We start from the raw sequence: 110,697 nt of genomic DNA, 5'->3' as shown, positions 1-110,697 counted from the left end.
TGATGGGCAACGAGCTGTCCGGCGTTCACGAAAGCTTCGAGGGCGGGCTGCTGGAGCATCCGCACTATACCCGGCCGCAGGTTTTCGAGGGCCGGGAGATCCCGCCGGTTCTGACCTCCGGCAACCACGGCGCCATCGCCAACTGGCGCGAGATTGAGGCGCGCCGGCTGACCGAAGAGCGTCGGCCTGATCTCCTTGTTCAACCCGTGAAGAAATAGTAGGCGGCGAGCAGCAACCCGATCGCCACGACCAGGGCACGGATTACCGCCTGCGGCACGCGCCGTGCCGCCCAGACGCCGATGTAACCGCCCAGGGCCGCCCCAGGAACCATGACCGCTGCGTGCAGCCACGACACGACGCCGCCGGCAGCGAAGACGACGATAGCGATGGTGGCAATGACGATCGAGATGAAGTTCTTGAGGGCGTTCAGGCGGTGATAGCCGCCGCCGGTGGCAAGTCCGAGCACCGCCAGCATCATGATGCCCATGCCGGCGCCGAAGAAGCCGCCATAGATCGAGGTTACGAACTGGCTGACGATGCCGGCCGGACTGATCGCATGCTCGTCTATGCGCGCCTTGGGCTTCAGGAGTGGTCCGGCGGCGAAGATCGCCGTTGCGGCGATCAGCAGCCACGGGACGAGCGCGCGAAACGAGGCGTTCGACAAGGAGATCAGCAGCACGGCGCCGGCGAGCCCACCGACCGCCGAGATGATGCCGAGCTGGATCGCCTGGCGGCGATCGGCGCGGATCTCCTTGGCATAGGCAAGCGCCGAGGTGATGTAGCCGGGAAGCTGGATGATCGACGAGGTCGCATTGGCGACAATCGGCGGCAAGCCGCCAAGGGTCATGGCGCCGAAGGTAAGGAAGGTGCCGCCGCCGGCAATCGCATTGACCATGCCCGACAGGAAACCGGCGACGAAAAGCAGAAGTATTTCGAAGAACTGCATGGTCTCCCCCCATTACCCAGCCCGGCATAGCCCGCAGGCTTTGCGGCCGCAAGCCCGCGTTCGCCTGCGTTTCCATGCGCGTTCTTTCGAAATCTCTGATAGAATTCGCGCCGAACGCCTCCATGGCCCGGAAAATATGGCTTTCGGGGATGACAAGCGGAGTTTCTTCGTGTAAGTGCCGCCCCGGTTCGGGTTTTTGCCCGTCGACCACCAACAAAGAATGGTGAATTCGCTCCTGCCGGGTCCGGCAACATCTGAAGGCATGTCCGACAGGTCGATCGAGAGCGCTCTGGCTGTTTCAGAAGAACTTGAAAGGTTAACCCGATGAACATCATCCAGCAGCTGGAAGCCGAACAGGCCGCCAAGATTGCCGCCAAGCGCACGCTCCCCGATTTCTCCGCAGGCGACACGCTGCGCGTCAACGTCCGCGTTGTCGAAGGCTCGCGTACCCGCGTTCAGGCTTATGAAGGCGTTTGCATCGCTCGTTCGGGCGGCGGCATCAACGAAAGCTTCACCGTTCGCAAGATCTCCTACGGCGAAGGCGTCGAGCGCGTATTCCCGGTTTACTCGCCGCTCGTCGAGAGCGTTGAAGTGGTTCGCCGCGGTAAGGTCCGTCGCGCCAAGCTTTACTACCTGCGCGATCGTCGCGGCAAGTCGGCTCGTATCGTTGAAAACACCGGTACGCGCGCTCGCAAGCTGAACGACGCCGAGCGCCAGGCCGTTGCCGAGGAAAAGGCACGTATCGAAGCTGAAAAGATCGCAGCAGCTCAGGCTCTGGCCGCCGAAAAGGCAGCAGCCGAAGCCGCAGAAGCCAAGGCAGCAGCAGAAGCCGCCAAGGCAGCAGAAGCTGCAGCGGAATAAGATTTCAATCCTTTCGGATTGTTGGAAAGGCGGCCTTGGGCCGCCTTTCTTTTTTGGTACTATGCGCTTGTCTTTTCTCCACAATCCGTGACATTTTTCGCTGCCACACTTTTCGGGAGTTCTTCCAATGACAATCCGTCGCCATGTGCTTGCGGGCATCGCAGCCGCACTTGCCGTTCCATTTGCTTTTTCTGCGTCGGCTTTCGCCAGCGACCTGCCGGATCTCGGCGGCAAGACGGTTGTCGTCGTCACGGAAAACGCCTATCCGCCGCTGCAGTTCGTCGATCCGAAGACCGGCGAGGCGATCGGCTGGGAATATGACGCGATGAACGAGATCGCCAAGCGTCTCAATTTCAAGGTCGAATATCAGAACACCAGCTGGGATGCGATGATCCAGGCGGTTCATGACGGCCAGTACCAGATCGGCATGACCGGCATCACCATCAAGGACGACCGCAAGGAGAAGGTCGACTTCTCCGACCCCTATATGCGCTCGCAGCAGTTCATGCTGGTACGCGGCGACGAGGCCCGCTTTAACGACGGCAAGAGCTTCGGCGCCTTTGCCGACGGCCTGGTTGGTGCGCAGCCGGGCACCTCGCCGTTCTACACCGCCGTCTACGAAATGCTCGATGGCAACGAGCAGAACCCGCGCGTCAAGCTGTTCGAAACCTTCGGTGCGACCGTGCAGGCATTGAAGGCCGGGGACGTCGACGTCGTTCTCACCGACAGCGTTGCCGCCAAGGGCTATGTCGATTCGTCCGAAGGCAAGCTGAAGGTCGTCGGCGGCCCGCTCGGCACTGAGGATTTCGGCTTCATCTACCCGAAGGGTTCCGATCTGGTCGCTCCGATCAACGCCGCGATCAAGGCGCTGAAGGCGGACGGAACCTTCGACGCCTTGGACAAGAAGTGGTTCCTCGACTACAAGATGGGCGGCTGATCGCAGGCAATGGCCTCCCCAAATTCTTCTGACATGTCCGCAAAGGGCGACTATCCCTGGTGGCTGGTCGCCCTTCTGGTGATTGCCGTGGCGCTCGCCGCCGTTATCGTCACCAATGATATCTATACCGAGGTCTTCAATGTCGTCCTCAAGGGCATCGGCGTCACCGTTTTCGTGACCCTGATGGGCTTCGTGCTGGCGACGACGCTCGGCCTCGGCATCGCACTGATGGCGCTGTCGGAGCATGCGGCCCTTCGCCAGATCGCACGCTTCTACACCGAAGTCATTCGCGGCGTGCCGATCCTTGTCCTCCTGTTCTACATCGCCTTCGTCGGCGCGCCGGCGCTCGTCGTGGTCGCGAATTTCATCACCGCGCCGCTGATTTCGGCCGGCTGGATGGAGCCGGTGGTGGTGCGCGACATTTCGCTGATGTGGCGGGCGATCATGGCGCTGATGATCGGCTATTCCGCCTTCATCGCGGAAGTGTTTCGGGCTGGCATCCTCTCCGTCGACAAGGGACAGGTCGAGGCGGCCAAGGCGTTGGGCCTGACTCGCTACCAGCGGTTTCGCCTGGTGATCTTTCCGCAGGCAATCCGCGTGATCCTGCCGCCGCTCGGCAACGATTTCGTCGCCATGGTCAAGGACTCATCGCTGGTCTCGGTGCTCGGCGTTGCCGACATCACCCAGATGGGCAAGGTCTACGCTTCCGGTTCCTTCCGCTTCTTCGAGACCTATTCGATCGTTGCCTATGTCTACCTGGTCCTCACCATCGGCCTGTCGTTGGGCCTGAGGGGGGTCGAGCGGCGTTTGCGACGCGCCGAGCAGCGTTGAGGCCGCTTCCACCGATTGCCGAAGTGTCAAAAAATTGATATGTACGGCCTCATGGAATCCAAGTTCGGATGTCGAGAGCAGAAAATCGTCGTGCTGCAGGACCACAAGCGTCTGCCGGCACGCTTTTTCGCGCGCGTATCCGGGGCGCTGACAAGCCTCCTATCCTGATCCCTTGATCAGCGTTTCCGGCCGCCCTGCTGCCGGCCTTTCCCTTCTTTACGAAAATTCGATGGATATATCGCCATGAGCGCACCGCGTACTCTCTATGACAAGATCTGGGACGACCATCTGGTCAACAGCCAGGACGATGGAACCTGTCTTCTCTACATCGATCGTCATCTCGTTCACGAGGTGACGAGCCCGCAGGCTTTCGAAGGTCTGCGCATGGCCGGCCGCAAGGTCCGTGCTCCGGAAAAGACGCTTGCCGTCGTCGACCACAACGTGCCGACTTCGCCGGACCGCCACCTCGGCATCAAGAATGAGGAAAGCCGCATTCAGGTCGAGGCGCTCGCCACCAATGCGGCCGAGTTCGGGGTTGAATACTACTCCGAAAACGACAAGCGTCAGGGCATCGTGCATATCGTCGGCCCCGAGCAGGGCTTTACGCTGCCCGGCATGACCATCGTCTGCGGCGATAGCCACACCTCGACGCACGGCGCCTTCGGTGCGCTGGCGCACGGTATCGGCACGTCCGAAGTCGAGCACGTGCTTGCGACCCAGACGCTGATCCAGCAGAAGGCCAAGAACATGCTGGTGCGCGTCGACGGCCAGCTGCCGCCGGGCGTTACCGCCAAGGACATCATCCTTGCCATCATCGGCGAGATCGGCACTGCCGGCGGCACCGGCCACGTCATCGAGTTTGCCGGCGAAGCCATCCGCGCGCTGTCGATGGAAGGTCGCATGACCATCTGCAACATGACGATCGAAGGCGGCGCCCGCGCCGGCCTGATCGCGCCTGATGAGACGACCTTCGAATACATCAAGGACAAGCCGCGCGCGCCGAAGGGCAAGGCGCTGGAGATGGCGATCGACTATTGGAAGACGCTGCACACGGACGAGGGCGCACACTTCGATCGCGTCGTCGTGCTCGACGCGGCCAATCTGCCGCCGATCGTCTCTTGGGGTTCGTCGCCCGAGGACGTCATTTCGGTTCAGGGCATCGTTCCGAACCCGGATGAAATCCCGGAAGAAAACAAGCGCACCTCCAAGTGGCGCGCGCTCGACTACATGGGCCTGAAGCCCGGCACCAAGGTCACCGACATAGCGATCGACCGCGTCTTCATCGGCTCGTGCACCAATGGCCGCATCGAGGACCTGCGCGCCGTTGCCGCCGTCGTCGAGGGCCGCAAGGTCGCGTCGACGGTTTCGGCGATGATCGTTCCGGGCTCCGGCCTCGTCAAGGAGCAGGCAGAAGCCGAAGGCCTCGACAAGATCTTCCGCCAAGCCGGCTTCGACTGGCGCGAGCCGGGCTGCTCCATGTGCCTGGCGATGAACGACGACCGGCTGAAGCCGGGCGAGCGTTGCGCCTCGACCTCCAACCGCAACTTCGAAGGACGTCAGGGCTTCAAGGGACGCACGCACCTGGTGTCGCCGGCAATGGCGGCAGCCGCTGCGGTCGCCGGACATTTCGTCGACATTCGCGAGTGGAAATGATCAGGCGCGCGCGGAAATAATCCCGCGCGCGTGGACATAAGCCAGTTTTTGAGCTTTTCCGGCGTTGATGGCCGCCCTTCGGGGCGGCCTTTTTTATGGTCCACTCTTGCCGGGACAAAATGGCGGTGCGATGCCAGAATAACCCGATACCTGTCAGTGAGGATCGCACGTCGTTGCGAGGGAGGACGTAATGGCCAGGGATCACAGGACGCAGACATACCGCCTGATGCTGTTGCGCCATGCCAAGTCCGCCTGGCCCGAAGATGTGCCGGACCACGATCGACCGCTTGGCGAGCGCGGCCGCAAGGCGGCGCCATTGGTCGGCGCCTATATGGAGCGAAAAGGGTTGATCCCCGGGCTGGCGATCGTTTCCACGGCGCGGCGGGCTCGGGAAACCTGGGCGCTGGTCAAGGGTATCCTGCCGCCGCCAATCCCTGCCCGTGAGACACGCGACATCTACGAAGTTGCAGCACCGGCCATTCTGGCCACCATTCGTGCGGTCGACCCGGCCATCCGCAACCTGCTTGTCGTCGGGCATAATCCGGGCATGGAGGATCTCGCCCTTCAGCTTGCCGGTTCGGGTAGGCAAGAAGCGCTTGCGCGCATGCAGCAGAAATTTCCGACGGCGGCGCTTGCCGTGTTCGAGTTCGACGGCTCCAGCTGGGAGGACCTGGCTGCAGGCGGGTGTCGTCTCGTCGATTTTGTCACGCCGCGTCAGCTGGACTGAGAAGACTGCCCGGCTCGGATCTTTCGCATCACAAGCTTTTGCACCAGAGCGGCCGGCAGGCGCTTTGCCAAGGCCTTGGCCATCGGTTGCAGTCGCGCCAGGACGAGCGCGCGCAGCAACCGGCCGCGCCAGGAATATGCGAAGGCATAGTCCCTGATGGCCACAAGCCCGTCGGCATGCTGCATCTTGTAGCAGTCCGCCGGCGCCAGCAGATCAAAGATCGTGTTGCCACGGTGGGCGGCCGCCGCGAATGTTCGATGGATGAGCAACCGTCCGAGGCCCTCGCGCTCGTAGCCAGGGTCGGTTGCCAGCACGTGGCCGAAGGTGTGGCCCTTGCAGTCGAAGGACAGGTCGACGCCGATCGCTCTCCCGTCGCGGGTGATTGCCGAGACGTGCAGGCCCGTCGCGAGATCGCCGGCAAGATCTTCGAAGAACGCCTGGAAGCGGGTGTCCATGACGGTCGGCGACAGGATCGCGTTTTCGAGCAGCCAGTTTTTCTTGATGGCGATTGCGGACGCGACCGCCGCCTCGGCTGCCTGGCCCGAACCGGGCTCGGAGAAGCCGATGTCGCCGCGTTCGCGGAGCCTTCGCAATCGGCGCCGGTAGTTCGATCGCTCGCGCGCGGAATAGGCGATGCCCGGACCATCGGCCGTCACCCGACGCGACAGGCATGCGAACGGCGCCTGCACGTCGCCCGGCAGGCACGCGCCGACCGCGATGGCTGATCCGCAGAGGGCGGCGTCTGACCGCACCCGGCGGGCCCAGAACATGTCGGCACCGAGCGCTTCCACGGCATTCCAGCCGACTTCGAGCAAGGCGTGTGCGGTATCACCGGCTTCGACGAGCACGTCGCCGAACTGCGCCACCGGCGCGCCCATGAAGCCGAGCGTGTCGATGCCGAGCTCGCGACGACGCACCAGCGGCCAGACGGTGACAAGGCGTCCGTCGATACGGCCGGTGAGAATAGAGAGCTGCGTCTTTGCGTCGAGATAGTGCCGTGTCCAGTAGCGCAGGAAGATATGGCGCTGGAAGACCTGCTGAGGTGCTGCCGCTCGCTCGAACAGATCGTCCCAGTCCCCCTGCAAGGCCATGAAGCCTTCGAGGCTTGTGACGACACTGATTTCAAGGTCGTCTCCCAAACGGCCGAGGATCGGACTCCGTTCGATTGTCTCGGCGATCGGCGACGTCGCTCGGCCGGGCATGGCTCAGCGGCTTCGGAAGTGATTGACGAGCCGCCGCGTTCCCTTGATCGGGAAACGGGCGAGATAGGCAACCATGAGAGCGGGATGGAGCGCGGCAAACGGGGCGTCGTTTTCGACCAGATGCCGGATCGCCAGAACCGGCATCGGCGAGCGCAGCGGCCGGAAGTCCGGATTCCACAGGCCGCGATCCTCGGAACCTGCATGCATCATGCCGATCATCCGGGCGCGCGCTAGCGAGTAGAACCGGTGCCGTCGCTGGATCCGCTTCAACATCGCGATCCCGTCCTGATCGGCGCAATCCGGAAAGCCGACGATGACGGTGCGGAAATGCTTCATCGCGGGCTTGCAGGGGATGGCTTCAAGCGCGCCGAACGCACCACGGATAAGGGCGAAAGCGTCGTCTTCGTCACCGGGGCGCGCGCGGGAAATCGCGAGGCGAACCGTATCGATCTTGGCGGCCTGGCGGGTAAAGGGGCAGACGGCGCCGGCTCGTCCGAGATCGGGATGACTGTTCATCAGATAGGATTCGACCCAGTCGAGCAGCCGCGCAATATCGGACCCTTGCAAGGGGCCGTCCGCGAGATCGCGAACCTCACCTATCCTGAAGAAGCGTCCATCGGTCACCGGTATCGCTTTGGCCATCGTCGTCAGCATCGGCTGCACTCGCCCTGCAAATCTTGCTTGTGGCTACATAGATGTCAGAGCTTGCGGAAGTGTTTATGGTTGTGCACGACGAGATTTCTCGTTCGGGTTATGCTTTCCGAATTCTCATGTCGAGCGCTGATATGGGGGCATATTGGCGCAGATGCGGAAGGGTTACAGAACCTTGACGATGGTGCCGCGACGCAGGTGCGGGATCAACCGGCGCATGGAAGCCAGGCTTATGGCGACACAGCCCTGGGTCGGCTCGTAGCCGGGACGGATGAGGTGAAAGAAGATCGCCGACCCGGCATGACGGCGGCGGCTGGTCAGGTTCCAGTCCATCACCAGGCAGACGTCATAGAGCCCGTCGTCACGCATCATCTCTTCGTGGCTCGGCGCGAACGGCGCCTTGGCCGGGCGATTGTAGCGGGCATGATCGGGCGCATCGCACCAGAGCATTCCCTTGCGGGTTGCCATTGTCGGTAGGGACGTCGGCGGCAGCACGATCCTGTCGCGCCTGACATAGCCGCCGACGAGCTTCATCGCTGCGCGGGGCGTCGCGCCGTCACCCTCGCGCTTGCGGCTGGTGATGCCGCTGCGACCGATGGCGGCTTGCTCCGTGCGGCCATCGAAGCTAACCAGTGCACGCCTGCGATCAAGCGGGGAAGGCCGGACGGTGATGACGGATTTGACTGGCCTTCTTCCCGACGTTTTCTTGCGCATCTCTCTCACAGATTTTTGAATTGTCCGTGATTTGGCGGGCACCATAAGCACGGTTGCATATATAACGCGGTTCCAAAACCGGTTCGCTTGCCAACACGGGCATTTGAGCTAGTTTGAAACCGGAAGCAAACAGGAATTGTCCCATGGCGACCCGTACCATTCTTCTTGTCGATGACGACAATGACCTGCGCGAAACGTTGGTCGAGCAGCTTTCGCTCTACGAGGAGTTCGATCTTCTCCAGGAAGCCTCTGCCGGCAAGGGTATACAGGCGGCGCGCGCCCAGCAGGTCGACCTGTTGATCATGGATGTCGGGCTGCCCGACATGGATGGGCGTGAGGCGGTCAAACTCCTGCGCAAGGGTGGCTTCAAGGCGCCGATCATCATGCTTACCGGCCACGATACCGATTCCGATACGATCCTGGGTCTCGAAGCCGGTGCCAACGATTATGTCACCAAGCCATTCCGCTTTGCCGTGCTGCTCGCGCGCATCCGCGCGCAGCTACGCCAGCACGAGCAGAGCGAAGATGCGACGTTCAGCGTCGGTCCCTATACGTTCAAGCCCAGCCAGAAGCTGCTGACGCTCGAAAACGGCCAGAAGATCCGCCTGACCGAAAAGGAAGCGGCGATCATCCGCTACCTCTATCGTGCCGACCAGAAGGTGGTGACGCGCGACGTGCTGCTCGAGGAAGTCTGGGGCTACAATTCCGGCGTGACGACGCACACGCTCGAAACGCATGTCTACCGGCTTCGCCAGAAAATCGAGCGCGACCCTTCCAATGCCGAGATTTTGGTGACAGAGAACGGCGGCTACAAGATCGTTCCGTGAGGCGGCGACGTCGGATGATTTTCCGTATGTCAGTCGCTCCAGACTATTTGCATCGATTGCGATGCTCTTGGGTACCGAGCCCGAAAGCGTCGTAATTTAGGGAGGTTAGCCGCTTGGCGCTCAACGACGACATCGTTCTTCTGTCCAACGTGCCGCTTTTTGCCGATATCAGCGAGGACAAGCTGAGGCTGATCGCCTTTGGTGCGGAGCGTCGCCGGGTGTTCAAGGGGCAGGAGCTGTTTCGCGAAGGTGCGCCGGCCGATTGCGCGTTTGCCATTGCCAGCGGCAGTCTCTCGCTTTCGAAGGCCAATGCCGATGGCGCGATGGAAGAGATCACCACCGTCGGTCGCGGCGCGCTTCTGTCCGAGCTGGCGCTGATCTCGATGGTGGAGCGCAAGTTCACCGCGACCGCCGACGAAGACAGCGAAGTAATCCGCATCAATCGCCCGCTCTTCCGGCGCATGCTGGAAGAGTATCCGGAAGTTGCCGCCCTCGTCGAGTCGCGCATCCGTGAGAACTTGCAGGCGATGATCAGGCGCGCTGGGGCGCTCGCCGGCCGCTTCGCCTGACGGTCATCCAGTCAACGGTCTGACGCCAGGCGCTTTTGCCCGCCACCGTATTTGCGCGCATGCGGGCGCTGCGCCCGGCCGGCGACCCGACAGCCGTCGGCGATCCGGAGGCTAGATATCGAAATGCGCGATCACCGGCACATGGTCCGACGGCCGCTCCCAGCCGCGTGCCTCACGCAGGATGTCCACCTGTGTGAGCGTCGGTGCGAGGTCGGCCGACGACCAGATATGGTCGAGGCGCCGGCCGCGGTCGGCCGCCTCCCAATCCTTCGCGCGGTAGCTCCACCAGGTATAGAGCTTGGTCGGTGATGGTGCATGCTGGCGCATCAGATCGACCCAGGCGCCGCCGGTCATCACCGAGGTCAGGCCTTCGGTTTCGATCGGCGTGTGGCTGACGATCTTCAGGAGTTGCTTGTGCGACCAGACGTCGTCTTCAAGCGGAGCGATGTTGAGATCGCCGACGAGGATCGACGAGATGCCGGCCTCGGCTTCGGCGTGCAGCAGCTTCATTTCATCGACGAAATCGAGCTTGTGGCCGAACTTCGGATTGATCGAGCGGTCCGGTTCGTCGCCGCCGGCCGGAACGTAGAAATTGTGCAGACGGATCTTCTTGCCGCCCGCTTCAAATACCACCGAGAGGTGGCGCGCATCGCCGACGCCACAATAGTCGCGGCGATCGCTGAGTTCGTGCAGCGGCAGCCGCGAGATCGTCGCGACGCCGTGATAACCCTTCTGGCCGTGCATTTCGATATGGTTGTATCCAAGCGCCTTCAGCGGCTTCGACGGAAACTGGTCGTTGGGGCACTTGGTTTCCTGCAGGCAGAGAATATCGGGCTGCCAGGTCTTCAGGAGGTGTTCGACCAGCGGCATGCGCAGGCGAACGGAGTTGATGTTCCACGTGGCGACGGAAAGGGCCATTGCGCATTCCCCATGATCGGGTGGGTCCGGGCGTTCGACCAATGGGAAGCCGGCTCAGGACGGGTGTATTCTCGATGTCCGAGCGGTTTAAGCAGGTCCGGCGGCCGGCGACAAGGAAGGCATGAAAAAGGCCGCCAGAAGGCGGCCGATGTCCACAAGCACGGCTACGGAAAAGGCCGTCAGCGGCCCTTGTTGCGCACTTCGTCGTAGGGGATCTTGAATACCTTGTCGTCCAGCGCCATGCCCGTCTGGACGTTGAAGATCATCACCGAGGTGTCCTTTTTCTGCGCGTCGGTGATCGTCCACTGGCGCAGGTCGTAGGTCTTCGGGTCGAACATCATGGTGATGGTCGAATCGCCGAAAATCGAGCGATCGCCGAGCACGATGGTGATGAGGTCGGATTCTTCCTTGACGCCGCGCACCATCTTGCCGGTCAGGTCGATCCGTTCGCTGAGCAACAGGTTCAGCGGCGTCTTCGACAGCGGGTAGATGTCCCAGGTCTTCAGCTTCATGTTGCCGATGACCACCGACTTGCCGTCGGCGATCACGCGCATGGGCGAAGGCGCCTCGTAGTTGAAGCGGATGCGGCCAGGGCGGCGGATGTAGAACTTGCCACCGGTCTGCTCGCCGCGCGGACCGAATTGCACAAATTCCCCGGCCATGGTTTTGACGGACGAGAAATGGTCGGCGATCTTCTGGGCGGAGCCCGTGGCCTGCGCAAAGGCCTTCGTGATGTCGAGACCGGCACCACCCATGCCCGCAAGCGCCGCAAGGCCACCAACGAATACACGGCGCGACATCGCCGGATTGTTGCCTTGGGTGGTTTTCGTCTCTGTCATCGCAGTCTCCTTCATTTCCTTGATCATCTGGAGCGCAAGTGCGGCACCTTCAAGGCGTTTTTCATGGCCTTCGGCGGGCCGCGCTCTCACATGACCGTTACCGGGCTTTGAACACCGCCCGTGACAGGAGCCGGGTTTACCGGCCGGTGATATCCGCTTCCGTGGGCACGAGGATTTCTCGTTTGCCGGCGTGGTTCGCCGGGCCGATGATGCCTTCCTGCTCCATGCGCTCGATCAGCGACGCGGCCCTATTATAGCCGATCCCGAGGCGACGTTGCACGTAGGATGTGGAGGCCTTGCCGTCACGCAGGACGATCGCCACGGCCTGGTCATAAGGGTCGTCGGAATCGGCAAGATTGGACGTGCCGGCCGGGCCGCCGCCATCACTGTCCTCGTCGTCATCTTCGGTGATCGCGTCGAGATACTGCGGCGTGCCCTGGGTCTTGAGATAGGCGACGACTTCCTCGACTTCGGTGTCGGACACGAACGGCCCGTGCACGCGCTGGATACGCCCGCCGCCGGCCATATAGAGCATGTCGCCCATGCCGAGCAGCTGCTCGGCGCCCTGTTCGCCAAGAATGGTGCGGCTGTCGATCTTCGAGGTCACCTGGAAGGAGATGCGGGTCGGGAAGTTGGCCTTGATCGTGCCGGTGATGACGTCGACCGAGGGGCGCTGCGTTGCCATGATCACATGGATGCCGGCGGCGCGCGCCATCTGCGCCAGCCGCTGCACAGCACCTTCGATGTCCTTGCCGGCGACCATCATCAGGTCGGCCATTTCGTCGATGATGACGACGATATAGGGCATCGGCGACAGATCGAATTCTTCGGTCTCGTAGATCGCTTCGCCGGTCTGGCGGTCGAAGCCGGTCTGCACCGTGCGGGTGATCGCGTCACCCTTGGCCAGCGCCTGCTCGACGCGGGTGTTGAAGCCGTCGATGTTGCGCACGCCTATCTTCGACATCTTCTTGTAGCGCTCTTCCATCTCGCGCACCGTCCACTTGAGCGCGACGACCGCCTTTTTCGGGTCGGTCACGACAGGCGAAAGCAGGTGCGGAATGCCGTCATAGACGGAGAGTTCGAGCATCTTCGGGTCGATCATGATCAGGCGGCACTGGTCGGGACGCAGGCGGTAGAGCAGCGACAGGATCATGGTGTTGATCGCCACCGACTTGCCCGAGCCGGTGGTGCCGGCAACCAGCAGATGCGGCATCTTGGCGAGGTCGGCGACCACGGGTTCGCCACCGATGGTCTTGCCGAGCGCCATGGCCAGGCGCGCCTTCGAGGTCTCGAAGTCACGCGAGCCGATCAGCTCGCGAAGGTAGACGGTTTCGCGGCGCTGATTCGGCAGTTCGATGCCGATGGCGTTGCGGCCGGGAACGACGGCGACGCGGGCAGCGATCGCGCTCATCGAGCGGGCGATGTCGTCGGCAAGGCCGATGACGCGGGAGGACTTGATGCCCGGCGCCGGTTCCAGTTCGTAGAGGGTGACGACCGGACCGGGGCGGACGTGGATGATCTCACCCTTGACGCCGAAGTCCTCCAGCACGCCTTCCAGCATGCGGGCGTTCTGCTCCAGCGCATCGGCGGAGAGCGAGGCGTCGCGGGTGACGTTCTTCGGCTCGGCGAGAAAATGCATCGGCGGCAGCGCGAAATCGCCGTCGTCGTCCTCGACGAAAGAGCGCTGCGCTTCGCGTTCGAGCCGCTGGCTGGTCTTCGGGCGAGGCGGTGGCGTGGCAACACGCGAACCGGCCTTCGCCAGGCCCTGCTTCGGCGGTGCGGCTTTTGGTGCCCAATCGGATGCGACGTCGTCATCCTCGTCATCGGGCAGAATGCCGGCAGGGCGACGCTCATCCATGAAGGGCATATCGTCATCATCGTCGGCCATGATCGGTGGCGGTGTGACGATGCGGCGTTCGGAGCGGTCGAGCGACGGTTCGATGCGGTCGCCGGCAGCCATCGGCTTCGGCCGGGCCGGCTCGTTCAGCGTGCCGAATTCGTCATTGTTGAAATCGTAGGGTTCGTCGTACTGGCGCTTGGTCGGGGTGCGGGTGCCGCTCATGCCGAAGATACGGCGAACGCGCGCCTGCACGGTGTAGCGCATATGCGCGAACGAGCCCATCAGCAGCGTGAAGGGACCTTCGCTGTCGTCCTCGTCCAGTTCGTCGCGCACGGTGCGCGCCTTGCTCGGCGTCGGTTCCTCGATCTCGTCTTCGTCCTCTTCCTCGCCGAGACCGATCAGGCCGGCACTGTAGATCAGGCACCAGGCGGCAGGGGCGGCAAAGATGCAAGCAAGGACGGTGGCAAAGGTGCCGGTCGGGAAGGAGCCGATGAAAAGCGCGGGAAAACGCAGGATCATGTCGCCGAAGACGCCGCCGAGGCCATTGGGCAGCGGCCAGGTGATCGGCGCCGGAACACAGCTCAAAGCAGCGCCGGCAAGCACCGATCCGACGAACCAGAGGGCGAGGCGCTTGACGATCTTGTCGAAGCGCTTGCCACCGATCAGCACCAGTGCCCAGGCAACGGCCGGGAGCAGGGCGACGACGCTGGCAAGCCCGAAGAACTGCATGAAGATATCGGCGAACGCTGCGCCTGCATAACCAAGCACGTTGGTCGGCTCGTCCGAGGTGGCGTAGGAGAAGCTCGGATCGGCAACGTTCCATGTCGACAGCGCAGCGATGGCCAGCGCCAGCGCGCCAAACAGCGCGAAGCCCGCCAGCGACGCGATCTGTCGCCAAACGAATGTTGTTAGCACGAACCGGTTGGAACGGCTGTCAAGCGCTGCCGGATTGCTTCTGCTCATGTTGCCTGCTGCCCGTCTCGATCTTCTAGGCACATTGCGCGCCATGGAATCAACCTAAGCGAAGCACGGTTAATGCGACATTAACCATGCGCGTGTGCCGCTAAAATACCGGTGGGCGGCGGCCCGCAAGCGCTGAAATTCAGCAAAAAAAGCCCGGATCTCTCGATCCGGGCCAAAGGCGATCCGCATCAGACGGACCGCGACGGGACGGTGAGCGGCGCCTGTCGATGGCGCCGCGATTGGCTTAGCTGTGGTAGGCGGCTTCGCCGTGGGACGAGAGGTCGAGACCTTCGCGTTCGGCTTCGACCGAAACCCTAAGGCCGACGATCGCATCGACCACCTTGTAAAGGATGGCCGAGACGACGCCGCACCAGACGATGGTGATGGCAACGGCGGTGAGCTGGGTCATGAACTGGCCGCCCATGGAGACGCCGTCGGCATAACCGATGCCGCCGAGCGACGACGAGGCGAAAATGCCGGTTGCCAGCGCACCGAAGAAGCCGCCGACGCCGTGAACGCCGAAGACGTCAGCGGTGTCGTCGTAACCGAACTTGTTCTTCACCACCGAGACGAAGAAGTAGCACAGCGGCGAAACGATCAGGCCCATGACGATTGCACCCATCGGGCCGGCAATGCCGGCAGCGGGCGTGATGGCAACAAGGCCGGCGATCATGCCCGAAGCGGCACCCAGCATCGAGGCCTTGCCGCGGGTGAAGGTTTCGACGACCGACCAGGAGAGGATGGCCGCTGCGGTTGCAAGGAAGGTGTTGACGGTTGCGAGCATCGCGCCGCCGGATGCCTCGAGGTTGGAGCCGGCGTTGAAGCCGAACCAACCGAACCACAGCATCGCCGCACCGACGAGCGTCAGCGTCATCGAATGCGGTGCCATCATGTCCTTGCCGAAGCCGGTGCGCTTGCCGACCATGATTGCGCCGATGAGGCCAGCGACGCCGGCATTGATGTGAACGACGGTGCCGCCGGCAAAATCGAGAGCGCCCATGCCGAAGAGCAGGCCGTTGCCGTCCCAGACCATGTGGGCGATCGGGAAGTAGACGAAGGTTGCCCAGAGAACGGAGAAGAGCACGGCTGCCGAGAACTTGATGCGCTCGGCAAAGGCACCGATGATGAGGGCCGGCGTCAGCGCCGCGAACGTCATCTGGAACAGCATGAAGATGTATTCCGGAATGACCACGCCTTCTGAGAAGGTGGCCGACGTGCTGTCAGTCGAGACGCCTGCCAGGAACATCTTGGCAAAGCCGCCGAAGTAGGGGCTGGTCGAGCCGCCGAAGGCGAAGGAATAGCCGTAGACGACCCAGACGATCATCATCGTTGCGCCGATGACCGTGCACTGCATCAGCACCGACAGCATGTTCTTGGCGCGCACGAGGCCGCCATAAAACAGCGCGAGGCCTGGGATCAGCATGAAGAAGACGAGCAGGGTGGAGATGAACATGAAGGCCGTGTCGGCCTTATCGGGAACGGGGGCTGCGGCGGTGGCAGCGGCTGCTGCCGGTGCGGCTTCCTGGGCAAAGGCGACGACCGGCGAAAGAAGGGCGGCAGAGGCTGCGCCGATCCTGACCAGAGAGGTAGAAAGTTTGCTTGACGACATCGAAATAGTGCTCCCTGAACGGCGTGGCTTACAACGCTTCTGAATCGGTTTCGCCGGTGCGGATGCGCACGGCATGGTCAATCGAATAGACAAAGATCTTGCCGTCACCGATCTGGCCGGTCTTGGCGGCGGCGGCGATCGCTTCCACGGCCCTGTCGACGACTTCCGAGGGGACTGCGATCTCGATCTTCAGCTTTGGCAGGAAGCTCACGGCGTATTCGGTGCCGCGATAGATTTCGGTATGTCCCTTCTGGCGGCCGTAGCCTTTGACCTCGGTTACGGTCAGGCCCTGGATGCCAACAGCAGTGAGGGCTTCACGAACCTCATCGAGCTTGAACGGCTTGATAATGGCCATCACAATTTTCATCGGTTTCCCATCCTTGTTCGCCTCCGGCCGGAGGCCATCTCTCCTTGCTGCGAACGCTAAAAGCGCCTTGCAACCGGACAGCTACATTCAAGGGGCGTGCCAGATTCGTTGTGATGAGCTAAGACTATGAAAAGGCATGGAAAAATTATCACGCGCGGCATGTGTGCCGCGACGCGCTAAAAAATCGTCATTTTAGAAGATTAAAAAATAGGCAGAAAAGATTAAGCGCCTTATTTTTGTTCAGGTGCCTTTTTCCGGATCAGGCCTTCCTGCGCCACCGAGGCGATCAGCACGCCGGAACGATCAAAAAGGCTGCCGCGGGTCATGCCGCGGGCACCATGGGCGCTGGGGCTGTCCTGGGTGTAGAGCAGCCAGTCGTCCATCCGGCAGGGGCGATGGAACCACATGGCGTGATCGAGGCTTGCAACCTGCAGGTTGCGATCGAACACCGACGTGCCATGGGCATAGAGCGAGGTGTCGAGCAGCGTCATGTCGGAGAGATAGGCAAGCACGGCTGCCTGCAGGTGACGCTCGTCGGGCACCTGGCCGACGGCCTTGACCCAGACGTCCTGTGTCGGCTTGCCGTCGTTGCGGGCAAAATAGTGGCTGAGCGAGACCGGGCGGATCTCGATCGGTCGCGGCCGCTCCCAATAGCGGCGGATCGCTTCGGGCGCATGCGCCAGGAACTTGTCCTTCAGTTCCTGCTCGCCCGGCAGGGTTTCCGGCATCGCCACGTTGGGGATGTCGATCTGATGTTCGAACCCGTCCTCGTCGTACTGGAAGGATGCCGACATCGAGAAGATCGCCTTGCCGTGCTGGATGGCGACGACACGGCGCGTGGCGAAGCTTGAGCCATCGCGGATGCGGTCGACCTCGTAGATGATCGGCACCGAGGGATCGCCGGGGCGCATGAAATAGGCGTGCAGCGAATGCACGTAGCGACCCTCGTCGACGGTGCGCTGGGCGGCGACCAGCGCCTGGCCGATCACCTGGCCGCCGAAAACGCGCTGCCAGCCGACCTGGGGACTGCGGCCACGAAACAGGTTCTCCTCGAGCTTTTCGAGGTCGAGTGTGGCAAGCAGCGCATCCATGGGCGTTGCGGTCTCAGTGGGGCGCGACATTTCGGCTGTCTCCAACGGTAGGAACGGCGATGGCATTGATCTATATAGGCATGAAACGATGCTCAAGTGCGACGGGAGAAAGCGGATGATCGATGTGTTGATTGCCGGTGGCGGCTATGTCGGCCTTTCGCTCGCGGTATCGCTGAAGAAGGCGGCGCCGCATCTTGCGGTCTCCGTCATCGACGGCGCGCCGGAAGGGGCATGGAAGCGCGACGAGCGTGCCTCGGCCGTCGCTTCCGCCGCCGAACGCATGCTCGACGTTCTCGGCGTCTGGCAGGCGATCGCGCCGGAGGCCGAACCGATCCGGCGCATGGTCATCACCGATTCGAAGACGTCGGATCCGGTGCGCCCTGTCTTCCTGACCTTCGACGGCGAGGGCGAGGAGGGCAGGCCCTTTGCCCATATGGTGCCGAACACCGCCATGGTCGGCGCGCTACGCGCTGCCTGCGAGGAATTTGGCGTGACGGTGCGTCAATCGACGATGGTCGAAACCTTCGAGAGCGGCGATCATTCGGTTGCGGTCACGCTTGCCGGCGGCGAACAGCTGGAAGCCCGGCTGCTGGTTGCCTGCGACGGCGTGCGCTCGAAGCTGCGTGATGCCGCCGGCATCAAGACGGTCGAGTTCGATTACGGCCAGTCCGGCATCGTCACCACCGTCGAGCACGAGCGCCCGCATGAGGGCACCGCCGAGGAGCATTTCCTGCCGGCCGGCCCCTTCGCCACGCTGCCGCTCAAGAACAATCGCTCGTCGCTGGTGTGGACCGAGCGCACCACCGATGCCGAGCGGCTGGTCAAGGGCGACGATTTCCTGTTCGAGGAGGAGCTGGAGCGCCGCTTCGGCCACAGGCTCGGCCATCTCAAGGTCGTCGGCGGCCGGCGCGCGTTTCCGCTCGGCCTGACGCTGGCGCGCGATTTCGTAAAACCGCGGTTTGCGCTTGCGGGCGACGCCGCCCACGGCATCCATCCGATCTCCGGCCAGGGCCTCAATCTCGGCTTCAAGGACGTGGCGGCGCTGGCCGAGACGATCGTCGAGGCCGACCGGCTTGGGCTCGACATCGGTTCGCTGGCCATTCTCGAGCGCTACCAGAGCTGGCGCCGGTTCGACACGTTCCGCATGGGGGTGACGACTGATGTGCTCAACCGGCTGTTTTCGAACGACATCACGCCGGTCCGGATCGCCCGCGATTTCGGCCTTGGGCTCGTCGACCGACTGCCGTCGCTGAAAAGCTTCTTCATCCGCCAGGCAGCCGGCATCGCCGGCGACGCGGACCCGCGGCTGCTTTCCGGCCAGCCGATCTGATCCGCAAAGCGCGGCATTCCTGGGTTTGCCCCCTCACCCTAGCCCTCTCCCCGCAGGCGGGGCGAGGGGATTTGGTTGCGTGCGCGGCGATGGCGCCACATCCAAGAGAAGAGATTTGGCACCGAGCGTGCGGCGGATTTCCTTCTGCCCGCTTGCGGGAAGAAGGTGACCGGCAGGCCGGATGAGGGGAAGTTGGGCGTATTGGGAGCTTGGCCGGCAGCCTAGCGTCAGTCTTCGATCTTGCGCGCCTCGGAGATCAGCATGATCGGCACGCCATCGCGGATGGGGTAAGCGAGCCGCGCCTTTTCCGAAATCAACTCGCCCGCTTCGGCGTGATAGCTGAGCCGGCCCTTGGTCAGCGGGCAGACGAGCAGTTCGAGCAGTTTCGGATCGACCTTGCTGGCGTTGACGTCCACGAGCCCTCGCTTATTGCAGGATATTGTCGACATCGCCGAAATTGCGCGCGAGCACGATCTCGGTAATGGCGATCAGCGTTTCGGCGCGGGTCTTGAGGTCGGGTGCTTCCAGCAGCGCCTGTTTCTCGGCCGGCCCGTAGGGGGACATCATTGCCATCGAGTTGACCAGCGTGCGGTTGCTGGCGCGCTCCACACTCTCCCAGTCGGCCTTCAGCTTGTTGGCCTCCAGATAGGCCCTGAAGGCTGCCAGCAGCGCCGAACGGTCGACCAGGCTCTCATCGTCGCGGTTTTCGAGATCGGCGGTGAACGGGCCGATGCGGAAGCGGCGGTAGCCGCGCGTGCCGGCGACTTCGTTGAACAACCGGTAGCGGCACACGCCCGTCAGCGAGGTGATGTAGCGGCCGTCGCCGGTTTCGGCAAAGGAGGTGATGCGGCCGATACAGCCGACCTGACAGAGTGCTGGAACCGGCCCGACGCCGATATCGTTGCGGCCTTCGCAGAAGGAAGGCTGCACGATCCCGATCAGCCGATTGCCGGAAAGGGCATCGTCGAGCATCGCCAGATAACGCGGCTCGAAGATGTTGAGCGGCAACTGCGCGCCAGGCAAAAGCAGCGCGCCGGTCAGCGGAAACACCGGAATGATCTCCGGCAAGTCCTGCGGACCTAGATAACGTGCATTTCCGACATGCATTCCGATCGACCTTGCAGATGTCCGGTCTCGCCCCCGCCACGCATCGCTGCGTGGCCAACCAGATCAAGAAATGGTGCGCCCTTTGAAAATCTCAAGGGAAAAACGCACCGATCTTGCTGCGTGGTTCAGGAAAACAGGATCGACGAGAGCTTGCGGCGGGCGGCGATCGTCGCCGGGTCTTTCGGACCCCAGACTTCGAAGAAGGAGACGAGCTCACGCCGTGCGCCGTCATCGTCGAAAGCCCGGTCGCGTTTCATGATCGTCAACAGGTGATCCGCCGCGCCATTGCGGTCGCCTTCGACGTTGCGGATCTTGGCCAGCATCAGGCGGGCTTCATGGTCGTCGGGGTTGGCTGCCAGGCGCTGTTCCAGAGCATTGGGATCGCCGAGCTTGCGGGCTTCCTCGATCTGGTCGAGCTTCTTGGCAACCGCGCTGATGCCGGCATCCTTGGCAAGATCTTCCGGCAGGCTCGAAAGCGCTTCGCGCGCTTCGGCGATCTGGCCGAGGGTGATCATGCAATCGACCATGCCGGCAATCGCCACCACATTCTCCGGATCTGCCTGCAGCACCGCGCCGAAGAGGCCGGCGGCGTTTTCGGCATCGCCCGTCTCCAGCAGAGCCTTGGCGTCGGCGAGCACGGCCTCGATCTCGGCCTTGCTGTCGTCGACGGCAGGGCCGGCGACCTTTTCGATGAATTGCTTGATCTGGCTCTCAGGCACCGCCCCCATGAAGCCGTCGACCGGTCGCCCGCCGACGAAGGCGATGACGGCCGGGATCGACTGGATGCCGAGCTGTCCGGCAATCGATGGATGGTCGTCGATGTTCATCTTGACGAGCTTCACGCGGCCGGCAGCTTCCGTCACGACCTTTTCGATCACCGGGGTCAGTTGCTTGCACGGACCGCACCAGGGTGCCCAGAAGTCGACGAGAACAGGCTGCTGGCGCGACGCGTCGAGCACATCCTTGGCGAAGTTGGCGGTCGTCGTTTCCTTGATCAGATCGCCGCTTGGGGGCGCGGCGGCGGCCGGCTGGCCGCCGAAGGAAGCCGAAGCGGTCATCTGGTTGCCGAAGGACCCTGCATAGGGATTGTCGTTGCCCGTCATTCTTCTCTCCTCGCCGGCTCTCGATCCGGCTTCCTGCATTCGCGCCAAAGATCGTATGTCAGGCTGTCACTTTCAAGACAAGCGGTTCATGTCCCGTGGCTTCCATGAAGCGCAACAGGTCCTTCGAGCCGATCGAGGTCGTCGCGTCGTTGGACAGCGGGTGGCAGTTGATCACATCGAATGCCATCAGCTCCTCGTCGATGATCACCTTGACGTTGCCGTCGGTATCGTTGATCGCGCCGAGTGCCGTGACCGCTCCCGGGATGACGCCGAGATACTCCATCAGCTTCTCCGGCTTGCCGAAGGAAACCTTGCTGGCCGCGCCGATGACCTGGTGCACCGTCTTCAGATCGACGGTCGCGTGCTCCTCGACGGTCAAAAGGAAGTAGTTGTCCTTCTTGTCCTTCACGAAGAGGTTCTTGGTGTGGCCGCCGGGAATTTCGTCACGCAGCGCCACCGATTCGGCCACGGTGAACACGGGCTCGTGTTTTTTTGTGCTGTGCTCGATGCCGAGATCGTCGAGAAAGCGGAAAAGGTCGTCCGCGGTCTTCGGTTGCACGTCGTTCATCGGGGTGATTCTCCTGGCGATCGATTTTTTTCCAGTCTGCTTTAGGGGAAAACGGCCGCGGCGTGCAATCTCACAGACGCCGGTGGGGCGCGAAAACGCGGCATTTGCGGGCTTCCTGAGGAGGCTCCCAAAAAATATTCGATTTCTCGACATTTCCCTGTTGCATTCCAAAATCGCTTAGGCCATATAGCGCCCGTCGCCGCAAGTCAGCGGCACCCACGGTCCACCGACTACCCCCCGGACCGAGGTAATGAGCGGGTGTAGCTCAGGGGTAGAGCACAACCTTGCCAAGGTTGGGGTCGGGCGTTCGAATCGCCTCACCCGCTCCAATTTTCCCAACCGATTGTAATATAATTATTCTTCGCCTCGGGCGAAGAGCCTGGATAAGTAGGTCAAGCCGCAGCCGTGATGGCTTACGTTCGCGGCAATGCACGCGTCACCGATGGTCTCGGCAAAAATTCTCAGCTCTTCATAAAGACATAATCCGTTTCCTGGCGACGGGTCTCGCCCGGGCGCAGAACCGCGTTCGGAAAGCCCTCGTGATTGACGGCATCCGGCCACACCTGGGTTTCCAGACAGAAGCCGGCAAAAGCGCCATAGCGACGTCCTTCGAGACCGGGCACCGGCACGTCGAGCTTGAAGCCGGTATAGAGCTGGACGCCGGGCTCGGTCGTCAGCACTTCCATCGTCACGCCGGAATTGAGACTGCGGGCAAGGGCGACCGAGTGTTTCGCCATGCGTTCCCGCGAGAGGCAGAAATTATGGTCGTAGGCGATGCGTTCGCCCTCGGCCTGGCGCCTGAGCGAGGTCATCTCCCTGAGATCGAAGGCGGTGCCTTCGACCGGGCGGATTTCCCCCGTCGGCACCTGGCGCTCGTCGGTCGGCAGATAATGGTCGGCGGCAATCATGATGTCGTGGCCGAGTGCATCCGCGCCGCCATCCAGATTGAAATAGCTGTGCTGACAGACGTTGGCGAGCGTCGGCCTGTCGCTCTTAGTCTCGTAGACGACACTGAGCAGGCCGCCGGGCTTCAGCTGGTAGGTGCAGCGGATCTGGCAGTTGCCCGGATATCCGGCGCGGCCATCCGGATCGGTGATCTCCAGCGTGACGCTGTCGCGCGTCCGCTCGACAATCGTCCAGTTGCGCTTGCCGATGTTGTCGCTGCCGCCATGCAGGTGCGTCACGCCCTTTTCGTTGCATTCGAGCTGGTGGGTCTCGCCATCGAGGGTGAAGCGACCGCCGCCGATGCGGTTGGCACAGCGGCCGGGCGTCGCGCCGAAATAAGGAGAATGGGCGACATAGCTCTCGAGATCGGTAAAGCCGAGCACCAACGGCGGCTCATGGCCATCCAGCCGCAGGTCCTGGATCACGCTTCCCCAGGTAAGAATATGGGCAGTCAGGCCTCCACCGGAAAGCACGACACGATGAACCGGCTCACCCGATGGCAGGTGTCCGAAGATTTGCGTGTCCGCATGCTTGTCCATCGTCTGGTTCTCCCCGTCCTTGCGGCAAGCAACCTGCGTCATTTCCTGGGGATCGGCAACCGGAAATCGAGATTTTCTGCGGTAGATTCAGCGCGATAGTTGTTTCGTCGCGTCCTGCAGTCCGCTGAGCGTCAACGGAAACATGCGGCCCGCGAAGAGGCCTCTGATCATGGCGATCGACTGGGTATGGCCCCAGTGCATTTCGGGGACCGGATTGAGCCAGATGGAACGGGGAAAGTGGGCGGCGATGCGCGACAGCCAGAGCCCGCCGGCCTCGTCGTTCCAATGCTCGACCGAGCCCCCAGGGTGGCTGATCTCATAGGGGCTCATCGATGCGTCGCCGACGAAGATCGCACGGTAGTCGCCGCCATAGGTGCGCAGCAACTCCGTCGTGCGGGTGATGTCGGCCCGTCGGCGGCGATTGTCCTTCCACAGGCCTTCGTAGACGCAGTTGTGGAAGTAGAAGTGCTCCATATGGCGGAATTCGCCGCGTGCGGCGGAAAACAGCTCCTCGACGATGCGGATATGGTCGTCCATCGAGCCGCCGACGTCGAAGAACATCAGGAGCTTGACGGCGTTGCGCCGTTCCGGCCGCGTCACGACATCGAGATAGCCGTGTTCGGCGGTGGCGCGGATGGTGCCGGAAAGGTCGAGTTCGTCGGCCGCCCCCTGGCGCACCCAGCGCCTGAGCCGTTTGAGCGCCACCTTGATGTTGCGCGTGCCGAGCTCGACCGTGTCGTCGTAATCCCTGAACTCGCGCCGGTCCCAGACCTTGACGGCGCGGCGGTGGCGCGAGCCGTCCTGGCCGATCCGGACACCTTCGGGATTGTAGCCGTAGGCGCCGAACGGCGAGGTGCCGGCGGTGCCGATCCATTTGGAGCCGCCCTGGTGGCGCCCTTCCTGTTCGCTGAGCCGCTGGCGCAAGGTCTCCATCAGGGTCTCGAAACCGCCGAGGCTCTCGACCAGGCGCTTCTCTTCTTCCGTCAGATACTTCTCGGCCAGCTTGCGCAGCCAGTCCTCGGGGATGGCCGCCTGTTCGAATTCATCAGGGGGATTGATGGCCTCGAGGCCGGAAAAACAATGCCGAAAGACGCCGTCGAAGCGGTCGATATGGCGCTCGTCCTTCACCAGCGCCGTGCGCGCGAGAAAATAGAACGCCTCGATATCGAAGGTCGCGATGCCGGCCTCCATGCCCTCAATCAGGGACAGGAATTCCCGGAGTGTCACCGGGATCTTCGCAGCCTTCAATTCGAGGAAGAAGGGGATGAACATCGCAGCCTCTGATCCCTAGCTTTCGCCCCGGCCGATCAGGTCCATGTCGTAGGGCGTCGTCTGGTACATCTCGTTGATCCAGTTGCCGAAGAACAGATGCGCGTGGCTGCGCCAGCGGTTCTGCGGCGGCAGGGTCGGATCATTGTGCGGAAAGTAGTCGTGCGGCATCTTGATCGGCACGCCGGCGTCCACGTCCCGGAAATATTCGTCCGACAGCGAGGTGGAATCATACTCCACGTGGTTGAACATGTAGAGGCGCTTGCCCCTCTGCTCGTGCACGAGGCAGACGCCCATCTCCTTCGATTCCATCAGGATCTCAAGGTCGGCCACGCCATTGATGTCGGCGCGGCGCACTTCGGTCCAGCGCGACACCGGCACGGCGAAATCGTCGGAGAAGCCGTTGAGATAGACGGAGGAGGGCTGCAGGTTCTGGTGGCGGTAGACGCCGAAGGCCTTCTCCTTCAGCGGATATTTCGGCACGCCGTGGAAATGGTAGATCGCCGCCATCGCGCCCCAGCAGACATTCAGCGTCGAATGCACGTTGGTCGTCGTCCAGTCGAGGATACGCTTCAGCTCGTCCCAGTAGGTGACGTCCTCATAGTCCAGCGTTTCGACGGGCGCGCCGGTGATGATGAAGCCGTCGAACTTGCGGGCCTTCACCTCTTCCCAGGTCTCGTAGAAGGCGAGCAGGTGTTCTTCCGACGTGTTCTTTGCCCGGTGCGCGCCGATGCGGATCAGCGACAGCTCGACCTGCAGCGGCGAGGCGCCAATGAGGCGCGCCATCTGGATCTCGGTCTTGACCTTGTTGGGCATGAGGTTGAGAAGCCCGATCTGGAGCGGGCGGATATCCTGACGGATCGCCACGGTCTCGGTCATCACCCGCACACCCTCGGTCGCGAGGGTTTCGAAGGCGGGCAGCGTATCGGGTATCTTGATGGGCATGGGGCTTCCACTCGATCAATACAAAAAAACCGGCGGCGATTGATCGCGACCGGTCCTCGGAAAATCCACGTTTCCTCGGCCCTTTAGCGATTTGTTTAACGTGGCTGCAAGCCGGCCGGCCAAATCACCACGGATTATTTGATAGCGCGGCAAGGGCGCGGGGGTCAATGAAAAACGATTCGCGTGGGCCGGCCCCTCATCCCGCTGCCGCGACCTTCTCCCCGCAGGCGGGGAGAAGGACCAATGCCGCAAGCGCACGCCCCCTCGCTAGCCCACAGGAACCCACTGCCCACTGCCAGCCGAAATGCACTGGCGATCAAGTGGTCCGCGTCCCCTCTCCCCGCTTGCGGGGAGAGGGTTAGTCCTCGGGTTAAACCCGAGGAGAGGGGCAATCTCGCAGCAGGCCCAGACTATCCTCCATGCCATAGCCGAGACGGCGCAAGGCCTCGTCGACGCTGAGCCAGAAGAAGCGAAAGCGGATCGGCGGGCCGCCGCCGTCCGGCGTCATTTCGAAGTGCAGCCAGGTTTCCTTTTGTTCGCCGGAAAGCTGCGCATGGAAATAGTGCCGGCGGTGCCAGATCTGGCGGCCATCCTTGGTGAAGCGATAGTCTTGCGTTGCAAGCGGCAGCAGTGATGCCGGCGGCGCCAACCCTGTCTCCTCGACAAACTCTCGGACTGCCGCGACCTCAGGGCTTTCGCCGGGCTCCATCGTGCCGCCCGGGACCTGCAGGTCGATTTCAGGAAAGTCCGGCTCGTCGAAAACCAGCAGCTGCTCCCGCCAGGTGGCGTAGATCAGCACCTTGTGGGCGTCTGGCTTCATTGGTCGCGGCGCGCCATGAAGGCCAGGCGTTCGAAGAGATGGACGTCCTGCTCGTTCTTGAGCAGCGCGCCATGCAGCTTCGGCAGCATGGTTTTCGGATCGGCGCGCAGGTCGGCCGGGTCGATCTCGTCGGCAACGAGCAGGCGGATCCAGTCGAGCGCTTCGGAAGTCGAAGGCTTCTTCTTCAGTCCCGGCACCTGGCGGATGTCGTAGAAGGCGGCAAGGGCTGCCGAAAGCAGGGTTTTGCGAATGCCGGGATAGTGCACCTCGACGATGCGGGCGAGCGTGTCGGCGTCGGGAAAGCGGATATAGTGGAAGAAGCAGCGGCGCAGGAAAGCGTCCGGCAGCTCCTTCTCGTTGTTGGAGGTAATGATGACGATCGGCCGCTGGCGGGCCTGGATCATCTCGTTGGTCTCGTAGACGTGGAACTCCATGCGGTCGAGTTCCTGCAGCAGGTCGTTCGGAAACTCGATGTCGGCCTTGTCGATCTCGTCGATCAAAAGCACGACGCGTTTTCCGGCCTCGAATGCCTGCCAGAGCTTGCCCTTGCGAATGTAGTTCCTGACGTCGTTGACGCGCGCGTCGCCGAGCTGGCTGTCGCGCAGGCGCGAGACGGCGTCATATTCATAGAGCCCCTGCTGCGCCTTGGTCGTCGACTTGACGCTCCACTCGATGAGCTCGAGCTCGAGGGCTGCGGCGATCTGGCGGGCAAGCTCGGTCTTGCCGGTGCCGGGCTCGCCCTTGACGAGCAGCGGCCGTTCCAGCCGGATCGCGGCGTTGACCGCGATCATCAGGTCCTTGTCGGCGATATAGTCGGCGGTGCCTTCGAATTGCATGGGGCTTCTTCCGGTCATGGGGATGCGGGCGACGGCTCTGCGAAGAGCCCGTCGTCCTACCTCTGCAGTAGCGCATAAGCGGGGCGGCTGCCAATGCCGTGCCGGCGGCAGCCCGCCAGAGGTCAACCGCGGAAGGCGGTAACCTCGATCTCGATCAGCATTTCCGGTCGGATGAGATCGCAGACGATCATGGTGGCGGCTGGCCGGATGTCGCCGAACATCTCGCCGAAGATCGGAAACACCCGGTCGGCGAAGCTGGCATCGGTGACGTAGTAGTGGTTGCGCACGACATCTGCGAGCGAGAAGCCCGCTTCCTTCAGCGCGCCCTCGATCGTCTTCAGGCAATTGCGTGCCTGCTCTTCCACCGTTTCCGGCATGGTCATGGTGGCGTAGTCGTAGCCGGTGGTGCCGGAAACAAAGCACCAGTCACCCTTGGCGACGGCACGCGAATAGCCTGCCGTCTTCTCGAAGGGTGAACCGGAGGAGATGAGCTTGCGCGTCATCCCTTCAGCTCACGCCCAGGGGCGCGAGGCGGCAGTCGACTTTTCGAAGGTGTCGATGGCTGTTGCCTTCTCCAGCGTCAGGCCGATGTCGTCGAGGCCGTTCAGCAGGCAGTGGCGCTTGAAGGCATCGATCTCAAACTTGACTGTGCCGCCGTCCGGGCCGGTGATTTCCTGGGATTCCAGGTCGATCGACAGGATGGCGTTGGAGCCGCGCGAGGCGTCGTCCATCAGCTTGTCGAGGTTCTCCTGGCTGACGACGATCGGCAGGATGCCGTTCTTGAAACAGTTGTTGTAGAAGATGTCGGCAAACGAGGTCGAGATCACGCAGCGGATGCCGAAGTCGAGAAGCGCCCACGGCGCATGCTCGCGCGAGGAACCGCAGCCGAAGTTGTCGCCGGCGACCAGGATCTTGGCGTTCTGGTAAGCGGGCTTGTTGAGCACGAAATCCGGGTTGACCGAGCCGTCTTCGTTGTAGCGCGCTTCGGCGAAAAGTCCGGTGCCGAGGCCGGTGCGCTTGATCGTCTTCAGGTAATCCTTCGGAATGATCATATCCGTGTCGACGTTGACGACGGGGAGGGGAGCGGCGACGCCGGTGAGCTTGACGAACTTTTCCATAACTTCAGGCCTTCGATTTCAGCGAAATGTTGCGTAAGCGTTTAGATCAGTTTTGTGCCGAAATGAAGGAAAATCTATCCTGAAGGCAGCTGCCGGGCGGGTGAAATCACCTACCCGGCCGCGGTCATAGCGGTTGTTGTCTGCGTTGGAGCGCCCTGGCCGCTCGGCTTGGCGGACATCGGCCGGATTCTGGTGCCGGTTTCAACCTGCCTGAGCCTAGCCTGCCTTGGCTTAGCCTGCCTTCGTCGGTGCGTTCAGCGCCCAGAGCACGCCGAAGGGGTCGCGCAACTGCCCATAGCGATCGCCCCAGAACATCACCTCGATCGGCATCACCACTTCGGCGCCGGCGGCAACCGCCTTGCTCCACCACGCGTCGATGTCGTCGACCGGCAGCATCAGGCTGAAGGCCTGCGGCTTTTCCAGGGGATGGCCGTATTCCGGATAGGCGTCGCTCAACATCAGGGAACTGCCGTTGATGTGGAGATGGATGTGCATCGTCCGTCCCTGATCGTCGACCGGTTGCCGATAGGCTTCCTTGGCGCCGAAGGCGCGCTTGTAGAATTCCGCAGCCTTGGCGGCGCCTTCGACCTGCAGATAGGGTACCAGCCCGTTCAGGGCCTGCGGCAACTGGTTTGCGTCTGTTTTCTGCGTCGTGCTGTCCATGTCATGCTCCTATTGAGGAATGATAACCTGGCCATGGTCTTTGCTGGCCTGATCCAAGGACGAACGCAGAGGGGACTTGCCGACAGGGGTATCGCAAAAAAAAGTCGCACGGGGGTGAGCTGCCGCGCTGGACAACGCTTCGGCGCGTCGAGCAATCGCGAAGCGATTTTCCGTCAGGAATGTGCAGAAGCAACAAGTTGGAGCGCTTCCGTGCCTCGGCCTGAACCAAGCCGGAAACGCTCTTTGGGGGGCAGCGATTGGGGGACCGCGATCCCTAGAGATCGATGATGGTGCCGCGGCCGTCGTTCCAGATGCGCATTTCGCGCGGGGCGGGGCCGGAGGTCGGGCGTGCCGTTGCACGGGCTGCCTTGAAGTTCAGCCGGGCGGCAATGGCGCTGCCGATCGCGACAACGGCGGCGATGCCGGCGAGCGCGAGCGCAAGCGACGCGGTGAACACGAAGGCTGCCAGCGTGATGGTGATGGCTACAGCCGTAAAGAGAACAGAACGTATGCTTTGCATGATCGTCACCTTTCTGGTCCCGATGTGGGGGTTGCCGTCGCCGCTTGCAAGAGGGGTGCGGCCGTTCGCCTCGCCTTGCGGAAAAAATGAAAGGCGGGCACAACTGCCGCATGACAAAACCGATCGAACATCACCCCGTTCGCCTGCGCCGTTCGGTGCTCTGCGTGCCGGCAGACAATGTCCGCGCACTCGCCAAGGTTTCACAACTGGCCGCCGATGCCGCTATCTTCGACCTTGAAGATGCGGTGGCGCCCGAGCGCAAGGCCGAGGCGCGCGACGGGCTCGTCCGCCATCTCACCGAAAGCCGGCCGGACTGTGAGATCGTCATCCGCATCAATGCGCTGGGATCGGGCTTCGGCCAGCAGGATCTGGCGGCGGCTCTCCAGGCAAAGCCCGATGCGATCCTCTTGCCCAAGGTCGAAAGCCCTGCTGATATCCAGATCGCCGCCGACTGGCTAGCGGACAACGACGCGCCGGAGAGCTTGCGCCTCTGGGCGATGATCGAGACGCCGCGCGGCGTCGTCAATGCACCCGCGATCGCCGAGACCGGCCGCACCTTCGGCGGCAGGCTCGATTGTTTCGTCGTCGGCCTCAACGACCTGCGCAAGGAAACCGGGGTTCCCGATCGTCCCGGTCGGCCGTACCTGATCCCCTGGCTGATGCAGATCCTGCTTGCCGCCCGCGGCAGCGGCCTCGACGTCATCGATGCGGTGTTCAACGATTTCCGTGACACCGACGGTTTCGACGAGGAGTGCCGGCAGGGACGCGACATGGGCTATGACGGCAAGATGCTGATCCATCCGTTGCAGATCGGTCCGGCCAACGAGCGCTTCGGCGTCGAGCAGGCCGCCGTTGATGAGGCGCGTGCCATCATCGCCGTCTTTGCGCTGCCGGAGAACGCCGACAAGGGCGTCATCAGTCTTCATGGCCGGATGATCGAGCGGCTGCATCTCGACCAGGCCCTGAAGCTCGCCGCCAAGGCGGACACGATTGAAAAACGAAAGGCAAGATTTTGAAACTTTATCGCTTCCTCACCGGCCCCGACGATGCGTCCTTCTGCCATAAGGTGACGGCGGCGCTGAACCAGGGCTGGTCCCTGCACGGCTCGCCCACCTATGCTTTCAATGCGGATACGCAGCATATGCAATGCGGACAGGCCGTATTCAAGGAAGTCGAAGGCAAGGATTATAATCCCGACATCAAGTTGTCGGAGCAGTAAAGCGGGCCGTCAGGCACGTTTGGCCCTCACCCTAGCCCTCTCCTCGCCAAGCGGGAGAGGGGACGCGGGCGAAAGCTCCGTCGTCACTTGGTGTCGTCCCTCTGCGGAGAGGATTTCAGAGAAGCGAGCGGGTGCCGCAAGTTTCTTCTCCCCGCTGGCGGGGAGAAGGTGGCCGGCAGGCCGGATGAGGGGCAAGCTTGAAGGAAGGCGAGTTCGTTATCCGCCCACGTGCTCGACGCTCGCCTCGATCCGCTCCATGTCGTCGTCGGAAAGACCAAAATGGTGGCCGATCTCGTGGATCAGCACATGGGTGATGATGTCACCCAGCGTTTCCTCGTTTTCCGCCCAGTAATCGATGATCGGGCGGCGATAAAGGGTGATCCGGTTCGGAAACTCGCCCGTTTCCATGGTGAAACGTTCGGTGATGCCGCGCCCCTCGAACAGGCCGAGCAGGTCGAACGGCGTTTCCAGCGCCATGTCCTCGAAGACGTCGTCGCTGGGGAAATCGGCAACCTCGATGATGAGGTCGGTCGTCAGCTTGCGGAATTCCTGCGGCAGGTGGCCATAGGCTTCCACTGCAAGCTGTTCGAATGTCGTGAGCGTCGGTGCATGGCGTTCCCGCCAATCATCGGTCTGGTCAATGCGGGCCATAGGCACTCCTTGTTGTCCTCCATATAGCGATTTTGCCTTTGTTTTTCGAGTGTTGAATTCCGGATGCAAGGGTCAAGGAATAAATTCTTAAATTTGACTGTTGACTCCTCCTGGCAGCTCTGGAATCTATAAGAACATAACAGGAACATCTTATGTGGGAGTTGACCGTCATGGCCGAGAACGCCGTGCAGCGGGAGACCGTTCTTTCGCTTCGCGAAACCATAGCCCGGATCGAGAACCGCAGGCTTGCGGGGGTCGTGAAGACGGTCAAGGCGGCGGATCCAGCAGGCTTCCGGCGCAGGCAAGAGGGTAGCCAGTCCTCCGGCCGCAAGGTCCTGCCGCTCGGCACTCCCGAACTCGACGCTATCCTCGAGGGCGGGCTGCCGCTCGAAGGCATGACGGAAATCCGCAGCTCCGAGACGCGCGATGCCGGCGCTGCTGCCGGGTTTGCAACCGCGCTTGGTGCTCTCTGTCAGCAGGCGCGCCAGCAAAAGGGCGATGCGGCGGCACCGGTGCTGTGGATCAGCCAGTCGCTGGCCTCCACCGAGGCGGGCCTGCCCTATGGTCTTGGTCTCAAGGCTTATGGGCTCGACATTCGAAGCCTGATCCTCAGCCTGCCGCGCACGGTGAAGGACGCGCTCTGGATTGCCGAGACGGCGCTTTCCGTTTCGGCCTTCTGTGCCGTCATTCTGGAAATTCGCGGCAATCCGGCATCACTCGCCTTGAGTGAAAGCCGGCGCCTGCATGTTCGTGCCCGCGCCGGCCGTATTCCGCTTCTGCTTCTGCGCCAGTCCGGCCACGAGGAGGCGAGCAGCGCCTTCTTCCGGCTTCATATCGAACCGGCGCCCGCCCGCGAGCGCCCCCTCCCTGACGGCTCGATGCTTTGCGGCAGCATCGGCCATCCTGTCTTTCACGTCATTGCCGAAAAAAGCAGGTCTCCTGCTCCCGTCGGCCTCTTCCTGGAGTGGAACCCCCATGACCGCCGCTTTTACCCCGTCGAACCCCTACCAGCCGCTGCTGCGGCAGATCCAGAACCAGCGCATTCTGTCGCTCGACTTTCCGCATCTTCCAGCCGACCGGGTGGCGCGGAGCCGCTGGGGCACCTCCTGGCTTTCCCGCGGGCGTCCTGAGCATCCGCCCATCGTCTTTGCCGATAGGGTCAGGAATGCCATGCGCCTCGTGGCGCTCGATGGCCTTGCCGAAAAATCAGGGTTCCAGCTGGGCCAGGGCGTTGCCGAGGCGCGGGCCATGTGTCCCGAGGTCGATGTGCTGCCGTCCGACCGGGCGGCGGATCGCGCCCTTCTCGAGGGGCTTGCGGACTGGTGCAGCCGCTATACGCCGCTGGTGGCGCTCGACGGCGAAACCGCCCTTTATCTCGACATTACCGGCTGCGCCCATCTTCTCGGCGGAGAGAAATCGCTTCTCGACGATCTTCTGGCCCGGCTCTTTCATCTGGGCATCGAGGCCCGTGCGGCGATCTCGTCTTCAGCCGGGCTCTCCTGGGCCGTGGCGCGCTTCGGCGCGCAAAGCGTGATTGCTCCGGAGGAAGCCGCGCGCGTGCTTTCGCCGCTGCCGATGGCGGCCCTCAGGCTTCCGGCCGACATGATCGAAACGCTCGGACGGGTCGGGCTCAAGCAGGTCGGCGACATCATCGAGGCGCCGCGGGCGCCGCTTGCCCGCCGCTTCGGATCCATGCTGCTCCTGCGCCTCGATCAGGCCATGGGGCTGGAAGACGAGCCGCTTTCGCCGCGGCTTCCCGTTGCCAGCCTCTCGGCCGAGCGCCGGCTTTCGGAGCCGGTCCAGGGCGAGGACGATATTTTTGTTCTCACGCAGGAGCTGGCGGCAAGGCTGAAGCCGGAATTGGAAAAGCGTGGTGAAGGCGGGCGGCTGTTCGAGCTGCTGCTCTTTCGTGTCGACGGCCGGGTCTTTCGCATCGCTGCGGGAACGTCTTCGCCATTGATCGAACCGGGTCGCATCGCCGGCCTTTTCCGCGAGCGGCTGCAGGCGGTCCATGACGATCTCGATGCCGGTTTCGGCTTCGAGATCCTGCGGCTGTCGGTTCCCAGAAGCGAAAAATACGAGGTGATGCAGGAGGATTTTTCCGGCACGCCGGATCGAGAGCGGCCGCTTGCTGCCTTTGCCGACAGGGTCATGGCGCGGCTGGGCGCGGAAAGCCTGTTTCTACCCGTCCTGTCGGAAAGCCACGTGCCGGAGCGTGCCGCCGTCTTTCAGCCGCTTGCGGATGTGGGAATGCTGAAGACGGCAGAGGAAGCCGCCTGCTCTGTTCCTGTCGCGCTTCTGGCGGCCTCCGTTCGGCCGCAGCGGCTGTTTCAAAGTCCGGAACCGGTGGAAGCGGTGGCCGAGGTGCCGGAGGGGCCGCCGAGAAGCTTTCGCTGGCGGCGCAGCCTGCACCGCATCGCGCGCGCCGAAGGCCCGGAACGGATCGCGGCCGAATGGTGGGTCGATGGCGAAAAGGCGGCCGAGCGGGATTATTTCCGGGTGGAGGATGAGAGAGGCCGGCGCTTCTGGCTGTTTCGAGAAGGCCATTATGGCGGGCCGACGCAGCCGCGCTGGTTCATGCATGGGGTCTTCGCATGACGACGCCCTATTTCGAGATCGGCGCCTGGTCGAATTTCTCCTTTCTTGAAGGAGCGTCGCATCCGGGTGAAATGATCGTTGCCGCCAGCCGGCTTGGGATCTCAGGCCTCGGGATCGCCGATCGCAACACGGTGGCGGGCGTAGTGCGCGCCCATGCGCAGGCGAAGGTGGAGGGGTATTCCTTCCAGCCCGGCGCCCGGCTTTCTTTTGCCGAGGATATCCCGGATGTGCTCGCCTATCCGCGCAACCGCCGCGGCTGGGGCAATCTCTGCCGCATGCTGAGTGCCGGAAACCTCCGGTCGACAAAGGGCACCTGCACGCTTCATGAAGCTGATCTCGTCGAATGGGGCGAGGATCTCCTTCTTGCCGTCGTGCCCGATCCGGTGATCGGTGCGCCGGAGGCCAACAAGCTTTCGGCGTTCCTGAAGCGGCTGAAGCCGCAGTTCGCCGATCGGCTCTATCTGGCGCTGGTGCCACGCTATGATGGTTTCGACCAGCTGGTCTTTGCCGGGTTGGCCACCATCGCGCGCAATGCGGGCACGCGGCTGATTGCCACCAACAGCCCGCTGTTCCACGGGCCGGCACGCCGGCCGCTCGCCGATATCGTCACCGCCATTCGCGAGCATGTGACGGTGGCGCAGGCAGGGTTCCGGCTTCAGGCCAATGCCGAACGGCATCTGAAACCGTCGGGGGAAATGGCGCGCATCTTTCGCGACTACCCGGAAGCGATCGCCAATACCGGGCATTTTTTCCGCCGGTTGGATTTCACCTTGGCGCAACTCGAATATCAGTATCCCGACGAGAGCTTTGCCGGCGAAACGACGACTGAGACCCTCAGGCGACTGACGATGGAAGGCGCCCATCGACGCTATCCCCGCGGTATTCCCGAGAAGGTCTCGAACCAGATCGAATACGAGCTCGATCTGATCGCCAGCAAGCGCTACGAGCCCTATTTCCTGACCGTGCGCAACATCATGGAATATGCGCGAAGCGTCGACATTCTCTGCCAGGGGCGCGGGTCGGCGGCGAATTCCACCGTCTGCTATTGCCTTTCCATCACCGAAGTCGATCCGCTGTCGACGACCCTGCTCTTCGACCGCTTCCTGTCGACCGAACGTGACGAGCCGCCGGATATCGACGTCGATTTCGAGCACGAAAAGCGGGAAGAGGTCATCCAGCATATCTATCGGACTTACGGCAAGGAGCATGCGGGGCTGACGGCCGCCGTCATCAGCTACCGGGCGCGCTCAGCCGGGCGCGAAACGGCAAAGGCCTTCGGCTTTTCGGAGGACGTGCAGTCGGCGCTTGCCGGTTCGGTCTGGGGCTGGTCCGCCGCCGACCTGTCGGAGCGGGAGGCCAAGGCCGCCGGCCTCGACGTCAAGGATCCGACGACGGTGCGGGTGCTCGACTATGCCACCGAGCTGATGAGCTTCCCCCGCCATCTCTCCCAGCATGTTGGCGGCTTCGTCATCACCCGCGACCGGCTCGACGAAGTGGTGCCGATCATGAACACGGCGATGCCCGACCGCTACATGATCGAATGGGACAAGGACGATCTCGATACGCTGAAGATCCTGAAGATCGACGTTCTGGCGCTCGGCATGCTCACCTGCATCGCCCGGGCCTTCAAGCTTCTCGACCGGCATTACGGCGTGAAAACGGACCTGCATACGCTCTACAAGGATCATCAGAAGGCCGTCTACGACATGATCTGCCGGGCCGATACGATTGGCGTCTTCCAGATCGAGAGCCGGGCGCAGATGAGCATGCTGCCGCGGCTTCGGCCCCGCATCTTCTATGACCTCGTCATCGAGGTGGCGATCGTGCGGCCGGGACCGATCCAGGGCAACATGGTGCATCCCTATCTGAAGCGTCGGGAGCAGCGTGATCGCAACATCCCGATCGAGTATCCGAGCAAGGAACTGGAAGCGGTTCTGGAGCGGACCCTGGGCGTGCCCCTGTTCCAGGAGCAGGCGATGCAGATCGCCATCACGGCTGCAAAGTTCACGCCTGGACAGGCCGATCAGCTCAGGCGGGCGATGGCGACCTTCAAGCGGACCGGCACCATCCACACCTTCCAGCAAAGGATGGTCGAAGGCATGGTCGACAATGGCTATGACCGGGACTTCGCCGAACGTTGCTTCAAACAGATCGAGGGCTTTGGCGAATATGGCTTCCCGGAAAGCCATGCCGCATCCTTCGCGCTGCTTGTCTATGTCTCTTGCTGGTTGAAGACCTATTATCCCGATGTCTTCTGCGCGGCGCTTTTGAACTCGCAGCCAATGGGCTTTTACGCTCCCGCCCAATTGGTGCGGGACGCGCGCGAACATGGCGTGCGGGTGCTGCCGGTCGACATCAATCATTCGGATTGGGACGCGGACCTTGAGCAGGGCCTTTTCGACCACAAGGCAATCGAGCCGCGGCACCGAGAAATGGCGAATGTGATCCTGACGAAAAAGGCCATCCGCCTCGGGTTCAATCAGGTCAAGGGGCTTCGGGAGAAGGAGATCGTCGACAAGCTCGTCGCCCATCGCGGTGCCGGCTATATCTCGGTTCGCGATCTCTGGCTGCGTTCGGGACTGCCGCGCTCCGTGCTGGAAAAGCTTGCCGATGCGGATGCTTTCCGCTCGATCGGGCTCGACCGCCGCAACGCGCTTTGGGCGGTCAAGGCGCTGGACGAGAAAAGTGCTGCCGAGCGGCTGCCGCTGTTCGAGCAGGCGACACAGGACGAGTTCCAGCTGGAGCCGGCGGTGTCGCTGCCGGTGATGCTGGAGGGCGAGCAGGTCATTAACGACTACCGCTATCTCTCCTTCTCGCTGAAGGCGCATCCCGTTTCCTTCCTGCGGACGGAGCTTGCGGCGCAGGGACTGGTCGAAAGCCGCGCTCTTGCCACGGCACCCGTCGGCCGAAGAGTGACGGTTGCCGGGCTGGTGCTCGTTCGCCAGCGTCCGGGCTCGGCCAAGGGTGTCATCTTCATGACGATCGAGGACGAGACCGGCGTTGCCAACGCCATCGTCTGGCCGAAGGTCTTCGATCAGTATCGGCCGGTGATCATGGGTGCGCGTCTCGTCAAGATCCGTGGCCGGCTTCAGCGCGAAAGCGAGGTCATCCATGTGGTGGCGGAATATATCGAAGACATGACCCCGATGCTCGGACTGTTGCGCAAGGAAGCGCGGCACTTCGGGTCCAACGACCGTGCCGACGAGGTGCTGCGGCCAACGGCCGACGCAAGGGAGAAAAAGGTGCTGAAGGACCTGCGCCTGGCGGCCGCCCGCCGTGCCGCCGGTGCCGATCAGCAGGCCGTTGCGACCGAGGTTGCCGACGTCATGCCGAAGGGGCGTAATTTCCACTGAAACAGGGGCATGGGTTCGGTTCGAGCCATGCTGCTCGCAACCGGCAGCGGCTCTTGCGCGAGACTGCGCGCAGGACAAAGGGAGTGGTAGTCCAGGGTATGACAGCTGTGTTCAAGACGCATTTTCAGCGCTCAACCCAGCTGGCGATCGTCAGGTCGAAAACATCACCTAAAGGCTGCGTGAAAATGTCGCAGCCTCCCGACAGAGTCGCATAGAAATCCACAGCCGGAGGAGTCGATGCGATAGAGCTAATATTCTGAAAATACGATGTTTTTTGTCATGTTTAGATTCGTTCTAATCGGCGTACAACTTCCACTCGCGGAGTTTTTTGTTGACAATAAATATCCTCTTTTGCTTTATGAGCGAATTCAGGACGTTGCGTATCACAGGCAAGACGACATGCTGGTTTGCAGCTGCAATTTCATCACGGAAAAAGACATCGAGGATACGATCGTAGCCCTCCTCGATGAGGACTGTTGGCAGCTGATCGTGCCGGCGAAGGTCTATCACGCGATGGAGAAACGCGGTCGCTGCTGCGGTTGCTTCCCCAACGTCGTCGACATCATCATTCGTACCACCGAGCAATATCACGGCCGTCGCGACTCGACGGATGTCGAGATATTTGATTTCATGGCCCGCCTCAAACAATTCCATGAGGATAACCGGAGGGCGGATCTTGAAAGGCGACAAAAAGGTCATCGAGCAGCTTAACGAAGCGCTCTATCTCGAACTCGGTGCCGTCAACCAGTACTGGCTGCATTTCCGCCTTCTCGAAGATTGGGGCTACACGCTCCTTGCCAAGAAGGAGCGTGCCGAGTCGATCGAAGAAATGCACCACGCCGACAAGCTCGTGGCGCGCATCATCTTCCTCGAAGGCCATCCGAACCTGCAGACGGTCGGTGCGCTGCGCATTGGCCAGAACGTCAAGGAAGTGCTGACGGCGGATCTCGCCGGTGAATACGATGCCCGCAAGGCGTACAAGAAATCCCGCGACATCTGTCACGAGGCCGGAGACTACGTCTCCATGAAGCTGTTCGAAGAGTTGCTGGCGGATGAGGAAGGTCACATCGATTTCCTCGAAACCCAGCTCGAACTGCTCGAGAAGATCGGCGAAGAGAAGTACGGCCAGCTCAATGCCGCACCGGCCAACGAAGCCGAAGTCGACTGAGCACCGCGCACCCTTCAAGCAAAAGGCCGCCGATCACTCCGGCGGCCTTTTCTTTTTAGGCTCAGGCGAGGGAGATCTTTGATGCGCCCGCCGCCGGTGGTGTTCAAGGGATGGATGTGCAGGCTGCTGGTTGCCGCGGAAGTGGCGCATCCCGATAAACCTGATCGGAGCTTGCGAGACCTCTGATCGGGTGTATCCATGGCCCCACCTTCAAATGGTACGGTGGCCCTGCGCACAACCGGTCCGGCTCGAACAACCCCGGCGCCCGTGCCAACCTCTGCGCTGCCAATGACGTCTTGCGCCATCTGCGGCTTTTCTTTCCGGTAACGACAAAGCCGCAACAGGGGGCAAGCGGTTCTGGGGGATTGCAGAGGTCACAAGGTGGCAGGACGTCGTCTCTTCCAGTGGTTCGTCCGCAGGCGACCGGCGGCGGCAATCCTCGGCTGATGGAAAGATATCGCTCCTCGCCGGCAGACGGTCCGACGCAAGAGGTCACCGGCGCAGGTTGGTATCACCTCGCGCCGGTCAGCGCCCGGTCAACAAGGCGGAGTTACGGCGCCAGGTGGGCGAAGGCGGCGACGACCTCCTCGTAGACCTTGCGCTTGAACGCAACGATCATCTCGGGCAGGTCGCGCATCGGCTTCCAGTCCCAGGCGTCGAATTCCGGCTCGTGGCCGCCGGGCGGCGGGTTGATGGCGATCTCATCTTCGTCGCCTTCGAAGCGGAAGGCATACCAGCGCTGCGTCTGGCCACGAAACTTGCCCTTGAGGCCGATACCGATCAGGTGCGAGGGCAGATCATAGTTGATCCAGCCCGGGGCTTCGGCAAGCAGCGAGACCGTGCGCATGCCGGTTTCTTCGTAGAGCTCGCGATAGGCGGCCTTCAGCGGATCCTCGCCCTTGTCGATGCCGCCCTGCGGCATCTGCCATTGTTGCGGCGAGCCGTCATATTCGGAATTGCCGACGGCAATCCGGTGGCCGGCCCACACGAGGCCGGCGCGGTTCAGCACCATGACGCCGACACAGGGGCGATAGGGCAGGTCTTCCGGCCTGAGGGGCTTGTCGTTGTGTTTGCTCATCCGCTGTCCTCTCCTCGCTCAAAGCCAACGCACCGCTTGATCGCAATGGCGCTGTCCTCGAAATGTTCGAACCGTTTCGATGTCTCATCGCACCCCGGTTCCGGGTCTGCAACGGTTTCCTGCTTTTCGCCACTGAAGCCGGCCACGAGACGAGGTGAAGACGCTCTACGGCGCCCGACCGACGTTCTCCTGCGTTGTCCGATCCGGGAAACAGGACATCCATCGCTCGGTTTCATCAGCCGGCATGGTTGCCGCGTGAGCGCGGTGCGTCGCCTATCTCTGCTGCGGATCCTTCACCAACGCCGAGACGCCGACGATTTCGATGCCGCGTCCCTGTGCTTCGCCCGCCCATTGCGCGATCGCAGCGACGCTTTCGTCGAAGGCCGAGGCAACGCCGATAGCCGTGCCATTGCGCCGCGCGATGCGTTCCAGTTCATCAAGCTTCTTCAGGATGGCATTGCGGCTGAGCTCGCTGTCGACTGTGATGTCGGCAAAGCCGTGCGGAACATCGAAGGCGTCGGCGAGCTTGCCGGACAGCGATTGGGCCGATGTCCCGTCGTCGAGGAAAAGCACGCCGCGCTTGCCGAGGTCGCGCATCACCGGCTCCAGCGCATCGGCATCGGAGAGAAAGCGTCCGCCGAGATAGTTCATGATGCCGGTATAGTTGGTGATCTGCGCCATGTTCTTGTGCAAGGCGGCCAGGTTCTTCGGCGCGCTGAGCGAGAGCCGCAGCGCGTTCGGCCCCGGGTCGTTGTCGGGGTAGTCGAACGGCTCCATCGGGATCTGCAGCAGGACCTCGTGACCGCTGCGCCTCGCCTCCTGCATCCAGCGTTGCAGGCTGTTGCCGGCGGCGGCAAAGGCGAGTGTCACGTCCGGTGGCAGGTCGCGGATGGCCTTCTGCGTGCCGGTCTGGCTGAGCCCAAGGCCGCCGACCACAAGGGCGATGCGGGTGCCGCGCGCGCCCGACCAGGGGCGGGCATATTGGTCCATCGGCCGAAGTCCGTCGGCGCCGGTGATCGGCAGGCGGCCCTCGGCACTGTCTTCCAGCAGGTCGTCATTCGGAAGGGCAGCCATGCGCGGGTCCTGGCCGCGGATCGGCCCGACATTGATCAGCGCAGGTCCGCTGCCGTCACGCTGGCGCGGCGTGAACTTGGTGACGGTGGTGCCGTCGTTCGTCAGGGTTTCCTCGACATGGGCGCCGGAAAAGGCGGTGCCCGGCTTTAGCGTGCCACCACTGGTGTTTGATGCTTGCCCGCTTGTTGGATTGGGTGCTTTGCCTGTTGTTTGTGCCGTTTCCGGCGCAGCCTCGCCTTGCGTTGAGGCTTGCCTGCGCAATCCGTCGGGAGAGATGGCGTTCCAGGCGGAAAGGCCGGTTACGCAAACAGCGATGATGCCGACAACGGAATAGCTGAGAAGGCGACGACGGTCGCGTTTTGTCGCGGGCTTTCCCCGGCGGTTCTGGCCAAGGGGGGCATTGAGATCTGTTCCCAAACGGAGCCTCGGTCGACCTGAAGGAGAGTTGCCGGGTGAGGATGCGCCGTCTTTGGAGAATCAGCGGTTTCCGGCAGCACCTGCTGCCCACATAGTATAAAGGCGCCGGGTTGACCAGCCCGGCGCCTTCAATGGCTTACTTCTTGAGTTCTGCCTGCTCAGGGCTTGCGGGGAAGGCCGGATCGGACTTCTTGCCGCGCAACAGGTCAAGCGCGTAGTTGAGCTGCAGGTCGTCCTTGGTCTCCGGCGGCACATAGGCGACAGAGCCGGACCCTTCGTCGGTTTCGCTCTGACCCTGGATATGGCCACGCAGATCGGATTCGCCCTGGGCTTCGACCTTGCCGAGCAGTTCCGGCGGCAGCGGCTGTTCGACCTTGATGTCGGGCGTGATGCCCGTACCCTGGATCGATTTGCCCGACGGCGTGTAGTAGAGCGCCGTCGTCAGGCGCAGAGCGCCTGCTTCACCAAGCGGAATGATCGTCTGTACCGAGCCCTTGCCGAACGAACGCGTGCCGAGAACGGTCGCGCGCTTCAGATCCTGCAAGGCGCCCGCAACGATTTCCGATGCGGAAGCCGAACCGCCGTTGACGAGAACGACCACCGGCTTGCCGTCGGTCAGATCGCCAGGCGTGGCGTTGAAGCGGCGGGTCTCATCCGGATTGCGGCCACGGGTCGAAACGACCTCGCCACGCTCCAGGAAGGCATCCGAAACGTTGATCGCCTGATCGAGCAGGCCGCCCGGGTTGAGGCGCAGGTCGAGGACATAGCCCTTGAGCTTGTCGGCCGGCACTTCGGACTTGATCTTCTCGATGCCCTTCTTCAGGTCGTCGTAGGTCTTCTCGGTGAACGAGATCACGCGGAGATAGCCGACGTCGCCTTCGGTGCGGAACTTGACGGCGCGAACAGCGATCACGTCACGCACGATCGACAGTTCGATCGGCTTGTCGGCGCCCTTGCGCAGGATCGTCAACTTGATCGGGGTGCCGACGGCGCCACGCATCTTTTCGACCGCATCCTCGAGCTTCAGGCCACGAACGTCCTGGCCATCGATCTTGGAAATGAAGTCGCCGGCGAGAACACCGGCGCGGGCGGCCGGCGTGTCGTCGATCGGGCTCGTCACCTTGACGAGGTCGTCTTCCATCGTCACTTCGATGCCGAGACCGCCGAATTCGCCACGGGTCTGGGTGCGCATGTCCTCGGCGTCTGTCGAGTTCATGTAGCTCGAATGCGGATCAAGCGACGAGAGCATGCCGTTGATGGCGTTCTCGATGAGCTTGTCATCCTGCGGAGGGGTGACGTATTGTGCGCGTACGCGCTCGAACACGTCGCCAAAAATCGCCAGCTCGCGATAGGTCGAGGTATTGGCCGCAACGGCTGGAACGACAGCCGAGTAAACGACGCCCATAGCGGTTGCACCCATCAGCGCCCCGACCAGAACAAGTGAAGCCCTACGTATCATTTCGCGCCTTTCCAACCTCAGCTGCGGTCCACCACGGTCGGGAATCAACCGGTTTTCCGTCTTTTCGGAATTCAATGTAAAGCGTCGGCCGGTCCGTTTCCAGCGCCAAGGCCGCAGCACTTGCGACTCTTTTTGCACCCATCGTCGCAAGCGGTTCTCCCGCCACGACAAATTGCCCGGTCTGCACGCTCACTGTCTCCATCCCCGACAGCACCACATGGTAACCGTCGCCCGGATTGAGAATGATCATCTGCCCATAGCTGCGGAAATTGCCTGCATAGACGATCCAGCCATCTGACGGCGCAGTCACCAGCGCGCCGGGGTTGGTTTCCAACATGATCCCTTGCAGGGAGTGCCCTGTACCATCGGCATCACCGAACTTTCGCAAAAGCGATCCCGCGGCCGGATAGGCAAGCTTATTCCTCAGCTCCGAGAAGACGTATGCTGGCGCAATGCGGTTTTTGTCGGGCACGGCGCTTCGCGCCAGCTCGCGCGCCGCTTCGCGCTCGGCCTCGCTCATGCGCAGGCGCTCTTCCTCCTGGGCGCGGGCAGCGGCCGCCGCATCGCGCACCGAGGCGATTTCGTTTTCGAGCGAACCGATGAGCCCTTCAAGATTGGTCGCCTGGGAGGCGAGCTCCTGGGCTTTCCGCTGCTCGGCGGCAAGTTCGGTCGCACTCTTCTGGCGCAGCTTTTCTTTTTCCGTGACGAGCATCGACATGCGACGCTCCTCCTCGACATTGGCCGTCATCGCTGCCGTCAGCTCTTCACGCTGCTTGCCGATGCCGGCGCGGATCTCGGCAAGCGCCTTCAGGTCGGCGACAAGGTTATCCGTTTCCTCGCGAATGCCGGGCACGACGGCGCCGAGCAGAATGGCGCTGCGAACGGAGCCGAGCGCGTCCTCGGGTGTCACCAGGATCGCCGGCGGCGGGTTGCGGCCCATGCGCTGCAGGGCTGCGAGCACTTCAGCCAGAACACCGCGCCGGGCGCGCAACGAGCGACGCACAGTGTCTTCCTTGGTGCGTAGGTCACTCAGCTTCTTTTCGCCGTCGACGATCTGCTGTTCCAGATCCTGCCGTTTCTTGGCGGAATCGACGATGGCGCTGCGCAGCGCCTCATTGCTCTTGTCGATCTCGGCAATGGTTGTCGCCAGCTCGTCGGCACGCTCCTGAGACAGCGTGATCGTTTTCGACAGTGCATCGAGTTCGCTGCGGGTGCTGTCGCGACGAAGAGTGAGGTTTGCTGCCGGATCAGGTGGCCCCTGCTGCTGATCCACGCCAGAGGTGCCAGGCGTCGCCGGGGCATCCTGAGCGAAAGCGGGAAGTGCGACAGCAAGCCCAAGCGCCAGCAGCGCCGCAGCGCGGGCGGGCCGCCGTGCATCGCCACCGATTTTTTCGAAAGCGCTCATCATGCTTCGGCGCGTCATTCGTCCCTAGGCGTCCAGCCGGAAATACCTGCGCACGTATCCGCGAGCCGGAACCTCGTAACGGAGAGCGTCATGCGCAGTTTCAATGCCTCTGAGCGTTTGCCCGGCAGTGTTGCCGGGCGTGAAACGCTCTTGCCAAAAAGCCTAATCTGATTTGCGGGGTGCGACCAACACATATTCTCGTTATCGCGCGCTGCGCGGGCCCATGTCTCAGACACGGTGGTAGGGATGCCCGGAAAGGATGGTCACGGCGCGATAGAGCTGCTCGGCGATCAGAATGCGCACCAGTTGATGCGGCCAGGTCATCTTGCCGAGATTAAGCACGGCGTCGGCGCGCGCATGAAGGCTCGGGTCGAGCCCGTCGGCGCCGCCGATGGCGATCATCAGGTCGCGTTTGCCACTGTCGCGAAAGGTGCCGAGCAGCGATGCGAAGCCTTCGGAATCAAGCGCCTTGCCGCGTTCGTCGAGCAGCACCAAGAGGCTGCCGTCGGTCAACGCTTTTTCCAGCTGCGTGGCTTCGTCGCGCTTGCGCGTGTCGGCGTTGGATGCGCGGCTTTCGTTGACTTCGACCACGCGGGAAAGCTCAAGCCCAATTGCCGGACCGGCCTTGGCGAAACGATCGAGGTAGCGGGCCGCAAGGTCCTTTTCCGGCCCCGCCTTGAGGCGGCCGACTGCGAAAAGTCCGATACGCATGAGCCAATCGTCTCCGTCTGCGCTGGACCGCGCGTTGCACACCTCCTGAAACCGGGATCGATTCAAGGAGAAGATCATGCAGCGCTCTAGAGCCTGACAGCGACCTTCGCGGTGTCATACCGGACGGGCGGCGCTGCAGCTACGATCAGTCGCAACAATCATCTCGGCTGTGATGCGCCGTTTCGGCGATGACAGCCACATTCCCAACATGCATGACCGCAACCCGGCTCGCGCGACGGCTCAGACGTCCGACGAACCCGACGGTCTCAATGCAGCGTGCCGTCCTCGATTTCCGGTGTCGCCCACATCTTCTCGATGTTGTAGAACTCCCGGATTTCCGGCCTGAAGATGTGAATGATCACATCGCCGGTATCGATCAGCACCCAGTCACCTGTTTCCAGACCTTCGACGCGGGCGTTGCCGAAGCCCTCGTCCTTCAGATCCGTGGTCAGGTGGTCGGCAATCGCCGCGACATGCCTGCTCGACCGCCCGGAGACAACGACCATGAAGTCTCCCAGCGCCGACTTGCCGGCAATGTTGATGGTGACGATATCTTCTGCCTTCGAGTCCTCTAGGCTTTCGAGGACCAGGTTAAGCGCACGGACAGCGGCTTCGTCGCTAGATCCCGTGCTGCGTGGGAACGCGGAGGCCGCATATCCCTTGGCGTGTGCTGTTGTCAGGGTCTTTCCTTTCCAAGTGAACAGAACAGGCACTTCCGATTCGACTGTTTCGCTCGAACCGTCAGTAAATGTAGTCATCAAACCAGAACGGTTTCAAGACGCGAGAAATGAATCATTCGATTTCACGCCGTCCTGGCGGACCGAAGGGCCGTCGAACTCATGGAAGAGCGCGGCCCGTGGATGAAGGTCCAGGCGGGTGCCCGGTGAAAAGCAAGGCGCCGAGCGTCGTCCTCGTCAATGCGGGCGTAGTCGAAGGTCTTTGCCATGCGCGAGGACAGATAGGCAAGCGTCGAGCCCGGCCGATCGATGACGGCGATCGGAAACGTGCGGGCGATTTTATGCCAGTTCTGCCAGCGGTGAAAGCTCTTGAGGTTGTCGGCACCCATGATCCAGACGAAGCGAATATCGCTGTTGCGCGCCTGGACCATCGCAAGCGTGCGGGCGGTATAGCTCTGTCCCAGCGCCTTTTCGAAGGCGGTCACCTTGATCCGTGGATCGCGCGCGATCTTTTCGCTGAGTGCGATGCGGTCGGCAAGCGGCGCCAGATTATTGTGGTTCTTCAGCGGGTTTCCTGGCGTGACCATCCACCACAGCTGGTTGAGGCCGAGGCGCTGGATCGCCGTTTCGGCAACCAGCACATGCCCCTCGTGCGGCGGATTGAACGAGCCGCCGAACAGGCCGACCACCATGCCGCTTTCGACATGGGGCATGCGCAGGTAACGGCCGTTCACGTCCGAAGATGTCACGTCAGGGCCTGACCTGACCGGCGCCGCGCACGCGATATTTGAACGACGTCAGTTGCTCGACGCCCACAGGGCCGCGGGCGTGCATCTTGCCGGTGGCAATGCCGATCTCGCCGCCCATGCCGAATTCGCCGCCGTCGGCAAACTGGGTGGAGGCATTGTGCAACAGGATGGCGGAGTCGATCTCGGCAAAGAAACGTTCGACCACGACTGGGTCTTCGGCAATCACTGCCTCGGTGTGTGCCGAGGACCAGGTGTTGATGTGCTCGATCGCGCCGGAGATGCCGTCCACCAGTCGGACGGAGATGATCGCGTCGAGGTACTCCGTCGACCAGTCGGCGTCGGTCGCCGGCTTCAATCCGTCGATGCTGCCAGCCAGTTCCTTCGACACCCGCACTTCGCAGCCGGCCGAAAGCAGCGCCTGAAGCAGCGGCTTTGCCAGTCTGTCCGCAGCATTGCTGTCGATCAGCAGCGTCTCGGCAGCGCCGCAGATGCCGGTGCGGCGCATCTTGGCATTGACGACGATCCTTTCGGCCATGGCGAGATCGGCCGATGCGTCGACATAGATGTGGCAGAGGCCTTCGAGGTGGGCAAACACCGGCACGCGCGCCTCGTTCTGGACCCGGGCGACGAGGCTCTTTCCGCCGCGCGGAACAATGACGTCAATGGTGCCGCTGAGGCCCGAAAGCATGGCGCCGACGGCGGCGCGGTCGGCGACCGGCACCATCTGGATCGCATGTTCCGGCAGGCCGGCAGCCTTCAATCCCTCGACAAGGCAGGCATGGATGGCGCGCGAGGAGTGGAAGCTGTCGGATCCACCGCGTAGGATAACGGCGTTGCCGGCCTTCAGGCAGAGCGCACCGGCGTCTGCCGTCACGTTGGGCCGGCTCTCATAGATCACGCCGATGACGCCGAGCGGCGTGCGAACGCGCTCGATGTGCAGGCCATTGGGGCGGTCCCATTCGGCGATGACGTCGCCGACCGGATCTTTCAGTTCGGCAATCGCGCGAATGCCGTCGGCCATGTCGCGGATGCGGCCCTCCGTCAGCGTCAGGCGGTCGATGAAGGACGCTGCGACGCCGGACTGACGAGCGTTTTCAAGGTCGATGGCGTTGGCGGCGAGAATTTCGTCGCGGCGATTGACGACCGTCTCGGCCATGGCGATCAGCGCCGCATGCTTGCGTTCGGCGGTGGCGACGGCGAGCGGCCGGCTTGCAGCTTTCGCGCGGCGGCCTATCTCCAGCATGACGTTTTCGACGTCATCGGTTTTCCTGACTTCATCAAGCATGGACTTCATCCCTCCGGCCGTCCTTCTCGTCGGCGCGCTTGCCGGTCATCACCAGATCGTCGCGGTGCACCATGGCGGCGCGGCCGGCGTACCCGAGGATCGCGGCGATCTCGGCGGATTTCTTGCCGGCAATCTGGCGGGCCTCGTCGGCATCGTAACCGGCAAGCCCGCGGGCGATCTCGCGCCCTGCGGCGCCGAGAATAGCAATGGTGTCGCCGCGGCTGAACGTACCCTTCACCTCGCGCACGCCGGCGGGTAGCAGGCTCTTGCCGGAGCGCAGGGCGTCTTCAGCGCCGGCGTCGATGGAAAGCGTACCGGCCGGCAGCAACTGCCCGGCGATCCAGGTTTTTCGCGCGGTCACCGGCGAGCCCGACGGGGCGAACCAGGACGAGCGGGCGCCATTCTCGATCGCCGCCAGCGGGTGATCGGGCTTGCCCGAGGCGATGATCATGGCGCAGCCGGCGGTGGTGGCGATCTTGCCGGCATCGATCTTGGTGCGCATGCCGCCACGCGACAGTTCGGACGCCGCACCGCCCGCCATCGCCTCGATCTCGGGCGTGATCTCGGCGATCGTATCGAGGAAGCGGGCGTCGGGGTCGAGATGCGGCGGTGCCGTATAGAGACCGTCGATATCGGACAGCAGCACGAGTAGATCGGCGCCGACCATGGTGGCGACGCGGGCGGCCAGCCGGTCGTTGTCGCCGTAGCGGATCTCGGTGGTGGCGACCGTATCGTTCTCGTTGATGATCGGCACGGCGCCGAGCTTCAGGAGCTGGTTGATCGTGGCGCGGGCGTTGAGATAACGGCGGCGCTCTTCGGTGTCGCCGAGCGTGAGCAGCACCTGGCCGGCAACGATGGCGTCGGTCGAAAGGCTTTCCGACCAGGCGCGGGCAAGCGCGATCTGGCCGACGGCTGCTGCTGCCTGGCTTTCCTCGAGCTTTAATGCGCCGGGGGGAAGTTTCAGCACCGTGCGGCCAAGCGCGATCGCGCCGGAGGAGACGACGAGAACGTCGATACCTTTGGACCTGAGGGCGGCAATATCAGCGCACATGGCGTCGAGCCAGGCCTTTTTCAGCCCGGTCGCGCGATCGACCAACAGCGCCGACCCGATCTTGATGACGACCCGGCGATACTTTTGAAGCGGCTTGCGGGTCTTCGTCATGTCAGGCGCTTTCTTCTCCGGACTTTGCTGCGACAATGATGGTGCGCAGCGCCCGCAGTGCCTCGGTCATGCCCTTGCTGGTGGCGGCCGACAGCAGAAGGGGCTGCTCGCCGCAGGCCTTTGCCAGTGCTTTGGCCTTCACCTTCAACTCGTCTTCGTCGAGCACGTCGATCTGCGACAGGGCGACGATCTCTGGCTTGTCTATGAGCCCGCCGCCATAGGCTTCGAGTTCGTGCTTCACCGTCTTGTAGGCCTTGGCGACGTCTTCTTCCTGGGCGGAAACGAGATGGAGCAGCACGCGGGTGCGCTCGACATGGCCGAGGAAGCGGTCGCCGATCCCCACACCTTCATGCGCACCTTCGATCAGGCCGGGAATGTCGGCGATGATGAACTCATTGCCATCGATGGTGGCGACGCCGAGGTTCGGATGCAGGGTGGTGAAGGGGTAATTTGCGATCTTCGGCCGTGCCCGGGTGCAGGCGGCAAGGAAGGTCGACTTGCCGGCATTGGGCAGGCCGACGAGGCCGGCGTCGGCGATCAGCTTCAGCCTGAGCCAGACGGTCTTTTCTTCGCCTTCGAGACCGGGATTGGCCCAGGTTGGCGCCTGATTGGTGGCCGACTTGAAATGGGCATTGCCGAAGCCGCCGTTGCCCCCGGCGGCGAGCCGGTAGCGCTGGCCTTCGGCGACCATGTCGACGATCAGCGTCTCGCTGTCTTCCTCGAAGATCTGGGTACCGACCGGAACCTTGAGCGTCACGTCGCCGCCACCGGCGCCGGTGCGGTTGCGGCCCATGCCGTGGGTGCCGGTCTTGGCCTTGAAATGCTGCTGGTAACGGAAGTCGATCAGGGTGTTGAGGCCGTTGACGGCCTCCACCCAGACGTCGCCGCCGCGGCCGCCGTCGCCACCGTCAGGTCCGCCGAATTCGATGAATTTTTCGCGACGGAACGACACGGCGCCTGCGCCGCCGTCGCCGGAGCGTATATAGACTTTCGTTTCGTCGAGAAATTTCATGGGTCTGCCATCTGTTTTGTGTATTTGCGCGGTCGTATTTTGCCGCCATCGATATAGGCGGTTCATCAAGAGGTCAAAGAATATCGTGCGTTTTGCCAGCTACAACATCCAATACGGCATCGGTCTCGACGGCCGGTTTGACCCCGAGCGCATCGCTGCGTCGCTCGACGGCGCCGACATCATCGCGCTGCAGGAAGTGACGCGCGGTTTTCACCGCAACGGTCACGTCGATCTGGTTGCCCGTTTCGAAGCGCTCTTCCCCGGTCACTTCGCCACCTTTCATGCCCCATGCGACATCGATATCGGTTCTTCGGTCGAGGACGGGCGCGCCGTCAGCCGACGTTTCCAGTTTGGCAACATGATCCTGTCGCGCTGGCCGATCCTGTCGACCCGGCTGATCTCGCTGCCCCGCACTCGGACCATCAGCCCGATGAACCTGCAGCGTGGCGCCACCGAGGCGCTGATTGCCACGCCGGATGGGCCGCTGCGCGTCTATTCCGTGCATCTCGACCACGTTCTTCCCGCCGAACGCATCGCCCAGATCCGCTTCCTCAAGGAACGGCTGCTCGGCTATCCGCTCGAGGGCGGCGGCATTACCGGAGCTTCCGATTTCGGTTTGGCCGAGCCGCCGCATCCGGAAGATTTCGTCGTCATGGGCGATTTCAACATGCAACCGGAGACACCGGAATACTGTGCGATGGTCGGGTCGCGCGACGCTTATTACGGACGCTCGCTCCGGCTCGAAAATCCGGTCGATACACTCGCCCATCTCGGTCGGCTGACGCCGGAAAGCTATAGCTGGGTTCATCCCGAGGACCCTCAAAAGCGCATGCATCTCGATTATGCCTTCGTCAGCGCGGGCCTGGTGCCGCGGCTGAAGGATGCCTGGACCGGCTATGACGCCAAGGGCTCCGATCATCTGCCGATCGGCTTCGAACTCGAATGAGCAAAGCCCCCCGCCAAGGCATGCCTCGCGGGGGGGGGCATTTCTTTTCAATGTGGACGGCGCAGATCTGCCGCGGTCATCCGCGTTTCGATATGCGCCACCATCGCATTGCGGGCGAGCGCATAGACTTGGGCGCATCCGGTGATCTGGAAGCCGAGCTTCTCCTGGACCTTGAGCGACCCCGGATTGTCGGCGAAGACGCCGGAATGCAGGGTTGTCTCCGGCATGCGCCGGAAGAAGCGCTCGATCGCCGCATAGGCCGCCTCGCTCGCCAGGCCCTTGCCCCAGTAGAACCGGTTCAGCCAGTAGCCGACATGCCACTGGCCGTGCATCAGTTCGATGCCGATGCAGCCGATGTGCACGTCGTCGCCGGTGGTGATCGCCAGTGTCCAGTCGGGGGTGAGCCCGGAGGTCTGGCGTGTCAGCCAATCGAACGCATCCTGCTGATCGTAGGGTGCCGGCACGCGCGCGAGCATGCGCGCTACCTGGAAGTCGGCCAGCGACTGGGCGATCGCCTCGGCATCATCCAGCCGGTGTGGTCTCAGCACCAGGCGCCCGGTCGCGATGACAGGGCACGGGCCGGGACCGGGGCGAACGGCGGTGTGCGACCGATCGGAGGTCAGCGCGTTCATCGCATGCCTCCCCAGCTTCTCAAGGAAACCCAGGTCTTGCGGTCGAGCCGGTACCATTCGACCGAGATCGATCCGCCGAGTGCCAGGCTGCCGACCATGCCGCTGCCCTGGAACTGGAAGCCGCACTTCTGGATGACCCGGCGCGATGCCAGGTTCATGACCCTGCAGCGCGCGTCGATCTGGTCGATGTCGCGGGTGCGGAAGGCCATGTCGGTCAGCGCCTGGGCGGCTTCCGTGGCATAGCCCTGGTTCCAATAGGGCTCGCCCAGCCAGTAACCGAGTTCAGCCGTCTTGCCATCGGGATGCGGCTCGATACCGCAACAACCCAAGAATGCGCCATTGTCCGCTTTGGTAATTGCGTAGACGCACTTGCCAATCGTGCCGGCTTTCGCGCGTCGCACGAAATCGGCGGCGTCGGCCGTCGTATACGGGTGCGGCATGCGCGAGACCATGGTCGCGACATTGGCGTTGTTGGCAAGATGGGCAAGGGCGTCGATATCGTCTTCATGGGGCGCGCGCAGAACGAGCCGGGGTGACAGCAATATCGGGCAATCGGTCCTTGACCTCTGGGGCCTCAGCCTTTGTTCGGGAGACCGTGATTGGTCTTCCCTCAACAGTTCGGTTTGCATGGTTCGTCCTCCAGAACGAGAAAAAGGGGAGTTGGGTATTGCCCCATCTCCCCTTTTCAGGTCTGGCTTGGAACCATCAGGTGCGCCAGCCGGGTCGATGAGACGCCGGCTGTTTTAGAGCGCTACCGGCTTATTCCGCTGCTTCCGCTTTCGGCATTACAGACACGTACACGCGGCCATTGGCCTTCGTACGGAAGTCCACGTTACCCGCCGTAAGCGCAAAAATCGTATGGTCCTTGCCGAGGCCAACATTGGCGCCCGGATGCCACTTGGTGCCGCGCTGACGCAGAATGATGTTGCCGGCGATGACCTTCTCGCCGCCGAACTTCTTCACGCCAAGGCGCTTGGACTCAGAATCGCGACCGTTGCGCGACGAACCGCCAGCTTTTTTGTGTGCCATTGGTGTTCTCCTTTAAACCTTCGATCCCAAAACTCAGTTTGCAGCTTCAGCGGCGGCTTCAGACTTCTTGGAAGCCTTCTTTGCCTTGCCACCGGCAGCAGCGATGTCCAGGATGCGGACGGTCGTCTGGTGCTGGCGGTGACCGCGCGAGCGCTTGGAGTTCTGGCGGCGACGCTTCTTGAAGGCGATGACCTTCTTGGCGCGGCCCTGTTCAACGACTTCGGCGCTGACGACAGCACCTTCGACAAACGGAGCGCCGATGGTTGCATCGGCGCCGACGCCGACCATCAGGATCTCGGTGAATTCAATCTTGTCGCCTGCTACGCCTTCCAGCTTTTCGATGGTTACGACGTCGTTGGCTGCCACGCGGTACTGCTTACCGCCGGTCTTGATGACTGCGAACATTCTTTATCCTTTCATGTTCGGGCCGGCTCTTTACCCCCAGGGGGCAAGGCCGTCTTTTTGTCAGTCGACATTTTGAGCAGGATTTTCGGGATCATTCCCGAGGCCCTGCCGGTGAATGGGCGCAAATCACACCCGCTGCGGTGAGGGCAAGCCACACCACTTCCATTGCGCGAATTAAGGGAAACGCTCCCTTCTGTCAAGAAGAAGCCACGCGCCACATTGGATAATCTTCATCGAGGCCCTTGCCAGCACCCGAATCTGCCGCTATGAACCCGACCGCGCCGAACAAGCGCCGACCGACTATGCGGAGAGGTGGCAGAGTGGTCGAATGCACCGCACTCGAAATGCGGCATACCTGCAAGGGTATCGTGGGTTCAAATCCCACCCTCTCCGCCATCGGGACTTCGATCCTGCCTTAGCCCAAATTTTTTCCGGCTCGCCAGAGCTAACTCAGGCGACGGCTGGCTGTTGGCCGCATTGATGTTCAAGCGCGGTTCCGAACGGAAGCGCGAACGTTCGATTTCCTTGTTTCGGCCTGTGCGGACGGAAACCCGCTTCGCGCTTCCTGAACGGACGTCAGGCGACTTTCAGTGCCGTTGATATTTCCGACAGGGTCGCCTTCTCCGCGTCGCTCACCGCCACGCCGCCGAAGCCGAGGAAACCGCCTTCCTTCGCCGCTTCGGCGACCCGTTGGCTGATCTGGTAGAGCCATGCGGTGAAAGCGGCGGCGTCGCCGGGGGCCTTCGCCTCGACGGTCGTGCGGGCCTGTTGCAGCGTCTCGATGCACCGGGCCTTCATCTCCTCGGGCTTGGCGCCTTTCAGCTTGGCCTGCAGGCCGTCTCGGGCCGTGGTTCGCCCCTGCGACGTCTCGAAATCGGCGACGAGCGCTTTGACGAGCGGATTTGCCGCCGCGTCTGTCTTTGCCTGCAGCAGCGCGCTGCTATTGGCAAGGCCCTCCTTCAGCATGCCCCAGAGCCCGCTTGGCTCGGCCGCGGTCACGGCTATGCCCGCCATCATCACGCTTTCCAGAAGCAGCGTCCATTCGTCCGGGGTGAATGTCGATTTGTCAGCCATGGCTGAGCCTCCATCGTTCGATGTCTTGAGAAGGACAGGGATTGCCGGTGCCCCCGAAACGGGGCGCCGGCTATGGGCGATTGCGTGCAACCATCAGGCCGAAAGGGCCGCGAGCTTCGTCTTCAGCCCGTCGATCGTCGGCTTCAGGATGTCCGAAACGCCGGGAATGGCGAGCACCTTGTCGAACAGACCATTGAGCGTCGACATCATCGGGGTGACGAGGGCGCCAAGCGCCGCCTTCTGCTCGGCAGAGAGCTGCCCGGCCACGCCGGTGACCTTGTCGAGCCCGGTCGAGACGTCCTCGAGCTTCGGGAGGGCGGCGGTCGCGGATGCGGCGTCGGTAACGCCTGCCAGCGTCGTCTGCAGGCTGGCCAAGCCGTCCCGCACCTGCTGGCCGACATCGATGCCGCCCACGGTCAGGTTCGGCTCAGGCGTAGCGGCCTGCGGCGTGACCTGCTCGGGTGCCGCCGCCTGAGGCACGACCTTTTCGCCAGGCCGCCCGAAGAGGTAGAAAAGCAGGCCCGCCAGCACAAGCGCCGCGATCACCCAATAGAGCCAGTTGCGCGACGAGGCCGGAGCCGCGGCCGCTGCCGCGCGTTGGCTGGTGGCGCTTGCCGCGGCGGCCGAGGCGGTGGCGCTGCGGGCAGCCTGGTTGGCCGCTTGGGTGGCGGAGGCGGCAGCGGACTGCGCCGATGCGCCGAGCGAGCCGAGTGAACCGAGTAGGCCCGTGCCTCCAAGCATCTCCCGGACGCCCGCCGGCAACGCGGCGGCGATGTTGTCCTTCTGGCTGGCGAGCAACCCGGCAATGCCGTTGGCGCTCAGGTCGCCGCCGCTTTGCCGGGCGAGACCACCCATGACGAGGGGGGCAAGTGTTGCAAGCAGCGAGCCGCTCGCTCTTTGATCAATGCCGGAAGCGCCGCCGATGGCGTTTGCAAGCGCACTGCCGTCCTTGGCACCAAACAGCGATGAAATGATCTGTGATCCGCTCTGGGCAAGCGATGTCTGGTCGCCGCCTGCAAGCATTCCCATGAGATTGTCGAGCGATCCGCCTTGCTGCTTGGCGGTGTCGGCGATTTTTTGCGCGCCGCCCGGTTGGGAGGCTACGCCGGTCAGTCCGGCGAGCACTGCCGGCACGGCAGCGGCGACAGCGCCCTGCACCTTGCTGCTATCGAGGCCGAGTGCGGCGGCGATGCGTGCGATCATGTCAGGGGTAAGCATCTGCGCGATGTAGGAAACAAGATTGCTGGCCATTGGCTTTTCCTCCACGTTGATGTCGTCGAAAAACGACTCTGCTCGTCGAGCGGGGCTCGACGGCGCGGCAATTGGCTGCAAGCAATTCGCGTTTATGTGATTATCGACTGCGAGATTTGTTTGCCAGGAACCCTAGGCGCCAAAATATTAGCACCTGTGGATGTATTGCGCCAGTTCTTGGCAACCTTTGGAAACAGGGGACCGCCGCCAATGCGAAAGGGCGCCTGCATTGCTTCGCCGCTACTGCCTGTCCGCCTCTTTTCTCAGAGGGCCGCCACAGAACGATGCTCCGGAACATTTGCAACCGGTTTTGGCGGGGCGTCATTTGCTCCCCTCTGCCTATCGACGACATATTTCAACGCACAGACAGCTGCGCCGCGCTCACCCGAGGTTCAACGACCGGTAATAAACGCGTGCCAGATCCCGGCGCCAGGCCTCGATGTCCAGGTCAGTCTTCATGCGTGCGCAGCCATGCCTCCAGTCCGGCAATCACCGCGAGCCTCAGGCTTGCGTTTTTGGCAAGGGCCCGGGCGAGGGATTGCCCGTCGGACAAAAAGCCCATCTCACCCATGACGTCGTCGGGCTTCAGCCGGCGTTTCGCCATGATCGCCTTGATGCGCGTGATCGTGGAAGGAAGCAGATAACGGCCACTGGCGATGGGGGCTCCTGCCGGGAGCGGGGGAAGAGAAGCAGTGTCGGCGACCGGCGATTGAGAGGCCGTGGGCAGCACGCCTGATATCGTCAGCCATGTGAGGAAGCCCTCGCGCTCGCCGGGTGTCGCCTTTGCCCACGAATTCTTCAGTTTCTCCAGGCGGGTGCGCTGCGGCTTCAGGCCGGCAATGACAAGCGCCTTGCGCAAGGAGGAGATCCTGCCCGCCAATACGTCGCCGTAGATGTCGGGAAATTCCGCCTTCAATCGCTGCTCGTAATGGGCGTTATCGCGCTTCGGCTTCTTCGACATTTTCAGTTCCGACGTTCATCTCCCGCGTCCTCTAGCGCGCCGCGGGGGGCAAGGGCGAGCAAAAAAGGCGATACCCCGTGTCGCGTAGGGCAGCTTGCCTGCCCTGAGAGTCTGTGAGTGCCTGAAACAGAGGCGATTGGGCGGAAATGCGCGAAGTCGCCGAGCAGCGCGTGAGGCACCAATTGGTTCGTCCAGCTTTGCACAAGTCGGCCCCCATACCATCGCGCCAAGAGCCGGGATGTGACACGGCGAACAAAGGACAATGATATGTCAAACGATGTCGAGCACTATGCCGATCCGCAGGATGCGGCTGTTGCCCTCTTCCTCACCAACAATGACGGCGAAGAGCTGACCAATGTGCTGGTTGCAGCGCTCGAAGATGCGTTCCGCATCCTTCGCGATGAGGTTTTCGGCGAAACGATGCACTGAGGCGAGGCGAAAACCTTCGCTCGTCACCAAAGCTCCACCGCTGCACTCAGTCGGTGGAGGCTGTCCGCAAACGGTCGCAACCAGAAGAGGTTCGTCGGCTACATGTCAGGCGGATACCGCAAGAGCGGCCTCATGTCGGCCGCCCCAACCGTTGCACTCTTGCCTTGACTCTGGCCGCCTCAGTTGCCCTGCAACAGCGTTTCCACCGAGGCAGCAGTCGCCAGCAGCGTCCTGTCCGTTCCATTCCTGCCCACCAGCATCAGCCCTGCAGGGCGGGTCAGTCCCGGCATCGGTAGCGTTATGGCAGTGAGGTCGAACTGGTTTGCGACCTGGCAGTTGCGCAAGAGCAGGCCTTCGACGCGATCATATTCCGTCTCATTCGTCTCCACCGAGGCGATCGACACTGCGGCGATCGGCGTCGTCGGCAAGACGATTAGGTCGTAGGCTGAAAGCCGTTCGTCCATGGCGCGTGCCAAACCTGCTCTCGTTTCCAGCAGCGCATCGAGTGCGGCCTGCGGTGTCAGCAAACGGCGCCGGAGCGTCGACGAAACCCTGGTATCGACGGGTGCCGCCTCATCCGAGAGCCAGTCGGCATGCACACGGCTTGCCTCGAGGCCAGCGATCGAGCCGATCGCGGTTGCTTGCCGCAAGCGGTCGATCAGATCGTCGATGCTGCATTCGACAAGGTCGGCCCCAGCGGCAACGAGGCGGTCGAGGCTGGCCTCGAAGGCCGCGGCAATCGCGGTGGAGAGGCCGGCCAGAAGCTGGCCGCGCGGCACGCCGATGCGCAGGCCGGCCACCGGTCGGGCTACAAGCGTTGTCGCCGTTTCGCCGGCCATAATGGCATCGGCCGCTGCACAATCGGCAACGCTGTAAGCCAGTGGGCCGATCGAATCGAGGCTGGGGGCAAGCGGGAATGCGCCGTCAAGGGAGACGCGGCTGGCGGTCGGCTTGAAGCCGACAAGCCCGTTCAACGCCGCCGGGATACGCACGGAGCCGCCGGTGTCGGAGCCGATGGCGATGTCGCAGGTGCCTTCGGCGGCTGCAACCGCAGCACCCGAGGACGAGCCGCCGGGGATCAGGCTTTCATCGGTCGCGTTGCCGGGCACCGGATAATGGGGGTTGAGGCCGACCGCGGTGAAGGCGAATTCGGTCATATGGGTCTTGCCGACGATCACGGCGCCGGCGGCACGCAAGCGCTTGACGATAACGGCGTCCTGTTGCGGCACGGCTGCCGTGCGCTTGATGATCGAGCCGGCGAGCGTCGGTTCATCGGCGATGTCGAAGAGATCCTTGATCGAAACGATCCTGCCGTCGAGCGGGCCAAGGGTGGCGCCGATCTGGCGGCGGCGATCGGCGGCATCGGCCTCGGCGCGGGCACTTTCGGCGTAGAGTTTGACATAGGTCTTCTCGTTATCCCGGCGGGCATCGAGCCTCGCCAGGATTTGTTCGAGATGGTCGCGTACGGGAGTTGTCGATTGGGACACGATGAGGAACCTGCCGGTATCTGACGTCGCCGGGCGGCGAATTGATTCTTTTCGTCCGGTCCACGGCGCAAAATTGGCCGTCAGCCAAGACGGCAATCTTCATAGCAGGGCTTTCGGCAAATGCCATGCGGTTGCTGGCGTGCTGCCCGTGCAACCCGGCCATTCAGCCGGGCTTGTGCGCGCAGACAATGAACCGGCGATAGACGAAGGTGCGCAGGCGGTTGCGCAGGTTTGCGGTTTTACGCTGTGCGGCCGCGATCGGCTGATGGGATGCGTGCTCGATGGTCTGGAAGCCGGCCGATTTCATCATCGGCATCAAGGTTTCGACCGTCAGGCCGTCGGCGAAGGGCAGGTTCTGCATGATCGTTGCATGGCGATCGCTGAGCGCACCGTCGTAGTGATTGTCGGGACCGATCACCCGATCGATCTGGCGGATCGCAAAGGTCGCCAAGCGCCCAACTGCGGTCGGCTTCGCCCAGTCGCCGTCAAAAACCAGCAGCTTGCCGCCGGGCTTCAGCAAGCGGAACCATTCGCCAAGCGTCGCCTGCGGCTCGGTCAACGTCCAGACCAGATGGCGGCAGACGATGGCGTCATAGCGCTCGTCCGGCTCCATGGTGTTTTCCGCATCGGCAAGCAGGAAGCGCAGGCGTGGTTTGCCCGCGTGCTTTTTCCGGGCGACGGCAAGCATCGCCTCGGAGAAATCGAGCGCCGTGACGTCGTGGCCGAGGTCGTGGATCAGCCGCGTCACCTCGCCGGTGCCGCAGGCGAGTTCGAGCACGCGCAGCGGCTCATCCCCGAGAAAGGCGCGCACCGGTTGCTGCCAGGCGGCAAATTCCGGACCCGGCGGGATGCGATGGCCGAAGGCGAGGTCGAAGGTTTCGGAACGCTTCGACCAGTAGTCGCGGATCTCATCCTTGAGGTCGAAATTTCTTCGAAGGTCGGGTCCGGTTGCCTCAGCCGCTGGGTTCATTGCGCTGCCTTGGCCTGGTCCATGCGGGCGAAGATCGCGTCGAAACGGCCGCGCGCGCGGCCGGGGACTTCGGCCTTGCGGAAGGCTTCGGTCAGTTCGACCTCGCCGACCTTGATCAGCATCACCATGCCCATGGCGAAATGCGGCGAGCACTTGATGCCGTAGAAGCCCGTCGTGTCGAAGGTGACCTCAATCTCCTCGTTGATCTGGCCCTTGAAGCCGGCGTAGCCGTCAGGGACCATGCCCTCGATCGAGGCGGCGTTGTGGCTCTTATGCCCGACCCGAAACTTGATGCTGTCGCCGGGCTTCAGCTCGACATAGTCGGGCTCGAACACCATAGAGCCGTTTTGGCCGCGATTGAGCATCCTGACCTCGATGGTTTCGGCGAAGGCCGGAGCGGCAGCAAGCCCGAAGGCAATAAGGACGGCGGCGAGTTTAACGCGCATTGTCATGTCTCTTCATCGTGTCGGATATCAAATGCAGTTTTGGTCGCGGGCGCCGGTAGCGCACAAAGCACGAGCCGTCCTCGTCGTGCTCGACCGTCGCGGCGACCCCGAAGACCGTGAAGATGCGGTCTTCCGTCAGGATCTCCGTCGGGGTGCCGAGGGCCACGATGCGGCCGCGATCCATGACGGCGATGCGGTCGCAGAAGACGGCGGCGTGGTTGAGATCGTGCAGGGCGGCCACGACCGTCAGCGGCTGCCCACGCACGAGCTCGAGCAGACCGATCTGGTGGTGAATGTCGAGGTGATTGGTCGGCTCGTCGAGCAGCAGGATCTGTGGCTGTTGCGCGAGAGCCCGGGCGATGTGCAATCGCTGGCGTTCGCCGCCGGAGAGTGTGTGCCACATGCGGCTGGCAAAATCGCTCATGCCCACATGCGCAAGCGCGCGGTCGACGATACCGGTATCGCAGATCGACCAGGGCGAAAGCGCGCCGAGATGCGGGGTGCGGCCAAGCTCGACCGCCTGGCGGGCGGTGATGCGTTCGGTGGTTTCCGCCTGCTGTTCGACCAGCGCGATGCGTTGAGCGATGTCTCGTCGCGTCGTCTTGGCAAACGGCCGCCCTTCGAGGCTGACGCTGCCGGATTTCGGCGGGCGGATGCCGGCGAGCAGCGAGATCAGGCTGGTCTTGCCGGATCCGTTCGGACCGATGATCCCGAGGAATTCTCCGGGCATCACCTCGAGATCGACGGCATCGACGATCACGCGGCCGCCGGCCGACCAGGAGACGGTTTCGGCCTTGAGGCTCATGACGCGGCCCTGCCGCGACTGAGGATCAGCGCGAAGGCCGGCGCGCCGACGAGGGCCGTGATTACGCCGATCGGCAGCACCTGGCCGGGAATGATGACCCTCGACAAGATGTCGGCGGCTATCATGAAGATCGCTCCAGTGAGCGCTGCTGCCGGCAGCAGCAGGCCGTGGCGCACGCCGACCAGGAAGCGTGCGGCATGCGGTATGACGAGGCCGACGAAGCCGATGGAGCCGACGATGCTGACCATGACCGCCGTCATCAGCGCGGTTGCCGAAATCAGGATGATGTAGACCCGCTTGACCGGGATGCCGAGCGAGGCGGCCGATTCGGCGCCGAAGGTGAAGGCGTCGAGCGCGCGGGCATGCCAGAGGCAGACAAGCAGGCCGCCAATCGCCACCGGCAAGGCCAGCGCCACATCAGGCCAGCGCACGCCAGAGAGGTTGCCTAGCAGCCAGAACATGATGCCGCGGGCCTGCTCGGCATTGGCCGATTTGGTGACGATGAAGGAGGTGAGCGCGTTGAAGAGCTGCGAGCCGGCAACGCCGGCCAGAGTGATGGCGCCGGTGCCGCGGCCGGCCCTGAGTGCCAGGAGGGAGACCAGCGCGAAGGCGAAGACCGCGCCGAAGAAGGCGCCGAGCGACAGCGTCAGCATGCCTGCGCCGATGCCGAGAATGGCGACTGCGACGGCACCGGTCGATGCGCCGGCGGAGATGCCGAGGATATAGGGATCGGCCAGGGAATTGCGCAACAGCGCCTGCAGGACGACGCCGCAGAGCGAAAGTGCTGCGCCGCAGCAGGCGGCCACGACAGCGCGGCTGAGGCGATAGTTCCAGACGATGCCCTCGTCGATCGCATCGAGCGGATATCCGGCGCCCCAAAGACGGTTGGCGACGGTTTTTCCCACGACGTCGAGCGGGATCGCGGTCTCGCCGATGGCGGCACCAAGGGCCAGCGCCAGAAAGAGCAGTGCGAGCGCCGTCGAAACGGCGCCCGCGCGGTTGATCGCTGGAGGTGTTGACCTCACTTCGCCAGGCCGGCTTTTTCGACCGCGTCGGCCAGCACCTCGATGCCCTCGATCGTGCGGATCGTCGGGTTCATCGCCTGGGCGTCCATGATGACGATATGGTCGGCCTTGACCGCCGGCATCAGGCTGGTGACCGGGTCGGACTTCAGGAACTTCATCTTCAGCTCCCAGTCGTCGGCGGGGAAGCGGCGGCGATCCATCTTGCCGATGACCACGATCTTCGGGTCGGCCTTGGCGATGGTTTCCCAGCCGATGGTCGGCCATTCCTCTTCGGTGGACACGACATTCTTGATGCCGAGCGCCGACAGGATGTAGCCGGGCGCGCCGTTGGTGCCGGCGACATAGGGATCGATGTCCATTTCGGCGCTGGAGAACCAGAAGACGGCCGACAGCTTGCCGTCGGCATTGGCGATCTTGCTGCGGGCAGCTTCTTCGCGGGCCTTCAGCTTGGCGATCAGGGCCTGCCCACGATCCTGCACGTCGAAGATTTCGGCGAGCTCAGTGATCTCCTGGTAGATCAGGTCCATCGAAAAGGCATTGTGGCGTACGCCGTCGCCACCGGCGGAATTGTCCTTGGCGGCGCAATCGGCCGGCGAGACATAGACGGGGATCGACAGTTCGGTGAACTGCTTCGGCGTGGCGACGATGCCCTCCGGCCCGACATGCCACTGGAACTGCGCGGTGACGAGATCCGGCTTGGTGGCAACGACGCTTTCGAAGCTCGGGTCGTTATCGGCAAGTCGCGGCACCTTGGCGTTGACGTCCTCGTAGCCGTCGATAACAGGGCCGATCCACACGGCTGTGCCGACGACCTTGTCCGCGAGGCCGAGAAGATAAAGAATTTCCGTGGTGCTCTGACCGATCGAGGCGGTGCGCGTCGGCGCCGCCTTAAAGGTAACCTCCTGGCCGCAATTCTTTAAGGTCAGGGGGTAGCTCGTCGCGGCCGCAAGAGCGGTCGTGGGAGCGACGGTCAAAAGCAGGGACACGGAAACGGCAAGGGATGGGCAATAGCGCCCGACGGCATTGAAAATGGCTTTCAAGGGAATTCTCTCTTCTCGTGAGCTTGCGAAGGGTCAGCCGAAGCGGCGACAGCCGGCCGGTCGGATTTCGGGAGACAAACGATCGCAAACGTCGAGAAGAACGGGAAAAGAGGGCGCAAAGCCGCCGGGTATGCGGATCATGGACAACTCCTGTTCCGGGCAACCCCGCCCGTGACGTTGGATCTTCTGCTTGACGGCAGGTCTCCTGGCTCGCGGATCAAGCGCCTTCCACCTGCCTTCCCGCAACGCGTCTGACGCGATCGCAGTGGCATGGCGCGCTGTCGCGCCACTTGGGTGTCCGGCATTCCGCTTACAGTTGCGGGGGCAGCCACGGTCTCGGTCCCTATTGGGTCGTCCTCACCGTGTTCCCTATTAATCCCCGTTAGAGTCATCCTTCGGGGAACCGTCGGCGCTACCCTTAGTGTTCCAGCCGGCGTTACGTCAAGACGAGAGGTTGTCGAAATGGCGCCGCCGTGAAGGTGCCGGGGCGGCTTACCGTTAAGCGCTGCAAGGCAGACTTTCACCGAATTGTCGCGAAACCGTTCAAATTGTTTCATGCCTCTGTCAACGCGCTGACATGCGGGCAGCCAAAGGTCCGACACGCGAAATTCGCTTTCGCGAGGCTCGAACCGGAGGCTTGTTTGGCCGAAATCCTCACCACGCTGTCCCGTCGTTCCTTTCTTTTATCCGCCGGTGCCGCCGGCCTTGTCGCGTCCTCCGGTCTTGCGACACCGTTCTATGCCCGCGGTTACGGCCGGCCGGAATTCATCCATGGTGTCCAGTCGGGGGATGTCGACACACGCTCCGGCATGGTGTGGACGCGGGTCGACCGGCCGTCGCGGGTAAGCCTGGAGTACTCGACGACCGAAAGCTTTTCCAATCCGGTTCGTCTCGCCGATCTCACCGCGACACCGCAGACGGATTGCGCGGTGAAGTGTTCGCTCGACGATCTCCTGCCCGACCAGGACATCTTCTACCGCTTCACCGCGACCGATCTCTACGACGTCAACCGGGTGTCCGAGCCGGTGATCGGCCGGTTTCGCACAGCACCCTTGCGCAAGCGCTCGATCCGCTTCGTCTGGTCCGGCGACACGGCCGGCCAGGGCTGGGGCATCGACGACGTCGGCATGAAGACCTATTCGACGATGCGTCTGCACGAGCCGGATTTCTTCATCCATTCCGGCGACACGATCTATGCCGACAACCCCATTCCCGACGAGATACCCTTGCGCGACGGTGGCATCTGGAAGAACCGGGTGGTGACGCATGAGAAGCGCGACGTGGCGCGAACGCTCGAAGAATATCGTGGCCAGTGGAAGTACAATCTTCTCGACAGCCATGTGCGTGACCTCAACGCCGTCTGCCCGACCTTTTATCAATGGGACGACCACGAGGTTTTGAACAATTGGTCGGCGTCGACGGACCTCAGAGACGATCCGCGCTACCAGGAAAAAGACGTGGCCGTCTATGCGGCCCGCGCCAGCCGGGCGTTCAACGAGATGACGCCGATCCGCAACGTCCCGACCCAGCCCGGCCGCATCTTCCGCAAGATCGCCTACGGTCCGCTGCTCGATGTCTTCTTCGTCGATCTCCGCTCCTACCGTGGCCCCAACCAGGGGGAGGGGGATGGCGGCCTGTTCGGCTGGCGCCAGGCGGACTGGCTGAAACGGGAGCTTGCCGCCTCGCGGGCCGTCTGGAAAGTGATCGCCTGCGACATGCCCATCGGCCTCGTCGTCTGGGACGACTATGCCAACCGGCGCGGCTCCGATGCCATCGCCAACGGCGACAATGGTCCGCCGACGGGACGCGAAACCGAATTCGCAGACCTGCTGCGCTTCATCAGGGACAATGCCATCGACAACCTCGTCTGGCTGACGGCGGATGTGCATTACACCGCTGCGCATCACTACGATCCGTCGCGGGCGGCCTTCAAGGATTTCCTGCCGTTCTGGGAGTTCGTCTCCGGTCCCTTGCATTCCGGAACCTATGGTCCAAAGGAGCTGGACGTGACGTTCGGCCCTGATGTCCGCTTCATCAAGGCATCGGGCGGAGGCGCCGACAGCAACCTGCCGCCGTCGGCCGGCCTGCAGTTCTTCGGCATCGTCGATATCAATGGCCAGACGAAGCAGATGACCGTGCGCCTGATGGATCGGCAAGACCAGGAACTGTGGCGCGTGACGCTCGATCCGGCCGCTGTCGCATGACCGTTCTGGCTTTGACTGATCCCTTTCCAGAGCCGGTTGGCGCGACCCTTTCCGGTTGCAAACCCATGGCCTGTCGGGGCTTCGGCGCCGGTCTCTTGCGCACGCCCCCCTTTCGCAATCGCAAAAAAACCTGTATGAGCCCGACCATTGAAAAAGCGGCGTGGCCCATTGGGGCGTGCCCTAAACCTTCCGAGACGAAAAATGAGCATTCGTAACATCGCGATTATCGCGCACGTCGACCATGGGAAAACGACCCTTGTCGACGAGCTTCTGAAGCAGTCGGGCTCGTTCCGCGAAAACCAGCGCGTTGCCGAACGCGTCATGGACTCCAACGACATCGAAAAAGAGCGCGGCATCACCATTCTCGCCAAGGCGACGTCGGTCGAGTGGAAGGGCGTGCGCATCAACATCGTCGACACCCCCGGCCACGCCGACTTCGGCGGCGAAGTCGAGCGCATCCTGTCGATGGTGGACGGCGCCATCGTTCTCGTCGACGCCTCCGAAGGCCCGATGCCGCAGACGAAGTTCGTCGTCGGCAAGGCGCTGAAGGTCGGCCTGAAGCCGATCGTCGCGATCAACAAGATCGACCGCCCGGACGGACGCCACGAAGAAGTCATCAACGAAGTCTTCGACCTCTTTGCAAACCTCGACGCCACCGACGAGCAGCTCGACTTCCCGATCCTCTACGGTTCGGGCCGCGATGGCTGGATGAACGTTGCGCCTGAAGGTCCGAAGGATCAGGGCATGGCGCCGCTTCTCGACCTCGTGCTCAAGCACGTTCCCGAGCCGACGGTTGCCGAAGGCCCGTTCCGCATGATCGGCACGATCCTCGAAGCAAACCCCTTCCTCGGCCGCATCATCACCGGCCGCATCCATTCGGGTTCGCTGAAGCCGAACCAGCCGGTCCGGGTTCTCGGCCAGGACGGCAAGCTGCTTGAAACCGGCCGCATCTCGAAGATCCTCGCTTTCCGCGGCATCGAGCGCCAGCCGATCGAAGAAGCGCATGCAGGTGACATCGTCGCCATCGCCGGCCTGACCAAGGGCACCGTCGCCGACACCTTCTGCGACCCGACGGTCACCGAAGCGCTGACGGCACAGCCGATCGACCCGCCGACCGTCACCATGTCCTTCATCGTCAACGATAGCCCGCTTGCCGGCACCGAAGGCGACAAGGTCACGAGCCGCGTCATCCGCGACCGCCTGTTCAAGGAAGCGGAAGGCAACGTTGCGCTGAAGATCGAGGAATCCTCCGAGAAGGATTCGTTCTTCGTCTCCGGTCGCGGCGAATTGCAGCTCGCAGTTCTGATCGAAACCATGCGTCGTGAAGGCTTCGAACTTGCCGTTTCGCGTCCGCGCGTCGTCATGCACAAGGATGACAACGGTCAGCTGCTCGAGCCGATCGAAGAAGTGGTCATCGACGTCGACGAAGAGCATTCGGGTGTCGTCGTTCAGAAGATGTCCGAGCGCAAGGCCGAGATGGTCGAGCTGCGTCCGTCCGGCGGCAATCGCGTCCGTCTGGTGTTCTTCGCTCCGACCCGTGGCCTGATCGGCTACCAGTCGGAACTCTTGACGGATACGCGCGGCACGGCGGTCATGAACCGTCTGTTCCACGCCTACCAGCCGTACAAGGGCGAGATCGGTGGCCGCGTCAACGGCGTGCTGCTCTCCAACGATGCCGGTGAATCGGTCGCCTATGCCATGTTCAACCTGGAAGACCGCGGCCCGATGATCATCGAAGCCGGCGAAAAGGTCTATGCCGGCATGATCATCGGCATCCACACGCGCGACAACGACCTCGAAGTCAACGTGTTGAAGGGCAAGAAGCTCACCAACATGCGCGCATCGGGCAAGGACGAAGCCGTCAAGCTGACGCCGCCGATCCGCATGACGCTCGAGCGGGCGCTGTCCTGGATCCAGGACGACGAGCTGGTCGAAGTCACGCCGAAGTCGATCCGTCTTCGCAAGATGTACCTCGACTCGAACGACCGCAAGCGCTTCGAGAAGTCGCGCACGGCTGGCGCTGCTTAAGCCCTTCCGACAAAAACCAGCAATTTTCAAAACCCCGGAGCGATCCGGGGTTTTTTGCTGTGTGTGCCAGCGGGGGGCGGCTTGCGGATAAAGTTAAAAAGGCGTTAACCTTCCACAGGATGCCGTTAAAGTTGCCTGTGGGTTAACGCGACGCGGCTCCCGGGCGGGATTCCTGTTCGCCCTGTGTGTGTTTAGAGTCGTGAGTCATGAAGACTGTTTCGATCGAGGTCAGGCCTGGAGAACCGCAAGAGGCGGCGGCAATTGCCGACGTGCATCGCGTTTCATGGCTGCAGACCTATGGCGGCATCATTCCGCACCGCCCGCTGATCCAGATGGTCAATCGTCGAGACGAAGTCTGGTGGCGCAAGGCGACGCGCGGTCCGGCGACCCTGCTGGTCGTGGACGTCGCGGGAACGATTGCCGGCTATGCCACTCTCGGCCTCAGCCGCGCCAAGGCGCTGCCGCAGGAAGGCGAAATCTACGAGATCTACCTGCGTCCGGAATACCAGGGCATCGGCCTTGGACGGGTTCTGTTCGGCGAAGCCAAGAGCCTGCTGCGCTCGCTCGGCTGCCAGGGACTGGTCGTCTGGTGCCTGGAGGACAGCGATCACGCCTATCAGTTCTTCCAGGGCGCCGGCGGCAGCGATATTGCCGAAGGCATGGAAGATTTCGGTGACAAGCACCTCAAGAAGGTCGGCTTCGCCTGGAACTGACGCCGAAAGCGCAGGGCCTTGGGGGCTTTTGCGGTAGCGGCACCTTCCAGCATCATTCCGGCAGTTCGTTGTTGGTTTCGGCGGCCTTGTCGCCGCGCTTGCCGTGGAATTGCGCCTTATCGACGCCGCAGCGAAATGTCGGCGCAACCTCGTCGGCGATCCTGCGGGCGATCGTGTTGGGATCAGGGTTGGCGAGCGCGTCGACATAGCCGGCGACGCAGCCCTTGCCGTTATGCTTCTCTGCCACCTTGGAAATGACGAGAACCTGCCCTTCCAGCGCGGGGACCGATTCCCCGGTCTTCGGATCCGGGTTTTCGATGATCCAGCGCAGGATCGTCGCAACCGCAGCGCCGCCCTTGGCGACGCGCCATTCCACGATTGTGCCCGCGTGGTTGAAGGGGATGAAGCTCTCGAATGCCCCGTCGAGGTATTCCTTGCCGATATGGCCGAAGGAGAAGCTCTGACGAACGTCAATCTCCTTGAAATGGACGGGATAGTCGCCGTAACCCGGGCAGGTCATCAGGGCGTACATGCCCGGCTCCTCGGCGATCGTCTTGCACTTGTCGCGGCTGACGTCGACATAGACGCTGTCATTGGCAATGGCTGATCCGGCAGACAGCAGGACCAGCGACAGGCACGCAATCTTTCCGTTCATCATGACCTCCCTTCGGCAGGATTTGTCGACCTGTCCCGGCCATTCGACCACGACAAAACCACCGGCTGAATCTGCGCTGCGGACGAAAGTTATATTGCATCGCGGCATGTTTCCCTTTATCCGACGGGCAAACGTCCCAACTGACCCTGGAGTAGTCCATGCGCATTGACGCGATTTCCATCGGAAAGAATCCACCAGAAGATGTCAACGTGATCGTTGAGGTTCCCGTCGGTGGCCATCCCATCAAGTACGAGATGGACAAGGAAGCCGGCACGCTCGTCGTCGACCGTTTCCTCTACACGCCGATGCACTATCCGGGGAACTACGGCTTCGTGCCGCACACGCTTTCCGACGATGGCGATCCGATCGACGTCCTGATCTGCAACACCCGTCCGCTCGTTCCGGGCTGCGTCATCAACGTCCGCCCGATCGGCGTGATGATGATGGAAGACAACTCCGGCAAGGACGAAAAGATCATTGCGGTTCCGTCGGGCCACCTGACGCAGCGCTACGACAAGGTGCATGAATACACCGACCTGCCGGAAATCACGCTCAAGCAGATCGAGCACTTCTTCGAGCACTACAAGGATCTGGAGCCCGGCAAGTGGGTCAAGATTTTTGGCTGGAAGGATGCCGCCGTCGCCAAGCAGCTGATCAAGGAAGCTGTCGAGCGCGCCGCGAACGAAAAGAAGTAAGCTTTCGGCTCATTTGCCGGCCAATTCGGCAAGTCGCTCTAAAACATCCTCCGGGTCGGCATCGATCCGGAGGATTTTTTTTCGCTGAGTTTCGCCTGAAATGAAGGAAATGCGGTTTTTGGCGACGCCGATTTCCTTGGCGAGAACGGCGATCAGGGCCTGGTTGGCCTTACCCTTTTCCGGGATGGCGCGCACGCGGACCTTGAGATGGTCCTGCCCGTCGGCGCCACTCTCCACCCCGTCGATCCCGTCGCGTCCGCCGTTCGGTGTCAGCCGAACAGTGACGCGCACGTGATCGCCGTGGGCGGTAAACGCTTGGCTCGTCAATGGATCAGCGCAGCAGCGCCGGCGCGATCGTCGTGTTCAGGAACAGCTGGATGAAATAGAGGATCACCAGCACGACCAGCGGCGAAAGATCGACGCCGCCCATGTTGGGCAGGACCCGGCGGATCGGACGATAGAGCGGCTCGGTCAGCTGGTAGAGCGAACGGCCGATCATGTTGATCGCCTGGTTGTTCACGTTGATGACGTTGAACGCGTAGAGCCAGGAAAAGATGGCGGACGCGATGATCAGAAACCACGCGATGTTGATAATAAAGTTCAAGGTGCCGATGACAGCAATCATGCCGGTCTCCAAATCGTTATTGACAGACATGTAGACATTGAGACCTAAACGAGCAAGTACGCCGATTTGTCGTGCGCGATCATGTTTAATAGAGGTCGGACAAAGATCGGTACCGTCGAGGAGCGTTTCCCCCATGTCTGCCGTTCATACCACGCACCGCTTCGCCGCCTTCAGGCATGTCGGCTATCGTCGTTATTTCTTCTCGCGCTTCCTCGCCTACTTCGCCATCCAGATCATCTCCGTCGCGGTCGGCTGGCAGATCTACGATCTGACGCGCGATCCGTTCGATCTCGGCTTGATCGGGCTTTTCCAGTTCCTGCCGTCGCTGGTGCTGATCCTCGTCACCGGCTCGGTTGCCGATCGCTACAACCGGCGCATGATCATGGGCATCTGCATGGCCGTCAGCACGCTGTGCGCCATCGCGTTGCTGATGCTGACGGTCACCGGGCTTTTCTCGCCCTGGCCTGTTTATGCGATCCTGATCGTCTTCGGCATCGAGCGGGCGTTTCTCGCGCCCGCTTCCCAGTCGCTCGCACCCAATCTGGTGCCGCCGGAAGACCTGCCCAATGCGATCGCCTGGAATTCGACATCCTGGCAGACGGCGATGATCGTCGGCCCGGTTGCCGGCGGCCTGATCTATGGCTTCGGTTCGGTTGCACCCTATGCTGTCGGCGTCTGCTTCTTCGCGGCGGCGGCGCTGATGGTGTTTGCCATTCCGAAGCCGGCAGCCCGCTCCAAGGCCCCAGTGCAGAGCTGGGAGACGATCACCGCCGGCTTTCGCTACATCAAGGCGGAGAAGGTGGTGCTGGGCGCGATCTCGCTCGATCTCTTCGCAGTGCTGCTCGGTGGCGCCGTTGCGCTGATGCCGGTGTTCGCCCGCGACATCCTTGATCTCGGCCCCTGGGGCCTGGGGCTGCTGCGCGCCGCCCCCGGCGTCGGCGCGGTCGGCATGGCGATCTGGCTGGCCGCCCACCCCATCCGCCACCGTGCGGGCATCCTGATGTTCACCGGCGTTGCGCTGTTCGGTCTCGGCACCATCGTCTTCGGCCTGTCGGCAACGCCGTGGCTGTCGATCGCAGCGCTGGTGATCATGGGCGCTGCCGACATGATCTCGGTCTATGTGCGCGAAATCCTGATCACGCTGTGGACACCGGACGAGCTGCGCGGTCGCGTCAATGCGGTCAACATGGTGTTCGTCGGCGCCTCCAACGAGCTTGGCGAATTTCGTGCGGGCATGATGGCTTCGGGCTTCGGCGCGGTCTTTGCCGTCGCGTTCGGCGGTGCAGGCACGCTGCTGGTGTCAGTGCTCTGGGCGCTCGGCTTCCCGCAACTGCGCAAGATCGACACGCTCGACGTGCCGGAGCATCGTCGCTAGCGGTGGGGTTTGCCGCTATGCGGCCTCTCTGACGCCCGCCTGCAGGAAGATGAGGTCGAGGAAATTCTCCATCCAGGTGCGCAACGGCCCGTCGTGCTGCATGCGCCCGTCGAGATGGGCCTTGCCGATCTGTGCGCCCGGCATTTCAAAGCGATGGGCGCCGTGCACCACCCAGCGATGCATCATGGCGCGCGTCAGCTCGCCATGAAACTGGATGCCCCAGGCGTTGTCGCCATAGCGGAAGGCCTGGTTCGGATAGGTGTTGCCGGTTGCCAGAAGCTCGGCGCCCGCAGGCAGGTCGAAGCCTTCGCGATGGAAATGATAGACCATGTCAGGCCAGTCCATCAGCGCCCGGCCGGCGTCGGTGGCAACCAGTGGATACCAGCCGATCTCCGTCATGCCTTCATGGTGCGGCGCGACCTTGCCGCCGAGATTGCGCGCCAGCATCTGGGCGCCGAGGCAAATGCCGAGATAGGGTTTGTTTTCCTTCAGCGGCACCGACAGCCAGTCGATCTCGCGCCGGACGAAATCCTCCTCGTCGTTGGCGCTCATCGGGCCGCCGAAGATGATCGTGCCGCCATGGTGTTCCAGCGTCGGCGGCAGCTCGTCGCCAAGCGCCGGACGACGGATGTCGAGGGAAAAACCCTTCTGGGTGAGGATCTGGCCGACACGGCCGGCGCTCGATCGCTCCTGGTGCAGGACGATAAGGATGGGCTTCCTGTCGGTTTCGGCGGCTATCGGCATGTCAGCTTTCCTGTCGCGGTTCGCCTTCTTCCTCCGCATCGATCCTTGCCGCAACCTCCCGTCGCTTCAACACGCGGTCTCGTCCGGAAACACCCAAGAGATCGGCGATCCGCCAGATCACGTGGTCTTCCATCTCGCTGCGCTCGCCGTCGGCATAGACAACCTCCCAGAGCATGCCGATCAGTTCGATGCGCTGCTCTTCGGAAAGGTGGCGCTTCACTTCGGCGGTGAACTGATAGAAGTCGATCGCTTCGCTTTCGGCCGACTGGCCTGCCTCGACCAGCGCGTCGAGCGCCGCATCGTCAAGTGCATAGTGCTGCTTGATGATGGTGCGCATCTTGCGCTGTTCGGAGGCAAGGATCTTGCCGTCCGCCTCCATCACCTGAATGCAGAGTGCGATGACCGCCACGCGCGGATCGCCCCTCTCGATCCGTGTCGTCGGGCCGGTCAGGCCCTCGAGAAACGTCCGGAAGCGTTCAAACATGGTTGTGTCCACAGCCCCTTACAAAACTCAGAACAATCGGAAACTGGTCTTTTCCGGCAGCTTCTCGCCGGCAGCCGGTTCCCGCACGCCGGGATCATCGGGGGCACGGCCGAAGAACGGGTCGGCGACCGGCTCGCCATTGGAGGCGCCATCTTTTTCGCGGGGCTTTTCGACGACCGAGGCCGGTTTTCTAGCTTCCGCAACCTTGATCGGCTCCGGGCGCTCCCGCGGAGGTTCGGATACCGCTTCGAAGATCACGGGCGCATCGACAACCTGTTTCGCTGGAGCCGTGCCATGGGGCACCGGATGGTGCTCGGCCAAGACTGGCGGCAAGCTGCGGATCGCTTGATCGGCGTTCAGATGGCCGTCCTCGACCTGTGTGGCAAGCTGCAGCGACGGTGCCTTCCATTCGAATGCATCGAGCCGTCCGCTGACCGGCGAGACCGGCAGCCAGGTCGGCGAGGTCACGCCATCGGCCGTCCAGGCGGGGTCGCGCGGGCTCTTCAGGGCCTGGGCCATCCAGTGGCGGATACGGCCCTCGTCGCCGGTGTCGGCCTCCTCGATATCGGCAAGCAGCAGAAAGATGCTCTCGGTCGGCTCCAACCGTGCGGCCGCCTCCGCCTTGGTGCGGGCAAGCAGAAGCTCGCGGGCTTCCAGCGCCGCCTCGGCAACGGCGGCCATGGCAACCGCGTTGTTCGGGCGGAGCGATTCGAGTTTTCTCGCGCGCTTCAGCCGGTCGACCGCCGTGTCGCCGCCCCGTGCCCTGACATAAAGGCGGGCGATGTCGGGATGCGGTTCATGCTTCCACGCTTTTTCGAGGATCGATGCGCCCTTGCGCAGGTTGTCCTCGCGAAACAGCGCCTTTGCCGCGATGAGTGCTGCCGGCACAAGGTTTTCGTCTAGCTTGAGCGCTGCAAGCGCGTCATCGCGAGCCGTCTTGGCATCGCCGTCGAGACGGGTCATGGCGCGGGCGGTCAGGAGCACGGCCTTCTTGCGGTCGGCGTCCTTGCGCTCCAGCACGTGAGCGGTCCGGCTCTGGTCGAGGAGGCGCAGTGCGTCGTCCCATTGTCCGGCCTGGCTCTGGCTGTCGAGCGTTGCCAGCGTTGCCCAGGGCAGGTGCGGCGCCTTCTCCGCCGCGCGTTCAGCATATTGGCGGGCCGCTTCGTGGGCGCCCAGGCGCTTGGCCTCGAGATAGAGACCGCGCAGGCCGAGTTCCCGCGTTTCCGGGTCGTCGGCCATCAGTTCGAATTTCTTGCGGGCGTCGTCGTATTTGCCCTCGATCAGGAAGGTCTGGGCTTCGAGCAAGTGGATCAGCGGCTCCTGGTCGGCGCTGATCAGGCCGCGGGTGCGCGCCGTCATCTTGCGCGCCTGGTTGGCGTCGCCGGCACCGGCGGCAATCAGGCCGGTCGACAGCGCCTGGTAACCCCTGTCGCGTTTGCGGGCGCGGAAATAGCGGGTGACGGTGTGCGGCGACAGCCAGATGGTACGCACCAGCCAGATGGCGATCAGCACCGCGGCGACCAGTGAGATCAGCAGCGACGCCGCACGCATCAGGCTCATCTCGATGAGCTGGCCTTGCCAGACGAGCGACAGTTCGCCGGGCCGATCCGCGAGCCACGCGAAGCCGAGGCCGAGGCCGAGCACGATCAGGATGAAGATCAAAATGCGGATCATATCTGTCTTCCTCAGCCTTCGGTGGCGGTCTTGTTCATCGTTGCGGCGACCGCCGCATCGATGATGCCCTCGACCCTCAGACGCTGGTCAAGCTTGACCTTGAACGCTTCGCCGGCAGTCTTGGCGGCTGCAGGCAGAGCATCCCACTCCAATGCCGCGCCCTTGAGATCGCCGTTGTTCAGCTTGTCCTCGATGCGGGCGACGACGGCTTCCGGCGTCTCGCCTTCGACGCTGCCGACGGGGCGCACGCGAATGCCGGACATGGCGCTGGAAACGAGGCGGTCGAAGACGCCCTCGTTCGGATCCGGTTGATCGAGCGTATCGAGCATCGTATCAGCCGCGGCTGCAAAATCGCGCCGAAGGTCGGCCCGCGTTGCCACGCCTGTCGTTGCATCCTGGGCGAGGCCGGTTACTGCCGTCTCGTCCGGCGCGATGCTGCGAAGTGCGTCGAGTTCGGCCAGGAACGGTCCGCCGCGGTCGATCGCGCTCTTGAGCGCCGTCACGGCGACAGCCTTTGCGACCTGGATGTCATTGGCGGGCTCGTTGAGTTTCTGCTCGGCGGTGTCGATGCGGCTTGCCAGTTCGGCCCTCGCCGCCGTCGCCGATTGCTGCGCGTCAGCGAGGCCCGATTTCAGGGCCGCGATCTCCTTGGTCAGGTTAGTCACTTCGGCTTGCAGAGCCGTCACCTCGGCAGCCGGCGCCCCGCTGGCAGCCGGTTGTGCTGCAGTCTGCTCCAGGGCTGCGAGGCGGTTCTCGAGCGGCGCCATGTCGATGGTCGCAGCCGGTGCCTGAATGCCGGCCACCTGGTCGCGCAGCGCCTGGACCTCGCTCGAAAGCGTGAGCTCCGCGGTCGACGCGCCTCGGTCGGGGCCAAGCCCCGGTATATAGCCGGCATATTGCAGCACGCCGAAGCCGGCGAGCGTGACGAGGCCGCCGAGGATACCCGCGGCCAGCGCGCCGGCGCTCGAAGGCGGTTTCTGCACCACTGTCGCCTCGGGCGTGCGACTGATATGCGGCGGCTCTTCGGTGAAGACGGCGGCGGCCGCATCGGCGCGCTGCTCCTCGATCTCCTCTTCGAGGCGCGCTTCCGCAGCGTCATCGGCTTCGGGGGGCTCGGTCGGCTCATCGGCAGCTGCTGCGTGGCTCGCGGTTGCCTCGGTGTTTTCCGTCACGGGCTTTTCCGCTTCAAGGTCGATCGTCAGCGGCTCTTTCTCGGCTTTCGAGCGGCGCGGCGGGTTTTCCGATACCATGGTGACCTCCTACCGTTGTTGCCTGTCGGTTCTCGCAACAAACCTAGTCAGGCTGACCGGTGAGGGAAAGCCCCCCTTGTTCCGTTTTTGATCGAAATAGCATTAGAGGAGGCTGAAAAGGCTTTCCTCGTCGGGTCTTGCGGCGATCTCGACCGGTGCTCCTTCCGGTAGAGCGGCGGCAACCGCATCACTCAGGCAGAGGTAGCGCGGTGAGAAGGCGGCGGCTTCAAGACCCACGTCGACCAGCAGCGCTGCGAAGCGCCGCGCCGTGTCGTTGGAATAGAGCAGCACGGCATCTGGCCGACCGGCGGAAAGCAGGCGTGTCAATGCGTCCGGTGGATGGGTGATCGGCTGCATCCGGTAGCATTCAACGGTGACATGATCGATGTGAAGCTGCCGAAGCGTCGCTTCAAATCCTTTGGAGCGGGGGGAGCCTGCGAGATAGAGGAGCGGTCGTTCGGATCGAGAAGGCGTGGCCGCGATCAGCTCCGCAAGGCTCTTTCCGGTGCCCTCTGCCGGGTGGACCTGGGTGAAGCCAAGTGCGCGCGCCGCGCGCGACGTCGCTTCGCCGACGCAAAAACAGGGTTTGGCCTTATGCGGTGTGAGATTGGCCTCAAGTTCGGCCAGCACCCGAACGGCTTCGGCGCTCGTCAGCGCGATCGCGTCATGCGGCGTTTCGAGTGCTGTTCGCGCGGTCTGCGGCAAATGTTCCGCCTGCGCCAGCGGCAGCAACTGGGGCCGGTGACCCAAGCGCTCCAGCCGGCGGGCCGTAGCCTCCGCGGCGGGTTGCGGCCGGGTCACGAGCAGCCGCATGGTTCAGATCCAGCTCGAGAAGAAGCCCGGTCCCGCGTCGGCGCGGATCTGTTCGCCGGCCTTTTGCCCAAGTGCCATGGCGTCGGTCGCCTTACCTTCGATCGTAACCCGGTGATGGGTGCGACCGTCGGGCGTCAGGATCATGCCGGAGAAGCGCAGATGCGTGCCGTCCGAGATCGCCAGGCCGGCGATCGGAGTGCGACAGGAGCCGTCGAGTGTCGCCAGGAAGCCGCGTTCGCAGGCGACGGCTTCATGGGTTCGGGCATCGTCGATGGCCGCGAGCAGGTCATTGACGCGGCTGTCGCCGATCCTGCTCTCGATACAGATCGCACCTTGTGCCGGTGCCGGCGGAAATTCTTCCGGATCGAGCAGTTCGGTCGGCACGTCGGTCATGCCGAGCCGCTTCAGGCCGGCATAGGCGAGCAGCGTCGCATCGACCTGGCCTTCGGAAAGCTTGCGCAGCCGCGTCTCGACCTGGCCGCGATAGGTGATGACATTGATGTCGGGCCTAAGCCTTCGGATCAATGCCTGGCGGCGCAGCGACGACGAGCCGACGGTCACGCCTTCCGGCAAGTCCATCAGCTTGGGTGCCGTGCGGCCGATGAAGGCGTCGCGGATGTCCTCGCGCGGCAGGAAGGCGGAGAGGAACAGGCCATCAGGAAGTCTGGTCGGCATGTCCTTGGAGGAATGCACGGCGAAATCCAGTTCGCCCGAGAGCAGTTGCTGCTCGATTTCCTCGGTGAAAAGGCCCTTGCCGCCGATCTCGGCGAGCGAGCGATCGGTGATGCGGTCGCCCTTGGTGGACAGGATGACGACCTCGAACATTTCCGGCGACAGACCATGCGCGGCGACAAGGCGATCGCGCGTTTCATGGGCTTGAGCGAGCGCCAGCGGGCTGCCGCGCGTGCCGATCCGGAAAGGTTTTGTTTGCATCAAAGGCTATCCATTGTTACCGGAGTTCCGTGTACCCACCTTTCGGTGCGACCGCAATCTTTGAGTAGTTCCTGATGTCCCCGCCCATGCGCATCCTCGGCATTGAAACAAGCTGCGACGAAACCGCCGCTTCCGTCGTGCTGCGCGACGAAAACGGCAGGGGAAGCATACTCGGCGACGTCGTGCTCAGCCAGCTGGAAGAGCATAGCGCCTATGGCGGCGTGGTTCCGGAGATTGCCGCGCGCGCCCATGTCGAAGCGCTCGACACGCTGATCGAGGAGGCGCTCTTACGCGCCGGAGTGACGCTTGACGACATCGATGCGATAGCTGCGACAAGTGGTCCCGGTCTGATCGGTGGCCTCATCGTCGGGCTGATGACGGGCAAGGCGATTGCGCGGGCGACCGGCAAGCCACTCTATGCCGTCAACCATCTCGAGGGCCACGCGCTGACCGCGCGGCTGACCGATGGTCTCTCCTTTCCCTATCTGATGCTGCTCGTCTCGGGCGGCCACACCCAGCTGATCCTGGTCAAGGGCGTCGGTGACTACGAGCGCTGGGGCACGACGATCGACGACGCGCTCGGAGAAGCCTTCGACAAGACGGCAAAGCTCCTCGGTCTTCCTTATCCCGGCGGCCCTGCCGTCGAGCGCGCGGCGCTGAACGGCAATGCCGAGCGGTTCAATTTTCCGCGGCCGCTGGTCGGCGATGCCAGGCTCGATTTCTCCTTCTCCGGCCTGAAGACGGCGGTGCGGCAGGCGGCCCAGTCGCTCGAACCGGTGACCGACCAGGATATCGCCGACATTTGCGCCTCCTTCCAGCGCGCGATCTCGCGCACGCTCAAGGATCGGATCGGCCGCGGCTTGAAGCGGTTCAAGACGGATCATGCGTCCGTCGAAAAGCCGGCGCTTGTCGTTGCCGGCGGCGTTGCCGCCAACCAGGTGCTGCGGGCGACGCTCCAGGACCTCTGCAACAAGAACGGATTCGATTTCATCGCGCCGCCGCTTCAGCTTTGCACTGACAATGCCGCGATGATCGCCTGGGCGGGTGCCGAGCGGTTTGCCGCCGGCTTGCCGGCCGACGGTCTCGACGTCGCGCCACGCTCGCGCTGGCCGCTCGACCAACAGGCGCAGACCTTGCTCGGTTCCGGCAAGCGTGGCGCCAAGGCATGACGGAAATCAGCCAGGGCATGATGGACAGACGATGAACACCAATCCCAAGATCGTGGTGGTCGGCGCCGGTGCCTTCGGCACAGCGCTTGCTGCCGTTGCCGCATCTGCCGACGGCAGCGACGTGACCCTGCTCGCTCGCCGGAAAGAGACGGCGGAAGAATGCCGGCGGACCGGCCGCAACGAGCAGGCGCTTCCCGGCATCGACCTGCCGGCAGGCCTCAAGCACAGCGCCGATGTCGCGGTGCTTGGCGATGCCGAGATCGTCCTGTTCGTCATGCCGTCGCAGGCGCACCGCGAAGCCGCGCGCCAATACGGCCCATCGATCAATTCCGCGGCAACGATCGTCACCTGTGCCAAGGGCATGGAGCAGGCAACCGGCCGCCTCCTGACCGACGTGCTTCTGGAGGAATTGCCGGGACACGGCATCGGCGTGCTCTCCGGTCCCGGCTTTGCGGCCGACATTGCCAAGGGCCTGCCGACGGCGATGGTGGTTGCCGCCGCGGAGAATTCCACGGCAACGCTGCTTGCCGAAGCGCTGTCCGGCCCGACCTTCCGTCTTTATCCTTCTGAAGATCGCATCGGCGTTCAGCTCGGCGGCGCGCTGAAGAATGTGCTTGCCATCGCCTGCGGCATCGTCGAGGGCGCCGGGCTCGGCGATAGCGCCCGGGCGGCGCTGATCTCGCGCGGTCTTGCGGAAATGTCCCGCTTCGTCGTCGCCGAAGGCGGCGATGCCGATACGGTTCGCGGTCTCTCGGGCCTCGGCGATTTGGTGTTGACGGCAACCAGCCACCAGTCGCGCAACCTGCGCTTCGGCATCGCGCTCGGCAAGGATGGCCGCGCCAGCGGGCGCCAGGGCGAACTCGTCGAGGGCGCATTTGCCGCCTCGGTGGCCGCCCGCGTCGCTCGCGAGCTCGGCGTCGAGATGCCGATCACCGAGGCGGTTGCCGCGATCATCGACGGCAGGCTCGATGTGCGCACCGCCCTTGAACAATTGATGTCCCGTCCGATCACCCAGGAATGAACCGGTCGGCGGGATGAGGAAAAGTGCCAGGCGGTTTTCCGCTCGCATCCCGCGCCAAACGAAAACCTAAGGAGGAAGCATGCTTTTCGCACTTCAATGCACCGACAAATCAGGCGCGCTGCAGCTTCGGCTCGACACGCGCCCGGATCACGTCGCCTATCTCAACGACCTCAATGCCAAGGGCATCCTGAAGATGGCCGGTCCCTTCCTCGGCGACGACGGCAAGCCGACCGGCAGCCTGGTGATCGTCAAGGCCGAGACGATCGACGATGCGCGCGCTATCGCCGAAGCCGATCCTTATGCCCAGGCCGGCCTGTTCTCCAACGTCGAAATCAAGGCCTTCAACTGGGTCTTCAACAACCCCGAGGCTTGAGATACGAATGGCGTTCTGGCTTTACAAATCCGAGCCCTTCAAGTGGTCCTGGCAGATGCAGAAGGATGCCGGTGCGAAGGGCACCGAGTGGACCGGCGTTCGCAATTATCTCGCGCGCAACAACATGCGGGCGATGCAGATCGGCGACAAGGGCTTCTTTTATCACTCGAACGAGGGGCTCGAAATCGTCGGGATCACCGAGGTCTGCGCGCTGTCGCACCCCGATTCGACCGCCGAGGGCGATGCCCGCTGGGACTGCGTCGACATCCGTGCCGTCCGCGACGTGCCGCGTCCGGTGACGCTGAAGGAAATCAAGGACAACCCCAAGCTTTCCAACATGGCGCTGGTTACCAGCATGCGCCTGTCGGTCCAGCCGGTTACCGAGGACGAGTGGATCGAGGTCTGCCGCATGGCCGGGCTCGATACGCCGCCGCGTTAGCCTTGTTTTCCGCGTGATCCGGCCGAAAGCCTCTCTCCTCAATTCGGACCACGCACGGAGCATTTCTTGAAGACCGATCCCGAAAGCTTCATCCGCGCCAATACCGGCGTTCTGTCGCCGCCGCATGTACCGGAAGTCCGGCTGCATCTGGCGACGGAAGCGCACGAACTCTGGCTGAAAACGGAAGAGGAGCTGGAGGAGATCGGCCTGCCGCCACCGTTCTGGGCCTTTGCCTGGGCCGGCGGGCAGGGGCTAGCGCGTTACGTCCTCGATCATCCGGAGGTCGTGCGCGACCGGCACGTCGTCGACTTCGCCTCTGGATCCGGGCTGGTCGCAATCGCTGCGATGAAGGCGGGGGCGGCCTCGGTGCTTGCCGCCGATATCGATCCGTGGGCCGAGACGGCGGTGCGGCTGAATTCAGACCTCAACGGCGTCGAGATCGCCTACACGGCCGACGACATCACCGGCCGCGATCTGGCCGCTGATCTCTACCTCGCCGGTGACGTCTTCTACGACAAATCCTTTGCCGAGCGCCTGCTGCCCTGGTTCACGGCGCTGGTCTCCGGCGGTGCGACTGTCATCGTCGGTGATCCCGGTCGCTCCTATTGTCCGCGCGACCGGATGACGGCGCTCGCGACTTATGAGGTGCCGGTGACAAGGGCGCTTGAGGACAGTGAGGTCAAGCGCACGACAGTCTGGCGGTTCGAGCGACCGAAGGCTGACGCCATAAAGGACTGACAAACGCTTCGGCTGCGTTTTCGTCGATCGGTCGGTAGCGCCTGCGACGATGGCGCGATGATCGGCATCGTGAAGGTGGCGTGGCCACCAGTCCGACGGGTGCCCCCAAGCGTACGCGCGAGCGCTAGAGCGTTTCCGATTTAGACGGAAACACAGAAACGCTCTATCTCTCTGTTTTTACGCATTTCCTGACGGAAAACCGCTCCGCACTTTTCCTGGAAATGCTTTAGCGCCGGATGACGCAGACGCCATGCTCGAAGGCACAGGCGCGATTGAACGTTCTCGGTGACACGACGATGATCTTTGCGCGGTTTACCTTTGGTGGTGGCGCGAACTGCCCGTCGTCATAATAGCGGTAGTTGCCTTCCTGGCTGAAATAGATGCCGTTGCCCGGATCGCGATAGGCCGAGATGCCGCCGGCATAGGTGCCGATGCTGCCGATCGTATCGGGAAAGCCGTCGCCGCCGTAGCTGTCCGGGCGGCGATTGTAGCGGTCGCCCGATGTCCAGATCGTGCTCACTGAGCGCTCGCGCGCCCAGCCGTCGCGATAGCGCAGACGCTCGCCATAGTGCCCGGGATACGAACGATATTTGGGAAGCCGGATGTGTCGCACGCGGCTATTCACGTCCGGCAGCCCATTCTGCGCAGTCCAATCGTTGCGCGGTATCGAATTGCCGCCGCGCATGGAGCGATAGCCCATGCGGTCGAATTCGTGGCGGCTGAAGGAGCGATGCGAATCGAGCCGGACGTGTCGGCCGCGAGACTGCACTTCCAGCGAGTTACCCCAGTCTCCTGCCTGGACCGGCAGGCAGGCGGTGGCGACAAGAAGGCCCGCAAGTGCTAAAACTTTGGTCGCATGGATCGCTCGAAACAGAAACATTCTGTCCGCCCTCCGCAAAACGCTTAACAAATCGTTAAATGCACTTTGTGGCAATTTCGCCGGAAAGTCACGGATTTGGTTGTGGTTTTCATGCGTATCGTTAATTGGGCACCATGTCTCGGTCGGACCTGAAAATGGCGCTTTTCGTCTAATCGATTAAATTGATTTTGCACTGCAAACACACTTGTCGTTAAGCAATATGGTGATTAAAGGTCCGAAGGACTGAATTGCGCACAATCAGGTGCGATACCGGACTAAAATCGTCCACTTTTTGGGCGGAAATCCGGGCATTTCCGTGAGGTTCCGATGACGGATGTCACAAGAAGCCGGCCGCTGTCGCCGCATCTTCAAATCTATAAACCTATCCCGACGATGGTGATGTCCATTGTGCATCGCATTACCGGCGGCGCGCTCTACTTCGGCACCATTCTCGTTGCCGCCTGGTTGATCGCCGCCGCATCCGGCGAGGCGTCCTACGACTCGGTGAGCTGGCTGTTCGGCACGCTTCTCGGCAAGCTGGTGCTGTTCGGCTATACCTGGGCGCTGGTGCATCATATGCTCGGCGGCCTGCGCCACTTCATGTGGGACCTCGGCTACGGTTACGAGAAGCACTTTGCCACCAAGATGGCAAAAGCAACGATCGTCGGCTCGGTGGCACTGACCGTGCTGATCTGGGTCGTCGGCTATCTCGTGCGGTACTGAGGGGACACGACCATGAACATGCGCACACCTCTCAGCAAGGTCCGCGGCTACGGCTCCGCCAAGGAAGGCACCGATCACTTCTGGCGCCAGCGCGTCACGGCGGTCGCCAACGTGCCGCTCTTGATCTTCTTCGTCATCTTCCTCGTTCGCTACGCTGGCGCGCCCTACGCGGAGGTCGTCTCGGCTCTGTCGAACCCCTTCGTTGCCGTCATCATGGGGCTGGTCCTGCTCTCGGGCCTGATCCATATGAAGCTCGGCATGCAGGTGATCATCGAGGACTACGTGCACGGCGAAGGCGCGAAGATCGCCCTTCTCATGCTCAACACATTTTTCGCGATCGTGGTTGGCGGGCTCTGTCTTTTCGCCATCCTGAAGATCGCTTTTGCAGGGTAATTTCGTCATGGCATCGAACAGTTCACCCGCTGCAAACGGCAAGGCCTACCAGTATGTCGATCACGCCTTCGACGTGGTCGTCGTCGGCGCCGGCGGCGCCGGCTTGCGCGCCACGCTCGGCATGGCGGAGCAGGGCCTGAAGACGGCCTGCATCACCAAGGTCTTCCCGACGCGCTCGCACACGGTTGCGGCCCAGGGCGGCATCGCCGCTTCGCTGCAGAACATGACACCGGACAGCTGGCAGTGGCACCTCTACGACACCGTCAAGGGCTCCGACTGGCTCGGCGACGTCGACGCCATGCAGTATCTCGCCATGGAAGCGCCGAAGGCGGTCTATGAGCTCGAGCATTACGGCGTGCCGTTCTCGCGCAACGCGGAAGGCAAGATCTACCAGCGGCCGTTCGGCGGCCACATGCAGAACTATGGCGAAGGCCCGCCGGTGCAGCGCACCTGTGCTGCCGCTGACCGCACCGGTCACGCCATCCTGCATACGCTCTACGGCCAGGCGCTGCGCAACAACGCCGAATTCTTCATCGAGTATTTCGCGCTCGACCTGATCATGTCGGATGACGGTCGCTGCACCGGCGTCGTCGCCTGGAACCTCGACGACGGCACCATTCACCGCTTCTCCGCCAAGATGGTGGTGCTGGCGACCGGCGGCTACGGCCGCGCCTACTTCTCGGCAACCTCGGCTCATACCTGCACCGGCGACGGCGGCGGCATGATCGCGCGCGCCGGCCTGCCGCTGCAGGACATGGAATTCGTCCAGTTCCACCCGACCGGCATCTACGGCGCAGGCTGCCTGATCACCGAAGGCGCGCGCGGCGAAGGCGGCTATCTCGTCAACTCCGAAGGCGAGCGCTTCATGGAGCGCTATGCGCCGTCGGCCAAGGACCTTGCGTCGCGCGACGTCGTTTCGCGCTGCATGACGATGGAAATCCGTGAAGGCCGCGGTGTTGGCAAGAACAAGGACCACATCTTCCTGCATCTCGACCATCTCGATCCGGCCGTGCTGCATGAGCGCCTGCCGGGCATCTCGGAATCGGCAAAAATCTTCGCCGGCGTCGATGTTACCCGCGAGCCGATCCCGGTTCTGCCGACCGTGCACTACAACATGGGCGGCGTGCCGACCAACTACTGGGGCGAAGTCTTGAACGCCGACAGCCAGAACCCCGAGCGCATCGCGCCCGGCCTGATGGCGGTGGGCGAAGCCGGCTGCGCCTCGGTGCACGGCGCCAACCGCCTCGGCTCCAACTCGCTGATCGACCTCGTGGTCTTCGGCCGCGCCGCCGCCATTCGCGCCGGTCAGGTCATCGATCGCAACGAAGCGGTGCCGGCGCTCAACGTTGCCGCCTGCGACAAGATCATGGCCCGTTTCGACGCCCAGCGTCATGCCAACGGCTCGACGCCGACGGCGGTGCTGCGCGAAAAGATGCAGCGCGCCATGCAGGAAGACGCCGCCGTGTTCCGCACCCAGGAATCGCTGGAATCGGGCTGCAAGCGCATCTCGGCGATCTGGAAGGAACTGCCCGACGTCAAGGTCACGGATCGTTCGATGATCTGGAACTCCGACCTCGTCGAGACGCTGGAGTTGCAGAACCTGATGGCCAACGCCATCACCACGATCTACGGCGCCGAAGCGCGCAAGGAGAGCCGTGGCTCGCACGCCCGCGAAGACTATACCAGCGGTGCGCTCGGCGGCCGTGATGACGTCAACTGGCGCAAGCACACGCTCGCCTGGGTCAACGACGCCGGCGACGTCAAGCTCGACTACCGCCCTGTTCATACAGACCTGATCGCAGACGGCATCGATCCGAAAAAGATCGAGCCGAAGGCACGTGTGTATTGATGATGAAAACACGTTTTGGCTTTGCACCGATCGTCGGAATCTTGCTGGTCGCCTCGCCCGCGATGGCGGCGGAGCGCTACGAGCTTCGCGCTCCTGGGAGCCTGACCGCTCAAATGAACAACGACGTTGGGGTCTGGAAAACAGCCAAGGCCGCTCGGGGTGCGCGTTCGTCGATCATGATCGGCAATCAACATATGTCCCCGAACTTGGAATGTATTGCTCGGCCGGGCACGAAAGCCCAGGTTATAAAGCGCGAGGGATCGGTCGCCTATGTGCGTGCGAGCAACGCAGCTTTCGGTGGTTGCAAGGGTTTCGTGAAAACGGAATTCCTGTCGGCAAACTAGGATTTTACCATGGTTGAACTCGCTCTCCCCAAGAACTCGCAGATGACCGAAGGCAAGGTCTGGCCGAAGCCGGCAGGCGCGACCAACGTTCGCGAATACCGCATCTATCGCTGGAACCCTGATGACGGCGCCAATCCGCGCATCGATACCTTCTATATCGATATCGACGATTGCGGCCCGATGGTGCTCGACGGTCTGCTCTACATCAAGAACAAGATCGACCCGACGCTGACGTTGCGCCGCTCCTGCCGCGAAGGCATCTGCGGCTCCTGCGCGATGAACATCGACGGCACCAACACGCTTGCCTGCACCAAGGGCATGGATGAGGTCAACGGCGCGGTGAAGGTCTATCCGCTGCCGCACATGCCTGTCGTCAAGGACCTGGTGCCGGATCTCACTCACTTCTACGCCCAGCACCGCTCGATCGAGCCGTGGCTGAAGACGGTGACGCCGACGCCCGCCAAGGAATGGAAGCAGAGCCACGAGGACCGCCTCAAGCTCGACGGTCTCTACGAATGCATCCTGTGCGCCTGCTGCTCGACCTCCTGTCCGAGCTACTGGTGGAACGGTGACCGTTACCTCGGTCCGGCTGTTTTGCTGCAGGCCTATCGCTGGCTGATCGACTCCAGAGACGAAGCGACCGGCGAACGCCTCGACAATCTCGAGGATCCCTTCCGGCTTTATCGCTGCCACACGATCATGAACTGCGCCCAGGCCTGTCCGAAGGGTCTCAACCCGGCGAAAGCGATCGGCGAGATCAAGAAGATGCTGGTCGAGCGTCGGGTCTGATCCGAAGTCTGGCAAAAGCGATCGCATATTGCGGCGGGCCCTGTGCCCGCCGTTTGCGTTTCCCGTCCGTCGCGTAAAGCGAGATGGTCGGGAACGACCTTGTTTGTCTTCGGCAATCGTTGATTGTGCCGGTGCAAGACAGTCATTTCGCTCACCCGAAGCAACACGCGGGCGGGCAAGAATTTGCGATTGTCCCGTTCCCGCAGACGTTTCAATCCTGCAACAGGTGTCATTGAATCGTCGTCCCTTGATTTGACAGGTGGATTTGCTGTATTTCGGCCTATATTATCGCGTTGCATCATGGTTCGCGGAACACATCGGGAGTAAAGATATGCGGGTTATTCATGCGGCGGCGGGGCTGGCGGTTGTGCTTGCGCTGACCGGATGCCAGCGGACATCCATGGGTGGCTTCAGCTCCCAGGATTCTTCACCTGCTCCCCTCCAGGCCCAGCCCGTGCCTTCGGTCTCGTCGAACCAGCTTCCCGATCCGACCGGCAACACGTCACAATTCCCGGCTGCACCGACCGCTGGAACGGCGGTTGCCGGTGGCGCACAGACGGCCGGCACGCAGGTTGCTGCCGCCGGCGGCGGGCTCGACGTGACCAAGGAATCGATGGTCGGCAACTGGCGCGTTTCGAGCGCCGGCAGCTCCTGCGACATGTTCCTGACGCTCACCAACCTCGGCAGCGGTTCGCGCGGCGGCACGCGTGGCTGCGCCGGCGAGCTGACGGCCATGGGTTCCTGGGAAGTGGCCGGCAAGCAGGTCGTCCTCAAGGATCGCACCGGCAACGCGATTGCCCGTCTCTACAAGACGGCCGACGCGCGCTTCGATGGCTCGACCAACGGCGGCCAGCCGGTCAGCCTCAGCCGTTAATGACCTGGTTCAGCCCGGCCAACCGCCGGGCTTCCCGTTTTCCGGTCCAGCTCGGGTGAGACGTGCTCAATCCTGACGACAGCATCCACCGCAAGCTCGAAACACTCGTTCAGGGCGGCGAGCGAAAACGCGATCCCGCTCAGTTCGCGATAGCGCGACGATTCGATCATCTTTCGGCCGAGCTTCTGGCAAGCAGGCCGTCGCGCAAGACCAACGCGCTCGGTTGGCTCTTTGCCTCGCGCAAGAAGGATCATCCGCCGGTCAAGGGCCTCTACATCCATGGCGGCGTCGGCCGCGGCAAGACCATGCTGATGGATATGTTCTTCGAGGCGGTGCCGATCCAGCGCAAGCGCCGGGCGCATTTCCACGAGTTCATGGCCGATGTTCACGACCGCATCTACAAGCACCGGCAGAAGCTGAAGAACGGCGAGACGAAACAGGCCGATCCGATCCCGCCGGTCGCCTCCGATCTTTTCGCCGAAGCGCGGCTTCTGTGCTTCGACGAATTCACGGTGACGGACATCGCCGACGCGATGATCCTCGCCCGGCTGTTCAGCGAACTCTTCGCCAAGGGCTGCGTGCTCGTGGCGACCTCCAACGTCGCGCCGGACAATCTTTATCGCGACGGTCTCAACCGCGGGCTGTTCCTGCCGTTCATCGATCTCCTGAAGGCGAACACCGAGATCATCTCTCTCGACACCGATACGGACTACCGCCTGATGAAGACGGACGGGAGCCCGGTCTGGATTTCTCCGCTCGGACCCGACGCCGACGCGGCGATGGCGCAGGCCTGGAGCCGGCAGACGGCAGGCGCTGCCGCTGCGCCCGCCGAGGTGCCGCGCAAGGGGCGCAAGATCCCGGTGCCGGCGGCGGCCGGAAGGGCCGCCCGTTTCAGCTTCGCCGACCTTTGCCAGCAGCCGCTGGGGGCCGCCGACTATCTGGCGATCCTCGAGCGCTATTCGACCCTGTTCGTCGACCATGTGCCGCATCTCGGGCCGCATATGCGCAATGAAACCAAGCGCTTCATCCTGCTGGTCGATACGCTCTACGACAATGGCGCCCGTCTCTTTGCCTCGGCCGCTGCCGAACCGCAGCACCTTTTGACGCTGAAGAAAGGCACCGAAGGCTTCGAGTTCGACCGCACCGTATCGCGGCTGATCGAGATGCAGAGCGCGGAATATGCGGCAGAACATCCTGAAAATATTGCGGTTTCGTGACGCGCGCATGACGGAAATTCTTACGTTTACGTAAGAATTTTGTCATCTAACCGATTGAAATTGTTCCATCCAAAAGTATCGATTGATATTTTAACGATTGCCGTTTAATGGCTTCCGGCGAAGGTTTGGCGTTTGCGGCGTTTCAGGCCTCGATCAGTTTGGGATCACAAAGGAAGCACTTTCATGGCGCGCAACAAGATCGCACTTATCGGTTCAGGGATGATTGGTGGCACGCTGGCGCATCTCGCCGGCCTGAAGGAACTGGGCGACATCGTCCTCTTCGACATCGCCGACGGCATCCCCCAGGGCAAGGGTCTCGACATCGCTCAGTCCTCGCCGGTCGAAGGCTTCGACGTGAACCTGACGGGTGCTAGCGACTATTCCGCCATCGAAGGCGCTGACGTGTGCATCGTTACCGCCGGCGTTGCCCGCAAGCCGGGCATGAGCCGCGACGATCTGATCGGCATCAACCTCAAGGTCATGGAACAGGTTGGCGCGGGCATCAAGAAATATGCCCCGAACGCCTTCGTCATCTGCATCACCAACCCGCTCGACGCCATGGTCTGGGCGCTGCAGAAGTTCTCCGGCCTGCCGAAGAACAAGGTCGTCGGCATGGCCGGCGTTCTCGACAGCGCGCGCTTCCGCCTGTTCCTCGCCCAGGAATTCAACGTTTCGGTCCAGGACGTCACCGCGTTCGTTCTCGGCGGCCACGGCGACACCATGGTGCCGCTCGCCCGCTACTCGACTGTTGCCGGCATTCCGCTGACCGACCTCGTGCAGATGGGCTGGGTCACCAAGGAGCGCCTCGAAGAAATCATCCAGCGCACCCGTGACGGCGGCGCCGAAATCGTCGGCCTGCTCAAGACCGGCTCTGCCTACTACGCACCGGCCGCTTCAGCGATCGAGATGGCCGAAGCCTACCTCAAGGACAAGAAGCGCGTTCTGCCTTGCGCTGCGCACCTGACCGGCCAGTACGGCGTCAAGGACATGTATGTCGGCGTTCCCACCGTCATCGGTGCCGGCGGCGTCGAGCGCATCATCGAGATCGATCTCAACAAGGCCGAGAAGGAAGCTTTCGACAAGTCCGTCGCTTCCGTTGCCGGTCTTTGCGAAGCCTGCATCGGCATTGCGCCGAGCCTGAAGCAGTAATCGCCTCCCGTCGAGCGGGTGCTTGCATCCACTCGACCTCTTTGTTTTTGCCGCATTGGTGCGGGCAGGTGCCCCACCTGCCCGCACAATGCTCCAGACAGGAAAAACACCATGAACATTCATGAATATCAGGCCAAGGCTCTCTTGAAGAGCTATGGCGCGCCGGTCGCGGAAGGTGTCGCGATCTTCTCCGCAGACGAGGCAGAAGCTGCTGCCAAGGCGCTCCCGGGCCCGCTCTACGTCGTCAAGAGCCAGATCCATGCCGGCGGTCGCGGCAAGGGCAAGTTCAAGGAACTTTCCGCCGATGCCAAGGGCGGCGTTCGTCTTGCCTTCTCGATCGATGAAGCCAAGGCTCATGCCAAGGACATGCTCGGCAATACGCTGGTCACGGCGCAGACCGGCCCTGCCGGCAAGCAGGTGAACCGCCTCTACATCGAGGATGGCGCCGACATCGAACGCGAACTCTATCTGTCGCTGCTCGTCGACCGCTCGGTCGGCCAGGTTGCCTTCGTCGTTTCGACGGAAGGTGGCATGGACATCGAAGCAGTTGCGCACGACACGCCGGAAAAGATCGTCAACGTCGCGATCAACCCGGAAGCCGGCGTCACCGCCGCTGATCTCGCCAAGCTCACCTCGGCCCTGAAGCTCGAAGGCGAAGCCAAGGCTGACGCCGAAAAGCTCTTCCCGATCCTCTACAAGGCCTTTGTCGAAAAGGACATGAGCCTGCTCGAGATCAACCCGCTGATCGTCATGAAGAACGGCCGCGTGCGCGTTCTCGATGCCAAGGTCTCGTTCGACGGCAACGCCCTGTTCCGCCACGACGACATCAAGGCGCTGCGCGACGAAACCGAAGAAGACGCCAAGGAAATCGAGGCCTCCAAGTGGGACCTCGCCTATGTGGCGCTCGACGGCAACATCGGCTGCATGGTCAACGGCGCGGGCCTTGCCATGGCGACGATGGACATCATCAAGCTCTACGGCAAGGAGCCGGCGAACTTCTGCGACGTCGGCGGCGGCGCCGGCAAGGAGAAGGTTGCGGCAGCCTTCAAGATCATCACGGCCGACCCGAAGGTCGAGGGTATCCTCGTCAACATCTTCGGCGGCATCATGAAGTGCGACGTCATCGCTGAAGGTGTCGTTGCCGCCGTGCAGGAAGTCGGCCTCAAGGTTCCGCTGGTCGTGCGTCTCGAAGGCACGAATGTCGAGCTTGGCAAGAAGATCCTGAACGAATCCGGCCTGGCGATCACCGCCGCCGACGATCTGGACGACGCTGCCAAGAAGATCGTTGCCGCGATCAACGGCTAACTGAAGGACCAGACCACATGTCGATTCTCGTCAACAAGAACACCAAGGTCCTCGTTCAGGGCCTGACCGGCAAGACCGGCACCTTCCATACCGAACAGGCGCTTGCCTATTACGGCACGCAGATGGTCGGCGGCATTCACCCGAAGAAGGGCGGCGAAACCTGGACCGGTTCCAAGGGCGAAACCCTGCCGATCTTCGCGTCGGTTGCCGAAGGCCGTGACAAGACCGGTGCGGACGCATCCGTGATCTACGTTCCGCCGGCAGGTGCCGCGGACGCGATCATCGAGGCGATCGATGCGGAAATCCCGTTCATCACCTGCATCACCGAAGGCATCCCGGTTGCCGACATGGTGCGCGTCAAGGCTCGTCTCGACCGCTCCAAGTCGCGCCTGCTCGGCCCGAACTGCCCCGGCATCCTGACGCCGGAAGAATGCAAGATCGGCATCATGCCGGGCTCGATCTTCCGCAAGGGTTCGGTCGGTATCGTCTCGCGCTCCGGCACGCTGACCTATGAAGCCGTGTTCCAGACCTCCAACGAAGGCCTCGGCCAGACGACGGCTGTCGGCATCGGCGGCGACCCGGTCAAGGGCACCGAGTTCATCGACGTGCTGGAGATGTTCCTCGCCGACGAAGCCACGACCTCGATCATCATGATCGGCGAAATCGGCGGCTCGGCTGAAGAAGATGCGGCGCAGTTCCTCATCGACGAAGCCAAGAAGGGTCGCAAGAAGCCGATGGCCGGCTTCATCGCGGGCCGTACCGCGCCGAAGGGCCGTACCATGGGTCACGCCGGTGCCGTCGTTTCCGGCGGCAAGGGAGATGCGGAATCCAAGATCGCCGCGATGGAGCAGGCGGGCATCCGCGTGTCGCCGTCGCCGGCACGCCTCGGCAAGACGCTGGTCGAAGTCCTCAAGGGCTGACCTTACATAAGCGCCGTCGGGGCTGGTCACTTGAGCCGGCCCCGACGACCGCAGTTATGACGCATGCAGGGTGCACAAGAGGCGCCCGATAATGATGAACGACCGGGAAAACCCGGCATCCCAACTTAAGTCAGGAGGCGGACCAAAACGTCCGCGAGAACCCATGGCAAGGCAAGAGGCCAACGAGCAATTCCAGCTCACATCGTTTCTGGACGGCGCGAACGCCGCCTATATCGAGCAGCTCTATGCACGCTACGAAACGGATCCATCGTCCGTCTCGGCTGAGTGGCAGGCCTTTTTCAAGGCGCTGGCCGACAAGCCGGAAGATGTGGTGAAGGCTGCCAAGGGCGCCTCCTGGAAGAAGCCCAACTGGCCGATCGTCGCCAACGGCGAACTCGTCTCCGCGCTCGACGGCGACTGGGGTACGGTCGAAAAGGTCATAGAGAAGAAGGTCAAGGCGAAGGCAGAAGAAGCCGCAGCCGCCACCGGCACCGCGGCGAGTGCTGCTGATATCCATCAGGCGACGCGCGATTCGGTTCGCGCCATCATGATGATCCGCGCCTATCGCGCCCGTGGCCACCTGCATGCCAAGCTCGATCCGCTCGGCCTTGCTGCGCCGGTCGATGACTACAACGAGCTTTCGCCCTCGAACTACGGGTTCGAGGACAAGGATCTCGACCGCAAGATCTTCATCGACAACGTGCTCGGCCTCGAATACGCGACCATTCGCGAAATGGTCGAAATCCTCGAGCGCACCTACTGCTCGACGATCGGCGTCGAATTCATGCACATGTCCAACCCGGAAGAGAAGGGCTGGATCCAGGAGCGCATCGAAGGCCCGGACAAGGGCGTCGACTTCACGCCCGAGGGCAAGAAGGCGATCCTGCAGAAGCTGATCGAGTCGGAAGGCTTCGAACAGTTCATCGACGTCAAGTACAAGGGCACCAAGCGCTTCGGTCTCGACGGCGGCGAATCGCTGATCCCGGCGCTCGAGCAGATCATCAAGCGCGGCGGCCAGGAAGGCCTGAAGGAAATCGTTCTCGGCATGGCCCACCGCGGCCGTCTGAACGTGCTTTCCCAGGTCATGGCAAAGCCGCACCGCGCCATCTTCCACGAATTCAAGGGCGGCTCCTACGCACCTGACGACGTCGAAGGTTCGGGCGACGTGAAGTACCACCTCGGCGCTTCCTCCGACCGCGAATTCGACGGCAACAAGGTTCACCTGTCGCTGACGGCCAACCCGTCGCACCTGGAAATCGTCAACCCTGTCGTCATGGGCAAGGCCCGCGCCAAGCAGGACCAGATGGCGACCGTGTTCGAAGGCGACATCATCCCGCTGCGCGAACGCGCCAAGGTCATGCCGCTCCTGCTGCACGGCGATGCGGCCTTTGCAGGCCAGGGCGTGATTGCCGAAATCCTCGGCTTGTCGGGCCTGCGCGGTCACCGCGTTGCCGGCACGGTCCACTTCATCATCAACAACCAGATCGGTTTCACCACCAATCCGGCCTTCTCGCGCTCTTCGCCCTATCCGTCGGATGTGGCCAAGATGATCGAGGCGCCGATCTTCCACGTCAACGGCGACGATCCGGAAGCGGTGGTCTACGCGGCCAAGATCGCTACCGAATTCCGGATGAAGTTCCACAAGCCTGTCGTCATCGACATGTTCTGCTACCGCCGCTTCGGCCACAACGAAGGCGACGAGCCGGCGTTCACGCAGCCGAAGATGTACAAGGTCATCCGCGCCCACAAGACGGTCGTCCAGCTCTACTCCGACCGTCTGGTCGCTGAGGGGCTGATGAGCGAAGGCGAAGTCGAAAAGATGAAGGCCGACTGGCGCGCCCATCTCGAGCAGGAGTTCGAGGCTGGCCAGTCCTACAAGCCCAACAAGGCCGACTGGCTTGATGGTGTCTGGTCGGGCCTGCGCTCGGCCGACAACCAGGACGAACAGCGTCGCGGCAAGACCTCCGTGCCGATGAAGCAGCTCAAGGAAATTGGTCGCAAGATCGCCGAGATCCCGGCGGGCTTCAACGCCCACCGCACCATCCAGCGCTTCATGGAAAACCGTGCCAACATGGTGACCACAGGCGAGGGGATCGACTGGGCGATGGCCGAAGCGCTGGCGTTCGGCACGCTCTGCGTCGAAGGCACCAAGATTCGTCTGTCCGGCCAGGACTGCGAACGCGGCACCTTCTCGCAGCGCCATTCGGTTCTCTACGATCAGCAGACCGAAGACCGCTACATTCCGCTCGCCAACCTCGCGCCCACCCAGGCCCGCTACGAAGTCATCAACTCGATGCTTTCCGAAGAGGCCGTGCTCGGCTTCGAGTACGGTTATTCGCTGGCGCGCCCGAACGCGCTGACGCTCTGGGAAGCCCAGTTCGGCGACTTCGCCAACGGCGCGCAGGTCGTGTTCGACCAGTTCGTCTCTTCGGGCGAACGCAAGTGGCTGCGCATGTCGGGCCTCGTCTGCCTGCTGCCGCATGGCTATGAAGGTCAGGGTCCGGAGCATTCGTCCGCCCGCCTCGAACGCTTCCTGCAGCTCTGCGCGGAAGACAACATGCAGGTCGCCAACGTCACCACGCCGGCGAACTACTTCCACATCCTGCGCCGCCAGGTGAAGCGCGACTTCCGCAAGCCGCTGATCCTGATGACGCCGAAGTCGCTGTTGCGCCACAAGCGTGCGGTTTCGAGCCTTTCGGAAATGGCCGGCGAAAGCTCGTTCCACCGCCTGCTGTGGGATGACGCCGAAGTCATCAAGGACGGCCCGATCAAGCTGCAGAAGGATTCCAAGATCCGACGCGTCGTGCTCTGCTCCGGCAAGGTCTACTACGATCTGCTCGAAGAGCGCGAGAAGCGCGGCATCGACGACGTCTACCTGCTGCGCGTCGAACAGCTCTATCCGTTCCCGGCCAAGGCGCTGATCAACGAGCTCAGCCGCTTCCGCAACGCGGAAATGGTCTGGTGCCAGGAAGAGCCGAAGAACATGGGCGCCTGGTCGTTCATCGACCCGTACCTGGAATGGGTGCTCGCCCATATCGACGCCAAGTATCAGCGCGTGCGCTACACCGGGCGTCCGGCTGCCGCATCGCCGGCAACGGGCCTGATGTCGAAGCACATGGCGCAGCTGGCCGCCTTCCTCGAGGACGCGCTGGGGGGCTGATGCCCCCCCTGGCGACGAGCCAATCGATAGAAACAGATATCTGATCAACGGAACAAAAATCATGGCAACAGAAATCCGCGTTCCCACCCTTGGCGAATCCGTCAGTGAAGCGACCGTCGGCACCTGGTTCAAGAAGGTCGGCGATGCCATCAAGGCAGACGAGCCGCTGCTCGAACTGGAAACCGACAAGGTAACGATCGAAGTTCCGGCTCCTTCGGCCGGCGTTCTCACCGAAATCGTTGCCCAGGCCGGCGAGACCGTCGGTCTCGGCGCGCTGCTCGGCCAGATCGCCGCTGGCGCTGGCGCTGCTGCCGCCGCTCCGGCTGCCGCTGCCGAAAAGAAGGCCGAGCCGGCTGCTGCCGCTCCGGTTGCCCAGCCCGCTGCTGCGGCGCCTGCCGCCTCCTCGATGCCGCCGGCACCGTCCGCCGGCAAGCTGCTTGCCGAAAACAACCTCTCGGCCGACCAGGTCGATGGATCGGGCAAGCGCGGCCAGGTCTTGAAGGGTGACGTGCTTGCCGCCGTCGCCAAGGGCATTTCGGCACCGGCTGCTTCCGAGCCGGTCAAGGTCCAGGCCCGTGCGCCGTCGACCACCGAGGACGTGGTTCGCGAAGAGCGCGTCAAGATGACCCGCCTGCGCCAGACGATCGCCCGTCGCCTCAAGGACGCGCAGAACACTGCCGCCATGCTCACCACCTACAACGAGGTGGACATGAGCGCGGTCATGAGCCTGCGCAACCGCTACAAGGACATCTTCGAGAAGAAGCATGGCGTGAAGCTCGGCTTCATGGGCTTCTTCACCAAGGCCGTCACCCACGCGCTGAAGGAAATCCCGGCCGTAAACGCCGAGATCGACGGCACCGACGTCATCTACAAGAACTTCTGCCACATCGGCGTCGCCGTCGGCACCGACAAGGGTCTTGTCGTTCCGGTCGTTCGCGATGCCGACCAGATGTCGATCGCCGAGATCGAGAAGGACATCGGCCGGTTGGGCAAGCTTGCTCGTGATGGTCAGCTGTCGATGGCCGACATGCAGGGCGGCACCTTCACCATCTCCAACGGTGGCGTCTACGGTTCGCTGATGTCCTCGCCGATCCTGAATGCGCCGCAGTCGGGCATCCTCGGCATGCACAAGATCCAGGACCGTCCCGTTGTCGTCGGCGGTCAGATCGTCATCCGTCCGATGATGTATCTGGCGCTGTCCTATGACCACCGCATGGTCGACGGCAAGGAAGCGGTTACCTTCCTCGTCCGCGTCAAGGACAGCCTCGAGGATCCGGAACGTCTGGTTCTCGACCTCTAAGGGCTCGATCTCTAAGACAATGGCGGGGGCGCAATCGCAGCCCCCGCTTCTTTCTCGGGCTCGTTCATTCCGGATCGCACGATGTCGCTGGAACTGACCTATCTGCTCTGGAGCGCTGTGCTCGCCATCGTCTATGTGATGGCGCAGGCGGGCGCCTATCGGCTGCAGAACGGCATCATCGAGGCCGATACCAACCGAGATGTGACGTCCGAGCCGAACGTCTTTACGGGGCGGGCCACAAGGGCACTGCGCAACTTCCATGAGACCTATCCGGTCTTCATCGCGCTTGCCGTGGTGATCGAGCTTTCGGGCCGGAGCGATGCGCTGACCCAGTGGGGCGCGATGCTCTGGTTCTGGGCAAGGGTTGCCTATCTGCCGATCTATATCGGCGGTCTCGGCCTCACTCGCTCGGCCGTGTGGACGGTGTCCGCCGCCGGGCTGGTACTGATGCTGGCAGGCATTCTTGCCTAACTGGTTTTTATGCATTTCCTGACGGAAAAACGCTTCGCACTTTTCCTGGAAATGCTCTGGACGGAGACGCACGACATGGCATTCGGGACCGACGTACCGCCCATCCAGGCCCATATCTGCGTCAGGGACGGGCTGGCGGCCATCGCCTTCTACGAGAAGGCCTTCGGCGCGGTGAACACCTTTCACCAGATGGCGGAAGACGGCCAGCGGGTGATGCACGCCAACCTCGCGCTGTTTCGCGGCGAAGTGATGCTGCATGACGAGTTTCCCGAATTCGGCGGCAGCGTGCTGTCGCCGCTGACCATCGGCGGCACTGGCGTGGCGATCAGCATCAACCTGCCCGAAGCCGCCGATGTCGATGCGGCCTATGCGCGGGCGACGGCTGCCGGGGCATCGACAGTGCTGGAGCCGCAGGATACGTTCTGGCAGGCGCGGTATGCGCGCATCAAGGATCCCTTCGGCCACGTCTGGGCCTTCAACGCACCGGTCGCACACTCATGAGCCAATATCTTCTCGAACTCGCATCGCTGATGGCGATCTTCTCCTTCGCCATCGTCTCGCCCGGCGCCGATCTGGCGATGGTCATGCGCCAATCGATCGTCCATGGCCGCCGCCCGGCGATCATCACGTCGTTCGGCATCGGCACCTCGCTGATGTTCCACGTCACCTACACGATCCTCGGGCTCGGGCTGATCATTTCGCAGTCGATCTACCTGTTCAACATCGTCAAATGGTGCGGCGTCGCTTACCTGATCTATATCGGCATCAAGGCGCTCAGGGCCGGACAGACGGAGATTTCCGTTGATGCCGCCCCATCGGGCGAGCCGGCGAAGAGCCAGTCCGCGGTCAAGGCCTTCGGTCTCGGCTTTGCCGCCAACGCGCTCAATCCGAAGCCGGTGTTCTTCTTCCTGTCGATCTTCTCGACTGTCGTTCATGCCCACACGCCGATCATGATTAAGTTCGGCTATGGCCTTGTCATGGCGACCTGCCTGATCGCGTGGTTCGTCGGCGTCAGCCTGTTCATGACCACGCCGCGCATGCGCGCTGCCTTCACCCGCGCCAGCAAGTGGATCGACCGCGCCAGCGGCCTGGTTTTCATCGCGCTCGGCGTCAAGCTCGCGACGGAGAAGGCTGCCTGATCATGGTCATTGCCCGTTCCCTGATCATTGCTGCATTTGGCGCCGTGGCTGCCACGCCGGTGCTTGGCGCGGAATGCAGCCAGGCGCGCGCCATCTATGGCGATCGCGACGGGGGATACGAGCTGCGCTTCGAGCCGGTGGGATCGGAAAGTGCGGTCACGAGCAATCATTTCAAGATCGCGGTGCTGAAACCGGGCCTGCTGCTCGATGGCGTTGTCATGCCCACAGGCGAACCGGAGCGCGCCACCGGCATCGTCATGCACAATTGCCCTACCGGCGACGTCACCGGCGAGGAGCTTCGTGCCTGCACCGTCTGGCAGGGGCCGGTCTATTCCGTCGACAAGGCCGGCGCGATCACTGAGATCCCGCCCGAGACCGCGCCGGCGGCACACCAGATCCTTTTGCCCGATTTTGGCCCCGCCCTTCGCGCTTCGAGCGCCTGGGGCAAGGGCAAGGCCGAGACGGACAGCTGGGACGCCTTCACCCTCAAGGGGTGCGCCGCATGAGGGAAGCGCCCGTCCTACTCGTCACCGGCGGCAGCCGCGGCATCGGGGCAGCCGTCTGCCTTGGCGCAGCCAAGGCCGGCTGGTCCGTCGTCGTCAACTACGCATCGAACGCTCAAGCCGCCGACGCGGTCGTCGCCGCGATCAGGCAGGGCGGCGGCTCGGCGATCGCGGTCAGGGGCGACGTCGGGTCCGACGCGGATATCAAGTCGATCTTCGCCGCCGCCGACAAGGCCTTCGGCCGGCTCGATGGGCTGGTCAACAATGCCGGCATTGTCGGCCCGACCCAGCGCGTCGACGAAATGTCGGTCGAGCGGCTAGAGCGGATGTTCCGCATCAACGTCACCGGTTCCATTCTCTGCGCAGGTGAGGCGCTTCGGCGGATGTCGACGCGCCATGGCGGCAAGGGTGGCGTCATCGTCAATATCTCGTCGGTCGCGGCCGAACTCGGCTCGCCGGCGCAATATGTCGACTATGCTGCCTCCAAGGGTGCGATCGACACATTCACGATCGGTCTTGCGCGCGAAGTCGCCAACGAAGGCGTGCGCGTCAATGCGGTTCGCCCAGGGATCATCGATACCGAAATCCACGCGTCCGGCGGTCTGCCGGACCGGGCACGCGATCTCGCGTCAACCATCCCCGTCCAGCGACCCGGCACGGCCGAGGAAGTGGCGGATGCGGTTCTTTACCTCCTGTCCGATAAGGCGACTTACGTGACGGGAGCCATTCTCAATGTCAGCGGCGGACGGTAACCGTCCCTGAAGGAAGGATAATCCAATGGCTTATGATCTTATCGTTATCGGCAGCGGCCCGGGCGGCTATGTCTGCGCTATCAAGGCGGCCCAGCTCGGCCTGAAGGTCGGCGTCGTCGAAAAGCGCGCCACCTATGGCGGCACCTGCCTCAACATCGGCTGCATCCCGTCGAAGGCGCTGCTGCACGCTTCGGAAATGTTCCACCAGGCCGGCCATGGCCTGGATGCGCTCGGCGTCGAAGTCGCAGCTCCGAAGCTCAACCTCGGAAAGATGATGGCGCACAAGGACGCGACCGTTAAGGCCAACGTCGAGGGCGTTTCCTTCCTGTTCAAGAAGAACAAGATCGACGGCATCCAGGGCACCGGCAAGGTGCTTGGCCAGGGTAAGGTCTCGGTGACCAACGACAAGGGCGAGGAACAGATCCTCGAAACCAAGAACATCGTCATCGCCACCGGCTCCGACGTTGCGGGCATTCCGGGCGTGCAGGTCGATATCGACGAAAAGGTGATCATCTCGTCGACCGGCGGCATTGCGCTCGAAAAGGTTCCGGCGAACATGATCGTCGTCGGCGGCGGTGTCATCGGCCTCGAGCTCGGCTCGGTCTGGGCCCGTCTCGGTGCCAAGGTCACCGTGGTCGAATATCTCGATGCGATCCTCGGCGGCATGGACGGCGAAGTCTCCAAGCAGTTCCAGCGCATGCTGGCCAAGCAGGGCATGGAGTTCAAGCTCGGCGCCAAGGTGACCGGCGTCGTCAAGGACGGCAAGGGCGCCAAGGTCACGTTCGAACCGGTCAAGGGTGGTGACGCCGTCACGCTCGACGCCGACGTCGTTTTGATCGCCACCGGCCGCAAGCCCTACACCGAGGGTCTTGGCCTTGCCGAAGCCGGCGTCGTCATGGACCCGCGCGGCCGCGTCGAGATCGACAATCACTTCCAGACGAGCGTGACCGGCATCTATGCCATCGGCGACGTCGTGCGCGGGCCGATGCTGGCGCACAAGGCCGAAGACGAAGGCGTTGCTGTTGCCGAAATCCTCGCGGGCCAGGCCGGCCACGTGAACTATGACGTCATCCCCGGCGTCGTCTACACCCAGCCGGAAGTGGCTTCCGTCGGCAAGACCGAGGAAGAGCTGAAGGCTGCGGGCATTGCCTACAAGGTCGGCAAGTTCCCGTTCACCGCCAACGGCCGCGCGCGGGCGATGCAGGCGACCGACGGTTTCGTCAAGATTCTTGCCGACAAGGAAACCGACCGGGTTCTCGGCGGCCACATCGTCGGCTTCGGCGCCGGCGAGATGATCCACGAGATTGCCGTGCTGATGGAATTCGGCGGCTCGTCGGAAGATCTCGGCCGTACTTGCCACGCACACCCGACCATGTCGGAAGCGGTCAAGGAAGCGGCGCTGTCGACCTTCTTCAAGCCGATCCATATGTGACGATTTGGCAGGGGGCTGCGACAAGCGGCCCCCTGTTCCGCGCCGTCAATCGGCGCGATCCTTGATCCCACGCGCTTGCGACGGACAACCGACGCTCTGAGCATTTCCAATCGGCCGTTTCATACGGCTCCTGGTTCTGCACTCGATGCTGCCACGAGGGATCATGAAACCTAGACCCGCCACCGTTCATCTGCCAAGCCCGCATCTGCCGGATGCCGATTGGGCCGATCGCTTCGAGCTTGCCCTCAACGGAAAAGGGCTGACGGCTGTCGAAGCGGCTGAGCGCTCGCTCGGAAATTCGCCCGGTTGGGTCAGCGCCTTGCTCAAGCTTCGCAACCGGATGGTGTCGCTGGTCGGCCTGAAGACTGAAGCACCCTTTCCGGGCAAGTATGGCCTGATCGGTCCGTTCCCGGTGCTGTCGCGAAACGACGACGAGGTCGTGCTCGGCTTCAACGACGCTCATCTCGATTTTCGCATCGTCGTTGATGTCAGGGCTGGGTCGGCCGTCAACCAGATCGTCGGCATGACGACGCTGATCAGGCGCCACAACACGCTTGGGCGTGTTTACCTGGCGGCGGTCATGCCGTTTCACAAAGTGATCGTGCCGACGATGCTGGCGGGTGCGGCAGGCCGCCAGGATTGAGAGCATCAGCTTTGGCCGGAGGCTCTCAATCCGGACAACAGCAGATCGAGATTGGCGATGGCCCTGGCGAGGCGCGGGGCCGGATCATCCGCCTCGGCAATCCAGAGTGCCGCATCGACAAGGGCGCCGTTGATCATGTGCGCCAGCGTCTCGGCGTCCCCCCCGTGGACCACGCCATCTGCCATCATCACCGCAAGCCTTGCGGTCAGTGAGATGTGGCACGCGCGCCTGCTTGTCTCCAGATAGTCAGACCCGAGGAATGTCGGGGCGTCCTTCAGGACAATCCTCTGAATGTCAGGTTCGAGTGCCGTCTCGAGATAGAGCCGGCATCGCCCGACGAAGCCGGCCCAATGGTCCGGCGTCGCGGATGCGGCGTTGAGCCTTTCATCGATCTCGGCGTCCATGGCGGAAGCCACGGCGCGCAGCAGGCCCTTCTTGTCGCCGAAATGATGATAAAGGGCGCCGCGTGTCAGGCCCGCCGTGGCCGTCAGGTCGTCCATCGAGGTGTCGGCGTAGCCTAGCCGGCCGAAGGCTTCGCGCGCGGCGGCAACCAGCTTGCCTCGCGTTTCCTCGATCATTTCGCTGCGCGCCCGCCGTGCCATTGCTCATCCCCCAGTTTGCATACGTCCCGTATGTAAATTTACATGCGAAGCGTATGTGAATATCTCGCATACATCGCGTATGTCAATACTGGCGCCGGTCACGGCGCTTCGCTGGAGTTTTCATGGCAAACCCTTATGGACAGATCTTCGCTGTTCCCGGCACGATCGGCTTCACGCTTGCGGGCCTGATTTCGCGCCTGCCACTGTCGATGATGGCGATCGGCATCATCACCATGCTGGCCCAGGCGCGCGGGTCCTATGGTCTCGCCGGCGGCGTCGCGGCAGTCTTCACGCTGGCCTTGGCCCTCGTGGCGCCGCAGGTTTCACGGCTTGTCGATCGGTTTGGCCAGGGTCGCGTCCTGCCGATTGCTGCTGCGCTCAGCATCCTTGGCACCGCGGGTCTGCTGATCGCAACCCATTGGAAAGCGCCGGATTGGACGCTGTTCGCCTTCGCGCTCGTCGCCGGTTCCGCGCCCAGCATGTCGGCCATGACCCGGGCGCGATGGAGCGAGATCTACCGCGGTCGTCCCGAACTGAAGACGGCCTTCTCACTGGAATCGGTGTTCGATGAAGTGTCTTTCATCGTCGGTCCGCCCATTGCGGTGGGTCTCAGCGTCGGGTTGTTCCCGGAGGCAGGCCCCCTTGCCGCAGCGGTGTTTCTCGGGATCGGCGTTGCCGCTTTCGTCCTGCAAAAAGGCACCGAGCCGCCGGTGCGGCCGCCCGAAACCATCGTCACGGGTTCAGCGCTTCGTTATCCCGCCTTGCATGTTCTGATCCTGGCGCTTGCCGGCATGGGCGTGATCGTCGGCACGATCGATGTGGTCAGCGTCGCCTTTGCCGAAGCGGAAGGCCAGCCGGCTGCAGCGAGCGTGGTACTTTCCCTCTACGCGCTTGGCTCCTGCATCGCCGGCCTCACCTTCGGTGCCGTCAGGATCGGCTTGCCGCTGCCGAAGCTCTTTCTGATCGGCGCGGGGATGACGGCCGTCAGCACCTTGCCCTTGTTGCTTGTCGGTGGCGTCACCAGCCTTGCCGCCATGATGTTCCTGTCCGGCGTGTTCTTCGCGCCGACGATGATCGTCGCTTTGAGCATGGGGGAGATGGTGGTGCCGCCGGCCAAGCTGACCGAAGGGCTGACCTGGCTGACGACGGGCCTTGGGATCGGGGTTGCCGCGGGTGCGGCCGCAGCCGGCGCGGTGGTGGCGCGCTTCGGGGTGCAGGCCGGCTTTGTCATCGCCGTTGCAGCTGGTGCCCTGATCCTTGTCGCGGCACTCACCGGCTACCGTCGTCTGTCGAGGATCGAGGCTGCTCATGCCGTGGAGGCAGACGCCGTGCCGGATTCTCGCGCCAGCGTCGGCGCCTGAGATTGATGGCCGGCAGGCACTACCGGCCAAATTGCCTCAGTTTGCGCGGGTGACGGAGAAACCCTGGCGCTTGAGCAGTTCGACCAGGCCTTCGTCGCCGGCAAGATGCAGGGCGCCGACCGCCATGAAGGCGTTGCCGCGGCCGAGGATCGGCTCGGCGCGGGTCGCCATCGTCTTGTTGCGGTCGATGATGATGCGCTGTTCGAAGTCGGCGTAGCTGGCGTCCTCGCTGGCCACATCTTCGGACACGGCCTTCATCATCGGCATGATCATGCCGGTGTCGCCGGAAAGGTAGAGATCGGTGGTGGTGGCAAGCACGTCGTCGATGGTCTTGCCGAGAGCCAATGTCTCGATGAGGGCGCGCAGGTGCAGTTCCGTCGGCAGCGAATCCATCGCGGCCAGCTGTTCCACAAGGCTTTCAAGCCCCTTCAGCGTCTTGCCCTGGCTGACGGCGTCTTCGGCGAGCTTCTTGTCGAGGAACGACGCGCCGGCCGCCTTGCGGGTCATCTCGCAGGCCGGCAGCGCCACGAAGCTCGCAATCATCCACGGCTTCATCTTGGCGACCAGCGCCAGCGGGATGCCGCGCGCCTTGAGGCCCTGTTCGAGCTGCGCGCGCTCGTCTGCATCGAGGAAATCGTTGATGGTCTTGTTGTCGGCAAACATGGTGAGGTCCGGGCGCATCAGGATCGCGGCGGCCGACTTCTTTTCATCGATGATCTCGTCGGATTCGACGATGACGGTCGTGGCCGTGGCAAAGGCTTCCGAAGCGCCTTCGGGCATGGCGAGCACGCGCGGGTCGGTCACGTGCATGGTGCCGAGCAGCCAGGAAGGCGCGGTGCCATCCTTCTCGATCTTCCAGAAAATGCCTTTGCCATTGGGGATGGCGTCCGCTTCCGCCTTCAGCCTGGCGAGTTTCGCGGGATCGGTTTTCTCGAAGCCGGCAATGAGGTTCGTGCCGCCACAGACGGTGTCCGTTGCCGCCGCAGCATCCGAGACCGAAACGATCGCCGCAATAAGGCTTGCCGCGAGCAGCAGATGGATGAGCGCGATCAGCCAGAGGGCGATATCGGCGGCCCTGGCCGCGAGCTGACGGACGGGCTTGGCGATCGAATACATGATCACTTCCTAATTATATGCCGAGTTCTGCGGACCCTACGCTTCGTCGGTCACGGCTTCCTTAATGGACATGGTTAATGCGCGTCTCTGCCCAAATTCAGGCGCGGGCCAAATTCAGTGGCGGGCCAAACTCAGGCACGGGGGTGTGCCCGGTCGTAGATCTCCAGGAGCCGCGTTGAATCGACGCCTGTGTAGACCTGGGTGGTCGACAGGCTGGCATGGCCGAGCAGTTCCTGGATCGTCCTGAGATCGCCGCCGCCGGCAAGCAGATGGGTGGCAAAGGAGTGGCGCAGCGCGTGCGGCGTCGCCGTGTCCGGCAGGCCGAGTGCGCCGCGCAGCTTCTGCATCTCGCGCTGAATGATCGCCGGTTGAAGTTTTGCTCCACGGGTGCCGCGGAACATCGGCTGGTCAGCGCCGGCATGATAGGGGCAAAGCCTGAGATAGGTCGCGACCGCGTCGCGTGCGACGGTCATCAGCGGCACGATGCGGGTCTTGCCGCCCTTGCCCGTGATGCGCAGCGAGGATGGCGTTCCGGCGAAGTCCCCCGGCGTCAGATCCAGCGCTTCTGAAATGCGCAGCCCGCAGCCATAGAGCAGCGTCAGCACGGCGGCGTTGCGCGCGGCCACCCACGGCTCCTCGGCAAGCTGCGCATCCTGCGTCACGACATTGAGCGCCTCACGGTCCGTCAGTGGCTTCGGCAGGGATTTCGGTTGCTTCGGTGAACGGACGGCGGCGGCACCGGCGGCATTGGCAAGGCCGTTGCGTTCGAGATAGCGCAGGAACGAGCGCAAGCCGGCAAGGCCGCGCCCGAGCGTGCGCGCGCCGGCGCCGCCCTTGCGACGCTGGGCGAGGAAACCGCGAAGGTCGGCGGGCCGCAATGTGCTGATGTCGGAAAGACGCGGAGGGCCGGCGAGATGGCCGGTGAGAAATGTCAGGAATTGCCGCGTGTCGCGCTCATAGGCATCGACGGTATTGTCGGACAGGCGACGCTCCTGCAGCAGCCCTTGCAGCCATCGCTGGCGCTCTGCAAGCAGGTCCGGATGGCCGATGACGATGAGCTCGTTCATTGTCGCTTTCCAAGATGGTCGGTCACCGACAATGCCCCTGCGCCTCTTATGTTTTTGCTAACGCACGCTTGGAATCTGTCATCCCTAGATCATATTGAATTGCGATGTTCAGCCGCAAAGAATCGGGTGAGGCCATGGCGGGACGGGCGACGGTGAACGGGATCGCGCATTATGCTGAAGTGATTGCCCTGGTCTCGCAAGGGCAGCCCGGCCACATCGTCGATACCCTTATTGCCGAGCGTGGCCAACGGATCGTCAGGAGCCCGATGTGGCCCGTTATCCGGCCCTTTCTCTACACGCTTCTCAACTATCGAAAGGCGCTGGAATTCGCCGATGCCGTTGCCAACGTGCCGGGGTTTCAGGCTTTCGAACATCTGAGTTCACTCCTATCGCTCGACATGCGCGTCGACCGGCCGGAGCGCATTCCTGACAAGGGCGGGTTCCTGCTGGTCAGCAATCACCCGACCGGCATTGCCGACGGCATCGCCGTCTTCGATCTCCTCAAAGACCGGCGGCCGGACATGATGTTCTTTGCCAACCGTGATGCGATCCGCGTCAATCCGCGCTTCGTCGAGATGGTCATCCCGGTGGAATGGCGCGAGGAGCACAAGAGCAAGCTGAAGGCCCGCGAAACGCTGGAGGTTACCAACCGGGCGATCGGTGATGGCAAGGCGACGGTGCTGTTTCCTTCAGGCCGTATCGCCTACTGGGCTGACGGCCGACTGAACGAGCGACCCTGGAAGACGTCGGCTGTGGGGTTCGCGCGCAAATACGGCCTTCCGATCCTGCCGGTACACATCAGCGCACGCAATTCCGGCCTGTTCTACTGGTTTGCCAAGTGGTCGACCGAGCTGCGTGACATGACGGTGTTTCACGAGCTGCTCAACAAGAAGGGTGACCTCTTCGATTTCCGCATCGGCAATCTCATCGCGCCCGAGGCTCTTGATGGTGACGCAGTCGAGGTGACGAAGGCCCTGGAACGGCACACGGTGTCTGATCTGGCACGCGACGCCGATGCCGCGTTTCGGCCGGTGGTGCGTGCGTCCGTCGCCGCCTGATCCCTTCATGTCACTGAGGGAATAGGCTAAAGCAACAGCCATGCTGCTTCGCTCGATGTTTGCCGAAAATTACCGCTCGCTGAAGTCGATCCGCATGGATCTGACCGGTGTCAACCTGTTCATCGGCGAGAACGGGGTGGGCAAGTCCAACCTCTATCGGGCGCTGCAGCTGGTGCAGGCGGCCGTGCGCGGCAGTCTTGCTCATGAGATCGCCAGGGAAGGGGGCATGTCTTCGGCGCTCTGGAGCGGTCGCAGGCGCGCCGACAAGCCGGCGCGCATCCGCCTTGAGACCGAACTGATGGACGAGGAGCGGGCCATCACCTTCCGCTACCGGATCGAGGCCGGGCTGCGCCCGCCGGTCGCGGCGGCGGGCTTTGCCTTCGAGCCGCAGGTCAAGGAGGAGGAGCTGAGCGTCGAGACCGGGCGGCGGCCGGTGACGATGATGAAACGCTCCGGTCCCGGCATCTTCGTGCGCGGCGAGCGCGGACGCATGGAAGACTATCCCGAACAGGCGCTGCAATCGGAGACGGCGATCGCGCTCTTGGGCGATGCCGGGCATTATCCCGAGATCGGCACCTTCCGCCGGGCCGTCGATCAATGGCGGTTCTTTCACGGCTTTCGCACCGATCGCGATTCGCCGCTGCGGCTGCCGTGCCTGGCGGTCACGGCGCCGATGCTCGACGAGGACGGCATCAACATGGCCGCGGTATTTGCGACGCTGCGGCACACGCGGCAAGATACGGTCGATCTCGATCGCGCCATCGCCGATGCGTTCGGCGGGGCTCATCTCGAGGTTCCCGATCCCGGCCAGTTCGCCGAGTTCTCACTGGTTTTCCCGGACTTCCCGCAGCGGCCGTTTTCGGCGCGCGAGCTGTCCGATGGGCAGATGCGGTTCCTGGCGCTGGCCGCTGCGCTGTTGTCTTATCGTCGCCCGCCCTTCATTGCGCTCAACGAGCCGGAAACCAGCCTGCATCCGGATATGTTGCCGGCACTCGCCGACATGATCGCCAGTGCTGCGCGCGACAGCCAGATCTGGATCGTCACCCATTCCGAGCGCTTGGCCGAGGCCATCCGCGAGCGCTGCGGCGTCCGCGCACGCCGGGTGATCCGCAAGGACAGCGCCACCTGGATCGACGGCATGCGGCTGACCGGCCTGATGGACGACGATGACGCATAAAAAAGGCCCCGCATCGCTGCGGAGCCCTCGAATGTCTATCGCGGAAAAATCAGGCGATCTTCTGGCCGGTCTTCGCCCAGTCGGCGAGGAAGGTTTCGAGGCCCTTGTCGGTCAGCGGATGCTTGACCAGGGCCTTCAGCGTTGCCGGCGGTGCGGTGACGACGTCGGCGCCGATAAGGGCGGCTTCCTTGACGTGGTTCACGGTACGGATCGAGGCTGCAAGGATTTCTGTCTCGTAGCCGTAGTTATCGAAGATGTGGCGGATTTCGCGGATCAGGTCCATGCCGTCGAACGCGATGTCGTCGAGGCGGCCGACGAAGGGCGAAACGAAGGTCGCGCCGGCCTTGGCGGCGAGCAGTGCCTGGTTGGCCGAGAAGCACAGTGTCACGTTGGTCTGGTGACCGTCCGACGTCAGCGCCTTGCAAGCCTTGAGACCGTCCAGCGTCAGCGGCAGCTTGATGCAGATGTTGTCGGCGATCTTCGACAGAACGGCCGCTTCCTTCATCATCTCGGCATATTCGGTCGCGGTCACTTCGGCCGAAACCGGGCCTTCGACGATGCCGCAGATTTCCTTGGTGACTTCGGTGATGTCACGGCCCGACTTGAGGATCAGCGAAGGGTTGGTGGTGACGCCGTCGAGGAGGCCGAGATCGTTCAGCTCGCGGATTTCCTTGACGTCGGCGGTATCAACGAAAAATTTCATGGGGTCACTCCCTTGGGGCACGATTGCCGTTCGGGCGCATATCTACCGGGAGGAATTCCTTTGGCAGAGATCGCGCGCGTTGAAACTCTGGTGGAACCGTGAGAAACCCTGCGCCGGCAAGGCTGCGGTTCGCAGCGCAGTTTTCTTTAACCGAAACACGTGGCAAGGTCACGGCAAAATGACTCGCGATTCAACCGATTTATTCGGGCCTGTTTCCGCCCGTCGCGTCGTTCCAGTTCTGGTGCCGATGCCGGCGTCGAAGGCCTATTCCTACGCGGTGCCGGATGGCATGGCGGTCGAGCCCGGCTCGATCGTTCAGGTGCCGCTCGGCCCCCGCCTGGTCGTGGGCGTCGTCTGGGATGGCGACGACGACAGCAGCGTCGATCCGAAGAAGCTGAAGTCGATCGCGAAGGTCTTCGACTGCCCGCCTTTGACGCCCGACATGCGCACATTCCTCGACTGGGTCGCGACCTACACGGTGACGCCGCCGGGGCTGGTCGCGCGCATGGCGCTGCGTGCTCCCGCCGCCTTCGATCCTGAACCGATGGTGGAGGCACTGCGGCTGACCGACATGCGGCCGGAGCGCATGACGACGGCGCGCGAGCGTGTGATTGCGGCGGCCGGCGACGGTTTTGCCTGGACTCGCTCAGGCCTGGCGCACGCGGCCGGCGCCTCGTCGAGCGTCATCGACGGTCTCGCCCAGCAGGGCGTGTTCGAGACCGTGTTCATGGCGCCGCCGCCCGTGGTGGCGCCGCCCGATCCCGAGTTCACCGCCCCCCGGCTCGAAGGGCCGCAGAAGGATGCGGCCGCCGATCTTTTGGCTGCCGTCGAACAGGGCGGGTTTTCGGTCTCGCTCATCGACGGCATCACCGGCTCGGGCAAGACGGAGGTCTATTTCGAAGCGATTGCCGCGACGCTTCGCGCCGGCAAGCAGGTGTTGATCCTGCTTCCCGAAATCGCCTTGACCGCGAGCTTCCTCGAGCGCTTCCAAGACCGCTTCGGCTCCAAGCCGGCCGAATGGCACTCGGACCTTGCGCCCAGAACGCGCGAAAAAGTCTGGCGGCAGGTGACGATGGGCACGGTGCGCGTGGTCGCCGGCGCCCGCTCGGCGCTGTTTCTCCCCTTCGAGGAACTGGGGCTGATCATCGTCGATGAGGAACACGACCCGGCCTACAAGCAGGAGGACCGGGTGTTCTACAATGCCCGCGACATGGCGGTCGTGCGCGGGCGCATTACCGGCTTTCCGGTCGTTCTGGTTTCGGCGACGCCTTCGGTCGAAAGCCGGGTCAATGGTGAGGTCGGGCGCTACAAGCCGATCCATCTGCCCACACGTTTTGGCGATGCGGCGCTGCCGCGGCTCGGCGTCGTCGACATGCGCCAGCACCCGCCGGCCCGCGGCGGGTTCCTTTCGCCTGTGCTCATCAACCAGATCGGCAAGGCGGTCGAGCGTGGCGAGCAGGCGCTGTTGTTTCTCAACCGGCGCGGTTATGCACCGCTGACGCTCTGCCGCGTCTGTGGTCATCGCTTCCAGTGCCCGGATTGTTCGAGCTGGCTGGTCGAGCATCGCTTCCGCGGCCAGATCCAGTGCCACCATTGCGGCTATGCGGAAAAGACACCCGAGGCCTGTCCGGAATGCGGCACCTTCGATCACCTCGTTGCCTGCGGCCCGGGGGTCGAGCGCATCGCCGAAGAAGTGGAGCGCCATTTTCCGGAGGCCCGCACGATCGTGCTTTCCTCCGACCTGATGGGCGTCAAGCGGCTGCGGCTGGAATTGGAAGCGATTGCGCGCGGCGAAGCCGATATCGTCATCGGCACGCAGCTCGTCGCCAAGGGCCACAATTTCCCGCTGATGACGCTGGTCGGCATCATCGACGCCGATCTCGGGCTGGCCAACGGCGATCCGCGCGCGGCGGAGCGAACGTTCCAGCTGTTGTCGCAGGTGACCGGTCGCGCCGGCCGAACGGGCCTGAAGAGCCTCGGCCTGTTGCAGACCTACCAGCCGCAGCACCCGGTGATGCAGGCGATCGTCTCGGGCGACGCCGATGCCTTCTACGACCGCGAGATCGCCGAACGGGAAAAGGCGCTGCTGCCGCCGTTCGGTCGGCTGGCGTCGCTGATCGTCTCTGCCGACACCCGTCAGGATGCCGAGACACACGCCCGCGGACTTCGCAGTGCCGCGCCGCGTACGGACGGCATTTCGATCCTCGGCCCGGCCGAGGCGCCGCTGGCTTTGATCCGCGGACGTCACCGCTTCCGGCTCCTGGTGCACGGGCGGCGCAACAGCGACATGCAGGCCTTCGTCAAGGCGATGATTGCGGCAGGCCCGAAGGAGCGCGGCTCGATCAGCGTCCAGCTCGATATCGATCCCCAGAGTTTCCTGTAATCGCGGTGGTTAACGAAACGTGGACGATTCACAACCGCTGCGACTTGCGCTAGAGGTCTGAGACGCGTCGCGCCAAGGCAAGGACCTCACGGCGAGGCGATCGAGATCGGCGCTCATCTGCGGGAACGGGCATGGAGTTCTACATTCCGACGGAAACCGGCGAGTTTCTCGCCTTCTGTGCGGCGGCGGCAGCGGCGCTGATCGGCGTGGTCATGCTGTTTGCGCCGCGCCTTACCTTTCGCGCCGTTGGCATCGGTATTACCGAGGGTCGCCGCGGGGGGCTCGCCGAGGCGCGTTCGACCATGGGCGGCATGCATGCCGGCCTTGGCCTTGCCGCCATTCTGCTGGCGCAGCCGATGGTCTACCTCGCCGTCGGTGCCGCTTTTGCGCTCGCCGCCTTCGGCCGGATCCTGTCGATGATGAGCGACAACGGCGCCACGCTTTGGAACTGGGTGGCACTTCTGGTGCAGGCCGCCCTTGCCATTCTTCCGCTTGCCTATGTGTTTGGAATGATCTGACTGCCGCCCTCGCGTTTTCGCGATTCACATCCTCAGGAACGAATTTACGGCAAAATTCGGCCAAACCGGGTCGACTTATGCCGCATTCCTGCCGTTCGCGTGTTGCGAGTCCAAACTTCCTATGCTAGACGAACCGCGAATTGCGGGGGAAGTGGGTCGCCAGGCCTCGATAGCCCGCAAATTATTGCAGCAAATTCAGGACGTTAAGTTGACGGCTCGCCGCCACTCCCGTTCTTGGATGAAATTGAGAGAAGCTTGTGCCCGTGGCAGACACATCCCAGCTTATTTCCGGTGTTGCAGAAAGGTATGCGTCCTCGCTTTTTGACCTCGCTCTCGAAGCGGGTTCCGTCGAGGCGGTCGGTGCGGATCTGACCCGCGTCCAGGCCCTGATCGACGGCAGCGATGACCTGAAGCGGCTGATCGTAAGCCCCGTCTTTTCTGCTGACGACCAGTTCAAGGCCATTTCGGCGATTGTCGCCAAGGCCGGTATTTCTGGTCTCGTCGGTAACTTCCTCAAGGTTGTTGCGCGCAATCGCCGCCTGTTTACGCTGCCAGGCATGATCAAGGCCTTCCGCCTGATCGCCGCGCGTCACCGGGGTGAAATTTCTGCCGATGTTACGTCGGCCCATGCGCTCACCGCAGCGCAGGAAAACGAATTGAAGGCGACGCTCAAGAGCGTCACCGGCAAAGACGTGGCGGTCAACGTCACCGTCGACCCGTCTATTCTTGGAGGTCTGATCGTCAAGGTTGGGTCCCGCCAGATTGACACTTCCCTTCGCACCAAACTCTCTACCCTTAAGCTTGCACTGAAAGAGGTCGGCTGATGGATATCCGCGCCGCGGAAATTTCCGCAATTCTTAAAGATCAGATCAAAAATTTCGGCCAGGAAGCAGAAGTCTCCGAAGTCGGTCAGGTGCTTTCCGTCGGTGACGGTATTGCCCGCGTCTACGGCCTCGACAATGTTCAGGCAGGCGAGATGGTCGAATTCCCGGGTGGAATTCGAGGCATGGCGCTGAACCTCGAAGCCGACAACGTCGGCGTCGTTATTTTCGGTTCGGACCGTGACATCAAGGAAGGCGACACCGTTAAGCGGACCGGCGCCATCGTGGACGTTCCGGTTGGCCCGGAACT

115 protein-coding genes, 2 tRNA genes and 2 riboswitches (2 of these 119 only partly in view) are annotated in these 110,697 nt (G+C 63.0%); of the genes, 56 read left to right on the top strand and 61 right to left on the bottom strand.

The window, feature by feature from the left end; translation table 11 throughout:
* Positions 1 to 218, top strand: the end of a protein-coding gene (gene trmD, locus AC07UR_RS14770) for a tRNA (guanosine(37)-N1)-methyltransferase TrmD (protein ID WP_209790419.1). Its footprint begins 475 nt before the window's first position; 218 of the gene's 693 nt are visible here — the last part of the coding sequence; its start codon lies beyond the left edge, outside the window; it ends in the stop codon at positions 216 to 218.
* Here the strand turns inward: trmD and AC07UR_RS14765 are convergent.
* Positions 200 to 946 carry a sulfite exporter TauE/SafE family protein gene (locus tag AC07UR_RS14765; protein WP_173418344.1) on the bottom strand — a complete coding sequence of 249 codons (747 nt, stop codon included), beginning with the start codon at positions 944 to 946 and terminating at the stop codon, positions 200 to 202. The genes trmD and AC07UR_RS14765 overlap by 19 nt on opposite strands.
* A gap of 324 nt (positions 947 to 1,270) precedes the next feature.
* On the opposite strand from AC07UR_RS14765, the gene rplS reads away from it, so the two are divergent.
* The 5 genes from rplS (at position 1,271) to AC07UR_RS14740 (ending at position 5,955) form a co-directional block, all read left to right on the top strand.
* Entirely contained in the window at positions 1,271 to 1,807 is a 537-nt protein-coding gene (gene rplS / locus AC07UR_RS14760) for a 50S ribosomal protein L19 (RefSeq protein ID WP_173418343.1), read from the top strand.
* Between the two features lie 127 nt (positions 1,808 to 1,934).
* Positions 1,935 to 2,744, top strand: coding sequence for a transporter substrate-binding domain-containing protein (locus AC07UR_RS14755; protein ID WP_173418342.1), 810 nt, complete (start codon positions 1,935 to 1,937; stop codon positions 2,742 to 2,744).
* 9 nt (positions 2,745 to 2,753) lie between these two features.
* Complete coding sequence (locus AC07UR_RS14750) at positions 2,754 to 3,575, top strand: amino acid ABC transporter permease (protein WP_173418341.1); 822 nt, start codon at positions 2,754 to 2,756, stop codon at positions 3,573 to 3,575.
* 243 nt (positions 3,576 to 3,818) lie between these two features.
* Positions 3,819 to 5,228 carry a 3-isopropylmalate dehydratase large subunit gene (gene leuC, locus AC07UR_RS14745; RefSeq protein ID WP_209790420.1) on the top strand — a complete coding sequence of 470 codons (1,410 nt, stop codon included), beginning with the start codon at positions 3,819 to 3,821 and terminating at the stop codon, positions 5,226 to 5,228.
* Between the two features lie 190 nt (positions 5,229 to 5,418).
* Positions 5,419 to 5,955 carry a SixA phosphatase family protein gene (locus AC07UR_RS14740; protein WP_209790421.1) on the top strand — a complete coding sequence of 179 codons (537 nt, stop codon included), beginning with the start codon at positions 5,419 to 5,421 and terminating at the stop codon, positions 5,953 to 5,955.
* Here AC07UR_RS14740 and AC07UR_RS14735 read toward each other — a convergent pair.
* The 3 genes from AC07UR_RS14735 to AC07UR_RS14725 form a co-directional block, all read right to left on the bottom strand.
* On the bottom strand, positions 5,943 to 7,157 hold the full coding sequence (locus AC07UR_RS14735) for a GNAT family N-acetyltransferase (RefSeq protein WP_209790422.1): 1,215 nt from the start codon (positions 7,155 to 7,157) through the stop codon (positions 5,943 to 5,945). The genes AC07UR_RS14740 and AC07UR_RS14735 overlap by 13 nt on opposite strands.
* 3 nt (positions 7,158 to 7,160) lie before the next feature.
* The gene (locus tag AC07UR_RS14730) at positions 7,161 to 7,811 is read right to left on the bottom strand and encodes a DUF6875 domain-containing protein (RefSeq protein WP_209790423.1); all 651 of its coding nucleotides are present in this window, start codon (positions 7,809 to 7,811) and stop codon (positions 7,161 to 7,163) included.
* Between the two features lie 162 nt (positions 7,812 to 7,973).
* Positions 7,974 to 8,522, bottom strand: coding sequence for a L,D-transpeptidase family protein (locus tag AC07UR_RS14725; RefSeq protein ID WP_209790424.1), 549 nt, complete (start codon positions 8,520 to 8,522; stop codon positions 7,974 to 7,976).
* Between the two features lie 143 nt (positions 8,523 to 8,665).
* On the opposite strand from AC07UR_RS14725, the gene AC07UR_RS14720 reads away from it, so the two are divergent.
* Together AC07UR_RS14720 and AC07UR_RS14715 are read left to right on the top strand one after the other, a co-directional pair.
* Positions 8,666 to 9,349 (top strand): response regulator transcription factor, encoded by a 684-nt coding sequence (locus tag AC07UR_RS14720; protein WP_077500839.1) that lies wholly within the window; start codon positions 8,666 to 8,668, stop codon positions 9,347 to 9,349.
* Positions 9,350 to 9,462: 113 nt separating this feature from the next.
* Complete coding sequence (locus tag AC07UR_RS14715; RefSeq protein WP_209790425.1) at positions 9,463 to 9,918, top strand: cyclic nucleotide-binding domain-containing protein; 456 nt, start codon at positions 9,463 to 9,465, stop codon at positions 9,916 to 9,918.
* A 111-nt stretch (positions 9,919 to 10,029) separates the two neighbouring features.
* On the opposite strand, the gene AC07UR_RS14710 is transcribed toward AC07UR_RS14715, so the two are convergent.
* The 6 genes from AC07UR_RS14710 to tesB form a co-directional block, all read right to left on the bottom strand.
* Positions 10,030 to 10,836 (bottom strand): exodeoxyribonuclease III, encoded by an 807-nt coding sequence (locus tag AC07UR_RS14710; RefSeq protein ID WP_209790426.1) that lies wholly within the window; start codon positions 10,834 to 10,836, stop codon positions 10,030 to 10,032.
* Between the two features lie 179 nt (positions 10,837 to 11,015).
* Positions 11,016 to 11,675 (bottom strand): outer membrane lipoprotein carrier protein LolA, encoded by a 660-nt coding sequence (locus tag AC07UR_RS14705; protein ID WP_173418333.1) that lies wholly within the window; start codon positions 11,673 to 11,675, stop codon positions 11,016 to 11,018.
* A 136-nt stretch (positions 11,676 to 11,811) separates the two neighbouring features.
* Positions 11,812 to 14,478: an FtsK/SpoIIIE family DNA translocase gene (locus tag AC07UR_RS14700; protein WP_209790427.1), complete on the bottom strand. Its 2,667-nt coding sequence runs from the start codon at positions 14,476 to 14,478 to the stop codon at positions 11,812 to 11,814.
* A gap of 244 nt (positions 14,479 to 14,722) precedes the next feature.
* Positions 14,723 to 16,087, bottom strand: a complete 1,365-nt coding sequence (locus tag AC07UR_RS14695) for an ammonium transporter (RefSeq protein WP_209790428.1) — start codon at positions 16,085 to 16,087, stop codon at positions 14,723 to 14,725.
* Between the two features lie 28 nt (positions 16,088 to 16,115).
* Positions 16,116 to 16,454: a P-II family nitrogen regulator gene (locus tag AC07UR_RS14690; RefSeq protein WP_053249175.1), complete on the bottom strand. Its 339-nt coding sequence runs from the start codon at positions 16,452 to 16,454 to the stop codon at positions 16,116 to 16,118.
* A 230-nt stretch (positions 16,455 to 16,684) separates the two neighbouring features.
* Positions 16,685 to 17,575 carry an acyl-CoA thioesterase II gene (gene tesB / locus AC07UR_RS14685; RefSeq protein WP_077500833.1) on the bottom strand — a complete coding sequence of 297 codons (891 nt, stop codon included), beginning with the start codon at positions 17,573 to 17,575 and terminating at the stop codon, positions 16,685 to 16,687.
* Positions 17,576 to 17,660: 85 nt separating this feature from the next.
* On the opposite strand from tesB, the gene AC07UR_RS14680 reads away from it, so the two are divergent.
* On the top strand, positions 17,661 to 18,875 hold the full coding sequence (locus tag AC07UR_RS14680; RefSeq protein ID WP_209790429.1) for a ubiquinone biosynthesis hydroxylase: 1,215 nt from the start codon (positions 17,661 to 17,663) through the stop codon (positions 18,873 to 18,875).
* 227 nt (positions 18,876 to 19,102) lie between these two features.
* On the opposite strand, the gene AC07UR_RS14675 is transcribed toward AC07UR_RS14680, so the two are convergent.
* The 4 genes from AC07UR_RS14675 to AC07UR_RS14660 form a co-directional block, all read right to left on the bottom strand.
* Positions 19,103 to 19,291 (bottom strand): Trm112 family protein, encoded by a 189-nt coding sequence (locus AC07UR_RS14675; protein WP_077500831.1) that lies wholly within the window; start codon positions 19,289 to 19,291, stop codon positions 19,103 to 19,105.
* A gap of 10 nt (positions 19,292 to 19,301) precedes the next feature.
* Positions 19,302 to 19,982, bottom strand: coding sequence for an LON peptidase substrate-binding domain-containing protein (locus AC07UR_RS14670; protein ID WP_176354365.1), 681 nt, complete (start codon positions 19,980 to 19,982; stop codon positions 19,302 to 19,304).
* A 125-nt stretch (positions 19,983 to 20,107) separates the two neighbouring features.
* On the bottom strand, positions 20,108 to 21,085 hold the full coding sequence (trxA, locus tag AC07UR_RS14665; RefSeq protein ID WP_209790430.1) for a thioredoxin: 978 nt from the start codon (positions 21,083 to 21,085) through the stop codon (positions 20,108 to 20,110).
* A 58-nt stretch (positions 21,086 to 21,143) separates the two neighbouring features.
* Positions 21,144 to 21,653 carry a prolyl-tRNA synthetase associated domain-containing protein gene (locus tag AC07UR_RS14660; RefSeq protein WP_209790431.1) on the bottom strand — a complete coding sequence of 170 codons (510 nt, stop codon included), beginning with the start codon at positions 21,651 to 21,653 and terminating at the stop codon, positions 21,144 to 21,146.
* Positions 21,654 to 21,907: 254 nt separating this feature from the next.
* Here AC07UR_RS14660 and AC07UR_RS14655 point away from each other — a divergent pair.
* Positions 21,908 to 21,982: transfer RNA gene (locus tag AC07UR_RS14655), tRNA-Gly, on the top strand.
* Positions 21,983 to 22,114: 132 nt separating this feature from the next.
* Here the strand turns inward: AC07UR_RS14655 and AC07UR_RS14650 are convergent.
* From AC07UR_RS14650 to AC07UR_RS14610, 9 genes are all read right to left on the bottom strand, one after another.
* The gene (locus tag AC07UR_RS14650; protein WP_173418325.1) at positions 22,115 to 23,137 is read right to left on the bottom strand and encodes an aldose epimerase family protein; all 1,023 of its coding nucleotides are present in this window, start codon (positions 23,135 to 23,137) and stop codon (positions 22,115 to 22,117) included.
* Between the two features lie 87 nt (positions 23,138 to 23,224).
* The gene (locus AC07UR_RS14645) at positions 23,225 to 24,409 is read right to left on the bottom strand and encodes a vWA domain-containing protein (protein WP_209790432.1); all 1,185 of its coding nucleotides are present in this window, start codon (positions 24,407 to 24,409) and stop codon (positions 23,225 to 23,227) included.
* A 15-nt stretch (positions 24,410 to 24,424) separates the two neighbouring features.
* The gene (gene metA, locus AC07UR_RS14640; RefSeq protein WP_173418323.1) at positions 24,425 to 25,351 is read right to left on the bottom strand and encodes a homoserine O-acetyltransferase MetA; all 927 of its coding nucleotides are present in this window, start codon (positions 25,349 to 25,351) and stop codon (positions 24,425 to 24,427) included.
* 63 nt (positions 25,352 to 25,414) lie between these two features.
* A riboswitch (SAM riboswitch) is annotated at positions 25,415 to 25,492 on the bottom strand.
* Between the two features lie 229 nt (positions 25,493 to 25,721).
* Positions 25,722 to 26,171, bottom strand: a complete 450-nt coding sequence (locus AC07UR_RS14635) for an NUDIX hydrolase (RefSeq protein WP_209790433.1) — start codon at positions 26,169 to 26,171, stop codon at positions 25,722 to 25,724.
* On the bottom strand, positions 26,168 to 27,007 hold the full coding sequence (locus AC07UR_RS14630; RefSeq protein ID WP_173418321.1) for an AAA family ATPase: 840 nt from the start codon (positions 27,005 to 27,007) through the stop codon (positions 26,168 to 26,170). The genes AC07UR_RS14635 and AC07UR_RS14630 overlap by 4 nt, the downstream gene beginning before the upstream one ends.
* A gap of 122 nt (positions 27,008 to 27,129) precedes the next feature.
* The gene (locus AC07UR_RS14625; protein ID WP_173418320.1) at positions 27,130 to 27,510 is read right to left on the bottom strand and encodes a RidA family protein; all 381 of its coding nucleotides are present in this window, start codon (positions 27,508 to 27,510) and stop codon (positions 27,130 to 27,132) included.
* Positions 27,511 to 27,519: 9 nt separating this feature from the next.
* On the bottom strand, positions 27,520 to 28,125 hold the full coding sequence (gene leuD / locus AC07UR_RS14620) for a 3-isopropylmalate dehydratase small subunit (RefSeq protein ID WP_173418319.1): 606 nt from the start codon (positions 28,123 to 28,125) through the stop codon (positions 27,520 to 27,522).
* Between the two features lie 231 nt (positions 28,126 to 28,356).
* Positions 28,357 to 28,788 (bottom strand): VOC family protein, encoded by a 432-nt coding sequence (locus AC07UR_RS14615; RefSeq protein WP_173418318.1) that lies wholly within the window; start codon positions 28,786 to 28,788, stop codon positions 28,357 to 28,359.
* Between the two features lie 274 nt (positions 28,789 to 29,062).
* Entirely contained in the window at positions 29,063 to 29,308 is a 246-nt protein-coding gene (locus AC07UR_RS14610; protein WP_173418317.1) for a hypothetical protein, read from the bottom strand.
* A gap of 110 nt (positions 29,309 to 29,418) precedes the next feature.
* Here AC07UR_RS14610 and AC07UR_RS14605 point away from each other — a divergent pair, with 110 nt between their 5' ends.
* Positions 29,419 to 30,324, top strand: coding sequence for an HpcH/HpaI aldolase/citrate lyase family protein (locus AC07UR_RS14605; RefSeq protein ID WP_209790434.1), 906 nt, complete (start codon positions 29,419 to 29,421; stop codon positions 30,322 to 30,324).
* Positions 30,321 to 30,527, top strand: a complete 207-nt coding sequence (locus AC07UR_RS14600) for a DUF1737 domain-containing protein (protein WP_173418315.1) — start codon at positions 30,321 to 30,323, stop codon at positions 30,525 to 30,527. The genes AC07UR_RS14605 and AC07UR_RS14600 overlap by 4 nt, the downstream gene beginning before the upstream one ends.
* A gap of 216 nt (positions 30,528 to 30,743) precedes the next feature.
* Here AC07UR_RS14600 and AC07UR_RS14595 read toward each other — a convergent pair whose 3' ends face one another.
* Positions 30,744 to 31,178 carry a metallopeptidase family protein gene (locus AC07UR_RS14595; protein WP_173418314.1) on the bottom strand — a complete coding sequence of 145 codons (435 nt, stop codon included), beginning with the start codon at positions 31,176 to 31,178 and terminating at the stop codon, positions 30,744 to 30,746.
* A gap of 170 nt (positions 31,179 to 31,348) precedes the next feature.
* On the opposite strand from AC07UR_RS14595, the gene AC07UR_RS14590 reads away from it, so the two are divergent.
* From AC07UR_RS14590 to bfr, 5 genes are all read left to right on the top strand, one after another.
* Positions 31,349 to 32,308, top strand: coding sequence for an ImuA family protein (locus tag AC07UR_RS14590; protein WP_234941844.1), 960 nt, complete (start codon positions 31,349 to 31,351; stop codon positions 32,306 to 32,308).
* Positions 32,259 to 33,776: a Y-family DNA polymerase gene (locus AC07UR_RS14585; protein ID WP_327795851.1), complete on the top strand. Its 1,518-nt coding sequence runs from the start codon at positions 32,259 to 32,261 to the stop codon at positions 33,774 to 33,776. Before AC07UR_RS14590 ends, AC07UR_RS14585 begins: the two co-directional genes overlap by 50 nt.
* A complete protein-coding gene (locus AC07UR_RS14580; protein WP_209790436.1) occupies positions 33,773 to 37,129 on the top strand; it encodes an error-prone DNA polymerase in 3,357 nt (1,118 codons plus the stop codon). Before AC07UR_RS14585 ends, AC07UR_RS14580 begins: the two co-directional genes overlap by 4 nt.
* A 399-nt stretch (positions 37,130 to 37,528) precedes the next feature.
* A complete protein-coding gene (locus AC07UR_RS14575; RefSeq protein WP_173420914.1) occupies positions 37,529 to 37,840 on the top strand; it encodes a (2Fe-2S)-binding protein in 312 nt (103 codons plus the stop codon).
* On the top strand, positions 37,806 to 38,297 hold the full coding sequence (gene bfr / locus AC07UR_RS14570; protein ID WP_494700060.1) for a bacterioferritin: 492 nt from the start codon (positions 37,806 to 37,808) through the stop codon (positions 38,295 to 38,297). The genes AC07UR_RS14575 and bfr overlap by 35 nt, the downstream gene beginning before the upstream one ends.
* Positions 38,298 to 38,847: 550 nt before the next feature.
* Here bfr and AC07UR_RS14565 read toward each other — a convergent pair.
* The 10 genes from AC07UR_RS14565 to obgE form a co-directional block, all read right to left on the bottom strand.
* On the bottom strand, positions 38,848 to 39,375 hold the full coding sequence (locus tag AC07UR_RS14565) for an RNA pyrophosphohydrolase (RefSeq protein ID WP_173418310.1): 528 nt from the start codon (positions 39,373 to 39,375) through the stop codon (positions 38,848 to 38,850).
* A gap of 273 nt (positions 39,376 to 39,648) precedes the next feature.
* The gene (locus AC07UR_RS14560; RefSeq protein WP_209790437.1) at positions 39,649 to 40,866 is read right to left on the bottom strand and encodes a divergent polysaccharide deacetylase family protein; all 1,218 of its coding nucleotides are present in this window, start codon (positions 40,864 to 40,866) and stop codon (positions 39,649 to 39,651) included.
* Between the two features lie 136 nt (positions 40,867 to 41,002).
* A complete protein-coding gene (locus AC07UR_RS14555; protein ID WP_173418308.1) occupies positions 41,003 to 42,325 on the bottom strand; it encodes a S41 family peptidase in 1,323 nt (440 codons plus the stop codon).
* Entirely contained in the window at positions 42,315 to 43,733 is a 1,419-nt protein-coding gene (locus tag AC07UR_RS14550) for a murein hydrolase activator EnvC family protein (protein ID WP_234902834.1), read from the bottom strand. Before AC07UR_RS14550 ends, AC07UR_RS14555 begins: the two co-directional genes overlap by 11 nt.
* A gap of 225 nt (positions 43,734 to 43,958) precedes the next feature.
* Positions 43,959 to 44,441, bottom strand: a complete 483-nt coding sequence (gene rlmH / locus AC07UR_RS14545) for a 23S rRNA (pseudouridine(1915)-N(3))-methyltransferase RlmH (RefSeq protein ID WP_209790438.1) — start codon at positions 44,439 to 44,441, stop codon at positions 43,959 to 43,961.
* A gap of 266 nt (positions 44,442 to 44,707) precedes the next feature.
* Entirely contained in the window at positions 44,708 to 45,199 is a 492-nt protein-coding gene (rsfS, locus tag AC07UR_RS14540; RefSeq protein ID WP_173418305.1) for a ribosome silencing factor, read from the bottom strand.
* Positions 45,200 to 45,243: 44 nt separating this feature from the next.
* Positions 45,244 to 45,852 (bottom strand): nicotinate-nucleotide adenylyltransferase, encoded by a 609-nt coding sequence (locus tag AC07UR_RS14535; RefSeq protein ID WP_209790593.1) that lies wholly within the window; start codon positions 45,850 to 45,852, stop codon positions 45,244 to 45,246.
* A 16-nt stretch (positions 45,853 to 45,868) separates the two neighbouring features.
* Complete coding sequence (locus AC07UR_RS14530) at positions 45,869 to 47,152, bottom strand: glutamate-5-semialdehyde dehydrogenase (RefSeq protein ID WP_209790439.1); 1,284 nt, start codon at positions 47,150 to 47,152, stop codon at positions 45,869 to 45,871.
* Positions 47,145 to 48,314 carry a glutamate 5-kinase gene (proB, locus tag AC07UR_RS14525; RefSeq protein WP_173418303.1) on the bottom strand — a complete coding sequence of 390 codons (1,170 nt, stop codon included), beginning with the start codon at positions 48,312 to 48,314 and terminating at the stop codon, positions 47,145 to 47,147. Before proB ends, AC07UR_RS14530 begins: the two co-directional genes overlap by 8 nt.
* A gap of 1 nt (position 48,315) precedes the next feature.
* On the bottom strand, positions 48,316 to 49,326 hold the full coding sequence (gene obgE / locus AC07UR_RS14520; RefSeq protein ID WP_173418302.1) for a GTPase ObgE: 1,011 nt from the start codon (positions 49,324 to 49,326) through the stop codon (positions 48,316 to 48,318).
* A gap of 85 nt (positions 49,327 to 49,411) precedes the next feature.
* Between obgE and AC07UR_RS14515 the strand changes: the two genes are divergently transcribed.
* Positions 49,412 to 50,272, top strand: coding sequence for an endonuclease/exonuclease/phosphatase family protein (locus AC07UR_RS14515; protein ID WP_173418301.1), 861 nt, complete (start codon positions 49,412 to 49,414; stop codon positions 50,270 to 50,272).
* A gap of 47 nt (positions 50,273 to 50,319) precedes the next feature.
* Here AC07UR_RS14515 and AC07UR_RS14510 read toward each other — a convergent pair whose 3' ends face one another.
* From AC07UR_RS14510 to rplU, 4 genes are all read right to left on the bottom strand, one after another.
* Complete coding sequence (locus AC07UR_RS14510) at positions 50,320 to 50,904, bottom strand: GNAT family N-acetyltransferase (protein WP_209790440.1); 585 nt, start codon at positions 50,902 to 50,904, stop codon at positions 50,320 to 50,322.
* Complete coding sequence (locus AC07UR_RS14505; protein WP_025425120.1) at positions 50,901 to 51,533, bottom strand: GNAT family N-acetyltransferase; 633 nt, start codon at positions 51,531 to 51,533, stop codon at positions 50,901 to 50,903. The genes AC07UR_RS14510 and AC07UR_RS14505 overlap by 4 nt, the downstream gene beginning before the upstream one ends.
* 130 nt (positions 51,534 to 51,663) lie before the next feature.
* A complete protein-coding gene (gene rpmA / locus AC07UR_RS14500) occupies positions 51,664 to 51,933 on the bottom strand; it encodes a 50S ribosomal protein L27 (protein ID WP_025425119.1) in 270 nt (89 codons plus the stop codon).
* A gap of 33 nt (positions 51,934 to 51,966) precedes the next feature.
* Complete coding sequence (gene rplU / locus AC07UR_RS14495; RefSeq protein WP_025425118.1) at positions 51,967 to 52,338, bottom strand: 50S ribosomal protein L21; 372 nt, start codon at positions 52,336 to 52,338, stop codon at positions 51,967 to 51,969.
* Positions 52,339 to 52,644: 306 nt separating this feature from the next.
* Between rplU and AC07UR_RS14490 the strand changes: the two genes are divergently transcribed.
* Positions 52,645 to 52,734 (top strand) — tRNA-Ser (locus AC07UR_RS14490).
* 180 nt (positions 52,735 to 52,914) lie between these two features.
* On the opposite strand, the gene AC07UR_RS14485 is transcribed toward AC07UR_RS14490, so the two are convergent.
* The 3 genes from AC07UR_RS14485 to AC07UR_RS14475 all read right to left on the bottom strand — a co-directional run bounded on the left by AC07UR_RS14485 (position 52,915) and on the right by AC07UR_RS14475 (position 55,624).
* Positions 52,915 to 53,412: a hypothetical protein gene (locus AC07UR_RS14485; protein ID WP_209790441.1), complete on the bottom strand. Its 498-nt coding sequence runs from the start codon at positions 53,410 to 53,412 to the stop codon at positions 52,915 to 52,917.
* Positions 53,413 to 53,505: 93 nt separating this feature from the next.
* Positions 53,506 to 54,663 carry a DUF937 domain-containing protein gene (locus AC07UR_RS14480; protein WP_209790442.1) on the bottom strand — a complete coding sequence of 386 codons (1,158 nt, stop codon included), beginning with the start codon at positions 54,661 to 54,663 and terminating at the stop codon, positions 53,506 to 53,508.
* Between the two features lie 448 nt (positions 54,664 to 55,111).
* Positions 55,112 to 55,624 (bottom strand): hypothetical protein, encoded by a 513-nt coding sequence (locus AC07UR_RS14475; protein WP_173418297.1) that lies wholly within the window; start codon positions 55,622 to 55,624, stop codon positions 55,112 to 55,114.
* A gap of 267 nt (positions 55,625 to 55,891) precedes the next feature.
* On the opposite strand from AC07UR_RS14475, the gene AC07UR_RS14470 reads away from it, so the two are divergent.
* On the top strand, positions 55,892 to 56,053 hold the full coding sequence (locus AC07UR_RS14470) for a hypothetical protein (RefSeq protein ID WP_209790443.1): 162 nt from the start codon (positions 55,892 to 55,894) through the stop codon (positions 56,051 to 56,053).
* A gap of 179 nt (positions 56,054 to 56,232) precedes the next feature.
* On the opposite strand, the gene AC07UR_RS14465 is transcribed toward AC07UR_RS14470, so the two are convergent.
* The 6 genes from AC07UR_RS14465 to AC07UR_RS14440 all read right to left on the bottom strand — a co-directional run bounded on the left by AC07UR_RS14465 (position 56,233) and on the right by AC07UR_RS14440 (position 61,772).
* Complete coding sequence (locus AC07UR_RS14465; RefSeq protein ID WP_209790444.1) at positions 56,233 to 57,540, bottom strand: amidase; 1,308 nt, start codon at positions 57,538 to 57,540, stop codon at positions 56,233 to 56,235.
* A gap of 163 nt (positions 57,541 to 57,703) precedes the next feature.
* Positions 57,704 to 58,510 carry a class I SAM-dependent methyltransferase gene (locus tag AC07UR_RS14460; RefSeq protein WP_209790445.1) on the bottom strand — a complete coding sequence of 269 codons (807 nt, stop codon included), beginning with the start codon at positions 58,508 to 58,510 and terminating at the stop codon, positions 57,704 to 57,706.
* The gene (locus tag AC07UR_RS14455) at positions 58,507 to 58,956 is read right to left on the bottom strand and encodes a pseudoazurin (RefSeq protein ID WP_327795849.1); all 450 of its coding nucleotides are present in this window, start codon (positions 58,954 to 58,956) and stop codon (positions 58,507 to 58,509) included. The genes AC07UR_RS14460 and AC07UR_RS14455 overlap by 4 nt, the downstream gene beginning before the upstream one ends.
* The gene (locus AC07UR_RS14450) at positions 58,946 to 59,761 is read right to left on the bottom strand and encodes an ABC transporter ATP-binding protein (protein ID WP_209790447.1); all 816 of its coding nucleotides are present in this window, start codon (positions 59,759 to 59,761) and stop codon (positions 58,946 to 58,948) included. Before AC07UR_RS14450 ends, AC07UR_RS14455 begins: the two co-directional genes overlap by 11 nt.
* The gene (locus AC07UR_RS14445) at positions 59,758 to 60,786 is read right to left on the bottom strand and encodes a FecCD family ABC transporter permease (protein ID WP_209790448.1); all 1,029 of its coding nucleotides are present in this window, start codon (positions 60,784 to 60,786) and stop codon (positions 59,758 to 59,760) included. Before AC07UR_RS14445 ends, AC07UR_RS14450 begins: the two co-directional genes overlap by 4 nt.
* Positions 60,783 to 61,772, bottom strand: coding sequence for an ABC transporter substrate-binding protein (locus tag AC07UR_RS14440; protein WP_327795852.1), 990 nt, complete (start codon positions 61,770 to 61,772; stop codon positions 60,783 to 60,785). Before AC07UR_RS14440 ends, AC07UR_RS14445 begins: the two co-directional genes overlap by 4 nt.
* A 232-nt stretch (positions 61,773 to 62,004) precedes the next feature.
* Positions 62,005 to 62,249, bottom strand: a riboswitch (cobalamin riboswitch).
* A gap of 218 nt (positions 62,250 to 62,467) precedes the next feature.
* Here AC07UR_RS14440 and AC07UR_RS14435 point away from each other — a divergent pair.
* From AC07UR_RS14435 to AC07UR_RS14425, 3 genes are all read left to right on the top strand, one after another.
* Positions 62,468 to 64,030: an alkaline phosphatase D family protein gene (locus tag AC07UR_RS14435; protein WP_209790449.1), complete on the top strand. Its 1,563-nt coding sequence runs from the start codon at positions 62,468 to 62,470 to the stop codon at positions 64,028 to 64,030.
* 201 nt (positions 64,031 to 64,231) lie between these two features.
* Positions 64,232 to 66,058, top strand: coding sequence for a translational GTPase TypA (typA, locus tag AC07UR_RS14430; RefSeq protein ID WP_209790450.1), 1,827 nt, complete (start codon positions 64,232 to 64,234; stop codon positions 66,056 to 66,058).
* A gap of 206 nt (positions 66,059 to 66,264) precedes the next feature.
* Entirely contained in the window at positions 66,265 to 66,771 is a 507-nt protein-coding gene (locus AC07UR_RS14425) for a GNAT family N-acetyltransferase (RefSeq protein ID WP_173418288.1), read from the top strand.
* A gap of 52 nt (positions 66,772 to 66,823) precedes the next feature.
* Here the strand turns inward: AC07UR_RS14425 and AC07UR_RS14420 are convergent, their stop codons facing one another.
* The gene (locus AC07UR_RS14420) at positions 66,824 to 67,426 is read right to left on the bottom strand and encodes a hypothetical protein (protein ID WP_209790451.1); all 603 of its coding nucleotides are present in this window, start codon (positions 67,424 to 67,426) and stop codon (positions 66,824 to 66,826) included.
* Between the two features lie 158 nt (positions 67,427 to 67,584).
* On the opposite strand from AC07UR_RS14420, the gene ppa reads away from it, so the two are divergent.
* Positions 67,585 to 68,121 (top strand): inorganic diphosphatase, encoded by a 537-nt coding sequence (gene ppa, locus AC07UR_RS14415; protein WP_077500789.1) that lies wholly within the window; start codon positions 67,585 to 67,587, stop codon positions 68,119 to 68,121.
* Positions 68,122 to 68,130: 9 nt separating this feature from the next.
* On the opposite strand, the gene AC07UR_RS14410 is transcribed toward ppa, so the two are convergent.
* Together AC07UR_RS14410 and AC07UR_RS14405 are read right to left on the bottom strand one after the other, a co-directional pair.
* Complete coding sequence (locus AC07UR_RS14410) at positions 68,131 to 68,448, bottom strand: DUF167 domain-containing protein (protein WP_173418286.1); 318 nt, start codon at positions 68,446 to 68,448, stop codon at positions 68,131 to 68,133.
* Positions 68,449 to 68,452: 4 nt separating this feature from the next.
* Positions 68,453 to 68,746, bottom strand: a complete 294-nt coding sequence (locus AC07UR_RS14405) for a YggT family protein (protein ID WP_025425107.1) — start codon at positions 68,744 to 68,746, stop codon at positions 68,453 to 68,455.
* A gap of 133 nt (positions 68,747 to 68,879) precedes the next feature.
* Here AC07UR_RS14405 and AC07UR_RS14400 point away from each other — a divergent pair, with 133 nt between their 5' ends.
* Entirely contained in the window at positions 68,880 to 70,121 is a 1,242-nt protein-coding gene (locus AC07UR_RS14400) for an MFS transporter (protein WP_173418285.1), read from the top strand.
* A gap of 15 nt (positions 70,122 to 70,136) precedes the next feature.
* On the opposite strand, the gene AC07UR_RS14395 is transcribed toward AC07UR_RS14400, so the two are convergent.
* The 6 genes from AC07UR_RS14395 to hemC all read right to left on the bottom strand — a co-directional run bounded on the left by AC07UR_RS14395 (position 70,137) and on the right by hemC (position 76,019).
* A complete protein-coding gene (locus tag AC07UR_RS14395; RefSeq protein ID WP_209790452.1) occupies positions 70,137 to 70,865 on the bottom strand; it encodes a glutamine amidotransferase in 729 nt (242 codons plus the stop codon).
* A gap of 1 nt (position 70,866) precedes the next feature.
* Positions 70,867 to 71,349 (bottom strand): tellurite resistance TerB family protein, encoded by a 483-nt coding sequence (locus tag AC07UR_RS14390; protein ID WP_209790453.1) that lies wholly within the window; start codon positions 71,347 to 71,349, stop codon positions 70,867 to 70,869.
* 27 nt (positions 71,350 to 71,376) lie between these two features.
* On the bottom strand, positions 71,377 to 73,023 hold the full coding sequence (locus AC07UR_RS14385; RefSeq protein WP_209790454.1) for a heme biosynthesis protein HemY: 1,647 nt from the start codon (positions 73,021 to 73,023) through the stop codon (positions 71,377 to 71,379).
* Between the two features lie 11 nt (positions 73,024 to 73,034).
* Entirely contained in the window at positions 73,035 to 74,273 is a 1,239-nt protein-coding gene (locus AC07UR_RS14380; protein WP_209790455.1) for a COG4223 family protein, read from the bottom strand.
* 102 nt (positions 74,274 to 74,375) lie between these two features.
* Entirely contained in the window at positions 74,376 to 75,086 is a 711-nt protein-coding gene (locus tag AC07UR_RS14375) for a uroporphyrinogen-III synthase (protein ID WP_209790456.1), read from the bottom strand.
* Positions 75,087 to 75,089: 3 nt separating this feature from the next.
* Complete coding sequence (gene hemC, locus AC07UR_RS14370) at positions 75,090 to 76,019, bottom strand: hydroxymethylbilane synthase (protein WP_209790457.1); 930 nt, start codon at positions 76,017 to 76,019, stop codon at positions 75,090 to 75,092.
* 74 nt (positions 76,020 to 76,093) lie between these two features.
* Between hemC and tsaD the strand changes: the two genes are divergently transcribed.
* From tsaD to AC07UR_RS14345, 5 genes are all read left to right on the top strand, one after another.
* On the top strand, positions 76,094 to 77,188 hold the full coding sequence (tsaD, locus tag AC07UR_RS14365) for a tRNA (adenosine(37)-N6)-threonylcarbamoyltransferase complex transferase subunit TsaD (protein WP_209790458.1): 1,095 nt from the start codon (positions 76,094 to 76,096) through the stop codon (positions 77,186 to 77,188).
* Positions 77,189 to 77,219: 31 nt separating this feature from the next.
* A complete protein-coding gene (locus AC07UR_RS14360) occupies positions 77,220 to 78,209 on the top strand; it encodes an NAD(P)H-dependent glycerol-3-phosphate dehydrogenase (RefSeq protein WP_209790459.1) in 990 nt (329 codons plus the stop codon).
* A 79-nt stretch (positions 78,210 to 78,288) separates the two neighbouring features.
* Positions 78,289 to 78,582, top strand: coding sequence for a YciI-like protein (locus tag AC07UR_RS14355; RefSeq protein ID WP_173418276.1), 294 nt, complete (start codon positions 78,289 to 78,291; stop codon positions 78,580 to 78,582).
* A gap of 7 nt (positions 78,583 to 78,589) precedes the next feature.
* Positions 78,590 to 79,021: an EVE domain-containing protein gene (locus AC07UR_RS14350; RefSeq protein WP_173418275.1), complete on the top strand. Its 432-nt coding sequence runs from the start codon at positions 78,590 to 78,592 to the stop codon at positions 79,019 to 79,021.
* Between the two features lie 66 nt (positions 79,022 to 79,087).
* A complete protein-coding gene (locus AC07UR_RS14345) occupies positions 79,088 to 79,759 on the top strand; it encodes a class I SAM-dependent methyltransferase (protein ID WP_209790460.1) in 672 nt (223 codons plus the stop codon).
* Positions 79,760 to 79,985: 226 nt separating this feature from the next.
* On the opposite strand, the gene AC07UR_RS14340 is transcribed toward AC07UR_RS14345, so the two are convergent.
* Complete coding sequence (locus AC07UR_RS14340) at positions 79,986 to 80,639, bottom strand: hypothetical protein (RefSeq protein ID WP_173418273.1); 654 nt, start codon at positions 80,637 to 80,639, stop codon at positions 79,986 to 79,988.
* Positions 80,640 to 80,945: 306 nt separating this feature from the next.
* Here AC07UR_RS14340 and sdhC point away from each other — a divergent pair, with 306 nt between their 5' ends.
* From sdhC to AC07UR_RS14245, 19 genes are all read left to right on the top strand, one after another.
* Positions 80,946 to 81,341: a succinate dehydrogenase, cytochrome b556 subunit gene (gene sdhC / locus AC07UR_RS14335; RefSeq protein ID WP_173418272.1), complete on the top strand. Its 396-nt coding sequence runs from the start codon at positions 80,946 to 80,948 to the stop codon at positions 81,339 to 81,341.
* A 12-nt stretch (positions 81,342 to 81,353) separates the two neighbouring features.
* A complete protein-coding gene (gene sdhD, locus AC07UR_RS14330) occupies positions 81,354 to 81,734 on the top strand; it encodes a succinate dehydrogenase, hydrophobic membrane anchor protein (protein WP_077500773.1) in 381 nt (126 codons plus the stop codon).
* A gap of 7 nt (positions 81,735 to 81,741) precedes the next feature.
* Positions 81,742 to 83,583 (top strand): succinate dehydrogenase flavoprotein subunit, encoded by a 1,842-nt coding sequence (gene sdhA, locus AC07UR_RS14325; RefSeq protein ID WP_209790461.1) that lies wholly within the window; start codon positions 81,742 to 81,744, stop codon positions 83,581 to 83,583.
* The gene (locus AC07UR_RS14320) at positions 83,583 to 83,927 is read left to right on the top strand and encodes a succinate dehydrogenase (protein ID WP_234941821.1); all 345 of its coding nucleotides are present in this window, start codon (positions 83,583 to 83,585) and stop codon (positions 83,925 to 83,927) included. The genes sdhA and AC07UR_RS14320 overlap by 1 nt, the downstream gene beginning before the upstream one ends.
* A 9-nt stretch (positions 83,928 to 83,936) precedes the next feature.
* On the top strand, positions 83,937 to 84,716 hold the full coding sequence (locus tag AC07UR_RS14315) for a succinate dehydrogenase iron-sulfur subunit (RefSeq protein WP_209790462.1): 780 nt from the start codon (positions 83,937 to 83,939) through the stop codon (positions 84,714 to 84,716).
* A 331-nt stretch (positions 84,717 to 85,047) separates the two neighbouring features.
* On the top strand, positions 85,048 to 85,590 hold the full coding sequence (locus AC07UR_RS14310) for a protease inhibitor Inh/omp19 family protein (RefSeq protein ID WP_173418269.1): 543 nt from the start codon (positions 85,048 to 85,050) through the stop codon (positions 85,588 to 85,590).
* A 62-nt stretch (positions 85,591 to 85,652) separates the two neighbouring features.
* On the top strand, positions 85,653 to 86,807 hold the full coding sequence (gene zapE / locus AC07UR_RS14305) for a cell division protein ZapE (RefSeq protein ID WP_209790463.1): 1,155 nt from the start codon (positions 85,653 to 85,655) through the stop codon (positions 86,805 to 86,807).
* Positions 86,808 to 86,990: 183 nt separating this feature from the next.
* The gene (gene mdh, locus AC07UR_RS14300; RefSeq protein WP_077500769.1) at positions 86,991 to 87,956 is read left to right on the top strand and encodes a malate dehydrogenase; all 966 of its coding nucleotides are present in this window, start codon (positions 86,991 to 86,993) and stop codon (positions 87,954 to 87,956) included.
* A 111-nt stretch (positions 87,957 to 88,067) separates the two neighbouring features.
* A complete protein-coding gene (sucC, locus tag AC07UR_RS14295; RefSeq protein WP_077500768.1) occupies positions 88,068 to 89,261 on the top strand; it encodes an ADP-forming succinate--CoA ligase subunit beta in 1,194 nt (397 codons plus the stop codon).
* A gap of 17 nt (positions 89,262 to 89,278) precedes the next feature.
* Positions 89,279 to 90,181: a succinate--CoA ligase subunit alpha gene (sucD, locus tag AC07UR_RS14290; RefSeq protein WP_173418267.1), complete on the top strand. Its 903-nt coding sequence runs from the start codon at positions 89,279 to 89,281 to the stop codon at positions 90,179 to 90,181.
* 163 nt (positions 90,182 to 90,344) lie between these two features.
* Positions 90,345 to 93,341 (top strand): 2-oxoglutarate dehydrogenase E1 component, encoded by a 2,997-nt coding sequence (locus tag AC07UR_RS14285; RefSeq protein WP_209790464.1) that lies wholly within the window; start codon positions 90,345 to 90,347, stop codon positions 93,339 to 93,341.
* Positions 93,342 to 93,402: 61 nt separating this feature from the next.
* A complete protein-coding gene (gene odhB / locus AC07UR_RS14280) occupies positions 93,403 to 94,641 on the top strand; it encodes a 2-oxoglutarate dehydrogenase complex dihydrolipoyllysine-residue succinyltransferase (protein ID WP_209790465.1) in 1,239 nt (412 codons plus the stop codon).
* Positions 94,642 to 94,722: 81 nt separating this feature from the next.
* The gene (locus AC07UR_RS14275) at positions 94,723 to 95,112 is read left to right on the top strand and encodes an MAPEG family protein (protein WP_173418264.1); all 390 of its coding nucleotides are present in this window, start codon (positions 94,723 to 94,725) and stop codon (positions 95,110 to 95,112) included.
* Positions 95,113 to 95,187: 75 nt separating this feature from the next.
* The gene (locus tag AC07UR_RS14270; protein ID WP_209790466.1) at positions 95,188 to 95,613 is read left to right on the top strand and encodes a VOC family protein; all 426 of its coding nucleotides are present in this window, start codon (positions 95,188 to 95,190) and stop codon (positions 95,611 to 95,613) included.
* Positions 95,610 to 96,251 (top strand): LysE family translocator, encoded by a 642-nt coding sequence (locus AC07UR_RS14265; protein WP_209790467.1) that lies wholly within the window; start codon positions 95,610 to 95,612, stop codon positions 96,249 to 96,251. The genes AC07UR_RS14270 and AC07UR_RS14265 overlap by 4 nt, the downstream gene beginning before the upstream one ends.
* A gap of 2 nt (positions 96,252 to 96,253) precedes the next feature.
* Positions 96,254 to 96,757, top strand: coding sequence for a hypothetical protein (locus tag AC07UR_RS14260; RefSeq protein ID WP_173418261.1), 504 nt, complete (start codon positions 96,254 to 96,256; stop codon positions 96,755 to 96,757).
* Entirely contained in the window at positions 96,754 to 97,506 is a 753-nt protein-coding gene (locus AC07UR_RS14255) for an SDR family oxidoreductase (RefSeq protein ID WP_209790468.1), read from the top strand. The genes AC07UR_RS14260 and AC07UR_RS14255 overlap by 4 nt, the downstream gene beginning before the upstream one ends.
* Before the next feature lie 25 nt (positions 97,507 to 97,531).
* Positions 97,532 to 98,938 carry a dihydrolipoyl dehydrogenase gene (gene lpdA / locus AC07UR_RS14250; RefSeq protein WP_209790469.1) on the top strand — a complete coding sequence of 469 codons (1,407 nt, stop codon included), beginning with the start codon at positions 97,532 to 97,534 and terminating at the stop codon, positions 98,936 to 98,938.
* A gap of 163 nt (positions 98,939 to 99,101) precedes the next feature.
* Entirely contained in the window at positions 99,102 to 99,581 is a 480-nt protein-coding gene (locus AC07UR_RS14245) for a DUF2867 domain-containing protein (protein ID WP_173418258.1), read from the top strand.
* 5 nt (positions 99,582 to 99,586) lie between these two features.
* On the opposite strand, the gene AC07UR_RS14240 is transcribed toward AC07UR_RS14245, so the two are convergent.
* Positions 99,587 to 100,183 (bottom strand): TetR/AcrR family transcriptional regulator, encoded by a 597-nt coding sequence (locus tag AC07UR_RS14240; protein ID WP_209790470.1) that lies wholly within the window; start codon positions 100,181 to 100,183, stop codon positions 99,587 to 99,589.
* A 122-nt stretch (positions 100,184 to 100,305) separates the two neighbouring features.
* Here AC07UR_RS14240 and AC07UR_RS14235 point away from each other — a divergent pair, with 122 nt between their 5' ends.
* Positions 100,306 to 101,544, top strand: coding sequence for an MFS transporter (locus tag AC07UR_RS14235; RefSeq protein ID WP_209790471.1), 1,239 nt, complete (start codon positions 100,306 to 100,308; stop codon positions 101,542 to 101,544).
* A gap of 36 nt (positions 101,545 to 101,580) precedes the next feature.
* Here AC07UR_RS14235 and AC07UR_RS14230 read toward each other — a convergent pair whose 3' ends face one another.
* Both AC07UR_RS14230 and AC07UR_RS14225 read right to left on the bottom strand, forming a co-directional pair.
* Entirely contained in the window at positions 101,581 to 102,660 is a 1,080-nt protein-coding gene (locus tag AC07UR_RS14230; RefSeq protein ID WP_209790472.1) for a TraB/GumN family protein, read from the bottom strand.
* Between the two features lie 131 nt (positions 102,661 to 102,791).
* Complete coding sequence (locus tag AC07UR_RS14225) at positions 102,792 to 103,727, bottom strand: tyrosine recombinase XerC (protein ID WP_173418254.1); 936 nt, start codon at positions 103,725 to 103,727, stop codon at positions 102,792 to 102,794.
* A gap of 134 nt (positions 103,728 to 103,861) precedes the next feature.
* Here AC07UR_RS14225 and AC07UR_RS14220 point away from each other — a divergent pair, with 134 nt between their 5' ends.
* A complete protein-coding gene (locus AC07UR_RS14220; RefSeq protein WP_209790596.1) occupies positions 103,862 to 104,785 on the top strand; it encodes a GNAT family N-acetyltransferase in 924 nt (307 codons plus the stop codon).
* A 40-nt stretch (positions 104,786 to 104,825) separates the two neighbouring features.
* Positions 104,826 to 105,962 (top strand): AAA family ATPase, encoded by a 1,137-nt coding sequence (locus AC07UR_RS14215; protein WP_209790474.1) that lies wholly within the window; start codon positions 104,826 to 104,828, stop codon positions 105,960 to 105,962.
* 49 nt (positions 105,963 to 106,011) lie between these two features.
* On the opposite strand, the gene fsa is transcribed toward AC07UR_RS14215, so the two are convergent.
* On the bottom strand, positions 106,012 to 106,665 hold the full coding sequence (fsa, locus tag AC07UR_RS14210) for a fructose-6-phosphate aldolase (RefSeq protein WP_025425070.1): 654 nt from the start codon (positions 106,663 to 106,665) through the stop codon (positions 106,012 to 106,014).
* A 178-nt stretch (positions 106,666 to 106,843) separates the two neighbouring features.
* Here fsa and AC07UR_RS14205 point away from each other — a divergent pair, with 178 nt between their 5' ends.
* The 4 genes from AC07UR_RS14205 to atpA form a co-directional block, all read left to right on the top strand.
* Positions 106,844 to 109,048: a primosomal protein N' gene (locus tag AC07UR_RS14205; RefSeq protein ID WP_209790475.1), complete on the top strand. Its 2,205-nt coding sequence runs from the start codon at positions 106,844 to 106,846 to the stop codon at positions 109,046 to 109,048.
* Between the two features lie 131 nt (positions 109,049 to 109,179).
* Positions 109,180 to 109,566, top strand: coding sequence for an AGROH133_08824 family phage infection protein (locus tag AC07UR_RS14200; RefSeq protein WP_173418250.1), 387 nt, complete (start codon positions 109,180 to 109,182; stop codon positions 109,564 to 109,566).
* Positions 109,567 to 109,823: 257 nt separating this feature from the next.
* Positions 109,824 to 110,390 (top strand): F0F1 ATP synthase subunit delta, encoded by a 567-nt coding sequence (locus AC07UR_RS14195; protein WP_173418249.1) that lies wholly within the window; start codon positions 109,824 to 109,826, stop codon positions 110,388 to 110,390.
* On the top strand, positions 110,390 to 110,697 hold the beginning of the coding sequence (gene atpA / locus AC07UR_RS14190) for a F0F1 ATP synthase subunit alpha (protein ID WP_057255020.1). The gene runs 1,222 nt beyond the window's last position; the window shows 308 of its 1,530 coding nt (coding positions 1–308); the start codon lies at positions 110,390 to 110,392; its stop codon lies beyond the right edge, outside the window. The genes AC07UR_RS14195 and atpA overlap by 1 nt, the downstream gene beginning before the upstream one ends.

It is taken from the genome of Ensifer sp. GW821-FHT05G01, assembly GCF_059419585.1.
Note: the sequence above shows the minus strand (reverse complement) of the source record. Positions and strands in the feature narration are given on the sequence as shown.

Coding starts and splice junctions, on each gene's coding strand:
- AC07UR_RS14765 (WP_173418344.1), bottom strand. CDS start 946: ATGCAGTTCTTCGAAATACTTCTGCTTTTCGTCGCCGGTTTCCTGTCG.
- rplS (WP_173418343.1), top strand. CDS start 1,271: ATGAACATCATCCAGCAGCTGGAAGCCGAACAGGCCGCCAAGATTGCC.
- AC07UR_RS14755 (WP_173418342.1), top strand. CDS start 1,935: ATGACAATCCGTCGCCATGTGCTTGCGGGCATCGCAGCCGCACTTGCC.
- AC07UR_RS14750 (WP_173418341.1), top strand. CDS start 2,754: ATGGCCTCCCCAAATTCTTCTGACATGTCCGCAAAGGGCGACTATCCC.
- leuC (WP_209790420.1), top strand. CDS start 3,819: ATGAGCGCACCGCGTACTCTCTATGACAAGATCTGGGACGACCATCTG.
- AC07UR_RS14740 (WP_209790421.1), top strand. CDS start 5,419: ATGGCCAGGGATCACAGGACGCAGACATACCGCCTGATGCTGTTGCGC.
- AC07UR_RS14735 (WP_209790422.1), bottom strand. CDS start 7,157: ATGCCCGGCCGAGCGACGTCGCCGATCGCCGAGACAATCGAACGGAGT.
- AC07UR_RS14730 (WP_209790423.1), bottom strand. CDS start 7,811: ATGCTGACGACGATGGCCAAAGCGATACCGGTGACCGATGGACGCTTC.
- AC07UR_RS14725 (WP_209790424.1), bottom strand. CDS start 8,522: ATGCGCAAGAAAACGTCGGGAAGAAGGCCAGTCAAATCCGTCATCACC.
- AC07UR_RS14720 (WP_077500839.1), top strand. CDS start 8,666: ATGGCGACCCGTACCATTCTTCTTGTCGATGACGACAATGACCTGCGC.
- AC07UR_RS14710 (WP_209790426.1), bottom strand. CDS start 10,836: ATGGCCCTTTCCGTCGCCACGTGGAACATCAACTCCGTTCGCCTGCGC.
- AC07UR_RS14705 (WP_173418333.1), bottom strand. CDS start 11,675: ATGACAGAGACGAAAACCACCCAAGGCAACAATCCGGCGATGTCGCGC.
- AC07UR_RS14700 (WP_209790427.1), bottom strand. CDS start 14,478: ATGAGCAGAAGCAATCCGGCAGCGCTTGACAGCCGTTCCAACCGGTTC.
- AC07UR_RS14695 (WP_209790428.1), bottom strand. CDS start 16,087: ATGTCGTCAAGCAAACTTTCTACCTCTCTGGTCAGGATCGGCGCAGCC.
- AC07UR_RS14690 (WP_053249175.1), bottom strand. CDS start 16,454: ATGAAAATTGTGATGGCCATTATCAAGCCGTTCAAGCTCGATGAGGTT.
- tesB (WP_077500833.1), bottom strand. CDS start 17,575: ATGTCGCGCCCCACTGAGACCGCAACGCCCATGGATGCGCTGCTTGCC.
- AC07UR_RS14680 (WP_209790429.1), top strand. CDS start 17,661: ATGATCGATGTGTTGATTGCCGGTGGCGGCTATGTCGGCCTTTCGCTC.
- AC07UR_RS14670 (WP_176354365.1), bottom strand. CDS start 19,982: ATGCATGTCGGAAATGCACGTTATCTAGGTCCGCAGGACTTGCCGGAG.
- trxA (WP_209790430.1), bottom strand. CDS start 21,085: ATGACGGGCAACGACAATCCCTATGCAGGGTCCTTCGGCAACCAGATG.
- AC07UR_RS14660 (WP_209790431.1), bottom strand. CDS start 21,653: ATGAACGACGTGCAACCGAAGACCGCGGACGACCTTTTCCGCTTTCTC.
- AC07UR_RS14650 (WP_173418325.1), bottom strand. CDS start 23,137: ATGGACAAGCATGCGGACACGCAAATCTTCGGACACCTGCCATCGGGT.
- AC07UR_RS14645 (WP_209790432.1), bottom strand. CDS start 24,409: ATGTTCATCCCCTTCTTCCTCGAATTGAAGGCTGCGAAGATCCCGGTG.
- metA (WP_173418323.1), bottom strand. CDS start 25,351: ATGCCCATCAAGATACCCGATACGCTGCCCGCCTTCGAAACCCTCGCG.
- AC07UR_RS14635 (WP_209790433.1), bottom strand. CDS start 26,171: ATGAAGCCAGACGCCCACAAGGTGCTGATCTACGCCACCTGGCGGGAG.
- AC07UR_RS14630 (WP_173418321.1), bottom strand. CDS start 27,007: ATGCAATTCGAAGGCACCGCCGACTATATCGCCGACAAGGACCTGATG.
- AC07UR_RS14625 (WP_173418320.1), bottom strand. CDS start 27,510: ATGACGCGCAAGCTCATCTCCTCCGGTTCACCCTTCGAGAAGACGGCA.
- leuD (WP_173418319.1), bottom strand. CDS start 28,125: ATGGAAAAGTTCGTCAAGCTCACCGGCGTCGCCGCTCCCCTCCCCGTC.
- AC07UR_RS14615 (WP_173418318.1), bottom strand. CDS start 28,788: ATGGACAGCACGACGCAGAAAACAGACGCAAACCAGTTGCCGCAGGCC.
- AC07UR_RS14610 (WP_173418317.1), bottom strand. CDS start 29,308: ATGCAAAGCATACGTTCTGTTCTCTTTACGGCTGTAGCCATCACCATC.
- AC07UR_RS14605 (WP_209790434.1), top strand. CDS start 29,419: ATGACAAAACCGATCGAACATCACCCCGTTCGCCTGCGCCGTTCGGTG.
- AC07UR_RS14595 (WP_173418314.1), bottom strand. CDS start 31,178: ATGGCCCGCATTGACCAGACCGATGATTGGCGGGAACGCCATGCACCG.
- AC07UR_RS14590 (WP_234941844.1), top strand. CDS start 31,349: ATGGCCGAGAACGCCGTGCAGCGGGAGACCGTTCTTTCGCTTCGCGAA.
- AC07UR_RS14580 (WP_209790436.1), top strand. CDS start 33,773: ATGACGACGCCCTATTTCGAGATCGGCGCCTGGTCGAATTTCTCCTTT.
- AC07UR_RS14575 (WP_173420914.1), top strand. CDS start 37,529: ATGCTGGTTTGCAGCTGCAATTTCATCACGGAAAAAGACATCGAGGAT.
- AC07UR_RS14565 (WP_173418310.1), bottom strand. CDS start 39,375: ATGAGCAAACACAACGACAAGCCCCTCAGGCCGGAAGACCTGCCCTAT.
- AC07UR_RS14555 (WP_173418308.1), bottom strand. CDS start 42,325: ATGATACGTAGGGCTTCACTTGTTCTGGTCGGGGCGCTGATGGGTGCA.
- AC07UR_RS14550 (WP_234902834.1), bottom strand. CDS start 43,733: ATGATGAGCGCTTTCGAAAAAATCGGTGGCGATGCACGGCGGCCCGCC.
- rlmH (WP_209790438.1), bottom strand. CDS start 44,441: ATGCGTATCGGACTTTTCGCAGTCGGCCGCCTCAAGGCGGGGCCGGAA.
- rsfS (WP_173418305.1), bottom strand. CDS start 45,199: ATGACTACATTTACTGACGGTTCGAGCGAAACAGTCGAATCGGAAGTG.
- AC07UR_RS14530 (WP_209790439.1), bottom strand. CDS start 47,152: ATGCTTGATGAAGTCAGGAAAACCGATGACGTCGAAAACGTCATGCTG.
- proB (WP_173418303.1), bottom strand. CDS start 48,314: ATGACGAAGACCCGCAAGCCGCTTCAAAAGTATCGCCGGGTCGTCATC.
- obgE (WP_173418302.1), bottom strand. CDS start 49,326: ATGAAATTTCTCGACGAAACGAAAGTCTATATACGCTCCGGCGACGGC.
- AC07UR_RS14510 (WP_209790440.1), bottom strand. CDS start 50,904: ATGAACGCGCTGACCTCCGATCGGTCGCACACCGCCGTTCGCCCCGGT.
- AC07UR_RS14505 (WP_025425120.1), bottom strand. CDS start 51,533: ATGCAAACCGAACTGTTGAGGGAAGACCAATCACGGTCTCCCGAACAA.
- rpmA (WP_025425119.1), bottom strand. CDS start 51,933: ATGGCACACAAAAAAGCTGGCGGTTCGTCGCGCAACGGTCGCGATTCT.
- rplU (WP_025425118.1), bottom strand. CDS start 52,338: ATGTTCGCAGTCATCAAGACCGGCGGTAAGCAGTACCGCGTGGCAGCC.
- AC07UR_RS14485 (WP_209790441.1), bottom strand. CDS start 53,412: ATGGCTGACAAATCGACATTCACCCCGGACGAATGGACGCTGCTTCTG.
- AC07UR_RS14480 (WP_209790442.1), bottom strand. CDS start 54,663: ATGGCCAGCAATCTTGTTTCCTACATCGCGCAGATGCTTACCCCTGAC.
- AC07UR_RS14475 (WP_173418297.1), bottom strand. CDS start 55,624: ATGTCGAAGAAGCCGAAGCGCGATAACGCCCATTACGAGCAGCGATTG.
- AC07UR_RS14470 (WP_209790443.1), top strand. CDS start 55,892: ATGTCAAACGATGTCGAGCACTATGCCGATCCGCAGGATGCGGCTGTT.
- AC07UR_RS14460 (WP_209790445.1), bottom strand. CDS start 58,510: ATGAACCCAGCGGCTGAGGCAACCGGACCCGACCTTCGAAGAAATTTC.
- AC07UR_RS14455 (WP_327795849.1), bottom strand. CDS start 58,956: ATGCGCGTTAAACTCGCCGCCGTCCTTATTGCCTTCGGGCTTGCTGCC.
- AC07UR_RS14450 (WP_209790447.1), bottom strand. CDS start 59,761: ATGAGCCTCAAGGCCGAAACCGTCTCCTGGTCGGCCGGCGGCCGCGTG.
- typA (WP_209790450.1), top strand. CDS start 64,232: ATGAGCATTCGTAACATCGCGATTATCGCGCACGTCGACCATGGGAAA.
- AC07UR_RS14425 (WP_173418288.1), top strand. CDS start 66,265: ATGAAGACTGTTTCGATCGAGGTCAGGCCTGGAGAACCGCAAGAGGCG.
- AC07UR_RS14420 (WP_209790451.1), bottom strand. CDS start 67,426: ATGAACGGAAAGATTGCGTGCCTGTCGCTGGTCCTGCTGTCTGCCGGA.
- ppa (WP_077500789.1), top strand. CDS start 67,585: ATGCGCATTGACGCGATTTCCATCGGAAAGAATCCACCAGAAGATGTC.
- AC07UR_RS14405 (WP_025425107.1), bottom strand. CDS start 68,746: ATGATTGCTGTCATCGGCACCTTGAACTTTATTATCAACATCGCGTGG.
- AC07UR_RS14400 (WP_173418285.1), top strand. CDS start 68,880: ATGTCTGCCGTTCATACCACGCACCGCTTCGCCGCCTTCAGGCATGTC.
- AC07UR_RS14395 (WP_209790452.1), bottom strand. CDS start 70,865: ATGCCGATAGCCGCCGAAACCGACAGGAAGCCCATCCTTATCGTCCTG.
- AC07UR_RS14390 (WP_209790453.1), bottom strand. CDS start 71,349: ATGTTTGAACGCTTCCGGACGTTTCTCGAGGGCCTGACCGGCCCGACG.
- AC07UR_RS14385 (WP_209790454.1), bottom strand. CDS start 73,023: ATGATCCGCATTTTGATCTTCATCCTGATCGTGCTCGGCCTCGGCCTC.
- AC07UR_RS14380 (WP_209790455.1), bottom strand. CDS start 74,273: ATGGTATCGGAAAACCCGCCGCGCCGCTCGAAAGCCGAGAAAGAGCCG.
- AC07UR_RS14375 (WP_209790456.1), bottom strand. CDS start 75,086: ATGCGGCTGCTCGTGACCCGGCCGCAACCCGCCGCGGAGGCTACGGCC.
- hemC (WP_209790457.1), bottom strand. CDS start 76,019: ATGCAAACAAAACCTTTCCGGATCGGCACGCGCGGCAGCCCGCTGGCG.
- tsaD (WP_209790458.1), top strand. CDS start 76,094: ATGTCCCCGCCCATGCGCATCCTCGGCATTGAAACAAGCTGCGACGAA.
- AC07UR_RS14360 (WP_209790459.1), top strand. CDS start 77,220: ATGAACACCAATCCCAAGATCGTGGTGGTCGGCGCCGGTGCCTTCGGC.
- AC07UR_RS14355 (WP_173418276.1), top strand. CDS start 78,289: ATGCTTTTCGCACTTCAATGCACCGACAAATCAGGCGCGCTGCAGCTT.
- AC07UR_RS14350 (WP_173418275.1), top strand. CDS start 78,590: ATGGCGTTCTGGCTTTACAAATCCGAGCCCTTCAAGTGGTCCTGGCAG.
- AC07UR_RS14340 (WP_173418273.1), bottom strand. CDS start 80,639: ATGTTTCTGTTTCGAGCGATCCATGCGACCAAAGTTTTAGCACTTGCG.
- sdhC (WP_173418272.1), top strand. CDS start 80,946: ATGACGGATGTCACAAGAAGCCGGCCGCTGTCGCCGCATCTTCAAATC.
- sdhD (WP_077500773.1), top strand. CDS start 81,354: ATGAACATGCGCACACCTCTCAGCAAGGTCCGCGGCTACGGCTCCGCC.
- sdhA (WP_209790461.1), top strand. CDS start 81,742: ATGGCATCGAACAGTTCACCCGCTGCAAACGGCAAGGCCTACCAGTAT.
- AC07UR_RS14320 (WP_234941821.1), top strand. CDS start 83,583: ATGATGAAAACACGTTTTGGCTTTGCACCGATCGTCGGAATCTTGCTG.
- AC07UR_RS14315 (WP_209790462.1), top strand. CDS start 83,937: ATGGTTGAACTCGCTCTCCCCAAGAACTCGCAGATGACCGAAGGCAAG.
- AC07UR_RS14310 (WP_173418269.1), top strand. CDS start 85,048: ATGCGGGTTATTCATGCGGCGGCGGGGCTGGCGGTTGTGCTTGCGCTG.
- mdh (WP_077500769.1), top strand. CDS start 86,991: ATGGCGCGCAACAAGATCGCACTTATCGGTTCAGGGATGATTGGTGGC.
- sucC (WP_077500768.1), top strand. CDS start 88,068: ATGAACATTCATGAATATCAGGCCAAGGCTCTCTTGAAGAGCTATGGC.
- sucD (WP_173418267.1), top strand. CDS start 89,279: ATGTCGATTCTCGTCAACAAGAACACCAAGGTCCTCGTTCAGGGCCTG.
- AC07UR_RS14285 (WP_209790464.1), top strand. CDS start 90,345: ATGGCAAGGCAAGAGGCCAACGAGCAATTCCAGCTCACATCGTTTCTG.
- odhB (WP_209790465.1), top strand. CDS start 93,403: ATGGCAACAGAAATCCGCGTTCCCACCCTTGGCGAATCCGTCAGTGAA.
- AC07UR_RS14275 (WP_173418264.1), top strand. CDS start 94,723: ATGTCGCTGGAACTGACCTATCTGCTCTGGAGCGCTGTGCTCGCCATC.
- AC07UR_RS14270 (WP_209790466.1), top strand. CDS start 95,188: ATGGCATTCGGGACCGACGTACCGCCCATCCAGGCCCATATCTGCGTC.
- AC07UR_RS14265 (WP_209790467.1), top strand. CDS start 95,610: ATGAGCCAATATCTTCTCGAACTCGCATCGCTGATGGCGATCTTCTCC.
- AC07UR_RS14260 (WP_173418261.1), top strand. CDS start 96,254: ATGGTCATTGCCCGTTCCCTGATCATTGCTGCATTTGGCGCCGTGGCT.
- AC07UR_RS14255 (WP_209790468.1), top strand. CDS start 96,754: ATGAGGGAAGCGCCCGTCCTACTCGTCACCGGCGGCAGCCGCGGCATC.
- lpdA (WP_209790469.1), top strand. CDS start 97,532: ATGGCTTATGATCTTATCGTTATCGGCAGCGGCCCGGGCGGCTATGTC.
- AC07UR_RS14245 (WP_173418258.1), top strand. CDS start 99,102: ATGAAACCTAGACCCGCCACCGTTCATCTGCCAAGCCCGCATCTGCCG.
- AC07UR_RS14240 (WP_209790470.1), bottom strand. CDS start 100,183: ATGGCACGGCGGGCGCGCAGCGAAATGATCGAGGAAACGCGAGGCAAG.
- AC07UR_RS14235 (WP_209790471.1), top strand. CDS start 100,306: ATGGCAAACCCTTATGGACAGATCTTCGCTGTTCCCGGCACGATCGGC.
- AC07UR_RS14230 (WP_209790472.1), bottom strand. CDS start 102,660: ATGTATTCGATCGCCAAGCCCGTCCGTCAGCTCGCGGCCAGGGCCGCC.
- AC07UR_RS14225 (WP_173418254.1), bottom strand. CDS start 103,727: ATGAACGAGCTCATCGTCATCGGCCATCCGGACCTGCTTGCAGAGCGC.
- AC07UR_RS14220 (WP_209790596.1), top strand. CDS start 103,862: ATGGCGGGACGGGCGACGGTGAACGGGATCGCGCATTATGCTGAAGTG.
- AC07UR_RS14215 (WP_209790474.1), top strand. CDS start 104,826: ATGCTGCTTCGCTCGATGTTTGCCGAAAATTACCGCTCGCTGAAGTCG.
- fsa (WP_025425070.1), bottom strand. CDS start 106,665: ATGAAATTTTTCGTTGATACCGCCGACGTCAAGGAAATCCGCGAGCTG.
- AC07UR_RS14205 (WP_209790475.1), top strand. CDS start 106,844: ATGACTCGCGATTCAACCGATTTATTCGGGCCTGTTTCCGCCCGTCGC.
- AC07UR_RS14200 (WP_173418250.1), top strand. CDS start 109,180: ATGGAGTTCTACATTCCGACGGAAACCGGCGAGTTTCTCGCCTTCTGT.